The 115,343-nt window shown below is 36.7% G+C and carries 97 protein-coding genes, 5 tRNA genes and 1 riboswitch (2 of these 103 cut by a window edge); of the genes, 43 read left to right on the top strand and 59 right to left on the bottom strand.

Annotation, left to right across the window (positions count from 1 at the left end):
* The 3 genes from GWI68_RS12660 to GWI68_RS12670 all read right to left on the bottom strand — a co-directional run.
* A protein-coding gene (locus tag GWI68_RS12660) for a sugar transporter (protein WP_166540521.1) crosses the window boundary here: on the bottom strand, positions 1 to 259 show its beginning. 971 nt of this gene lie to the left of the window's left edge; the window shows 259 of its 1,230 coding nt (coding positions 1-259); the start codon lies at positions 257 to 259; the stop codon falls past the left edge of the window.
* A 461-nt stretch (positions 260 to 720) separates the two neighbouring features.
* Positions 721 to 1,140 (bottom strand): hypothetical protein, encoded by a 420-nt coding sequence (locus GWI68_RS12665; protein ID WP_109407673.1) that lies wholly within the window; start codon positions 1,138 to 1,140, stop codon positions 721 to 723.
* A gap of 203 nt (positions 1,141 to 1,343) precedes the next feature.
* Positions 1,344 to 2,129, bottom strand: coding sequence for a class I SAM-dependent methyltransferase (locus tag GWI68_RS12670; protein ID WP_166540522.1), 786 nt, complete (start codon positions 2,127 to 2,129; stop codon positions 1,344 to 1,346).
* 291 nt (positions 2,130 to 2,420) lie between these two features.
* Between GWI68_RS12670 and GWI68_RS12675 the strand changes: the two genes are divergently transcribed.
* The 3 genes from GWI68_RS12675 to GWI68_RS12685 all read left to right on the top strand — a co-directional run bounded on the left by GWI68_RS12675 (position 2,421) and on the right by GWI68_RS12685 (position 5,277).
* Positions 2,421 to 2,786: a DUF305 domain-containing protein gene (locus GWI68_RS12675; protein ID WP_109407674.1), complete on the top strand. Its 366-nt coding sequence runs from the start codon at positions 2,421 to 2,423 to the stop codon at positions 2,784 to 2,786.
* Between the two features lie 168 nt (positions 2,787 to 2,954).
* Positions 2,955 to 3,866, top strand: a complete 912-nt coding sequence (locus GWI68_RS12680; protein ID WP_166540523.1) for an AraC family transcriptional regulator — start codon at positions 2,955 to 2,957, stop codon at positions 3,864 to 3,866.
* 241 nt (positions 3,867 to 4,107) lie between these two features.
* Complete coding sequence (locus GWI68_RS12685; protein WP_166540524.1) at positions 4,108 to 5,277, top strand: iron-containing alcohol dehydrogenase; 1,170 nt, start codon at positions 4,108 to 4,110, stop codon at positions 5,275 to 5,277.
* 51 nt (positions 5,278 to 5,328) lie between these two features.
* Here the strand turns inward: GWI68_RS12685 and GWI68_RS12690 are convergent.
* From GWI68_RS12690 to GWI68_RS12735, 10 genes are all read right to left on the bottom strand, one after another.
* Positions 5,329 to 5,415 (bottom strand) — tRNA-Leu (locus tag GWI68_RS12690).
* Positions 5,416 to 5,580: 165 nt separating this feature from the next.
* Positions 5,581 to 5,667 (bottom strand) — tRNA-Leu (locus GWI68_RS12695).
* A 126-nt stretch (positions 5,668 to 5,793) separates the two neighbouring features.
* A tRNA-Leu gene (locus tag GWI68_RS12700) sits at positions 5,794 to 5,880 on the bottom strand.
* A 5-nt stretch (positions 5,881 to 5,885) separates the two neighbouring features.
* Positions 5,886 to 5,959, bottom strand: a tRNA-Cys gene (locus GWI68_RS12705).
* A 25-nt stretch (positions 5,960 to 5,984) separates the two neighbouring features.
* A tRNA-Gly gene (locus GWI68_RS12710) sits at positions 5,985 to 6,060 on the bottom strand.
* Positions 6,061 to 6,201: 141 nt separating this feature from the next.
* Positions 6,202 to 6,750, bottom strand: a complete 549-nt coding sequence (pgsA, locus tag GWI68_RS12715; protein ID WP_109407677.1) for a CDP-diacylglycerol--glycerol-3-phosphate 3-phosphatidyltransferase — start codon at positions 6,748 to 6,750, stop codon at positions 6,202 to 6,204.
* A gap of 55 nt (positions 6,751 to 6,805) precedes the next feature.
* Positions 6,806 to 8,638, bottom strand: a complete 1,833-nt coding sequence (gene uvrC / locus GWI68_RS12720) for an excinuclease ABC subunit UvrC (RefSeq protein WP_166540525.1) — start codon at positions 8,636 to 8,638, stop codon at positions 6,806 to 6,808.
* Positions 8,622 to 9,305, bottom strand: coding sequence for a LuxR C-terminal-related transcriptional regulator (locus GWI68_RS12725; protein WP_227335440.1), 684 nt, complete (start codon positions 9,303 to 9,305; stop codon positions 8,622 to 8,624). Before GWI68_RS12725 ends, uvrC begins: the two co-directional genes overlap by 17 nt.
* A gap of 196 nt (positions 9,306 to 9,501) precedes the next feature.
* The gene (locus GWI68_RS12730; RefSeq protein WP_166540526.1) at positions 9,502 to 9,906 is read right to left on the bottom strand and encodes a GFA family protein; all 405 of its coding nucleotides are present in this window, start codon (positions 9,904 to 9,906) and stop codon (positions 9,502 to 9,504) included.
* Between the two features lie 97 nt (positions 9,907 to 10,003).
* Entirely contained in the window at positions 10,004 to 13,036 is a 3,033-nt protein-coding gene (locus GWI68_RS12735; protein ID WP_166540527.1) for a DUF2339 domain-containing protein, read from the bottom strand.
* 206 nt (positions 13,037 to 13,242) lie between these two features.
* On the opposite strand from GWI68_RS12735, the gene glpX reads away from it, so the two are divergent.
* Entirely contained in the window at positions 13,243 to 14,223 is a 981-nt protein-coding gene (gene glpX / locus GWI68_RS12740; RefSeq protein WP_166540528.1) for a class II fructose-bisphosphatase, read from the top strand.
* Between the two features lie 108 nt (positions 14,224 to 14,331).
* On the opposite strand, the gene GWI68_RS12745 is transcribed toward glpX, so the two are convergent.
* From GWI68_RS12745 to GWI68_RS12760, 4 genes are all read right to left on the bottom strand, one after another.
* Positions 14,332 to 15,363, bottom strand: a complete 1,032-nt coding sequence (locus GWI68_RS12745; protein WP_166540529.1) for a phosphotriesterase — start codon at positions 15,361 to 15,363, stop codon at positions 14,332 to 14,334.
* Between the two features lie 10 nt (positions 15,364 to 15,373).
* The gene (locus GWI68_RS12750) at positions 15,374 to 16,330 is read right to left on the bottom strand and encodes a DMT family transporter (RefSeq protein WP_166540530.1); all 957 of its coding nucleotides are present in this window, start codon (positions 16,328 to 16,330) and stop codon (positions 15,374 to 15,376) included.
* Positions 16,331 to 16,459: 129 nt separating this feature from the next.
* Positions 16,460 to 17,197, bottom strand: a complete 738-nt coding sequence (locus GWI68_RS12755; protein ID WP_166540531.1) for a glutamine amidotransferase — start codon at positions 17,195 to 17,197, stop codon at positions 16,460 to 16,462.
* 27 nt (positions 17,198 to 17,224) lie between these two features.
* Positions 17,225 to 18,445, bottom strand: coding sequence for a ribokinase (locus tag GWI68_RS12760; RefSeq protein WP_166540532.1), 1,221 nt, complete (start codon positions 18,443 to 18,445; stop codon positions 17,225 to 17,227).
* A 1,017-nt stretch (positions 18,446 to 19,462) separates the two neighbouring features.
* Here GWI68_RS12760 and GWI68_RS12765 point away from each other — a divergent pair.
* Complete coding sequence (locus GWI68_RS12765) at positions 19,463 to 19,954, top strand: DUF4822 domain-containing protein (protein ID WP_109407685.1); 492 nt, start codon at positions 19,463 to 19,465, stop codon at positions 19,952 to 19,954.
* A gap of 151 nt (positions 19,955 to 20,105) precedes the next feature.
* Here GWI68_RS12765 and GWI68_RS12770 read toward each other — a convergent pair whose 3' ends face one another.
* The 4 genes from GWI68_RS12770 to GWI68_RS12785 form a co-directional block, all read right to left on the bottom strand.
* Complete coding sequence (locus GWI68_RS12770; RefSeq protein WP_166540533.1) at positions 20,106 to 21,242, bottom strand: AAA family ATPase; 1,137 nt, start codon at positions 21,240 to 21,242, stop codon at positions 20,106 to 20,108.
* The gene (locus tag GWI68_RS12775) at positions 21,229 to 21,942 is read right to left on the bottom strand and encodes an RNA ligase family protein (protein WP_166540534.1); all 714 of its coding nucleotides are present in this window, start codon (positions 21,940 to 21,942) and stop codon (positions 21,229 to 21,231) included. The genes GWI68_RS12770 and GWI68_RS12775 overlap by 14 nt, the downstream gene beginning before the upstream one ends.
* 255 nt (positions 21,943 to 22,197) lie before the next feature.
* A complete protein-coding gene (locus GWI68_RS12780) occupies positions 22,198 to 22,755 on the bottom strand; it encodes a YiiX/YebB-like N1pC/P60 family cysteine hydrolase (protein WP_347877531.1) in 558 nt (185 codons plus the stop codon).
* Positions 22,752 to 23,159, bottom strand: coding sequence for a DUF4878 domain-containing protein (locus tag GWI68_RS12785; protein WP_166540535.1), 408 nt, complete (start codon positions 23,157 to 23,159; stop codon positions 22,752 to 22,754). The genes GWI68_RS12780 and GWI68_RS12785 overlap by 4 nt, the downstream gene beginning before the upstream one ends.
* A gap of 812 nt (positions 23,160 to 23,971) precedes the next feature.
* Between GWI68_RS12785 and GWI68_RS12790 the strand changes: the two genes are divergently transcribed.
* Both GWI68_RS12790 and GWI68_RS12795 read left to right on the top strand, forming a co-directional pair.
* Positions 23,972 to 24,229 (top strand): hypothetical protein, encoded by a 258-nt coding sequence (locus tag GWI68_RS12790; protein WP_109407689.1) that lies wholly within the window; start codon positions 23,972 to 23,974, stop codon positions 24,227 to 24,229.
* Positions 24,230 to 24,339: 110 nt separating this feature from the next.
* A complete protein-coding gene (locus GWI68_RS12795; RefSeq protein WP_109407690.1) occupies positions 24,340 to 25,032 on the top strand; it encodes a helix-turn-helix transcriptional regulator in 693 nt (230 codons plus the stop codon).
* Between the two features lie 21 nt (positions 25,033 to 25,053).
* Here the strand turns inward: GWI68_RS12795 and GWI68_RS12800 are convergent, their stop codons facing one another.
* From GWI68_RS12800 to GWI68_RS12815, 4 genes are all read right to left on the bottom strand, one after another.
* Complete coding sequence (locus GWI68_RS12800; protein WP_166540536.1) at positions 25,054 to 25,680, bottom strand: ATP-binding cassette domain-containing protein; 627 nt, start codon at positions 25,678 to 25,680, stop codon at positions 25,054 to 25,056.
* Positions 25,674 to 26,450, bottom strand: a complete 777-nt coding sequence (locus GWI68_RS12805; protein WP_109407692.1) for an ABC transporter permease — start codon at positions 26,448 to 26,450, stop codon at positions 25,674 to 25,676. Before GWI68_RS12805 ends, GWI68_RS12800 begins: the two co-directional genes overlap by 7 nt.
* Before the next feature lie 101 nt (positions 26,451 to 26,551).
* The gene (modA, locus tag GWI68_RS12810) at positions 26,552 to 27,307 is read right to left on the bottom strand and encodes a molybdate ABC transporter substrate-binding protein (protein ID WP_166540537.1); all 756 of its coding nucleotides are present in this window, start codon (positions 27,305 to 27,307) and stop codon (positions 26,552 to 26,554) included.
* Between the two features lie 254 nt (positions 27,308 to 27,561).
* Complete coding sequence (locus GWI68_RS12815) at positions 27,562 to 28,545, bottom strand: sugar-binding transcriptional regulator (protein WP_166540538.1); 984 nt, start codon at positions 28,543 to 28,545, stop codon at positions 27,562 to 27,564.
* A 371-nt stretch (positions 28,546 to 28,916) separates the two neighbouring features.
* On the opposite strand from GWI68_RS12815, the gene cutA reads away from it, so the two are divergent.
* A complete protein-coding gene (cutA, locus tag GWI68_RS12820) occupies positions 28,917 to 29,225 on the top strand; it encodes a divalent-cation tolerance protein CutA (RefSeq protein WP_166540539.1) in 309 nt (102 codons plus the stop codon).
* A 391-nt stretch (positions 29,226 to 29,616) separates the two neighbouring features.
* Positions 29,617 to 29,850, top strand: a complete 234-nt coding sequence (sra, locus tag GWI68_RS12825; protein ID WP_166540540.1) for a stationary-phase-induced ribosome-associated protein — start codon at positions 29,617 to 29,619, stop codon at positions 29,848 to 29,850.
* A 122-nt stretch (positions 29,851 to 29,972) separates the two neighbouring features.
* Here the strand turns inward: sra and GWI68_RS12830 are convergent, their stop codons facing one another.
* Together GWI68_RS12830 and GWI68_RS12835 are read right to left on the bottom strand one after the other, a co-directional pair.
* Complete coding sequence (locus GWI68_RS12830) at positions 29,973 to 31,028, bottom strand: nucleotidyltransferase domain-containing protein (RefSeq protein WP_166540541.1); 1,056 nt, start codon at positions 31,026 to 31,028, stop codon at positions 29,973 to 29,975.
* Positions 31,012 to 31,791, bottom strand: coding sequence for a nucleotidyltransferase domain-containing protein (locus GWI68_RS12835; RefSeq protein ID WP_166540542.1), 780 nt, complete (start codon positions 31,789 to 31,791; stop codon positions 31,012 to 31,014). The genes GWI68_RS12830 and GWI68_RS12835 overlap by 17 nt, the downstream gene beginning before the upstream one ends.
* Positions 31,792 to 31,938: 147 nt before the next feature.
* Here GWI68_RS12835 and GWI68_RS12840 point away from each other — a divergent pair, with 147 nt between their 5' ends.
* A complete protein-coding gene (locus GWI68_RS12840; RefSeq protein WP_166540543.1) occupies positions 31,939 to 32,532 on the top strand; it encodes a hypothetical protein in 594 nt (197 codons plus the stop codon).
* 221 nt (positions 32,533 to 32,753) lie between these two features.
* Positions 32,754 to 33,377, top strand: coding sequence for an XRE family transcriptional regulator (locus GWI68_RS12845; RefSeq protein ID WP_166540544.1), 624 nt, complete (start codon positions 32,754 to 32,756; stop codon positions 33,375 to 33,377).
* A gap of 82 nt (positions 33,378 to 33,459) precedes the next feature.
* Here the strand turns inward: GWI68_RS12845 and guaA are convergent, their stop codons facing one another.
* The gene (gene guaA / locus GWI68_RS12850) at positions 33,460 to 35,037 is read right to left on the bottom strand and encodes a glutamine-hydrolyzing GMP synthase (protein WP_166540545.1); all 1,578 of its coding nucleotides are present in this window, start codon (positions 35,035 to 35,037) and stop codon (positions 33,460 to 33,462) included.
* Positions 35,038 to 35,120: 83 nt separating this feature from the next.
* Positions 35,121 to 36,587, bottom strand: a complete 1,467-nt coding sequence (gene guaB, locus GWI68_RS12855; RefSeq protein WP_109398397.1) for an IMP dehydrogenase — start codon at positions 36,585 to 36,587, stop codon at positions 35,121 to 35,123.
* Positions 36,588 to 36,756: 169 nt separating this feature from the next.
* On the opposite strand from guaB, the gene xseA reads away from it, so the two are divergent.
* Positions 36,757 to 38,139: an exodeoxyribonuclease VII large subunit gene (xseA, locus tag GWI68_RS12860; RefSeq protein ID WP_166540546.1), complete on the top strand. Its 1,383-nt coding sequence runs from the start codon at positions 36,757 to 36,759 to the stop codon at positions 38,137 to 38,139.
* A 108-nt stretch (positions 38,140 to 38,247) separates the two neighbouring features.
* On the opposite strand, the gene GWI68_RS12865 is transcribed toward xseA, so the two are convergent.
* The 5 genes from GWI68_RS12865 to maeB all read right to left on the bottom strand — a co-directional run bounded on the left by GWI68_RS12865 (position 38,248) and on the right by maeB (position 47,019).
* Positions 38,248 to 40,491 (bottom strand): TonB-dependent receptor, encoded by a 2,244-nt coding sequence (locus GWI68_RS12865; RefSeq protein ID WP_166540547.1) that lies wholly within the window; start codon positions 40,489 to 40,491, stop codon positions 38,248 to 38,250.
* A 168-nt stretch (positions 40,492 to 40,659) separates the two neighbouring features.
* Positions 40,660 to 42,828: a S9 family peptidase gene (locus GWI68_RS12870; RefSeq protein ID WP_166540548.1), complete on the bottom strand. Its 2,169-nt coding sequence runs from the start codon at positions 42,826 to 42,828 to the stop codon at positions 40,660 to 40,662.
* Positions 42,829 to 42,856: 28 nt separating this feature from the next.
* Positions 42,857 to 43,639: an energy transducer TonB gene (locus GWI68_RS12875; RefSeq protein ID WP_227335492.1), complete on the bottom strand. Its 783-nt coding sequence runs from the start codon at positions 43,637 to 43,639 to the stop codon at positions 42,857 to 42,859.
* 45 nt (positions 43,640 to 43,684) lie between these two features.
* Positions 43,685 to 44,554, bottom strand: coding sequence for a ChaN family lipoprotein (locus GWI68_RS12880; protein ID WP_166540550.1), 870 nt, complete (start codon positions 44,552 to 44,554; stop codon positions 43,685 to 43,687).
* Positions 44,555 to 44,736: 182 nt separating this feature from the next.
* Positions 44,737 to 47,019 (bottom strand): NADP-dependent oxaloacetate-decarboxylating malate dehydrogenase, encoded by a 2,283-nt coding sequence (gene maeB, locus GWI68_RS12885; RefSeq protein WP_166540551.1) that lies wholly within the window; start codon positions 47,017 to 47,019, stop codon positions 44,737 to 44,739.
* A 762-nt stretch (positions 47,020 to 47,781) separates the two neighbouring features.
* Here maeB and GWI68_RS12890 point away from each other — a divergent pair.
* The gene (locus tag GWI68_RS12890) at positions 47,782 to 48,405 is read left to right on the top strand and encodes a response regulator (RefSeq protein WP_166540552.1); all 624 of its coding nucleotides are present in this window, start codon (positions 47,782 to 47,784) and stop codon (positions 48,403 to 48,405) included.
* Positions 48,406 to 48,483: 78 nt separating this feature from the next.
* Here the strand turns inward: GWI68_RS12890 and GWI68_RS12895 are convergent, their stop codons facing one another.
* Positions 48,484 to 49,044, bottom strand: a complete 561-nt coding sequence (locus tag GWI68_RS12895) for a hypothetical protein (RefSeq protein ID WP_109407709.1) — start codon at positions 49,042 to 49,044, stop codon at positions 48,484 to 48,486.
* Between the two features lie 206 nt (positions 49,045 to 49,250).
* Between GWI68_RS12895 and GWI68_RS12900 the strand changes: the two genes are divergently transcribed.
* From GWI68_RS12900 to GWI68_RS12910, 3 genes are read left to right on the top strand one after another with little or no spacing between them, the layout of a single operon-like run.
* Entirely contained in the window at positions 49,251 to 49,622 is a 372-nt protein-coding gene (locus GWI68_RS12900) for an ArsC family reductase (RefSeq protein ID WP_072068406.1), read from the top strand.
* Between the two features lie 5 nt (positions 49,623 to 49,627).
* Positions 49,628 to 50,758 (top strand): succinyl-diaminopimelate desuccinylase, encoded by a 1,131-nt coding sequence (dapE, locus tag GWI68_RS12905; protein WP_109407710.1) that lies wholly within the window; start codon positions 49,628 to 49,630, stop codon positions 50,756 to 50,758.
* Entirely contained in the window at positions 50,755 to 51,423 is a 669-nt protein-coding gene (locus GWI68_RS12910) for a M15 family metallopeptidase (RefSeq protein WP_166540553.1), read from the top strand. The genes dapE and GWI68_RS12910 overlap by 4 nt, the downstream gene beginning before the upstream one ends.
* Before the next feature lie 2 nt (positions 51,424 to 51,425).
* On the opposite strand, the gene GWI68_RS12915 is transcribed toward GWI68_RS12910, so the two are convergent.
* Positions 51,426 to 51,809, bottom strand: a complete 384-nt coding sequence (locus GWI68_RS12915; RefSeq protein WP_109407712.1) for a DUF454 family protein — start codon at positions 51,807 to 51,809, stop codon at positions 51,426 to 51,428.
* Between the two features lie 99 nt (positions 51,810 to 51,908).
* On the opposite strand from GWI68_RS12915, the gene GWI68_RS12920 reads away from it, so the two are divergent.
* Positions 51,909 to 52,118, top strand: coding sequence for a YpfN family protein (locus GWI68_RS12920; protein ID WP_036936107.1), 210 nt, complete (start codon positions 51,909 to 51,911; stop codon positions 52,116 to 52,118).
* On the opposite strand, the gene GWI68_RS12925 is transcribed toward GWI68_RS12920, so the two are convergent.
* From GWI68_RS12925 to GWI68_RS12935, 3 genes are all read right to left on the bottom strand, one after another.
* Complete coding sequence (locus GWI68_RS12925) at positions 52,081 to 54,129, bottom strand: GNAT family N-acetyltransferase (RefSeq protein ID WP_166540554.1); 2,049 nt, start codon at positions 54,127 to 54,129, stop codon at positions 52,081 to 52,083. The genes GWI68_RS12920 and GWI68_RS12925 overlap by 38 nt on opposite strands.
* Positions 54,130 to 54,131: 2 nt before the next feature.
* Positions 54,132 to 54,584 carry a DUF441 domain-containing protein gene (locus tag GWI68_RS12930; RefSeq protein ID WP_006533030.1) on the bottom strand — a complete coding sequence of 151 codons (453 nt, stop codon included), beginning with the start codon at positions 54,582 to 54,584 and terminating at the stop codon, positions 54,132 to 54,134.
* A 61-nt stretch (positions 54,585 to 54,645) separates the two neighbouring features.
* Positions 54,646 to 55,530, bottom strand: coding sequence for a neutral zinc metallopeptidase (locus GWI68_RS12935; RefSeq protein WP_109407714.1), 885 nt, complete (start codon positions 55,528 to 55,530; stop codon positions 54,646 to 54,648).
* Positions 55,531 to 55,750: 220 nt separating this feature from the next.
* Here GWI68_RS12935 and GWI68_RS12940 point away from each other — a divergent pair, with 220 nt between their 5' ends.
* Complete coding sequence (locus GWI68_RS12940; protein ID WP_166540555.1) at positions 55,751 to 56,449, top strand: YafY family protein; 699 nt, start codon at positions 55,751 to 55,753, stop codon at positions 56,447 to 56,449.
* Between the two features lie 93 nt (positions 56,450 to 56,542).
* On the top strand, positions 56,543 to 57,154 hold the full coding sequence (locus GWI68_RS12945) for a glutathione S-transferase family protein (RefSeq protein ID WP_166540556.1): 612 nt from the start codon (positions 56,543 to 56,545) through the stop codon (positions 57,152 to 57,154).
* Positions 57,155 to 57,328: 174 nt separating this feature from the next.
* Here GWI68_RS12945 and purC read toward each other — a convergent pair whose 3' ends face one another.
* From purC to dapA, 4 genes are all read right to left on the bottom strand, one after another.
* Positions 57,329 to 58,042 (bottom strand): phosphoribosylaminoimidazolesuccinocarboxamide synthase, encoded by a 714-nt coding sequence (purC, locus tag GWI68_RS12950; RefSeq protein WP_072068417.1) that lies wholly within the window; start codon positions 58,040 to 58,042, stop codon positions 57,329 to 57,331.
* Between the two features lie 512 nt (positions 58,043 to 58,554).
* The gene (locus GWI68_RS12955) at positions 58,555 to 59,145 is read right to left on the bottom strand and encodes a phosphatase PAP2 family protein (RefSeq protein ID WP_072068419.1); all 591 of its coding nucleotides are present in this window, start codon (positions 59,143 to 59,145) and stop codon (positions 58,555 to 58,557) included.
* A 289-nt stretch (positions 59,146 to 59,434) separates the two neighbouring features.
* Positions 59,435 to 60,481: an outer membrane protein assembly factor BamC gene (bamC, locus tag GWI68_RS12960; protein WP_072068420.1), complete on the bottom strand. Its 1,047-nt coding sequence runs from the start codon at positions 60,479 to 60,481 to the stop codon at positions 59,435 to 59,437.
* A 16-nt stretch (positions 60,482 to 60,497) separates the two neighbouring features.
* The gene (gene dapA, locus GWI68_RS12965) at positions 60,498 to 61,397 is read right to left on the bottom strand and encodes a 4-hydroxy-tetrahydrodipicolinate synthase (RefSeq protein WP_072068421.1); all 900 of its coding nucleotides are present in this window, start codon (positions 61,395 to 61,397) and stop codon (positions 60,498 to 60,500) included.
* A 215-nt stretch (positions 61,398 to 61,612) separates the two neighbouring features.
* Between dapA and GWI68_RS12970 the strand changes: the two genes are divergently transcribed.
* Positions 61,613 to 62,170, top strand: coding sequence for a glycine cleavage system transcriptional repressor (locus GWI68_RS12970; RefSeq protein ID WP_166540557.1), 558 nt, complete (start codon positions 61,613 to 61,615; stop codon positions 62,168 to 62,170).
* Positions 62,171 to 62,188: 18 nt separating this feature from the next.
* Positions 62,189 to 62,659 carry a thioredoxin-dependent thiol peroxidase gene (gene bcp / locus GWI68_RS12975; protein ID WP_166540558.1) on the top strand — a complete coding sequence of 157 codons (471 nt, stop codon included), beginning with the start codon at positions 62,189 to 62,191 and terminating at the stop codon, positions 62,657 to 62,659.
* Between the two features lie 83 nt (positions 62,660 to 62,742).
* On the opposite strand, the gene GWI68_RS12980 is transcribed toward bcp, so the two are convergent.
* Positions 62,743 to 63,819, bottom strand: a complete 1,077-nt coding sequence (locus GWI68_RS12980) for an AI-2E family transporter (RefSeq protein WP_166540559.1) — start codon at positions 63,817 to 63,819, stop codon at positions 62,743 to 62,745.
* 154 nt (positions 63,820 to 63,973) lie between these two features.
* Between GWI68_RS12980 and GWI68_RS12985 the strand changes: the two genes are divergently transcribed.
* From GWI68_RS12985 to GWI68_RS12995, 3 genes are all read left to right on the top strand, one after another.
* Positions 63,974 to 65,446: a M48 family metallopeptidase gene (locus GWI68_RS12985; protein ID WP_109407719.1), complete on the top strand. Its 1,473-nt coding sequence runs from the start codon at positions 63,974 to 63,976 to the stop codon at positions 65,444 to 65,446.
* Positions 65,447 to 65,454: 8 nt separating this feature from the next.
* Positions 65,455 to 65,811: an arsenate reductase (glutaredoxin) gene (gene arsC, locus GWI68_RS12990; protein ID WP_166540560.1), complete on the top strand. Its 357-nt coding sequence runs from the start codon at positions 65,455 to 65,457 to the stop codon at positions 65,809 to 65,811.
* Positions 65,812 to 66,518: 707 nt separating this feature from the next.
* Complete coding sequence (locus tag GWI68_RS12995; protein ID WP_166540561.1) at positions 66,519 to 67,769, top strand: MFS transporter; 1,251 nt, start codon at positions 66,519 to 66,521, stop codon at positions 67,767 to 67,769.
* A gap of 207 nt (positions 67,770 to 67,976) precedes the next feature.
* Here the strand turns inward: GWI68_RS12995 and hda are convergent, their stop codons facing one another.
* From hda to upp, 4 genes are all read right to left on the bottom strand, one after another.
* Complete coding sequence (hda, locus tag GWI68_RS13000; protein WP_166540599.1) at positions 67,977 to 68,684, bottom strand: DnaA inactivator Hda; 708 nt, start codon at positions 68,682 to 68,684, stop codon at positions 67,977 to 67,979.
* Between the two features lie 248 nt (positions 68,685 to 68,932).
* Positions 68,933 to 70,138 carry a mechanosensitive ion channel domain-containing protein gene (locus GWI68_RS13005; RefSeq protein WP_109407722.1) on the bottom strand — a complete coding sequence of 402 codons (1,206 nt, stop codon included), beginning with the start codon at positions 70,136 to 70,138 and terminating at the stop codon, positions 68,933 to 68,935.
* A gap of 267 nt (positions 70,139 to 70,405) precedes the next feature.
* On the bottom strand, positions 70,406 to 71,707 hold the full coding sequence (gene uraA / locus GWI68_RS13010; protein ID WP_166540562.1) for a uracil permease: 1,302 nt from the start codon (positions 71,705 to 71,707) through the stop codon (positions 70,406 to 70,408).
* Between the two features lie 191 nt (positions 71,708 to 71,898).
* Positions 71,899 to 72,525, bottom strand: a complete 627-nt coding sequence (upp, locus tag GWI68_RS13015; protein WP_072068431.1) for a uracil phosphoribosyltransferase — start codon at positions 72,523 to 72,525, stop codon at positions 71,899 to 71,901.
* Positions 72,526 to 72,756: 231 nt separating this feature from the next.
* On the opposite strand from upp, the gene purM reads away from it, so the two are divergent.
* The 6 genes from purM (at position 72,757) to mgtE (ending at position 80,500) form a co-directional block, all read left to right on the top strand.
* The gene (gene purM / locus GWI68_RS13020; RefSeq protein ID WP_109407724.1) at positions 72,757 to 73,797 is read left to right on the top strand and encodes a phosphoribosylformylglycinamidine cyclo-ligase; all 1,041 of its coding nucleotides are present in this window, start codon (positions 72,757 to 72,759) and stop codon (positions 73,795 to 73,797) included.
* A gap of 13 nt (positions 73,798 to 73,810) precedes the next feature.
* Entirely contained in the window at positions 73,811 to 74,440 is a 630-nt protein-coding gene (gene purN / locus GWI68_RS13025; protein WP_166540563.1) for a phosphoribosylglycinamide formyltransferase, read from the top strand.
* A gap of 108 nt (positions 74,441 to 74,548) precedes the next feature.
* Positions 74,549 to 75,139: a spermidine N1-acetyltransferase gene (speG, locus tag GWI68_RS13030; protein WP_072068434.1), complete on the top strand. Its 591-nt coding sequence runs from the start codon at positions 74,549 to 74,551 to the stop codon at positions 75,137 to 75,139.
* Positions 75,140 to 75,185: 46 nt separating this feature from the next.
* Positions 75,186 to 77,267 carry a polyphosphate kinase 1 gene (gene ppk1 / locus GWI68_RS13035; protein ID WP_109407726.1) on the top strand — a complete coding sequence of 694 codons (2,082 nt, stop codon included), beginning with the start codon at positions 75,186 to 75,188 and terminating at the stop codon, positions 77,265 to 77,267.
* 4 nt (positions 77,268 to 77,271) lie between these two features.
* Positions 77,272 to 78,804: an exopolyphosphatase gene (gene ppx / locus GWI68_RS13040; RefSeq protein ID WP_166540564.1), complete on the top strand. Its 1,533-nt coding sequence runs from the start codon at positions 77,272 to 77,274 to the stop codon at positions 78,802 to 78,804.
* Between the two features lie 232 nt (positions 78,805 to 79,036).
* Positions 79,037 to 80,500 carry a magnesium transporter gene (gene mgtE, locus GWI68_RS13045; RefSeq protein WP_109407727.1) on the top strand — a complete coding sequence of 488 codons (1,464 nt, stop codon included), beginning with the start codon at positions 79,037 to 79,039 and terminating at the stop codon, positions 80,498 to 80,500.
* Positions 80,501 to 80,583: 83 nt separating this feature from the next.
* Here mgtE and GWI68_RS13050 read toward each other — a convergent pair whose 3' ends face one another.
* Positions 80,584 to 80,805: a hypothetical protein gene (locus GWI68_RS13050; protein ID WP_166540565.1), complete on the bottom strand. Its 222-nt coding sequence runs from the start codon at positions 80,803 to 80,805 to the stop codon at positions 80,584 to 80,586.
* A 771-nt stretch (positions 80,806 to 81,576) separates the two neighbouring features.
* On the opposite strand from GWI68_RS13050, the gene GWI68_RS13055 reads away from it, so the two are divergent.
* Positions 81,577 to 82,950 carry an MFS transporter gene (locus GWI68_RS13055; RefSeq protein WP_109407729.1) on the top strand — a complete coding sequence of 458 codons (1,374 nt, stop codon included), beginning with the start codon at positions 81,577 to 81,579 and terminating at the stop codon, positions 82,948 to 82,950.
* Positions 82,951 to 83,114: 164 nt separating this feature from the next.
* On the opposite strand, the gene dtpA is transcribed toward GWI68_RS13055, so the two are convergent.
* The gene (gene dtpA, locus GWI68_RS13060; RefSeq protein WP_166540566.1) at positions 83,115 to 84,581 is read right to left on the bottom strand and encodes a dipeptide/tripeptide permease DtpA; all 1,467 of its coding nucleotides are present in this window, start codon (positions 84,579 to 84,581) and stop codon (positions 83,115 to 83,117) included.
* Between the two features lie 561 nt (positions 84,582 to 85,142).
* Here dtpA and GWI68_RS13065 point away from each other — a divergent pair.
* From GWI68_RS13065 to fbaB, 8 genes are all read left to right on the top strand, one after another.
* Entirely contained in the window at positions 85,143 to 86,378 is a 1,236-nt protein-coding gene (locus GWI68_RS13065) for an MdtA/MuxA family multidrug efflux RND transporter periplasmic adaptor subunit (RefSeq protein WP_166540567.1), read from the top strand.
* A complete protein-coding gene (locus tag GWI68_RS13070; protein WP_166540568.1) occupies positions 86,378 to 89,509 on the top strand; it encodes an MdtB/MuxB family multidrug efflux RND transporter permease subunit in 3,132 nt (1,043 codons plus the stop codon). Before GWI68_RS13065 ends, GWI68_RS13070 begins: the two co-directional genes overlap by 1 nt.
* Positions 89,506 to 92,589, top strand: a complete 3,084-nt coding sequence (gene mdtC, locus GWI68_RS13075; RefSeq protein WP_166540569.1) for a multidrug efflux RND transporter permease subunit MdtC — start codon at positions 89,506 to 89,508, stop codon at positions 92,587 to 92,589. Before GWI68_RS13070 ends, mdtC begins: the two co-directional genes overlap by 4 nt.
* Positions 92,586 to 93,962 carry a two-component system sensor histidine kinase BaeS gene (gene baeS, locus GWI68_RS13080; protein WP_166540570.1) on the top strand — a complete coding sequence of 459 codons (1,377 nt, stop codon included), beginning with the start codon at positions 92,586 to 92,588 and terminating at the stop codon, positions 93,960 to 93,962. Before mdtC ends, baeS begins: the two co-directional genes overlap by 4 nt.
* Before the next feature lie 23 nt (positions 93,963 to 93,985).
* Positions 93,986 to 94,693 (top strand): two-component system response regulator BaeR, encoded by a 708-nt coding sequence (gene baeR / locus GWI68_RS13085; protein WP_109407735.1) that lies wholly within the window; start codon positions 93,986 to 93,988, stop codon positions 94,691 to 94,693.
* Positions 94,694 to 94,812: 119 nt separating this feature from the next.
* Positions 94,813 to 96,192, top strand: coding sequence for a tRNA 5-hydroxyuridine modification protein YegQ (gene yegQ, locus GWI68_RS13090; RefSeq protein WP_072068445.1), 1,380 nt, complete (start codon positions 94,813 to 94,815; stop codon positions 96,190 to 96,192).
* Between the two features lie 296 nt (positions 96,193 to 96,488).
* Positions 96,489 to 97,382 carry a lipid kinase YegS gene (gene yegS, locus GWI68_RS13095; protein ID WP_166540571.1) on the top strand — a complete coding sequence of 298 codons (894 nt, stop codon included), beginning with the start codon at positions 96,489 to 96,491 and terminating at the stop codon, positions 97,380 to 97,382.
* Positions 97,383 to 97,431: 49 nt separating this feature from the next.
* Positions 97,432 to 98,481, top strand: coding sequence for a class I fructose-bisphosphate aldolase (gene fbaB, locus GWI68_RS13100; RefSeq protein WP_109407737.1), 1,050 nt, complete (start codon positions 97,432 to 97,434; stop codon positions 98,479 to 98,481).
* Positions 98,482 to 98,542: 61 nt separating this feature from the next.
* Here fbaB and GWI68_RS13105 read toward each other — a convergent pair whose 3' ends face one another.
* The 5 genes from GWI68_RS13105 to thiD all read right to left on the bottom strand — a co-directional run bounded on the left by GWI68_RS13105 (position 98,543) and on the right by thiD (position 109,583).
* Positions 98,543 to 99,898, bottom strand: a complete 1,356-nt coding sequence (locus GWI68_RS13105; protein ID WP_166540572.1) for a hypothetical protein — start codon at positions 99,896 to 99,898, stop codon at positions 98,543 to 98,545.
* Entirely contained in the window at positions 99,895 to 106,143 is a 6,249-nt protein-coding gene (locus tag GWI68_RS13110; RefSeq protein WP_166540573.1) for an AAA domain-containing protein, read from the bottom strand. Before GWI68_RS13110 ends, GWI68_RS13105 begins: the two co-directional genes overlap by 4 nt.
* 17 nt (positions 106,144 to 106,160) lie before the next feature.
* Complete coding sequence (locus GWI68_RS13115; protein WP_166540574.1) at positions 106,161 to 106,790, bottom strand: 4Fe-4S single cluster domain-containing protein; 630 nt, start codon at positions 106,788 to 106,790, stop codon at positions 106,161 to 106,163.
* A complete protein-coding gene (locus GWI68_RS13120) occupies positions 106,790 to 108,628 on the bottom strand; it encodes an AAA family ATPase (RefSeq protein ID WP_166540575.1) in 1,839 nt (612 codons plus the stop codon). Before GWI68_RS13120 ends, GWI68_RS13115 begins: the two co-directional genes overlap by 1 nt.
* A gap of 157 nt (positions 108,629 to 108,785) precedes the next feature.
* Positions 108,786 to 109,583, bottom strand: coding sequence for a bifunctional hydroxymethylpyrimidine kinase/phosphomethylpyrimidine kinase (thiD, locus tag GWI68_RS13125; RefSeq protein WP_166540576.1), 798 nt, complete (start codon positions 109,581 to 109,583; stop codon positions 108,786 to 108,788).
* Positions 109,584 to 109,634: 51 nt separating this feature from the next.
* A riboswitch (TPP riboswitch) is annotated at positions 109,635 to 109,723 on the bottom strand.
* Positions 109,724 to 110,039: 316 nt separating this feature from the next.
* On the opposite strand from thiD, the gene GWI68_RS13130 reads away from it, so the two are divergent.
* Together GWI68_RS13130 and pagP are read left to right on the top strand one after the other, a co-directional pair.
* Positions 110,040 to 110,684 (top strand): hypothetical protein, encoded by a 645-nt coding sequence (locus tag GWI68_RS13130; RefSeq protein ID WP_166540577.1) that lies wholly within the window; start codon positions 110,040 to 110,042, stop codon positions 110,682 to 110,684.
* 600 nt (positions 110,685 to 111,284) lie between these two features.
* On the top strand, positions 111,285 to 111,920 hold the full coding sequence (pagP, locus tag GWI68_RS13135; protein WP_166540578.1) for a lipid IV(A) palmitoyltransferase PagP: 636 nt from the start codon (positions 111,285 to 111,287) through the stop codon (positions 111,918 to 111,920).
* A 64-nt stretch (positions 111,921 to 111,984) separates the two neighbouring features.
* Here the strand turns inward: pagP and GWI68_RS13140 are convergent, their stop codons facing one another.
* The 4 genes from GWI68_RS13140 to mgrB form a co-directional block, all read right to left on the bottom strand.
* Entirely contained in the window at positions 111,985 to 112,170 is a 186-nt protein-coding gene (locus tag GWI68_RS13140; RefSeq protein ID WP_166540579.1) for a hypothetical protein, read from the bottom strand.
* Positions 112,171 to 112,268: 98 nt separating this feature from the next.
* The gene (locus GWI68_RS13145) at positions 112,269 to 112,520 is read right to left on the bottom strand and encodes a retron system putative HNH endonuclease (RefSeq protein ID WP_166540580.1); all 252 of its coding nucleotides are present in this window, start codon (positions 112,518 to 112,520) and stop codon (positions 112,269 to 112,271) included.
* 253 nt (positions 112,521 to 112,773) lie between these two features.
* Positions 112,774 to 114,156 (bottom strand): amino acid permease, encoded by a 1,383-nt coding sequence (locus GWI68_RS13150; RefSeq protein ID WP_166540581.1) that lies wholly within the window; start codon positions 114,154 to 114,156, stop codon positions 112,774 to 112,776.
* 148 nt (positions 114,157 to 114,304) lie between these two features.
* On the bottom strand, positions 114,305 to 114,481 hold the full coding sequence (mgrB, locus tag GWI68_RS20665) for a PhoP/PhoQ regulator MgrB (protein ID WP_227335537.1): 177 nt from the start codon (positions 114,479 to 114,481) through the stop codon (positions 114,305 to 114,307).
* Between the two features lie 339 nt (positions 114,482 to 114,820).
* On the opposite strand from mgrB, the gene GWI68_RS13160 reads away from it, so the two are divergent.
* Positions 114,821 to 115,207, top strand: a complete 387-nt coding sequence (locus tag GWI68_RS13160; RefSeq protein WP_006533085.1) for a helix-turn-helix domain-containing protein — start codon at positions 114,821 to 114,823, stop codon at positions 115,205 to 115,207.
* 127 nt (positions 115,208 to 115,334) lie between these two features.
* Positions 115,335 to 115,343 carry the 5' end (the start) of a sugar-phosphatase gene (yidA, locus tag GWI68_RS13165; RefSeq protein WP_166540582.1) on the top strand. It continues 798 nt past the right edge of the window, so 9 of the gene's 807 nt are visible here — the first part of the coding sequence; the start codon lies at positions 115,335 to 115,337; its stop codon lies beyond the right edge, outside the window.

The following is a 115,343-nucleotide window of genomic DNA, read 5'->3' on the forward strand; positions in this document are numbered from 1 at the left end:
TAAGTAACTTACGGCGTTCAACTTTACTTGTCATTATCATTAATGGTAACGACATTAAAGCAACCACCCAAGCATATATTGTGATCATTAAACCTGTTTGAGCTGGGATCATTCCAAAGCTTTCAGAAATATCACTTAACAGAGCAACAGGAACAAATTCTGTTGTATTAAAAACGAAAGCTGCAAACGACAATATTATTACCCTGACCCACGCTGTTTGGCGGCTTACTTCATTTATGTTTGGTGTTGCGATATTCATAATTAGTCGATGCTTTCTTAAATAATATTGATGTATATATCATTGCTTTATAATATAAGCCTTCATGTAACGCGCTTTGTCCACTTACTCTAAAAAGTTTAGGTTTATTGGTAATAAAAAAATGGCATAAATACAAAAAATGTGTTTTTTAAAAACAAAAAACAAACCAAATTATGACTAAACTTCGTAGCTAAAGCGAATCAGCTATCAATTTTAGCATATTCATCTCATGACTTTAAATCCCTAGTGCAACTTCTTTTTAACGTTAACATATTCTAAGCATACAAAGATTGCAGATATAAATATCTCATTCGCAATCTAATTAAAATAATAAAAACAAACAAATCCGAGTAAAAATACGCAGTATATTCATTGAATTAAGATAAGAAATATTAATTTATTTATTAAAAATATTCTTATATTGATATGAAAAACGAATAAAAATAGGAAGGATATAGTAATTACTGACTTAAATTATCAATAACTTGAATTGCTTGCTCGCAAGCTATGTTTCTTGTGGGCGAAGTTGATTCATCAAAGGCATTTTTAATGGTAGCTATTTGTTCTACAGCCGATCGAGGCAAAATTAAATGCCCATTAGAAAGTGCATGATCAACCTCATTTAGCTTTTGAGCTAATTGCTGGCAACTACCATTATTCTCTTTTGACTTATAGACAGCCATAAGTGTATCGCGTTTTGCTTCTACCGTAGAAATAGTTTCGTTCATTTTTGATGATGAATTTTCAATGACTTCACGGCCTTCATTCCAAAGTTCAGCTGTTGTTTCTTTAAAGACAGACACCATTAAAATGGCAATAAAAATAGCCAACATGATTGTCAGTGATAAAAGCCCCCCTGCAATAATGAGTATCTGTTTCATCTTTAACTCCACATATTAGTTATCTCTGTTTTTAATATATATAGTTTAAATAATTCAGGTTCAATCTGGATTACGATTCTTTTTATTTTTTACATTTTATTACTGAGGTATACAGTTCTAATTATTCTTATTTTATTTTTATAAAAAATAAGCACCTAATTGTAGGTGCTTATAATCAATATATAAATTTATCTTGATAAAAATCATTTCTTAGAGCAACACGCAATATAATTTAAATTATGGCGGTTTTCTCTAAAAAAACGAAACATGGATAGAAACCTTTCTCTATTCTGTTTGTTTTTCAACCCATTTTTAATTATTTTTGCGGTTCTAAGTAAACCTTCATCACGAATTAAACCTGTAGGTGACATTAGACTCATATTGCCTGATTTCATTTTTACTTCTGAAAACCCAATATTAGCAAACAAGTCATGCCACTCTTGCTTAAACATAGGAGCCACGTTCGATTTTACGACCCCAATTAAATTATCTTTATCTACATCATTATTTTTTTTCATAATATCATGTGTTAATAACAAACCACCAGGTTTTAAAACACGATAATATTCTTTTACTAATTTAGCTTTGGCTTTATCCGCATACATTGTCAACATCGCTTCATTTAAAACAATATCAAAGCTATTGTCGGGAAAAGGCAGAGATAAGGCATTGGCTTTTGTTAGCTGAATCAAATGTGATAACTGCGCATTTTCAACATTATGTTGTGCATTAGCTAATGCCTTTTCATCCATATCAATCGCAATAATGTGACAACCATATTTTTGTGCTATTTCAATTGACGTTGTCGCCATATTACAAGCAATCTCTAAAACATAACTTGAGGTTGTAAAATGCCCGTTATTAATTAACCAATCAGATGCCTCCACACCACCCGGTCTTAAGCGTGTTTTTCCTAAACTAGCTAAAAAAGTATGCCCTGCCTTTGACTGTTCTTGAGATATAGATTGTGTTGTTGTTTGAGTTTCCATATTGCCACCCATAAAGTTGCATTAATAATGCAACTTTATAATAAAAAACATTTGATGGGAATAGTTATCATTGCTTTTCTCGTTTTTTTATAAATAAAATCTTAAAGTGCACAATAAATAAATTCTTAAATGTAAGATGAAATTTATTGAAATAGAATGAGTTAAATAAACTACTCTGTAATTACGTCATTAAAAGTAAAGAATATTAAACTTTGGATAACAACATTGACCTTCCCCTAAGGGGAATCTTTAGAGTGATAACAATTTCACGATAAAGTAAAGGAAACTGTTATGAAAAAGATTTTACCTGCCACTATTATTTTAATGAGTGCTATTTCTTTTGGCGCAATGGCAAACAATACACATATGAATATGGATACATCACATAATAGCTCTCCAATGCAAAAAGAGCTCAATGAATCTATGAATAAAATGCATGCTGATATGGCAAAAGGAATGAACACAGATAATGCAGATGTTGCTTTTGCTGATGGTATGATTGCCCACCATTTAGGCGCTATCGATATGGCTAAAATTGAATTGAAATATGGTACAGATCCTGAAATGCGCAAGCTAGCTCAAGCCATTATTGATGCTCAAGGCCCTGAAATTGAACAAATGCAAAAATGGTTAGAAAAGAATAAAACTAATAAGTAATAGATTCCTATTGGCTATGATCTTTTAGATCATAGCCGGTTTTATTTTTAATATTCCCTGCCAAATTTTCTATTCTAGCTAAATCAAATAATTGTCTAATATTCATCTCATACATTATAATTTTACTATTGGAGTAATATTTTTCGCTTTACCCTGTATGGAGTCCACATGAATAATAGAGAAAACATGGCATTATTAACCCAAAAACTTGCCATGCAAATTGCAAAATGGACTCATAATACACATTATTTTGATAGCCAAATTCCAGGATTAGCACTAACGCACTGGACTTCCCCTACATCTATTACCAGTCATACACATAAGTCAGGTATATGCTTAATTGCTCAAGGTGAAAAAAGAGTGATTTTAGGGGAAGAAAGTTTTATTTATGATGCCAACCATTTTTTAATTTCTTCCATCGATCTTCCCGTTATGGCAAATATTATGAAAGCCAGTGAGGATAAACCTTTTTTAGGGCTTGTAATGGAATTAGATCTACAAGAAATATCTCAACTGATCGTCGATAGTGAATTAATATTTAATTTAAATTCAAACGCTCAAAAAGGGATTGCAATTGGTGAATTATCAGAGCCTCTATTAAATGCATTTATTCGCTTACTCGATCTTCTTAATACCCCTGATAGTATTAAAATTCTTGCTCCAGGTATAAAACGTGAGATTTTTTATCGTTTGCTGCTAACAGAGCAAGGTGAGCGATTAAATCAAATCGTTACTGCGGGTAGTCATAGCCATCAAATATCAAAAGCCGTTGATTGGTTAAAAAACAATTTTGTAAAACCACTCAATATCAATGAATTAGCCTCATATACAGGAATGAGTAAATCTGCTTTTTATACTCATTTTCGGACAATGACATCAATGACACCACTCCAATTTCAGAAAAAACTTCGCCTCAACGAAGCTCGACGATTAATGTTAACTGAAAATTTAGGGGCAATAACAACAACATTTCGTGTTGGCTATGAAAGCCCTTCTCAATTCAGTCGTGAATATAGCCGATTATTTGGAGCACCTCCTGCAACTGATATTAAAATGCTCAAAGAATCTACTAATGTTTGAATACAATCACTTTTTATAAGCCCAATCGTTTTATCATTATTGTCTATTTATATTATTTATTATCATTTTTTTAGTTTTTTGGAAAAATAGGCAAGAGACTAAGAAGATCGGACATTCATATCTAAATGCAAAAACGATAGCATTTATATCACCCCAAAAAAGACCATATCTTTTGATGTTGAAAAATAAACTATACTTCAACGGGATAGCTATCAACTTAATATTGCAATAGGATATCAAAATGCAACTCGATTTCACTTACTACAATCCGACAACCATTCATTTTGGTAAGAACTCTCTTGCTAAATTAAATGATGAATTATCACATTATGGCGAAACCATCATGCTGATGTATGGCCGTAATGCTATCAAATCTAATGGCCTTTATGACGAGGTCATGGCAATACTAAAACATGCAGGAAAAAAAGTAGTTGAGTTATCTGGCGTTATGCCTAATCCAACCTATGCAAAAATGATGGAAGGCGCTCAATTAGTACGTGAACATAATGTCAGCTTGATTTTAGCTGTGGGTGGAGGTTCCGTTATTGATTGTGCCAAAGGCATCTCTGTTTCTGCTTATTGTGAAAATGAAGATCCTTTTCAAAAGTATTGGATTGAATATCAAGAAATTGAAAATAAAATTATTCCTGTCGCGTCAATTCTTACCATGGTAGGAACCGGCTCTGAAATGAATGGCGGTTCAGTCATTACGCATGAAGAAACAAAATATAAAATTGGCCGTGTTTTTCCAGCCAATGTATTTCCTAAATTTTCAATTTTAAATCCAGAATATACCTTTACAGTTTCTCAATATCAGATGGTGAGTGGCGTATATGACACTATGTCCCATCTGATGGAACAATACTTTTCAGATCAAGGCGCAAATACAACCGATTATTTAATTGAAAGTTTATTAAAATCTTCTATTGATAATTTGCGTATCGCACTTAAAAATCCAACTGATTATGAAGCAAGAAGTAATCTGATGTGGAATGCAACTCTGGCATTAAACACTTTGACAGGGCTTTCAAAAACACAAGATTGGCAAGTTCATATGATTGAACATCAATTAGGTGCTTATACCGATTGTGCTCATGGAATGGGGCTTGCTGCAATTTCTCTGCCTTATTATCGTCTTATCTATAAATTCGGCATTGAAAAGTTTGTACGCTTTGCTACTCAAGTATGGGGAGTTTCTACTGAAGGTAAAAATCAAGATCAAATTGCACTTGAAGGTATTGATGCACTTGAACGCTTCACAAAAGAGTGCGGTATAGTAACTTCATTAGAAGCACTAGGTGCGACAAAAGAAATGCTACCAAGTATTGCTCAATCCACAACAATTATTGGTAAAGGTTATAAAAAGTTAACAACTAAAGATGTGCTTACTATCTTAGAAGACTGTTTTTAATACGATTTAAATACAAAAAAAACGGACCTCATTGAGGTCCGCTTTTTTATATGGTGCCCAGGGCGGGACTTGAACCCGCACAGCCTTACAGCCGAGGGATTTTAAATCCCTTGTGTCTACCGATTTCACCACCTGGGCTAAATTGTATTTATCTGTTACAGATAATATTGTTAATAAACAAGGTAACAAATAAATTTAAAGCACTTACTTCTAAAATCACTAACTTTAATCTTTTACTTTTCTTTCACTAACTTGTTGCTAGTGGAAGAAAAAACGGACCTAAGTTGAGGTCCGTGTTTTATATGGTGCCCAGGGCGGGACTTGAACCCGCACAGCCTTACAGCCGAGGGATTTTAAATCCCTTGTGTCTACCGATTTCACCACCTGGGCTAAATTCTGTGGTGCGTCCGTAAATTCTTATAATTAAGATAAATACTGGTATGGACGACTTAACTACTGCACAATGCCATTCACAATGGACTTTTCTTTTGCACCAAACTCTTTATCTAAAAGAGATGGTGCCCAGGGCGGGACTTGAACCCGCACAGCCTTACAGCCGAGGGATTTTAAATCCCTTGTGTCTACCGATTTCACCACCTGGGCATTAATGGAGGCGCGTCCCGGAATCGAACCGAGGTACACGGATTTGCAATCCGCTGCATGACCACTCTGCCAACGCGCCTCAACTGCTCAATCTCATAAGAGATTGGAGCGGGAAACGAGACTCGAACTCGCGACCCCAACCTTGGCAAGGTTGTGCTCTACCAACTGAGCTATTCCCGCTTTACCGAACTTGCTGATTTACTTATTTATTTCTGTAAACCGTTGTGCCTTTCGATGCGTTGCATTCTACTGATTTCCTGAATCTAGTCAACACTATATTTGCATCTTTTTGACTGTTCGGTGAATTTTCAGTCATTTCGATCAAGCTTCACGCAAATCTGACCATGCAGCGCTCAAATATTGAAACATTGACCAGAAAGTCAACACGGTTGCGATATACAATAATGCAAATCCAAACCATTCAGCTTCAACCGTAGGACGCCATAATAACACAACTAATGATCCCATTTGTGCGGTTGTCTTCACTTTTCCAATCCAAGAAACAGCAACACTGTTGCGTTTCCCTAATTCTGCCATCCACTCTCTTAATGAAGAGATAATTATTTCACGAGCGATCATGGTTGCTGCTGGTAAAGTTATCCACCACTCATGATAATACTCTGTAATTAAAACAAGTGCTGTTGCAACCATTACTTTATCTGCCACAGGGTCAAGAAAAGCCCCAAAGCGAGTAGTTTGTTTCAATCTACGTGCTAAAAACCCATCAAACCAATCAGTTGCAGCGGCTACCATAAAAATAATAGCACATACTAATGGAGCATCTTTGAATGGTAAATAGAACACCAAAACAAAGAATGGGATTAAAGCGACACGAAATAGAGTTAGCCAAGTTGGAATATTTAGTTGCATAGCGTTCTACACGACCTAGAAAAGTGAGAGTTATTAATATGGTGCATCAATACACTTAGTGTTTCAACGCATTAAATATTTTTTCTGCTAATGCTGTCGAAATTGTGGGAACTTTCGCAATTTCTTCTACACTTGCATCTCGTAAAGCTTGTAGCCCTCCCATATATTTCAATAACATTTGACGACGTTTAGGCCCCACACCTTCAATAGACTCTAATGAGCTAGTATTTTTCACTTTCGCTCTACGTTGACGATGCCCAGTTATTGCATGGCGATGCGATTCATCACGTATATGTTGAATCAAATGCAATGCAGGTGAATCAGAAGGTAATGCCATTCCTTCACCTTCGGGGACAAAAAACAAGGTTTCAAGCCCTGCTTTACGATCACTCCCTTTTGCAACGCCAATTAATTTAGGGTGTGACTTATCCCAATCAACATCCAGAGAATCAAATACTTCTATTGCTTGTGCTAATTGCCCTTTACCGCCATCAATAAAGATAATATCAGGAACTTTATTTTCTTCTAATGATTTACCATAACGTCGAGTGAGTACTTGATTCATCGCCGCATAATCATCACCAGGAGTAATACCACTAATATTATAACGTCTATATTCCGATTTTAATGGGCCATTCATATCAAATACTACACATGAAGCCACAGTTTGTTCCCCCATGGTGTGACTAATATCAAAACATTCCATTCGTTTTATCTCTTTCATATCAAGAAGAGACATCAGTGAGGCATAGCGTTGTGAAATTGTCGATTGTTCGACTTGTTTTGAGGCCAATGCTGTTGCTGCATTTGTTCTAGCTAATTTCAAGTAACGTGCTCTATCACCACGAGGTTTAGTTTGAATTTGAATTTTTCGCCCTGCAATGGATGAGATAGATTCAGAAAGGATCGCTTTATCTTCCAAATTAAAATCGAGCAGAATTTCAGTCGGTAATGTTCTAATAGCACTTCCTTGTAAATAAAATTGACCAATAAAAGTTTGAACAACCTCATCAAGTGAAGTATTTGCTGGGATTTTAGGAAAATAACTTCGGCTTCCCAACACTTTACCCTGTCGAAAAAAGAGAACATACACACAAGCAATCGCGCCATTAAAAGCAACACTAATCACATCAAGATCATCACCAATATTGGCAACAAATTGTTTTTCCGTCACTTGTCTTACAGCTTGAATCTGATCACGAATACGTGCGGCTTCTTCAAAGCGTAAATCTTGGCTTGCTTCTTCCATTCGTGCCACAAGGCCTTCAATCACTTGTGTATCATCACCAGAAAGAAAAAGCCGTACATAATTAACTTGTTGAGCGTATTCTTCATCTGAAACATAACCTTTCACACAAGGTGCTAGACAGCGACCAATTTGATACTGTAAACAAGGCCTTGAACGATTGCGATACACACTGTCTTCACATTGACGAATAGGAAATAATTTTTGCATCAATGCCAAGGTTTCTCTTACTGCAAAAGAGTTAGGAAAAGGCCCAAAATATTCCCCTTTTGCATGCTTTGCACCACGGTAGCTAGCAAGTCTTGGGTGTTTATCTCCACTTAAATAAATATAAGGATAAGATTTATCATCTCGTAATAACACATTATAACGAGGTTGATAGCGCTGAATGTAACTATGCTCTAACAACAATGCTTCTGTTTCTGTATGTGTAATAGTCACATCAATATTTGCAATACACTTAACCAATGCCTCGGTTTTACGGCTATTTACTTGCACACGAAAATAACTCGAAAGCCTTTTTTTCAGATCTTTGGCTTTACCGACATAAATTACAGTATCTGTTGCGTCGTACATTCGATAAACACCTGGTTTATCAGTGACTCGGCTTAAGAATGCTTTGGCGTCAAATTTGTCTTCCACTTTGTAAATGACTCTCTATCTCAATTAACCCATAACGTATTGCTATATGAGTTAATTCTACATCACCTGAGATTTTAAGTTTACTAAACATTCGATAACGGTAACTATTTACTGTTTTTGTATTGAGATTTAGCTCATCTGCGATTTGTGTGATTTTTTTTCCTCTAATTATCATAGACATCACTTGCAATTCTCTTTCAGATAAATGATGTAATGGATTCAAATCTTTTTGTAATTTAGCCAATGCTATATCCATAGCAAGCTCTTGGCTTAAATAACGCTGGCCAATGCACACTTGCCGAATGGCTTGAAGAATATTTTCACACGAGGCATCTATGACCACAAAACCTTCAATTCCTAATTGAAGAAGCGGTATAGATAAAATGGAATCAGTATTAGGTGAAATAACAATAATTTTAATTGATAAGAATGAACGTTTAATCCTTTTTATTGAATCAATTAATGAAACTGAAGGAGATGAGTAGATAATAATAAGGTTAATAGAAAACTGACGACAATAGCGGAATGCTTCTGTTTCATCAGTCATAATATTTCTAATATTGATTTTTTTGATTTGACTAAGAAGTGTTTTTATTCCCAAACTAAATAACTCAACCTGACTTATTATTATTGTATTTATCAATAATTTTTCCTTTTCAGTTAACATGTTAAAAAATCTGTATTTATTTAAATATCTAATTATCATATTGCATTGCTCATTAACATTCTAGTTTTTTCCCAACCATATCTTATTTTTATTAAATCAATCTATTAACTGTTCAGATATAAATAAAGGCTCATATAAATGAGCCTTTATTACAATCAAAAATGTAAATGTATACAATTAATAAATAATACCAATATTATTTATTAAACATATCCATAATATCTTTTTCTGTAAGCATCGGTGTTTTTTCTATAAAATTATAATAATGAGGTTTATTATCTATATAAATTTGTAGAGTAAGCTTGCTTTCTTTGGTTTCAGAAAACAATCCTGCTGATACATAATAAATATTGGCTTCTTTCAAATGATAAAAAAGATGAGAACCGCAGTGCTTACAAAATGCCCTCTCACCCCATAATGATGAATCATAGAGTGTGATATTTTCTTCACCTTCGATACTCAAATCTGACTGACAATCAATTGAAAACCCAGGACCACCATTCCAACGTAAACACATACTGCAATGGCAAGCGCTGAGATCAGAAATATCTCGTGTGGTTGACAATTTAACACCACCACACAAACATTGGCCTTGATGCATCGATACTCTCCTCTTCTTTTTAAATCATGCATAAATTTTTTAAGATTATATGCATGATTTAATTTCTCAAATAAGTATTTTTAAGCGTGAATATTTCCTACATTTTTGTCTTCTGACTTTGCTTTTTAGGCGGTAATGGTGAGAAATAACCGATTAACAAAATCAATATAGCAACACCAATAAAGGCCAATGCTCTAAGTAATCCACTACTTAGCGATGTATCAATTAAGAAGAGCTTAGCGATGACAACTGCTAATAACCCACCACCAATAAACCAACTTGAACGTGATTTTTTGCGTGTTGCCATTATCATTGTCACTAATGCAGTAATTGCCCAAATAATGGCTAATACTGTTTGGATCACTTTAGAGTTAATGATCTCATACATTGTCCAGTCAATATCAGTAGTAAAGACTAATCCTCTTAATAAAACTCCGTTAGCCCACCAGAAAATTATCGCAGGAATAATATAATTGTATAATGGGAAGTTATTTTGTAATAACTGTTGATATTTAGGAGACTGTTTCATTACTGAAATAAATTTATAACCAACCCATATCCCCACAATTCCCATGAGATCCATCAGATTAAAGAGTGGTATAAATTTAATACCACTTTCAGTGCCATTATTCATATTTGCAAAAATTAAAGAAAGAGCGAGTAAAGCTAAAACAGGTACTGTTATTACTAAATAAGTATTTAGATATACTTTAATCCAATTAACTCTCATAACAAGTATAGTGCTTATTGCTATATATAAACTAATGGAAAAAATAACACTGGCAAAATGCAGGCTTATATAAAGATAAGTGGTATCTATTAGCCAAATTATTTCAGTGAATAAGAACAAACCAATAAAAACAAGATGCATAACATGAATTAATGCTTTATTTAACCTTTGTGTAGGCAATAACGTATTAACCTTAAGTAAATAGAAGCCACTCACAAATATTGCTATCCATACAATGGCACTTAACCAATTGTCAATTAATGACCCAGCAAGGAAAATATACACTAACAGAATAAGCGCTGACATTGGCCACAACAAAACAGAGCAACTCGCTAATTCAGAAAATTGTGTTTTTTTACCTACGAAATACATTCCCCAGCAACTAATAAGAATAAAAGCAAAAGTGATGGATTTCACACTTGGAGAGAACCAATATTCGCCATACTCTTGTAAAGTGAATACGCAATATCCCCAACTCACCGCAGCAATAAATAGTGTTACATATCCAATAGTACGGTTATCAATATTAATAAATTTAGCTCGATACCACAGTATCGCCACTGCAAATACAACAATCATTTGTGTTATAAACATTAGCCAATCGCTTAACGAAATAACACGCATGTTAAATAACAGAACAAAGGAAACTGCAACTAAAATAGTCCCGGCAATAGCTGGTTTCTTTTGTTGCTGTAAAACAGAAAACGCAAGGATCATAACTCCTTCAATTGCCCATACCATAGATGTCCATTCAGCAGAGAAAGCAAATGGTACAGCTAAAGTAGCAAATGTGGCTGATAGCATAAAGAAAGCAATAGCCAGTAATTTACCCTCTTCGCGATAGCGTTTAAGGACAAACCAACTCAACGCAAAATAGGCTAATCCATAAAGAGATGAAGCAATAGCAACGCCGTATTCCCATTCTGACGCTAATCGGTGTTGGAAAATAAAACCAATCAACGGTGTACCAAATAATAATGTGGCATCAAAAGGAATATTGAGCCTCAGCTTATTTTTTAATGTTGAAAGTTCCGTTGCAACACCAAAAATCAACCAATTTGCAATTAAAAATAGCTGGCAAGGTAAATAATCGGCATGAGTGTAATTTGGTATTGCCCATATAAAACCAATACCAAAAGTAAAAGCAAAACCAATAAGATTTAATAAACGCCAAACTTGCCAATGGCTAATAATAAGAATGCCTATGGAAAGAATAAGATAATAGCTAAACAATGCAATATAATTGCCACTGCCCGTAGACAATAAAACAGGTGCTAAATAACCGCCTAATGAAGCTAATACAGCTAAACTAATTGCTCGATGAAGAACCGCTAAAATAACACTGACTATACAAATAAACACCAGAATGGCTAATGCGATGCCAATAGGAATAAAATCATAAATTTTAGTAGCTGCAAAAATAGTGATATACAGCCCACCTATTCCGCCTCCTTGCAAAATAAGTGCATACATCAGATTTTTCTTTCTAAGCCACCAGCCGAGGCCTAATAAGACCAAACATCCTGTTCCAGCCATCATTAAACGTGTTGATGCTGAGACAAGTTCATTCTCAATACTGTATTTAAGTAAATAAGATAGACCAAAAAAGAGTAATAACATCCCTATTTTAGCTAACGGATTTCCTGTTACTACCCAATTCCAAATAAGTCCCAAAATTGATTTTTGTTGACGTTTTGGTCGAGGATTTAAAGCAGGTCTATATTGTGATGCGGGTCTGGCTTGAGCTGTTGTACCTATATTATCTGTTTGAGATCCAGATTGATTGGCTCTCGCTACATTCACAATATTCTCTGTAAGTGGAGTTGGTGAAATTTCAGTTGGTGTGTTTTTAGGCTCGTTCTGATAATGATGAGCAAAACGGCTCGTTGAAATTTTAGGTTGGTAAGGTTTTTGCTCCTGCTTAGAGAAGGTTGACTTATTAGAGTGTGGATTTTCTACATTAAGTTCCTTGCTAATAGAAGTATCTGCGATCGAAGGTTGTTCTTTAGGAGAAACTTTATCGAATGTTGTTTCTCTTGATACCTGTGCTTGTTGATAAACAGGTGGCTCTTTATTTTCAACCTTATTTTGTATCTCTTCTGTTTTGTTAATGAATGAGCTTGTTTTAGGCTGATAACTTGATGAAGTTGATTTTGGCTCTCCTTTTATTTCACGCGATAAATCGCCTATTTCATTTTTATTATCATCAAGATCTGCACTCTCATTTGCAGAGCTATTTTTATTTAATAACTTAAGTAATTTAGCTTGTTGTTCAGTAAGCTTTTCTTCAAGTTGCTTAATTCGATACAACAATGAGTTAGTATTTGTATAGGAATGATATTGCCAATACAAAGATACCACGACAAATATCGTAACGATGAGTGTCAGAAAATCATCCATCAACCTAATCCTTTTGCATAATACACCGTATATTTTTAATCTCTTAACCTTAGTTATACTTTAATTTTCACAGATTTATCTTAGTTTATTCCTAAATAATCAATTTCAAGAACTTTTGATTTAAACCTAGCACACAATTTCAAAAAAAAGGTATGATCTATCAACTCCTTTAATCTTCCATTTGTATTAAAAAACACACTCATAATATGAAATTAAATGACGAACTAACTAACGCAATTGCTTCTGTAACAGAAGCTGCGGCCATTGCAGCCATGCCTTGGATCGGAAAACAAAATAAAAATGCAGCGGATGATGCTGCCGTAAGTGCCATGAGAGCACGTTTAAATAGCTTAAATATCAATGGTGAAATCGTTATTGGTGAAGGCGAAATAGATGAAGCACCAATGCTTTATATTGGTGAACAAGTCGGTAATGGCAAAGGTGAAAAAATAGAAATTGCTGTTGACCCTATTGATGGCACTCGCATGGTCGCTACGGGCGAAAACAATTCTCTTGCTATTTTAGCTGCGGGTTTTAAAGGCAGTTTTTTACAAGCTCCCGATATGTATATGGAAAAATTAATTGTCGGTAAACAAGCTGCAGGTGTCATTGATCTGAACCACTGCCTAGAATATAACCTTGATGCTATTGCACAAACATTAAATAAATCAGTTGAGCAACTCACACTGGCTATTTTAGACAAGCCTCGCCACCACGATATTATTAACGACCTTCGTTCCAAAGGGATAAATGTCATTACACTACCTGATGGTGATGTTCTTGCTTCTTTATATGCCACAATGCCAAATAATAGTATTGATGTTATGTACGGTATTGGCGGAGCTCCAGAAGGTGTTATTAGTGCAGCAATAGCTAAAGCGCTTGGTGGTGATATGCAAGCTCGTCTGATTACACGTGATACCGCAAAAGGAAATACTGCAGAAAATAGAGAACTTGCTGTCAGTGAAATTGCTCGCTGTCATAAAATGGGAACTGATGTGAACATCAAATTATCACTAGATACATTAGTTCGTAATCAAGATGTGATGTTTGCAGCAACCGCTATTACGGCTGGAGATCTTTTATCTGGTGTTAAGCAACAATCCCAATATCTACAGACACATTCTTTAGTGATTAATGGTTCAACTCATTCACTACGTTATATTGAAAATTACCATTTACGTTAATTTTTCTGTTTGTCTTCTGCTCCTTGAGACATAAAAAAGCGGCACTCGATTAAGGTGCCGCTAAATATTTCAAGGGGTATGTTTATTGTTATTTATTTGAACTCAGATTTAAGCCAATAAATTTGCTGGATTATCAACGCATAACTTTTTAATAATAGAGTTATCGATACCACGTTGAGCTAATAATGAAAGGAATACATTCGGAACAAATCCCCAGCCATTTCCCCCATTTTTTGCCCACATTTGTTTTAAAAACACATCATGGCTTAATACAATTTGGCTACCATAACCTCTTTCAATTAAGGTTGCGACAGCTTCAACAGTATCCATAACACTTGGCGCAGCGCCCTCTTTAGGGAAAGAGATATCAAGGCCAATCATATCAAACTCAAGCCAAACACCGCGATCTAGCATTTTGCATTGATAATCAATATCTTTACCCGAGGGATCAGAGTGTGCCAATGAAATTTTAGCCGGGTTACAGCCCATTTCAGATAACAGAATATCTAAAACTTCATCACCACGACGTTGCCAGCCTGGCATATGAATATTCATAGAAACATGAGGATTATTATTTTGAGCAATTGCTGCTGCACGTAAGCTATTTTTTTCACCGTTAGTAAAGAAAGGAGAAACCCCAATTTCACCAATCATTCCTGCACGAATATCTGTACCATCAATGCCGACATTTAATTCGTCATCAATAATTTTCACCATTGCTTCTATATCATCAGCAAGACGTTGACCTTCAAATTTTTCGATATAAAGTCCTGAGGATGCAACAATATTAATTCCTGTTATTTCTGCAACTTGTCTTAGCTTTCTAATATCACGACCAATGGATGAAGAACCCGTTGCATCAACAATTGTTCCGCCACCTAATTCTTTAAAATTATTTAATTCAAAAATAACATCATCAATTGGCTTTTCATCCATATTATCGCAACAACAATAAGGATCGTATTTAAGTCCCCATTGAATATCTGCACTGACTTTTTTATCAACTAATACATGCGAGAACTCATAAAAAGGTTCATCAACAACACTAGAGAGATCATTAAATAGATGTTCATGAGGTAATGTCAGCCCCATATTTTCTTTTTTAACGGGGCCCATCACAGTTTGAATATAATCTTTCATCATGTTACTCCTATGCTTTCGCTGACTTAGTGGCTCTAAATTCAGGGATTGTGGTTACAATCGCGCCCACTAACGCAAATAATGTACCGATAATTGTCATTAAATAAACGGTATTGCCTAATGCAGGTAATAGCAGATCAATTAAGACAGAACCTAATAACTGACCCGCTGTGGATGCAACACCTAACATCAGCAAGCCTAAACCACGCACTAAAATAGCCATTAATGCGATAGACATCAGTCCTAAAGGACCACCTAAATACATCCACCATGTTCCAGGTAATTCAATTGTGATATGGCCTAATGCCATACGAATAACTAAAACAATCGCTAAAATAGCAAAGCCAACAATAAAGTTCCAAGTGATAGACACCATCACAGAACCCGTTGCTTCTGCTACTTTAGAGTTACCCGCTGGCTGCCAACCGGCCAATAAACCTGCAATGAAAGGTAAGCTAGCTAAATAAATAAATGACGTTGATTGCCATTGTGGATAAACAACCAATAGAGTTGCAACAACGGCCAACACTGCACCTAATACACGGTATGGCGTGAAATATTTTTTCTCATCCACACCCACACCAAAGCGGTCACACAATAAACCTGACAATATCATTCCCGAAATTAATGCCGTTTGGAATGTAGCAATCCCTAATACACTTGCCGAAGCTCCTTCAGAGAAATCAACCATCGCACCACAAAGACCGGCAAGCCAGTTCCATAATGGGATTTTACGTGTTTTAATTAAACTTGGTATTGAAGCAAATTGTTGACGGTACTGTTTTTTCGATATAATGATAAAAAACATTACCACTAAACCACCGCCAAAAGAGATAACTGCACAAGCGTTACCATCGTTTAAAACGTGTCCTAACTCACCATTAACCGCAGATTGCATTGGTGATAGCATGCCCGCTAACACCGTTGCTAACATTAGTAAGGGCACTGATAAATTTTTTGTACTCATAAGACGTTCCTTTTGGATTATTGGTTATGAGTGATTTCTTTTTTTATTTTTTAAGTAATCGATTTTTTATTTGCGCAGAGCTGCAACTCTGCGCTTTTTACTTTTTATAACAGTCATTTTTAATTCAAACTAACGTGCTATTTGATTAAGAATGTTAACCCACATATCGGTATAATGTGGCCATGCTAAAAACTGTTTACTCCCCCAGTGCGGTGAACAGTCACTCATAAAGCAACTTGTTTTCCCTTTTTTGAATTGACCAAATACCAGTAATGGATCTTCGCCAATATTTAATACAGTTTCTGTATTCTCTTTAGCTGAAACTTTGTTATAGCCAAGGAACATTGGCCATTCACCAAAACCTTTCACTGATACGTGTTCAGCATTTACGGCACTTGCAAATACACCTTCAGGCGCTTCAACACGATCGTCACCATCTAGCATTTCGACAGGTAGAACTTCTGCAAGTAATGTATTTTTGTAGTTTGCTTTAGCTTCAATCCCCATAAATGACAGGTAACCACCAATCATTAATAAGCCGCCGCCATTCGCTACAAACTCTTTAATTAATCCCAATGCATTAGGAATAACTTTCATATTGTAAAAAGTATCGTTTTGCAGAAGGAACGTATTTGCACCAATATCACTGATGACAATGACATCGTATTTAGCCAATGATTCTGCTGTTTGTGGAAAAGCAACCTGAACGGTATGAGCAGGCATATAATCGACTTCAATACCATTCTCTCTTAAGCAACTTAATAAGAACGTTGAACCTTCTTCATATTTGCTGGATGTGAAACTGTCGTAGCCTTTAGAGTGGATCATATGAATATGCCATGACTCACCAATAAATAAGATTTTCATTTTGATTCCTCTTTCAAAAAAGATTATTTATTCGGGGGATTGGGTAACAATCTGTGAATATGTTGTTTGATTGATGCGATGCATGACATTAATATCTTCAGGCATTTCTGAAGCATTACTCGTCTCAACAGCTAATGATGAAAAAGCTGATGCATAGCGTAACGCATAAGAAAACTGCTTTCCTTTTGCCAATGAGGCAGCGAGCGCACCATTAAAAGCGTCACCTGCCCCTGCGGTATTCTTTACCACTGCCGGATATGCTGGTGAATAAATATATTTATATCCGTCGTAAGCTAACGAACCTTTACTACCTAGCGTAATAACTACCTTATTTACACCTTGTTGATAAATAGAAACTGCCGCATTCTTTGCAGATCCTATGTCCAGAACTTCTATTCCAGATAATAAACTCGCTTCCGTTTCATTAGGTGTTAATATATCTACCATAGGAAGTAATTCATTAACTATTTTGTTATAAGGCGCTGGATTAAGAATAATAGGAATATTATTTTCATTTCCAATAGCAATAATTTCTTTTAATGCTTCAATATTCGTTTCTAACTGTAATAATATAATGTCTGCATCAATAATTTTATCTTTCTGTATTTTCACTTCATCTGCAGAGATATCCATGTTAGAACCAGAGTAAATGGAAATAATATTTTCGCCACTTTCCTCTGAAACAAAAATAGAGGCTGTACCTGTTTGATAATTTTCAGTTTGATATATCGTTGATGTTTTTATTCTTGAAGACGATATAAAATTAACTGCATAATCACTAAATTGATCAGTACCTATTTTGGTAATAAAGTGCACTTGTGCATCAGCATAGCTTGCAGCGAGTGCTTGATTACAACCTTTACCGCCTGGTGAAAAGATAAACTTATTCGATAATAAGGATTCCCCAGCTTCTGGTAATCTAGGCAAATAGCTAATCATATCGACATTAAATGAGCCAAGTACACATACTTTATTGATTGCTATTTTATTCACTAAATCGCTTTTATCAATTTGATCATTACACTCTAGAAATTGTATGATTTCTTTCTTAGCAACTTTATCCAACCTTTCAAATTCTATAAAAGCGCCACCATGGCATCTTTTTATAATTCCTTTTTCAGCTAGTTTATTTAAATCTGAACGTATTGTTTCTTTGGTAACATCAAGTTCTTTCGCTAAGAAAGAAACTTTTACTGCACCATTACCTTTAATCAGATTAATTATTTTTTTATGACGTTCTGCTTTCATTTAATGTTCCCTCTATATCAACAACTTTAGTTTATTGGTTATTATGGGATTGTGATTACAATCATATGTTATTTGTTAAAAGCAAAAAAAAACAGAAATAAAAAATGAAAAACAAAAGTAAACAGAAATAAAAAACAGCAATAGTAAAATTATTTAATAAATATTTTAATTTTTTAAGAAAAAACTTATTCGATAAATTATTTATTTTTAATTTATTTATCATAAAAAAATTTAATACTAAAATTTATTTATTTACTATGAATGAAAATATAATTTAAAACAAAAAAATAAAATTTACTTTTAAAGATAATAGGTTAAAAAAAAACAAATTTAACCTTACATAAAAATAAGTAATATTACTTAATTCAAATACGATTTAATTGAACTAGATGATACATTAACTATACTTATGATTGCTATTTTAACAATATTCTTATAATGAATAGATTTTAATTATTATATTTACATGGAAATCGTTCTCTCTCTATAAATTAAAATAATTTAGTTAAGAAATATAAACGCAATGATAAAAACATACTCAATTTCTATCTTTCATTTTTGTGATCTTGATTACGTTAAGTCAGATAGCAAAGTTCTTTTTTAGGAGAAATAAAACTTATTTTTTGAATTTATATTTTTTTCTAGCGATTTTTATCAAAAAAATCCATTATGCTTTGTCTATTTAATACATCATTTAGTCAAACTTTAATTTTGTTTTGTAAATCAAACAGGAATTTTATTTTTTTTACTTGCCATTAATGAAGACTATTCGTTTTTTACACGCCCAGTTTGAAGTAATTATCACTAGGATAAGAATAAAAGCAGAGAATAAGATTAAAAAAAACCACACGAGCGATATTTATCGCTAATTATTTTTGTCAGTTAACCTTTTTATCAGAAACATTTTGTCATACTTCTTTCCTCGCACTTCATCCATTTTATGCCTAAATTTATACATATCGTCAGACACAACATAAATTCCTGACAAAAAGTACAACGTAAAATAAGGATATATAAATGAAAATAAAATCACTTATCGCAATCTCATTATTAAGCGCTAGCTTTTCTCTTTTTGCCGCTGAGAATTCAACATCATCCACTAATATGCAAGCTCAAGGTGTTATTCAAGCTCAAAAAGAACTAAATAACTATGAGAAACTCATGATAGAAAAAGTCTGGGTAACGACCGAGGCGATTGATGAAAAAGGCAATAAAACAGACGCAGATAATGCCCAAGTGAGTAATTATTTTGGCCTTGCTGAATATTATCCTAATGGCACATTTATTATGTTTACACCGGAAGGTAAACAGAAAATGCAAGGCGATTGGTCTATGTCAGATGATGGTAAAATACGTACCTTAGTTGCTAAAGACACTAATGGTAAGACGTTGTTTACCCGTGATGTAGAAAATATCACGATTAAAAATGATGAATATACTTATCGTATTTATCCAAACGCTGAAGATCGCAACACCTATTTCGATATTGTGCATCATATTAAAAAATAAATTTAATACGTTGTTTTACCTGCCAATAAATCCCTCATAAACAAGAAAAAGGGCTATTTTGTAGAAACAAAATAGCCCTTGCTTTATGGTTATAGCGTACTTCTCATGTAACTATTTGAATGATGCTAAACACCAAAATTAACCCACTAAATTAAATCAAGGTTTGTGATTTTCCTTCAATCCAATAAATTACTTTATGTGCTTCTTCTGGTGTTGGAACTTCCAATTTACTTAACATACGATCCATTACTTTAATAGGTACCACTTCGTTCCTTGCATTATTTTGCTTTTGCCATTGAGCATAAGGCACTTCAATGTAAACCAGCGTTATTTTTGCATTATAACGATAAAACAAAGAGATCAGCTGATCTCGCATTTTTCTTGTAATATTAGTAGCATTCCAAACAAAAGGTTTATGCTCTCGTAAATAAACTCGAGCTTGCTCTTTTGCTTGTTGTGCTATCCAACCATTAGCATCTCGATTATCAGGTTTAATATTATGTTGGCGGCGTAGCTCATCTAAACTCACGATAGGAATATCTGCACAATATTGGCGAATATAGGTATCTTTTCCCATTCCAGGTAACCCACAAAGCACCGTGACGTCACTTCCTTTTTCAGGATAAGGCTCATAATTACAATCAGTACTATTCTCTGTATGAAAATAGTGAAAACAGGCTTTATTTGAAGAAAATGGAGCAGGTTTACGCCAACAATTTAACTCTTCACAATAAAGTGTAAATAACGTAATTTTGTCAAAAAGTCCTTGTTTATCATCACAATCGCGTCCTAAAATATCTGCCTTAGCCAATAAGGCCAACAAATAACAATCCACTCTTAACGATGCTGCAAGTAATGCTTTTTTAGGATCAGGCTTATCCATTACCCACAAAGGTAATCCATGAAAGCGAACTAAAGCTGCAATTTGCTCTCTATCAGCAAAATTTAAAGGTACTTTTTCGTAGAGAAAACAACGTGTTGTTAATTCACCTTTACGCGCATGACCCGGAGAAATAATACGCCCCTCTTCTTCCCGTGTTGTAGAACGTTTTTCTACATCATGAAGAAGTGCCGAGATCCATAAAATTTGTTGCTCTCTTTCCGTCAGGGTTCCATATTCAGGTAATGATTTAACTGAATTGATTACTCTTTGTGTATGTATCGCCACATCACCTTCTGCATGATGAATAGGGTCCTGCATAACACCTGCCATATCACTAATTTCATCGTATAATTCACAGAGGTGTTCCCATGACATCTCAGTGTGTAATTTCTTATGTAGCATCATGAAATCCCTGTGTTTTTTCCCAGATTAACGGAGCACGTCGCCAGTTTTTTTTCCAATGAACATCCGTTTTTACATGATCTTTTCTAACATATTTAAAAACGCGATGAGAAAAATCATTTAAAGAAAATGACTGAGCATCTCGTGTCACAATACCTTCCATTGGGCTTGGTTTTTGTGTTAAAACATCTTGAGATTGAAAAAAACTCGCCTGTTTGGCTTGTGAAACAATCATATTTTCAAACTCTGCTTTATCCCGACATTCCGGCAATTTAATTTCTGGCACTGTAGGAAGATCAAACAGAGAAGCATAAAACTGCACTTCTTCCCAACCTAGCCATTTATCTTTATAACGAACCGCAAACACATAAAAATATTCTTCTAAGTGTGCATATTCAATAGAATGAATGGCGTATAGATTTTCACCAAAAATATCTAACTCACCTAAATCGTTTTTCATCATTTGCCAACGTTGACGCAATTGAGAAGTCCATGCGGATTGCGTTGGTGTAGCATGAGAGCGAGCAAAAACTCCCATTTTATTTAGGCAATTATTTTCTCCATCCAACTTTTCTGTATGGATAAGATGTTTTATTTGGCAAATATCCTGCCACCATTGCGCATTTATACGATCGTCGTTTGTTGTGCCTGGTGAAAAAGGATAGTGATAGGTTCTATCATATTTTTGTGATTGATTATTCATTATCTTGTACTCATTAAGTAACAGAGGTTCTACCAAATTTAACTAGTTATTCGGTAAGTGAATTTTCTGTTTCTGCACCGTGACTTCAGTGCCTTAATGCGTATTACATAACTACAACCTAAATAATCAAAAGGGAAAGGAAATAAATATGAAGGGATATTACCTGTAAGTTTCAAAAAGAGCTAGATATTTAATCTTCAAATTTATTTGTCTCTTTGTATTAGTAGAGATTTGAAAAGAAGCTAATCATAGTGTTTATTGAGGATAAAGAATTACATTTTCAGAATTAATTAAATTTTCAGGAAAAATAAGAGGAATATCTGAAATAAACGGCATATCTAATGTTTGAGTTCCTGTTGAAATAGATACCCCCGCTTTTAGCCATGCATCAGCAACTAATTCTGTACAATAAACCCCTTGCTTGGAATAAATGCTAAAGTTTTCTCCCACGCGCTTTAATACGATCTTTACGGCATTATTTCTAGCTTCCTCGCTTCCTTTTACTTGATAAAAACGAACAGTATTGGGTTTTGCTCGACTAATAAAGAAGTCTATATTATCAATGGTAACACCATCTTTAATACCTATATGCTCACTTGGTGTTGAATGGATCACTTTAATACCATTATCTGAAATCCACACCATTCCTACGTGACTAAATCCACTTCTATCAACTTGCTTAATTATTTCACTAATAGCTTCATCACCTTCACGAAAAACTAAATCTCCATTTTTTAAATCAAGAGGCAAAGCGAGCGCATAAAATGCACTCGCTAAGAATAAAATTAAAATAGTAAAGGCACGAGTAATCACTTAAAATTAACTTTCCATTTACCATCAACATTAATCATCTCTTGTGCTTGAGTTTTTTCCACACCATCTTTTAATTTAGTTTTTAATGTCACAATCGCACTATTTTTATCTTCACTATATTCAACGCTGATAATTTCAACTTTACTCAAGCCACCTTGCTTTTTAACTTGCTTACCCGTTTCCTCTACAATCATTTTAAATTTACGTTTAAATTGTTCAGCATTTGGATCTCCTTGCATTTCGCTTAAGTAAATTAATGAAATAACTTTATCACTATTCCCTGCAGCAATCGCTTCAACAAATGCAACTGCAGCCTGACCCGGATCATCTGTTTTATCACCACACGCTGATAGTGTTATTATTGCAAATATAAAAAATAGGGCTCCCATGACTTTTTTTAACATAATTTATCCTTACCTTAGCATGATATTCTTTGACCGATGAAACTTATAAAAAGATGTCCTATATTAAGATATAAGATAATTAATACATTATTTAATAATTAACTCAATAAAGAACACGACTTTAACTTTTTCTCTATTAAATTATACGTGATAAAAATAAATTTCGGCATATTTTTATATCATTATTTATTTTTGAAAAGAAATTACTTTAAAATAGCCTTTCAGTATTCATAAAAAGAACATTTTAAACACTCACAAACAACACCATAAAATAACCATTTTTATTCTTATAAATCAATATATTAAAAACATCACTCTATCGACTTATCTAATTTTTTCGTTTTTTAATAACCTATTAAAGATAAAGATTAAGAATACTAAGCACCAATATTTTAAAAAGATCTTTAAAATAAAATTATTCGCTATTTATTATAGTAACTACTTTAATTTAGACTAAATATAATGTAATGAGTCCTAATTTATCTACTTAACCAGCATTATTTATATTAATATTTTATGAGATGTATCAACCCAATACATTAATAACAATATTACAACATTAAATCATGTTAAAAAACAATTCTATTTGTTTTCACAATATATTTTCTCGTATTCATCCCTATTATTTGAGCTACTTGCCTATAACACATCACTAATAAATACAAACAAACACTAGAAAAATTGTGATCACATACACCTTTTTGCATCATTAATCCTATTTAAGACAAATAGAAACTGCTTTTTTATCAACAAATAGGTAATCTAGCTGTCTGATTTTGATGACCAAACATGAATAGTTAAAAGGATATTTTATGTTTACTTCACAGCTCATGCTGGTCGGTTACGTGTTATTGGTAAGTCCTTGTGGAAATGATTCTTGCGATGCAGTTCCTGTTACAGAAACTATTTATACTAAAGATGAATGCACAACTCGACTTAACTACTTAAAACAAAAAAGACCTGACCTTATTATTTTCTGTGGAGAAGTCTTAAGAGATCCTGATGTTACTGATGAAAATCCTTATCTCACGCCACCAAACAGTGCAGATGATGTTTTCCAAATTAAGTAGTTAACCTACCCTTAATTTTATTATTAAGATAAAATACAATTTAATTTGTTTTCTTTTTACGATATACTCTTTGTACTTGAATATGTAAGGACACGTATTAGGAGTCACTAATGTCTATTGCGAAACGAACCAAAGACAAGCGCATTGCGTTAGGTTTAACACAGTCAGAACTTGCTACTTTAGCAAATACCACACAGCAATCTATTGAACAGCTAGAAAGTGGTAAAACTAAACGTCCTCGTTTTTTACCTGAATTAGCAAAAGCATTAAATTGTGATTTAGCTTGGCTATTAGAAGGTGAAGAGCAACCTAATGTTGCTTCTGAAATTCCACCTGAAAATGAATGGCAACCTGTTAGTGAATGGGATAGCAATACCCCTTTAGGTGCTGATGAAGTAGAAATCCCCTACTTTAAAAGTATTGAACTTGCGGCTGGTGATGGTTGTTGTACTAACGAAGATCATAACGGATATAAATTGAGATTTTCTAAAAGCACATTACGTCGTTATGGCGCTTCCTCACAAAATGTCATTTGTTTTTCTGTTTATGGTGATAGTATGTCCCCCGTTATCCCAAATGGATCAACGGTCACTGTTGATACAGGCAACACACGCATTGTTGATGGTGGCATTTATGCTATCGAACAAGATGCCTTATTCAGAATAAAACTGCTTTATCGTCAACCAGGCGGCAAATTAATTATACGTAGCTATAATAAAGACGAATTCCCTGACGAATCAGCGGAAACTGATTCTGTAAAAATTATGGGCCGTATCATCCATTGGTCAGTAATGGCTTGGTAATCAATAATCAAAGCAATAATTTCAACGTATTGAATTTTCAGTAATAACTTGTCCTTTAGACAATAAAACCGTTTTATCTGCTAGCGCTCTGATTTCACGAGGTTCATGAGTAACCATGATCATCGTTATTTCCTTAGATTTTAAGGAATCAATTAAATCCCAAAGCTGATAACGTGTTTCCCAATCCAAACTCGAAAAAGGTTCATCCAGTAGTAAAAGTTTGGGTTGGCTAATAAGAGCTCTTGCCAAAGCCACGCGTTGTTGTTCCCCTCCTGAAATTTGATAAGGATAACGTGTAGCAAGATGTTCAATTCCCATCTGCTCTAATATCGCCCTTTCTCTCTCCTTGCTTCGTTTCTGTTTTGCACCATATTGCGCTAACCATAAATTTTGAGTCACCGTCATAAATGGAAATAAATAAAGCCGTTGATTTAAATATCGACAGGAACGCAACCACACTGGCTGTTCATTTATATTTTTATTTGCAAGGTAGATATCTCCAGAGTACGAAGTATATCCAGCAATCGCATTTAAAAGTGTAGTTTTACCGCTTCCTGATGTACCACTTATTCCTAAACAAGTTCCTTTCTCTACCTTTAACGAGACATCTTTTAATATACCCGATGTTAATGAATGAATTTCTAACATGATGCCTTCCTTTCTCGCTGTAAACGATGCAATGCAAATAATAAAGTAATCGCAATAGCGATAAGAACAAGCGCACAACCTATTGCCAAAGTGAAGTCTCCACTGGCGATATTTAGATAAATTGCCATAGGTAACGTTTCTGTTTTTAATCTTGTTGCACCGGCTAACATTAATGTAGCGCCAAACTCACCTAAAGCTCTAGAAAATGCAATAATGCTTCCACTCATTAAAGCTGGCCAACACAATGGTATTTCAATCAAGAAAAATGTTTTTGTTGGTGTTAATCCTAAATTTTGCGCAGTTTGAATATAAGCGGGATCAACAGACTTGAAGGCAGAGAGGCTATTTCTCATAATAATCGCACTAGCAACATAAGTTTGAGCAATAATAATACCTAACGGTGAAAAAAGAGAGCGCGATAATTCAGGAAAAACACCCGTTAAAGGTCCCTGATTTCCTAACAATAATAATAACCCGATACCGATAACTAATGGAGGAGTAACCAAAGGTAAGTCTAATAACGCATCAATAAAGCGATGTCCTTTAAAAGGAATTCTTGCCATTGCCCATGCGGCAGGTACACCTAAGATAATTGCCAAACATAAAGAAGTTAATGCCGTACTAAGTGACATACCAATAGCAAAATGAAATTCAGGATCAGTAATGACTTGTCTAAGCTCAACATATGAAAGTTGGCATATTAATGCAATTAGTGATCCTAAGATCAGAAATAACAATAAAAAAAGTGGAATTAATGCCCAACGAAACACGTTATTTCCTTTTCTAAAAATAAAATTTATTTTGCTGTAATAATGAAAAAAGCCACCAGTGAGTTGGTGGCGAAAAAACACAATTTATGTGAGAAAAAAATCTATGGTTTCGAAATTACAGGAAGAAAACCATAATCAGTAAAAGCTTTTATACCCTCTGCACGTGTAAAATAATCAGCAAGTAATTGTGCTTCTTTTGGATTTGCTGATGTTTTTAAAATTGCCAGAGTTGCTACTTCTTCAGGACTACCTTCTGGTACTGGAAGTAAAACCAATTTATCTTGGTTTTTCATTGCATCTGCATATCCAATAATAGCGGCATCCACTTCGCCATTAAGTAAATACATAAGCAATTGTTTAATCGTTGCTGTACGTACAACTACTTTGTCGCGTAATTTATCACCTTGACCTGATGCATCAATAAGTTGTTCGCCACTTTTTCCTAATGCTATAGCTTTAGCATCACCCATACCTAGCTTTAATGAACTGTTTGCAAGATCTTCTAACGTTTTAATATCGCCCACTTTATCTTTGCGTACAGCAATTACGGGAATATGGCGAACAATAGAATATTGGTTAACAACCTGCCCTTCTTTATCTAACTTTTCCACATAATCTTGTGAGCCAGGAAAAAATAGATCTCCCTGCTTAGTTAAATTAAAGCGTGTTAATATTTGACCTGAACCGCCATACTCAATAGTGACTTTATTTCCAGTTTCTTTTTCAAATACAGTAACAACTTGTTCTACTGGTTGTTTTAAACCAGCACCAGCATAAAGATGAAGCTCAGCTGCCAGTGTATTATGACAAATTAATCCTAGTGCTAGCCCTAAGCCAGCGAGTAATTGACGTTTCATAAAATAGGTAACCCTAACTATCGTTATATAATTTTTTATATAATGAATGATATAAGAGTTTAAGGCAAGAGGCTCATATAAAAAAAGAGAAAAATGTTAACAACTTATCATTTTTACCCTTTTATTTATCTATGAGTTTTACAAAAGAAGCTGATTAAAATAAACACTTCAATATGTTCATTTCTATCAGAAATAAGTAGCTTATAAAAGTAGTAGCTCGCCAACAAATCCCCGTATTCACGAGGATTTTATTATTAGCTTTCTAACTCTAATAATGCCAAGGCCGTCACTTCATCAATAACAATATCAGTAGCGTAACCTCCTTTTATCACACCTATTGTTGCTTGAATATTTTCCACACCTCCGGCGATAAAAAGTCGCTGCGGTATTTGCCTTAACTGAGCTAAGCTTATTCCCATTATCCTAAGGTCAATATCAGAAACCAGAGGATTGCCTTGCACATCATAAAAGCGTCCGCAAATCACCCCTACAGCACCCAAATCACGGTATTGCGCCATTTCACCGCTGGTTAACACGCCGGTTGTCACTAGAGGATTATCATCCAATGTATTACCCACAACAAAAAGTGCTTTATTACATTGATTCAGCGCTGAAAAATTACGTCTAATAATAGGCTCAGCTTGAAGCTCCATTGCTAAACGTGCACTCGAAACGACAGCAGGCACATGTAAATTAATACTGCATCCTGATAATTTATTTGCAATTAATGCAGCAGCTTCTGCCGTTTTAAAATCAGGTTGTGGTGCAACAGCACCTATCATTTGTAGTACGGTGACATTCTTTAGTGATTTGGGTGGAAGATAATTACCTAACTTATAAATTGTTCGTCCCCAAGCGACACCTAAAATGTCATCATCACCCATTATTTGAGAAAGATACATCGCTCCTGCTTTCGCTAGTCTTTCTCTGTTCATATTTAATGTATGTTGCGATTTATTTTTTTCTTCATCAGGTAAAATAAGCACATTATTAAGATCGAATTTTGCTTTTATTCTGATTGCATAATCAATCGTAGAAAATACTGATGAATCTAAACTAATATTTACGAATCCTTTTTCTCTAGCTAAATGCAAATATTTCACGACTGTGACTCGGGAAACACCCATAATATTTGCAACTTCACTTTGACTGAGTCCGTCCTGATAGTAAAGCCACGCAGCATAGAGAACGGGATCATTATCAAATAAACTCGCGTTCTTTAGCGAATTATTATCCATTTTAAACCCCACAAATTTTTATAAATCTTTTGACTAATTAATTTATTTTATATTAGAGATATTATTGAAGATGAAAATATCTTTGCTTATATTAAGCCTTATAACACAAATAGATACATTCTATTAATCTACTAATAATATCGGCACCCTGATATTTTTCTTTACTACAAGAACCTCATAATACGTAAAAAGCCCTTAATAATGCCGTAAACGGTTCATAACGAGAAAGTTTTTTTTGAAAATACCGTTTTATTTCGATAAAAATAAAAATATTAGCTTTAAGTTTTAAAAAGTTTTATTTTGGTAAAATTAAAATCACCCAAATCTAGTCACCAATGTTAATAAATAGATTCATATCAAAAGGAAAAACAATGATAATTGCATACTCAACTGCACCAAATGAAATGATTGCTAATGAAATCGCTCACTATCTCATCAACGCAAAACTGGCTGCCTGTGTAAATCTGATACCCCATGTAAAATCTATTTATCATTGGAATAATGAAATTATTGAAGATAATGAAGTACTTATGATGATTAAATCCGAAAAAAGCAAGCAACACGTTTTAATTGATGCAATTATCGAAATACATCCTTATGACACTCCTGAGGTTATTATAATACCGATTGAAAATGGTTTTAAAGGTTATCTTAATTGGATACACCAATCGTTGAATTAAAATAATATTCGCTTTTATAGAAAGCTTTTTTAATTATTTTTATGAAGATGATAATAGTTTGTTAATAACAAATATTTCAATGTCTCAATTGTTAGACAAGTATAGTCACGTTAATATTAAATATATGTTCTTATTATCAATGAATCCACTTTAATATTTACATGTATATAATCATAAGCATTCAATCTTTTATAGAAATAATCTTGAACATTAGCTTGTTTATGAAAAATCATAAAAAGTAATTATTTTATATTTTCATTCTCTATTTTTTAAAAATAGAAGATAAACAGTTTTAAATTCTAATTTAATAGATTTACCAACATCTTATTCTCGTTATTATCTGCTATACTCAATACGCTTTCTCTAAATTACACATGAAAAGGAGTGAGTTGTGAAAACAAACAGAGTCGCAAGACGTATTTTAGGTTTACCTTATAATTTAAGTCGGTCTAAAAAGAAAGTGCGTTTTTCCATTATTGCCTCTACTGATGCTGAGAACTTACCTGCTGAGCTAAAAAGTATGGCTCAAGTCTGTTTAAAGCAAGATTTTAGAAAAAAAGCAGAGAATAAACGTATATATATGAAGCTGACAGATGCTTACCCAGAGTATCTTGCGACTAATTAAATTTTTATACGTTAACGCTATTTTATAAATAGTTATCATATCAATTTATAACTAAATTATTAATAAATAGCATATCCCTTACGTTATGTAAGGGATATTAAACTCTAAATTAATTTATTCATCTATAGTTTATAAAGTTCTTTTCTGATATTTATCAGCGCTAATTTTGCTGATTGATAATTAATTTCTTCTGGTAAACAACTTAATTTAAATGCGTTTTGAATATCTCTTATCAGCGTTTTGCTACGCAGTAATAATTCATCATAACTAAATTGACCTGCTTTAATTGCTAATAGTTCATCTCTATTATCACGCCAAACTTTTACTTTACTTTCTTGTGCAATCCCTAAAGCAACATACAACAATCTAAATGTATGCATCATATTTTTGCTATCGTAACTTCGCCCGTGATCAATATTTTGCTGGTAACGTGCATCATTACGTTGTTCAACCCACTGCCAGTAATCATGATATTGCTTACGGTATGCGCTATACCCTTCCTTATTAAAACTCAAGTAACCTTGCACTTTAGCTTCTTTAGGAATACTGCTTAACAATACATCATTGGTATTCTCTTTTTTAATGATCCCCTGAAAAAGAGAAGTATCATCATAATACATCGCATATAAATCTTGAGCATGAGCTAATTTAGCTAACCCTAGTTGCTCTTGTTTCCAGTGGCGACTATCTAACCAAGAATTAACTTGTATCGTTTTTCCACCTTCAATCACATAACAAAAATCTAGAATAGTCTTTAATTGCTTTTCGACTGGATTGACGATCTTTTTATTTAATCCTTGAGATTTCTTGATTTGTCCTTCCGCGTAATGAACAAATGTTTGAATGCAGGTTTTAGACAAAAACCACTCCGGCTTTATTAATGACATTAATGGGTGTCGATAAATAACGACTTGTTCTGGTGAATTCAATAATTCTAAAATATTTGGATTCGAAGCACATAACAATTCAATAAATCGGCCAAGCTCATAATAAACTATATCATTGGTTTTATTGCTAACTTGTGGTGTGTACTCCAATCCGTAGAAAAGATCTTTAGGGAGATAAAATACACCTTTAATATCTGTATCAGATGTTTCTGTCGCAAGATTATGTGAACGGCTTCCCGCAATGCTTTCAAATAAAAGGTAAGGCTTTATATCTTCAATTGTCAGTTTCATCTAATTTTTTCCTAAACCAATTATTTAAAACATCATTATCTGGTATTTCTCGCTTTGCTAATTGCACATCTGTTTCTTGCCATAAAAAAAAGATTAGATGTTGCATTGTTTCCGTTGGTACCCAAGTAAAATGCTCATCTTTATCTGATTTAAATTCTACTAATTCGTGGATAACTTTTTGTTCTTCAACAGATAAGATTTTTATCAATTTATTTAGCTCCATAGGTGGGATATCACCTGTTTTTACTGTCCAATAAGCCGACAGCAAAGAGCGTAATAGATAGAACCATTTTTTTAATTTTATAGGTTTTGCATCAGCTTCATTTCTTGTTTTATCTTCTGGAAAATAGCCACTCACAACTTTAGCTATCCCTCTATAATGATGAACAATTACTTTTGGCTGGTAATAGAGCTTTGCCAGTTCAAACAACTCTTTTTGAACATTAGGATATTGTTGATAAATTATTGGTGATTGAAGCCATTCTAATAATATACAGTTCGATTTCCGTAATAGGTGTAGTCCTTTGGTAATATCCCAAGCACCGACATCAAACCAGCTATTTTCTATCCATTCGAAAGTCTCTTTAGGTTTATCGATAGAAAGATAAGCATTACGCGGGCGTATAAAAATACCTCGTACATCGTAATCACTATTTGTTGAGGCAAATCCCCAAGCTCGACTTCCACTTTCTGCAACATAAAGTAATTTAACTTGATGCTCTTGTTCTATTTGCGGTAATTTTTTTAATATCTCATTATGCATGATGTCCTTATCTCCTTATTTTTGACTTTTTTCACTAATTTACATCTCAACGCTAATATTCTATGGTTATAACACAGACATAAGCCAATACAAACTTAGTCAAATTCTCATTTTACCCATGTGTAATTAGGTGGTTTATAAATTAAAATGATAACCTCACAACAAGCACAAGATATCGTTCTTAATCACTGTCATTCATCACCTTGTGGTGAACAATTTGCTATTTATTTTTGTGAGTTATCGCCTAAACAAGATTTTTGGATAATCCGTTGTAACTCTGAACGTTATGTAATTTATAATCAATTAGAATATTGTTATGTTGGTGTGAATGCCTATTTAGTGGATACCTCTACGGGTAAAATTGATATCGTTGGTAGTGGAGAAAGTGTTGAGGATTTTCTGCAAGATATTTATGATGCCCAAACTGCATGTGGTCAATTTTATCTTCTTCGCCCTACTTTTTCCAAAGAAAATAAAATCTCATTACTTCATTTAAAACAATGGATAGGATGCGGATATATTTATGCTATAAATTTACTTACTATTAATAAAAATTGGTTTACTGGTAAACGCCGTTATTTACAACATATGCAAACATTATTAGATAAAAGGGATATTAAAACTGAGATTATTTTAGCGGATAATATCGATGGAATAGTTGTTATTAATAACAATACATGGTTTGAAGAAGATATTAGAAAAGAATTAAGGAAGCTTGTTGGGGGTGGGAGTTCATACTAATGAATTTAATCATTATTCTTCCTGTTATATTAAACTTATTGGAGTGCAGTAATTGCCATTTACCCGATATAGCAAGATTTTGTTGAGTCAGTGCAAACATTAATAAAAAAATCATTGAGCAACCTTTAAATCAGATGCAAATTACTATAGATAAAAATAACCAAAGTGGTTACACTTGGATTCAAAATATCCTTTTATGGTTTTGTCTATTGGAGTTCTCTATGAATACTAACGATGTAAGAAGCATTGCTGAAATTAGAAGAGACAATCTGATCTATATTATTGAACGCTACTACAACGGCAAACAAAAACTACTTGCTGATGCGTTAGGTGTAGCACCAAGTATGATCTCTCGTTACCTATCACCAAAAGGTTTAAAAAGCCACCGCGAACTCACCGATCCAATGTCACGCAAAGTTGAATATGTAACTAGAATTAGCAAATATTGGATGGATGTAGACCATTTAAAAGAAGGTCATGCGGGATCAGAAAAAGAAGAATATATTCCAACAGAAATTGGCAAGATACTCTCAGATAACATCACAACATTCATGTTAAACGATGGTATCAAGTCAAGAGTTAAACTCTCTGTTGACTCTGGTCTTGCGCAATCAACGGTTAACCGCATTATTAATTGTGAAGCCAGTGCGACCGCTGAAAGTATTGATGCTATAGCTAAAGCAATGGATCGCCAAGCTTATGAATTATTAATTCCTAAAAATGATAAAAGTGCTATTAATTACGATAGAAAAGCCTATTCTAAATTACCTTTAAGTGAGCAAATATCAATTCAAAACTTTATTGAATTTATTATTCATAAAAATAATCCTATCACTAATGAATAGAAATATACAAAAAAGCCACCAGTAACATACTGATGGCTCTTGGTTTTTTAACCTTTATCAACTATTGCTGATAAACGGTATTTTATTCCCACTCAATTGTTGCTGGTGGCTTACCGCTAATATCATAAACAACACGGGAAATTCCACCTACTTCATTGATAATGCGGTTAGAAACACGACCTAAGAAGTCATACGGCAAATGTGCCCAATGCGCAGTCATAAAGTCCACAGTTTCAACTGCACGTAATGAAACAACCCAGTCATATTTACGACCATCACCCATAACACCGACTGAACGCACAGGTAAGAATACGGTAAATGCTTGGCTTACTTTGTTATATAAGTCAGCTTTATGTAGTTCTTCAATAAAGATAGCATCAGCACGGCGTAATAAATCACAGTACTCTTTTTTGATCTCACCTAAAACACGAACCCCTAAACCAGGGCCTGGGAATGGATGACGATAAAGCATATCGTAAGGTAAACCTAACTCTAGGCCAATTTTACGTACTTCATCTTTAAACAGCTCTTTTAATGGTTCAACTAAACCCAGTTTCATGTCATCAGGTAAACCGCCCACATTATGGTGTGATTTAATCACATGGGCTTTACCTGTTGCTGATGCGGCTGATTCAATTACATCTGGGTAAATAGTGCCTTGTGCTAACCATTTAACTTGTGGCTGTTTAAGTGCTTCTTCATCGAAAATTTCAATAAAAGAATGACCAATGATTTTACGTTTTTTCTCTGGATCGTTTTCGCCTTTCAGTGCAGTTAAGAAACGTTCTTCCGCTTCAACATGGATAATATTTAGGTCAAATTTACCTTTAAACATTTCCATGACTTGCTCTGCTTCATTTAGACGCAATAAGCCGTTATCAACAAATACGCAGGTTAAACGCTTACCAATTGCACGGTTTAACAATAATGCAGTTACTGATGAGTCAACACCGCCTGATAACGCTAAAATAACGTGATCATCACCAATTTGCTCTTTTAAACGAGCAACTGTGTCTTCAATAATTGCGGCAGAAGTCCACAACGCATCACAACCACAGATATCTAAAACAAAACGTTTTAAAATCGCTAAACCTTGGTGAGTATGTGTTACTTCTGGATGGAATTGAACGCCATAGAAGCGTTTTTCTTCATTGGCCATAATAGCAAACGGGCAGGTTTCAGTGCTTGCTACTGTGATAAAATCTGAAGGGATAGCGGTTACTTTGTCGCCATGGCTCATCCATACATCTAATAATGGTTTGCCATCTTCACTTACTGAATCTTGAATATCGCGGAATAACACACAAGTCTCACGAATTTCAACTTGTGAATAACCAAATTCACGCTCACCAGAAACTTCGACATCGCCACCTAATTGCATCGACATCGTTTGCATGCCATAGCAAATACCTAATACAGGAACGCCGGCATTAAATACGTATTCTGGTGCTCGAGGGCTGTTATCTTCTGTCGTACTTTCAGGACCACCAGACAAAATAATACCATTAGGATTAAATTCACGAATTTGCTCTTCGGTTACATCCCATGCCCAGAGTTCACAATAAACACCGATTTCACGAATACGACGAGCAATAAGCTGCGTATACTGTGAACCGAAATCAAGGATAAGAATGCGATGATTATGGATATTTGCTGTCATTTGTGGTGAATTCCAAAACAGATAAAGTCATAAAGTTGAAAGGCTTGCTCTGTATTATTACCACAAGCCTTTCTCGGAATAAATTACATACCTAAGCGATAATTAGGTGATTCTTTTGTGATAGTAACATCATGAACATGGCTTTCCTGAATACCCGCACCACTGATGCGAACAAATTCAGCTTTAGTATTTAATTCTTTAATAGTTGCGCAACCTGTTAAGCCCATGCATGAACGTAAACCACCCATTTGTTGGTGAACGATGGTTTTCAATAAGCCTTTATAAGCAACACGGCCTTCAATACCTTCTGGTACTAATTTGTCTGCGGCATTATCAGTTTGGAAGTAACGGTCTGATGAACCTTTAGACATTGCACCTAATGAACCCATACCACGGTATGATTTATAAGAGCGACCTTGAAACAGTTCAATTTCACCTGGGGATTCTTCAGTACCTGCAAACATTGAACCAACCATAACGCAAGCCGCGCCCGCTGCTAATGCTTTCGCAATATCACCAGAGAAGCGAATACCACCATCAGCAATAACAGGAATATTGCGATCTTTTAGTGCTTCTACCGCATCTGCAATAGCGGTAATTTGCGGTACACCAACGCCTGTTACGATACGTGTTGTACAAATTGAGCCTGGGCCGATACCTACTTTAACCGCGCTTACACCAGCATCCGCTAATGCTAAAGCACCTTCTGCGGTTGCAACATTACCACCAATAATAGGTAAGTTAGGATATAAAGCACGAGTATCACGAATGCGTTGTAGTACGCCTTCAGAATGACCGTGAGAAGAGTCAATAAGTAAAACATCAACGCCAGCAGCAACTAATGCAGCCACGCGCTCTTCATTACCTGCACCCGCACCAACAGCAGCACCAACACGTAAACGACCATGTTCGTCTTTACAAGCATTAGGTTTGCGTTCTGCTTTTTTGAAGTCTTTTACTGTGATCATACCTTTCAGGTGGAAGTGGTTATCAACCACTAGCGCTTTTTCTACACGTTTTTCATGCATTTTTTGCATAACGATATCGCGTGCTTCACCTTCTTGTACTGTCACTAAGCGTTCTTTAGGTGTCATTACCGCAGTAACAGGTTGGTCTAAATCAGTCACAAAACGAACATCACGGCCGGTAATAATACCAACTAATTCGTTATCATTAGTCACAACAGGATAACCCGCAAAACCATTGCGTTCAGTCATTGCTTGAACTTCACGTAAAGAAGTTTCTGGTGTTACGGTGATAGGATCAGTGACAACACCACTTTCATGTTTTTTCACGCGACGAACTTCTTCAGCTTGGCGTTCAATAGACATGTTTTTGTGGATAAAACCAATTCCACCTTCTTGAGCTAATGCGATAGCTAAAGGCGCTTCAGTCACAGTATCCATTGCAGCAGAAAGCATAGGAACATTTAGGCGGATTGTTTCAGTCAGTTGAGTAGACAAGTCGGCAGTATTAGGAAGAACAGTGGAGTGTGCAGGAACTAACAAAACATCATCAAATGTAAGTGCTTCTTTTTTAATTCGTAACATAGCAATATCTCACCAAGGCGGCTTTTAGGAAATAGAAAATATTGCCGCGGAATTATACACACCGTAATCGGTTGCTTCTAGCTTTTTTTCAAAATTTTTATTGATCCTGCCGCAAACTTAGGTAGTATCAATCAATTAAGTCTTTGTTTTAAAATTTGATCTGGCTCACATGACACTACCAATAAACAATAATATTTTTACTGTTAGCCGTCTAAATAAGACCGTTCGCCAATTATTAGAAATGGAAATGGGTCGCATTTGGATCAGCGCTGAAATTTCCAATTTTACTCAACCCTCTTCTGGTCACTGGTATTTTACGTTAAAAGATACTAACGCCCAAATTAGAGCAGCGATGTTTCGTGGGCAAAATAGCAAAGTCACATTCCGCCCTCAACACGGTCAGCAAGTCTTAGTGCGAGCAACAATCACATTGTATGAGCCACGAGGTGATTACCAATTGATTGTTGAGAGTATGCAACCTGCGGGTGACGGGCTTTTACAACAACAGTTTGAGCTATTAAAACAAAAACTCAGTGCAGAAGGTTTATTTGATGCTATTCATAAAAATCCCCTGCCATCACCTGCAAAACAAATTGGTGTTATCACTTCCTCAACAGGCGCTGCGCTGCACGACATTTTAAATATTCTTCGTCGTCGTGATCCCTCTTTACCCGTACTTATCTATCCAACTGCCGTTCAAGGCGCTGAAGCACCTATGCAAATTGTTCGTGCTATTGAACTTGCTAACCGCCGTAAAGAGTGTGACGTCTTAATTGTTGGCCGTGGCGGTGGTTCATTAGAAGATCTCTGGGCATTTAATGATGAACGCGTTGCCCGTGCTATTTTTGCCAGTGAAATTCCTATTGTAAGTGCGGTTGGTCATGAAACTGATGTAACCATAGCTGATTTTATTGCTGACCTTAGGGCGCCAACACCTTCTGCAGCGGCAGAACTAATCAGCCGTAACAAGCTTGAGCTATTGCGCCAATTGCAATCACAACAACAACGCCTTGAAATGGCAATGGATTACTACTTAGCGAAAAAATTACGCGCAATAACACAACTTCATCACCGTTTACAGCAACAGCATCCTCATTTACGCCTTGCTCGTCAGCAAAATGTATTGGCTTCAACACAACAGCGTTTAGTTTCTAGTTTTCAGCGATTATTACAAGCCAAACAACATCAACAAACACAACTACAAAAACGCCTTAATTACCAAGAACCTAGTTCCCAAATTCAAACATTACTTCGTCAACAACAGCTGCTGATTTACCGTATGCGAGAAAGTATTGCACAACAGCTATCTCGTCAACGTGAACAGTTCGCTATTAGTTGTTCTCGTTTAGAAAGTGTGAGCCCTCTCGCAACACTTTCTCGTGGTTACAGTATTAGCGAAACAGAGTCTGGAGAAGTGCTGAAAAACACTAAACAAGTGAAAGTGGGCGATCCATTAAAAACACGTGTTGAAGATGGTTGGATCACCAGTGAAGTGGTGAAAACACAAAAGATAAGAGCAAAACGCAAAGCAACTGCTAAAAATAACGATTAGGTCAAATCAAGTAATTTAAGATTTATATAAATACAAAAGAAAACGGCATCCAAATAATATTGGTGCCGTTTTTTATTATTTATATTTTAAGATAATCATTACGTTATATTAAAAACGCACCTCTCCTGCAAAAAGGTAGCTTCGTCCTCGAGCAGTTTGAGTATTACTTCCTAGATCTTGCATCATTGGCGCTGAATTACTTCTATCAAGCGCATTAGAATAGTTTTTATTCATTAAATTATGTACTGCGAATTTCAAAGAAATATTTTTATTAATTTTGTAATTACTATAAAGATCAATAACGGTTGGAATATTATCTTGTTGCACCATAGGGACTTTACCCGTATCAAAATCAACACCTTCAGGTGAAGATTTACGTGATTTACCTGTGATTTGGATCACTGTTCCTAGTTCTAATGACTGATCATCAAAGAAGCGGACACCTGTATCAATCGAGGCATAATATTTTGGTAATTCAGAAGCCGGCGTTTGCCCAAAATCAGTACTGGCGATTGAGGTCGGCTGTGATGTGCGCTGATCGCTATAAGCAAGGGTTGCGTAAAACACGCCCGCATCATAATTGGCTTGAAGCTCATAACCGCGCAAAGTTACAGGCTCAAGGCTATTGGTATACAGAAAAATATTGCCGTCATATTCTATGCCTGCATAATCTTCATCCGTTAAAGAACCGTCATTTTTACAACGTACGCCACCGTTACATACAAAATAAGAATTACTAGAGATGTAATCTTTAATTTTTGTGTGATACCACAATCCTTTAAATCGTAAGCTGTCGCCTTCAATAATTAAATCTGGGCGATAACTATTGAAACCAATTTGAACGGTATCTGCCTTTTCACTTTTCAAAAATGGATTCATTGAAGCGCCACCTTCATTGGCAAAGAAGATCTCTTGCGATGTTGGTGCTCTCATTGTTTGAGCATAGCTGACAAACGGCTGAAATTCAGGAATAATTTCAGCCGAAAGTAGCATTCCTGGATCCCAATTTCTATCATGACGATTAACATTCATTTCACCTTCAGGGAAGCAGGCAGCGGTTGGATCACAAGCAGGTTTACGCCCTTTAATATGATAATCCACATAATTTAAATTTAGGTCGAGAGTATAAATATCGTATTCAAATTTCATTTGTGAAAAGAAACTGGTTAAATCATTTTTTCCTTGAGGTGCAAAAGAGTTATATTCAACCATGTTTTGTGATTGCCAAGGATCAGTAGAAGGCGCAATAACACTACGTTTATATTCTGTTGACATTAATTTAGAGCCAAGCGTTAATGCCATATCTAATTCACCATAATTAAAGCGACTGGTATTTTTCGCCACTAATGAATCAGATATATTTTTGGCATTCGCTTCTCGTAAACTCACAAGAGAATCACCCTCAAATTTTTGTGATGCTTGGCTGTGACTAAGCAGAACTTCACTATCAAATAAATCATTTAATGGTGTATAGCGATATTTTGCATAATAATCTTTGGCATCAATTTTGCGACGATTAAAATTGTTGTTATAAAAACGACCACTTAATTCTAATTCATGTGAATCATTGGGTTTAATATTTATTTTAGTCAATTCTGAGTGTGGTCTTTGATTAAATTCTTTACTTGTCGCAAATTCTTCACTATTAAAACCTGCACCATTTTTATAAGAAGACTCTATTTTGTGTCCACTTAATGCAAGCATTGCACCAACAGTACCATTATCATTAAATAATGAACGTTGCCCTGCAAAGGCGACCATGCCGTTATAACCTAAACCGTTTGTACCACCAGCGGCTTTACTTCTTACTCCCCATGAATTCCCTTCAAATAAAACATCCTCGACACCAATTGTTTTAAAATTAGCGCTACCGGCTAAAGCATTGATGCTATTTTCACCATCTTGTTGACCGCGAGAAATATCAATTTTAATAATAAAATTCGGATCAATCATCGTATTAAATTGATTATAAGGTTGTGCACCATGAGCATATTGACTAGGTGATGTGCTATACATCGTTTGTGTGACACCATCCACCATCATATTAACGCGACCAAAACCACTAAGCCCGCGAATATTGACACTAACACCAGGTTGGCTTACATCCATTTGAGTATACGTACCTGGCGTTGAGCGTAATGTTTGTTCAACTGATTCGAGATTATTAATTTCACCAATAGAGCTATAAGCACCGGGTTTTCCCAATGCTTTTTGTTCTGGTGTTTCTTTTTGTGCTGATGAGACTTTTAAACTACTAAATTGAACTGCTTTATCTGTTTCAGATGCGATGACAAGATGATTAACACCCGAAAATAATATAAGAGTGCTAAGTATTTTCCTTGTAAATTTCATAATAAACCTATTCTTTATTTTTATTTAAATAGGCTCACTTTGCTTTATATAAAAAACAAAAAATAAGAAATAATATTATTATTGTTATATAAACTTAAATAATAGCACTGCCTCTCTTAAAGAGAGACAGGCTGATTTTATTAAATTTATTTGTTATTACATACTAATCTAGTTAATATTTTGAGCTTTAAAATAAACTTTCGGTTGTTCTAACATCAGAATAAAAGCATATTCTTTTGCAGTATCACGTAAACGATTAAAACGTCCTGATTTACCGCCGTGTCCTGCACTCATATTAGTATCAAGTAATAATAGATTATTATCCGTTTTTAATTCACGTAATTTAGCAACCCACTTTGCAGGCTCCCAATATTGTACTTGTGAATCATGTAATCCTGTAGTGACTAATAAATGAGGATAAGCCTTAGCAACAACATTATCGTATGGGCTATATGATTTTAAGCGGAAATAAACGTCTTTATCAGCAGGATTTCCCCACTCTTCATATTCCCCTGTCGTTAATGGAATTGAAGCGTCGAGCATTGTTGTCACAACATCAACAAATGGAACTTGAGATACAACACCACGGTATAATTCTGGTGCCATATTCACAACAGCGCCCATTAATAAACCACCGGCACTACCACCCATTGCGTAAACATGTTTAGGTGCTCCGTAACCTTCGGCAATTAGATATTTAGTGGCATCAATAAAGTCAGTAAAAGTATTAACTTTATGTTCCATTTTACCTTGGTTGTACCAACGTTTACCTAATTCACCACCACCACGTACGTGAACAATCGCATAGACAAAACCTCTATCTAACAAACTTAAACGAGGTGAGCTAAATGATGGATCAATGCTACTACCGTAAGAGCCATAACCATAAATTAAGATAGGATTTTCGCCTTTCTTAAATAAGTCTTTGCGATAAACCAATGATACGGGAACTTCAACACCATCTTGTGCTTTTACCCAAATGCGCTCACTTTCATACAAATCACGTTCAAAGCCTTTCACTTCCTGTTGTTTAAGCAGTTGCTTTTGATGTGTTTGCATATTCCATTGATAAGTTGAAGATGGTGTTGTCATGGATGTATAACCAAAGCGAAGCTCTTCACTATCTGCTTGAGGATTAAATCCTAACCATGCCATATAAACAGGATCGTCAAACGTAACATTAGTTGATTGACCTGTTTTCCAATCAATTTGGCGTAATGACACTAGGCCTTGTTTTCTTTCTTCCACAACCAACCAGCGATTAAACAGATCAAAACCTTCTAAATCGACATCTTTTTGTGGCGCAATGACGGTTTTCCAAGGTTTATCGATTGATGCTGTTTTATAAAGACCAAACAATTCACTCTCATGATTCGAACGAATATAAAATTCACCATTAAAATGGTCGATATCATATTCGCGCCCTTCTTGACGTGCAGAGAAGATAACCATCGGTTTTTCTGGTGCATTCGCATCAATTAAGCGAGACTCTGAGGTTGTTGAACTTTCAATAGAGACAAGAATGTAATCTTCAGATTTGCTTTTACCCATCCATGTATAAAAGCGATCGTCGTTTTCTTCAAAGATTTTGACGTCTTGTTTGCGATCAGTGCCATATTGATGGCGATAAATTTGATAAGGTAGTAGCGTTTGCGGATCTTTATCAACATAAAATAGTGTTTTGCTATCATTTGCCCACACTAAGTTTGCTGAGATATTGGTTAACACATTCTCTTTCCATGTGTTATCTGACAAATCTTTATAGGCAACATTATAGTTTCTGCGCCCTTCTTTATCTTCAGCAATCGCTATACGTTTGTTATCTGGGCTGATAGTCAGATCACCTAATTGATAAAACTCATGTCCTTTAGCACGTTCGTTTCCATCAACCAGAACTTCCCATTCACTCTCGCTATTAACTGGCTTACGCTGATAAATAGGGAAATCTTTACCTTCTTGGTAAATAGTACGATAAGTATAGCCATTATAAATGTAAGGCACTGACTCATCATTTTGAGCCATGCGGCTCACCATTTCATTAAAGAGTGTTTCTTCTAATGCCTTACCTTCTTTCATTACAGATTCGGTATAGGCGTTTTCAGCATTAAGATAATCAAGCACTTTAGGATCTTGGCGTGAATCATCTCTTAGCCAATAATAATTATCAGTACGTGCATCGCCATGTTCTGTCATCACATGAGGCACTTTGTTCGCTTTTGGTGGCGTCACTAGGGAGTCCTTTTGATTTTGAGCCAATGCAGGTGTTGTTGAAATTAACAAAGCCATGATCGCACTCGTTAATTGCAACGTCATCCGTTTTTTTGTTGCGACTAGCATAACGTTTTATTTCCTTTTTAACCTGTCGTTAGAACGTTAGTGTAGAAAACTCAATTGGCATTTCAACCATTATTTTACCTTTCGACAATAACTCCATTGGCGGTATCGGTAAGGGCTCAGCGCGTTTGAGTACTCTTTGTGCTTCTCTATCTAAAGAACGCACACCACTACTGAGAATTAATTCACTCGATATGACATAACCTTGTTCATCAACAATAAAGCGCACTTTAGAAATTCCCGTTCTACCTTTGCTTTTTGCTTCTTCAGGATAGGCTTTATAGCGATTAAGGTGTCCTTTTGTTTTAGCTTGCCATAATGCTAATGCGCTTTCTGAACTATCCGAATCACTGTCATAATTTGCACTAACATCATTAGATTGCTGTCTCGCCGCGGAGCGACTACTTGAAGGTGCTGATTGGCTAGACACATTTTCACTCATAATCGGTGCAGGTTTTACAGGAGAGGTAACAGGAGTTACTTTAGCCGTTTGCTCTACATTGACCCTTTTTTTGGGTTTTTCGATCAAAATATCAGCATTTTCATTCACAATAAGATCAGGCTGCTTTTCAGCAATATCTTGCTCTACCTTTTTTTGGCTTGCCACTGCCAGTTGTTGATCGACCCCTACAACCTGTTTTTCATCACTGAGCGCTTGTACATTTTCACTTAAGCTCATCATTACAGCTAATTCAGGCTCTTGTATTAATACCGTATTTTCTTTATTGAGAAAAAAATAAGCCATGACAAAAACAGCGTGTACACCGATAGCCAAAATTAACGCTTTAGAACTGCAAAGCTGAAATTTTGGCATTTGATCCATACAAGAGGAAATAAGCATAATTGTGTTATCAATAAATTAAGGTAATGCGACAGGTGTTATCCAAAGATAATCGGCATGAACTGGAGTGATATCACTTCCCTCTTCCGTCATTATCACGACTGTCACGTTTTCATTCGGCGCTAAATCAGCAACGTGTAAAGGTACACCCATTATTTTTGTGGCATGAAAAGAGCCGGCAATTAAAAGTGCAGGCGTAGGAGCATCCAATAAACTTTTCGCCATTGCACGATCTCGCAATTGCTGAATAACCGTCATTTTTTCTGCTTGTGTTTTATCAAGCGCATCGCCATGAGAAAGTTCGATTGTTTTTTGAATAAGTTGACGAACAGATGCATCAGTTGAATGTACACCTTCAATAATAGGCGGATTTTTATACGCACTAGATATTTCACTGCGATCAATATTGGCAGCTAATAAAGGATAATCAGCGCTTAGCCCTGCTTTAACAATATTGCCATACCATTTCCAAGGCCAGCCTGAATTCCATTTTAATGCCGCCATTAGGCGTTCATCCCGTAGATATTCAGAACCTGAATAACGTTTCTTTGTATTATCAACTAAGGATTGCTGGCTTGGTGTTAACATCTCGAGTAAAACAGCGCCTTGAGGGCGCTTTTTAGGTAGTTCTGTCATTAACCAATATTCAATATCATGATGATAAGCATTGTCATGTTTTTCACCAATGATCACACGTGATTGGCTTGCTAACCGTGTTAGCAATATATCTGCCGTGATAGATTGCCCAGTTTGAGTATCAATAATGTTTGCCGACTGAATAATTGTCAGATCTACAGTTGATACAGGTTGCTTTTCTATTGAGTGACAAGCTGAAAGACTTATTAATGAAACTAGTAGTAAGATCCTTTTTGATATTGAGAAAAACATAATCGTCCTATTAGTTATATATACCTATTTTAGTTGAGCGCATAGGTTAATGTTGTTACTAATAATTATCAATATCATTCTTATATTTATTTGCATTTAATGCTTTTATATCTATTTCAATGGCATAAAAAAAGCGCCTGATAAAAGGCGCTTTATGTATAAAACAATTTGATTATTAACAATTAATTTTGCGATTGTGCTTGCGCTTCGACAACAGCTAATGCCACCATATTTACGATACGACGTACTGATGCAATTGGCGTTAAAATATGAGCTGGTTTAGCGACCCCCATTAAAACAGGCCCCACAGTCACACCATCAGAACTAGTTACTCGTAATAAGTTATAACTAATACGTGCCGCTTCCATTGTTGGCATAATAAGTAAATTCGCAGAGCCTTTTAATGGGCTATCAGGCATCACATCACGGCGAATAGACTCTACTAATGCCGCATCAGCATGCATTTCACCATCAATTTCTAATTCAGGTGCGCGTTGTTTGATAATTTCTAACGCTTTTCTGAGTTTAATTGATGATGGACTATCAAAAGAGCCAAAACTTGAGCGAGAAACTAGTGCGGCTTTTGGTTCAATACCAAAGCGACGAATGGTGTCCGCTGCCATGAGAGTAATATCCGCCAGTTGTTCGGCTGTTGGATCTTCATTAACATAAGTATCTGTAATGAAAGTATTACCGCTTGGCAGTAACAGTGCATTCATTGCTCCTGCCGTTTCCATACCTTCACGTAAACCAAACACATTTTTATAGATTTCGAAGTGCTCTGCATAGCTCCCTACTGTACCGCAAATCAAGCCATCCGCTTCACCTCTACGCACCATAATGGCACCTATAAGCGTTGGATTACCAATCATTGCGCGACGAGCTTGTTCTTGAGAAACACCACGACGTTTCATAATTTGGTGATATTCTTGCCAATATTCTTTGAAACGTGGGTCATTTTCATTGTTCACTACTTCAAAATCTTTGCCCGCTTGAATATGTAAACCTAGTTTTTGAATACGCATCTCAATTACACTAGGGCGACCAATTAAGATTGGAGTTGCTAAACCTAATGTAACGAGTTCTTGTGTGGCATGTAATACGCGGTTTTCTTCACCTTCTGCTAACACAATGCGTTTTTTCTCTTTTTTCGCTTGAGAGAAAATAGGTTTCATAAATAAGTTAGTTTTATAAACAAACTCATTAAGATGTTCGATATAAACCGAGAAATCTTCAATTGGGCGTGTTGCAACACCCGAATCCATTGCCGCTTTTGCAACTGCTGGTGCAATTTTTACAATTAAGCGTGGATCAAACGGTTTTGGAATAATGTACTCTGGACCAAAAGAGAGCTCTTGATCACCATACGCTGAAGCGACTTCTTCGTTTTGCTCTGCCAGTGCAAGCTCTGCAATAGCATGTACACACGCGAGTTTCATCTCTTCATTAATCGCAGTCGCACCAACGTCTAAGGCGCCACGGAAAATGAATGGGAAACACAATACGTTATTAACCTGATTTGGGTAGTCCGAACGACCTGTACAGATGATCGCATCAGAACGTACCGCTTTTGCTAGTGGTGGTAAAATTTCAGGCTCTGGATTTGCAAGCGCAAGAATAAGTGGATCACGCGCCATTTTTTTAACCATTTCTTGTGTTAATACACCAGGCCCTGAACAACCTAAGAAAATATCAGCATTATTAATAACATCATCTAATGTGCGCGTACCATTGTCTTCAATCGCATAGGCAGCTTTGGTTTCTGCCATATTAGCTTCACGACCACGGTAGATAACTCCTTTTGAGTCACATACTGTGATATTTTCACGTGTTAGCCCTAAAGCGACTAATAGATTCATACAAGCGATAGAAGCTGCACCTGCCCCTGATACCACTAATTTTACTTTACTGATATCTTTTCGAATAATACGTAGACCATTGAGGATCGCCGCGGTTGAGATAATTGCTGTACCATGTTGATCATCATGGAAAACAGGGATATTCATTCTCTCGCGCAATTTTTTCTCAATGTAGAAACACTCTGGTGCTTTAATATCTTCGAGGTTAATACCACCAAAAGTAGGTTCTAATGAAGCAATAATATCAACAAGTTTATCAGGATCCGTTTCATTAACTTCAATGTCAAAAACATCAACACCAGAAAACTTCTTAAACAAAACGCCTTTACCTTCCATTACAGGCTTACCGGCTAAGGCCCCAATATTTCCAAGTCCAAGCACTGCTGTACCATTTGAAATCACCCCAACAAGATTACCTTTAGCGGTATAGCGATAAGCAGCAAGAGGATCAGCTGCAATTTCTAAACAAGGTGCTGCAACACCCGGCGAATAAGCTAATGCTAAGTCACGTTGGGTAATTAACGGTTTTGTAGGTGTTACTGTGATTTTGCCTGGTACTGGAAATTCATGAAAATCTAGAGCGCTTTGTTTTAATTTGTCTTCCATCTTCATATCCTTTGTATCAATAGGGTAAGGGCTTCGTTAGTATAATGGTAATGGAGCGTTAAATCATGACGGCTCCGACACTTTTTTCAATTTAGTAAGCTAGAACACACTGATCTTTTTTGCTGATTTTTATCGCTACAAAAGCTTATAAAACGACCTACTCAGCTCTTTTAGGCATTGAATGATATTAATAGTGATCACTTAAAATAAAAACAGCCATAAAAAACAGCCCTCTGGGTTCGATTAAAAGGCGTTTTACTCATTTTAATGCGAATAAAAACTGACCATCAAAGGTCAACACACTCTAAATTTGTTATATACAATTAATACCTAGTTATAGGTATATTATTAACGTCATTTAATTTTCCCCACTGTAATAAACTCGAACAGAAAAAAGACAATATTTGTTTATTATTTATCAGATATTAAATTAACATTTAAAATAATTAAATTTTTTATATTGTTTAAAAAAACAATAACTATTTTCGCTTGTTGATTATTTTTTAAATAGGCTCATTTCTATACAACTCATTGTAACTATAAAGATTTTATAGAATTAGATTTTTTGTTAGGCGTTTTGGTTATTTTCTTTTTTACCCGTAACAATAATTGGTGTAATATTGCCAACCGTCAATTTTATTTTCTTATTGTTTTAATAAGATGTCTGATTCTAATTTTTATTCCTCATTTGGAATTTACTTTTTTATTTTCTACTTTTGGAAAGATTACGCACATTATTATTTTTTTTTAGGGAGAGGGGTTATGCCTAGCTACTCAATTATGATAGTGGATGATCACCCTATCATGAGATATGGATTACGGCTATTGTTAGAAAAAGACAAGGATTTTGTCGTAGTAAGCGAAAGTGGCAATGTTCAAGAGGCTGTAACCGCTGCAAAACAATTAAATCCAGATTTAATTATGATGGATTTAAATCTACAAGGGCGTTCAGGTATTGATGCTATTCGGACACTTCGACGTTCTGGTTTAACATCTTACGTTCTTGTTTTATCCGTTTCTGATTCACGCAACGATGTTTATGCTGCGTTGGATGCAGGCGCAAACGGTTATCTTTTAAAAGAATGTGAATTAGATATGCTGCTACTAAGCTTGCGTAAAGCGGCTGTTGGGCATCCTGTTTATAGCGAGCGAGTTTGGCAATATATTCAACTTAGACAAAACTATTCTGATCCACTTTCAGCTCTTACGAAAAGAGAACTTGATGTCCTTCATGAAGTGTCAGTTGGTATGAAAAACAAGCAAATTGCTGAAAACTTATTTATTTCTGAAGAAACAGTGAAAGTTCACATTCGTAACATTTTAAAGAAACTGCAAGTTACTTCTCGTTTAGCTGCTAGTCTTATTCTTATTAAGCACCAGTATTAAACGTTTTACCCCGACACTGGGTCGGGGTAATCAGAGTTATTATTGAATATTTTGCTTAAACATGTATTAAGTCATTCATTACTCAATAGGAACAGGGTAACTTAATACTTTAAAATGGTTATCTGGCATTTTTTCAATATTTAACTGATAGAGCTCCCGATTAATTCCATTTATGACAATATCAAGTTCACTAAAAGCGGATTGTATTTCCTCATTAGTTGCCCATGAAGGAATGCCTTTTACACCATAATAGAAATAAATTTTACTTTTACCTGATCCTATCGGTTGGATCTCTTTTATTTGGCTAATAAACAGATGACCATAGCAGAAGTCTTGGTAAGGTTGCCACGCTGTGCGTCCTTTTTCACTGAGATTGAACACCCATTCTTCTCCATTTGCTGTTTGTTCAATTAATCCAGCCTCAACTAATGCATGCATTCTTTCTAACACCCAAGGTGCATCATCTTCATTGCTATATACAGGCCATTTCCCTTCGCCCAAACACAATAAATAATCACTGTTAAAAAAAGCTTCTAAGGCTATTTTATACTCATCAACTTTTTGACTGTCATTTTCTTCATCTGCCCAGCTAAAAGAAGAAAGTAAAAGTAATATAAGACTCAGTGAAATACTTTTCATATTCTCTTTTACCAACGGAAATCTTTATTCGTATTTGTATTACTCTACGCTACACAATTCGTTACACTAACGTGACAGTTTAATATCCGATATATTTTATAATGTAAATAGGATTTTTCACTACAACAAAAGCTGTTATTTTGAAATTGTATAACACTCATTCTCATCAATACTAATATTACGTATTGTCATATAAGGAAAATATCATGTCCACGACAAACCTGACATATACCATGTACGGCATAAAAAATTGCGATACAATCAAAAAAGCACGTAAATGGCTAGATGATAATCATGTTCCTTACGCGTTTCATGATTACCGCAAAGAGGGTTTGACGGAAGCATTATTACGCACCTTTACAGAAAACTTAGATTGGCAGACACTTGTGAATAAAAGAGGAACAACTTGGCGCCAATTATCTGATGAAGAAAAAAATGCAATCACGGATGTTACCTCCGCTATTTCACTGATGTTAGATAAACCCGCTATCATTAAGCGCCCTATTCTTGTCTCATCAGATAACCGCTTTATTGTCGGTTTTAATACTAATGACTATTTGACCTTTACAGGAGCCTAATATTTATGTCCTGTCCTGTTATTGAACTTGCACAACAATTAATTTCACGTCCGTCGATAAGCCCTGACGATCAAGGTTGTCAACAATTGATTATTGATAGGCTAGCTCCTCTTGGTTTTACTATTGAAAGAATGCCTTTTGGTGAAACAGAGAATTTATGGGCTTGCCGTGGTGGTGAGGGCGAAACTCTGGCCTTTGCTGGTCATACAGATGTAGTTCCTACTGGTGATCCTGCATTATGGGAACAACCACCGTTTGAACCGTCAATACGTGATGGCATGCTTTATGGGCGCGGTGCTGCTGATATGAAAGGTTCTCTTGCCGCAATGATTGTTGCCGCAGAACGTTTTGTTCGTTCTTATCCTGATCATCGTGGACGGCTGGCTTTTTTAATTACCTCCGATGAAGAAGCAAAAGCAGCAGATGGCACAGTGAAAGTTGTGCAATCTTTGATGTCACGAGGCGAACGTCTCGATTATTGCCTTGTCGGTGAACCTTCAAGCCAACATCAATTAGGTGATATGGTAAAAAATGGCCGTCGTGGCTCAATAACAGCGAATTTATTAATTCAGGGTGTACAAGGGCATGTCGCTTACCCTCACCTTGCAGAAAATCCTATTCATACTGCATCCCCTTTTATTCAAGAATTAGTCAATACGGTTTGGGATGAAGGCAACGAATTTTTCCCAGCAACAACCATGCAAATTGCCAATATTCATGCAGGTACTGGCAGTAATAATGTTATTCCTGGTGAGTTGTTTATCCAATTTAATTTCCGTTTTAGCACCGCAATTACTGATGAAGAAATTCGTCAACGTACAGAAGCTTTATTGCAAAAACACCAACTTAGTTATCATTTAGAATGGTCTTTATCAGGTCAACCTTTTATTACTGGTCAAGGTAAATTGCTTGAAGCGGTTCGCTATTCTGTTAAACATTATACCAATTTAGAACCAGAGCTCTCCACCAGCGGAGGCACTTCTGATGGGCGATTTATTGCTCAAATGGGAGCACAAGTTGTTGAGTTAGGCCCTGTGAATGCAACTATTCACAAAGTGAATGAATGTGTCAATGCGGCAGACTTACAGCAACTTAGTCGAATTTATCAGCGAGTGATGGAGCAACTTATTTTATGATAACACCTCTAATGTTAACGGGTCGTTCTACCGACCATTTGGTCACTTTATCAGGCCAACACCGTTTACAATTTAATGCCACTAAAGCGTTTTTAGCATTACAGCAACAAGCAACAAAAGCAGGTTTTAAATTAATGCCAGCCAGCTCTTTTCGCGATTTTAATCGCCAACTGGCAATATGGAATGGCAAATTTGAAGGAACGCGCCCTGTCTTAGATGCACAAAGCCAACCAATAGATATTCATTCACTATCAGAAGGTGAGCGTTGTACTGCCATTTTAAAATGGTCAGCATTGCCGGGAGCAAGTCGCCACCATTGGGGAACTGAAATTGATATTTATGATCCTTTTCGCTTACCTGAAGGACAATCATTACAGTTAGAGCCTTGGGAGTATGAAGACGGAGGCTATTTTGCAGAGCTTAATGAGTGGTTAACGGAAAATATGTCAGCATATGATTTTTATCGCCCTTTTACTCATAAAGAGAGCGATATTGCTTACGAACCTTGGCATATCAGTTATTGGCCTCTATCTCATGAAGCCTCACTTGCTTACACACCTGAAATTCTTAAATCAGTGTTAGAGGAAGAAGATATTTATGGTAAGCAGTGGTTATTAACGAATCTTGACGAGATATTTTCACGTTATATTGTTTTGCCTGAATAAAATTATTTCTCACATGGGGCTTCTTGTTGATCGTTTACAGGAAGTCTCCACATAAAAATTAATAAACAAACTAGGATCATGAGTAATAATATTCTGACCCATAGCATTGATACTAACCACAGTGAAATCGCAAAAGTAATTAAGATCACTAAGATAGCTTTAGGTTTCGCCCCTTTAGGCATGGCACGATAAGTTTGCCAATAACGTAAATAAGGACCAAACCAAGAACGGTAAAGCAACCAATGATGAAAGCGTGTTGATGAGCGTGAAAAACACCATGCAGCAAGTAATAAAAAAGGTGTTGTGGGTAATACAGGTAAAATAACACCCAGCGTGGCTAATCCAACACATAACCAACCTGCTATAATCAATAATATCCGTTTCATACTGTGCTTTTCCAACTTATGCTGTATTTGGTCATTTTATAGCGTTAAATAAAAAAGATCCTCATTCTCAATAACGATTCTAAAACAGAAGGTTTATTTATGCACTGGTTTGCTGACTATTGGTGGGTTATTTTAATTCTTTTGGTGGGAATTATTATTAACGCAATTAAAGATATGAACAAAATCGATCCTAAACAATTTCTTAAAAATAAGCGGAAATTACCCCCACACCGTGATTTTAATGATAAATGGGATGATGAAGATGATTGGCCTAAACAAAATCAAAACAAGAAGGATGAGAACAAGTAGCTAACCACTGTTGATAATGCGATGTTAATTGAGGATCTCTTTCAGCCATTAATTTTGCGCATTGTTCTCTTAGTTGCTTAGCTAAGACTTTTTTTCCTGATAAAGAAAACTCAGCTACACACTGTTCAACTGTTTTATTTTCTACAAAAAAAGCCACCAATAACGGGTAGTGTTGCTCATAACCTACCAAAAAGTTGGCAACACTCTCATAAACGGTGAGCTCCGGACGATGAGCAAATGCGAAACCTGCCATCATTAACCAAGTATCTTGTGGTGTAGCAATATGATGGGGTAGCAATTTCATTGATAAACAGATGCCTGTTTGCTGTTTTATCTTCTGATATTGCAAAGCAAAAGCACTTAAAGACGAGCGTAATAACTGTTCACCTTTTTCTGTTAGTGGATAAATTGCCATTGCGGCATAACATCCACTACTTGCCTCTTTGTGTACCCCTAATCGTACTATTTGAAAGCCACATTGCATCCAAAACTGCGCTAAAACTTCAGTGTAACCAAAGCTCACTGAAAGGTAATCAATAGCCTGTTTTTGGCTCTCTTTTACAATATTAGTTATTAAAGTTGCGGCAATTTTCTGACGTCGATATTGAGGCAAAACGGCAATTCGACTAATACGCAATGAGGTTAAACACACCGCATCTGGCGTTAAACCATAGGTGACTAATGATTGTGCAAGTAGATTACCTCTAGGCCTACGAGTACCCAGCCATACCTCATAAGCAAGTTTGAAAGGTAACCCCCCTTCTTCAATACACCACACGGCACCTACAATTTTTTTATTGATTGTCGCTGACCAATAACGCTGTTTTTGGCCATCAAGTAAACGCCGTAGATCCAATGGTGTTGTTCGATAATGCGCACTAGTAAGAAGTTGATAAAATCCATGTAATTGTGGAATATTATTATGCCAATTTCCTTGAAGCTGCTGGATATCGACTTCACCTTGTTGCTGGCGTTCAAAATCATATTCAGGTTCATCAAGCAATAACAACTGATTAAGCCAATTTTCTAATGGACAATCTTTAGCCCAACGGATTGGTGTTTGTAATTGATAGATGCGTAAATTGGGAATGTTGTCTCCTAATTTAAGCATAAAACCGCGCCCTGTTCCCTCATAACCTTGTACTGTGGTTGTCATTAACACATTAGGAAAATAACCACACAGCACTTCTAATTGTGCAATTGGTAGAGAAGCAGCTTCATCAATGATCAACCAATCACTTTGAATTGCATTATTTTTGCACAGAGCTAATAAATTATCAGGAGAGTAAAATGAAATGACTTTGTTGGTATGGAAAGATAAAACATCAGTGCTATTTTTAGCTGGTGCACAAACTATCACATTACCTTGACATTGCTCGATAAACATACCAGCAAGCGCAGATTTCCCACGTCCTCTTGGTGCAATAACACTCCAAACACCAGATGTCGATATAAGCAAATTATCTAAAATCACTTGCTGCTCTGTGGTTGGTTCACCTTGTGGAAGCACCCAAGGTTTAGTTTTTTCTATCATTGTAGGCAATTTCAATAATGTTGATTGTTGCCACACAATCACTTGACCACCACCCAACGTGATATCTTTTAACCATCCCATAAAATTTGGTGTTGAAAGTATACCTTGAGCATCATTCCAGCGCTGACTATCGTTATCTATGTAGCGATCCCAATTATCAATATCGGGTAAGCACAGGATCAATAAACTACCAGCTTTTAATGTGCCCGTTAACATCGCTAAAGCATCGGTATTAAATCCCTCATTAGCATCAAAAACAGCATGTAGAAACTCTCGTCCTAGCAAACGAATAGCGTGCGCTGGTAAAATAGCATTAGGTTTACTGGAGGAAATCGTTATCCAATCACCTTCGCATAACTGGGTAATTTGCAGGATCTGTTCTGCTTGCCATGTTGGATCGCCCGCTAATAGCAGTAATTGACGCTGCCCAAATCGCGCTAACTTTTGTTGGTATTGATGCAAATGGGAGAATGACACTACTAGGATTTACCAATTAATAACGAAAGAATACCAGCTGCAATTAATGGCCCAACTGGAACACCTCGGAAAAGCGCTACTCCAATCACCGTTCCCACTAATAAGCCAGCAACTGTTGAAGGCTGGTTATTCATTAAAGAAACACCTCTAGCGCCTAACCAAGAAACAGCAATACCAATAGCAATCGCTAATAGTGATTTCCAATTTAAGAATGAATTAAGAACTTCTTGTCCTGATATACGCCCCGTTGCAATAGGTGTCATTACGCCAATGGTAAGAATTAAGATACCTATGGTCATGCCATATTTTTCAACAACAGGAAAATATTGATTTAATGGTGTAATTTTAATAACTAACAAAGCCAGCATAGCTAATGTTACAGTCATATTATGACTAATAATACCGAGCCCTGCGAGGACCAGTAAAATTAATAATGAGGGATCAACATTACTCATGTTTGTTCCTAACCCTTTCTCTTTATAGTGTTAATTGTCTTTTATTTACCAAAGAATGGTATTAGTTCAAAGACGAAGAAGCAAATGTATCGCAAGATTTGATACTACCGCTGTTATAACCACGCATAAACCAAGTTTTTCGCTGTTCTGCGGTGCCATGTGTAAAGCTATCAGGAACTGCATAACCTTGCTGTTGTTGCTGTAATTTATCATCACCAATAGCTTGCGCTGTTTTAATTGCCGTTAATACATCACTTTCATCAATACGGCCTTCACCTGCAATAAAATGCCCCCACATTCCCGCAAAGCAGTCAGCTTGTAGCTCTAATTTTACAGATAAACGATTTGCTTCTGCTTTTGAGCGAGCCATTTGTTGTTTTTCACGCATTTGAGTTGTAATGCCTAATAAATGCTGAACATGATGACCAACTTCATGAGAAATAACATAACCTTGGGCAAATTCGCCACCACCACCTAAGCTATTTTTCATTTCATTATAAAAAGAGAGATCAAGATAGATTTTTCGATCAGCGGGACAATAAAATGGCCCCATTATTTTTGTACCAGTTCCACATTGTGTTGTTGTGCTATTGGTATATAGCACGAGTTTAGGATCACTATATTGTTTTCCTGCTTGTGCAAAAATTGTCCGCCAGAAATCTTCAGTACTGGCTAAAATAACACTACTAAAATCGGCAGCTTCATTATAAAGTGCGGTTTGTTGCTCATTACGTTGTGGGGCTTGATTGTTGCCCCCCGTTAACGTGTTAAAATCAAATCCCATAAAGCTGGCGATAACTAAAACAATAATTATTACAAAACCATATTTAGTACGCAGTAAAAGTGCAATTAATCCTAATGGGAGATTGCCACCACCAGATGCAGAGGAAGGTTGTCCCCTTCGGTCTTCTACATTATTACTTCTTCGGCGATCATTCCAACGCATAACTTATCCCCACTAGTTTAATAGGCTAATTTATCTTTATTATGAGTAAATTTATCACTTGATTTGAGATAATAACAAAAAATTGCCATCTCTATTCCCTATTTTTTAAGAGCAAGGTAATAGAGACTATTAGAGAAAATAACTCAACACACTCTAGTCATTTCATAATAGAATTCTTATTCCTAATCATCGTATTTTTTGTTAACACATTGAGATCTTAATGACTCGGACCCAACGCTTACTCACTTTATTACAAATTTTAAAAGAAAACCGTTATCCGATAACTGCTGAAGCGCTCGCTGATAAATTACACATAAGTGTACGGTCGATTTATCGTGATATTGAATCTCTACGTGATCAAGGTGCTGAAATTACGGGTGAAGCGGGTATGGGTTATCAATTAAAATCAGGATTATTACTTCCTCCATTAACCTTTGATATTAATGAATTGGAGGCCCTTATCTTAGGGTTACGTTGGGTTGAAAATAATACAGATAACGAATTAAGCTACTCGGCATTACGTGCAATTAATAAAATTAATGCCGTGGTCACAACACAGCATCAAACCTTACTTGAACAAAATACATTATTTGTTCCTACAAACCGAATTATTGAAGTTAACCACACTATTGCTAAAGATTTACGTTTAAGTTTGCGTGAAGAGAAAAAAGCGAAGATTGATTATAAAGACGCTCAAAAACAATTAAGTCATCGTATTATTTGGCCGATTGCGATTGGCTACTTTCAAGACTCACAAGTCATTGCTGCATGGTGTGAATTGCGTCAAAGCTATCGCCATTTTAGACTTGATAGAATTATTTCTTATGATGTATTAAGTGATAATTTACCTTATCCAAAAAGTTATTTGCTCGATAGATGGAAAAAAGAGATCCTCAAAGACACTCCTGACAATAATTGACACTCAACTTCCGTAATATCTTCCTTGCTGTTATTAGTTTAGCAATTTCAGTTTAAACAAACATAATCTCAATCAACACAGTAAGGAAACATCATGAGTGAACTTATCCTTTATACTAATACAATGTCTCGCGGCAACACGGTTGAGCTCTTTTTAAAAATACTCAATGTGCCATATCAACGTGTTGAATTAGCGTATGGTGAACCAATGCATAGCCCTGAATACCTTGCAATTAATCCGATGGCAAAGGTTCCTGCATTAGTTGATGGCGAATATATTGTTACAGAAACTTCCGCAATTTGTGCTTATTTAGCGGATAAGTTTATTGAGAAAGGATTTGCACCTGCACTAAATTCCCCCGAACGTGCAGCTTATTATCGTTGGTTCTTTTTTACCGCAGGACCCATTGAAGCGGCATTTACAGTCAAAGATCTCAGTATAGAGTTGAATGAAGAACAACAAAAATCCTCTGGTTTTGGTTCATTTGAACGAGCCTTTCATTGTTTAGAAACGGGGCTAGCTAGTGCTAATACTTATATTTGTGGCAAAAATCTGACTGCCGTTGATGTGTATGTAGGTTATTTCCTTATATTTTTGTGCAAGTATGCACTTATCCAGCCTACACCACTGATTAACCAATATATTGATAGCCTTGCACTTAATAATGAAATTAAACAATTATTAGAAAGCTTAGGATTACGATAAATTTTCTTATTATTAAACGTAATTCAATTAAGCTATCACCATAGTTGCTTAGTAGCATTGCTATATTTGTTTAATATATTTCATTTAAAATGCTTCTATTAAGACAAAAGGTCAGTTTTTAAGCTGACCTTTTCTAATTACATCTTGTTTAACTTGACGTAATCGTTTGCGTATTTAGTCTAAAGAAACACCGATTCGACGTGCAACTTCTTCGTATGCTTCAATTAATCCGCCTAAGCTTTGACGGAAACGATCTTTATCCATTTTATCTAAGGTATTTTTATCCCATAGACGGCTACCATCGGGAGAGAATTCATCACCCAATACAACTTTACCGTGGAATAGACCAAATTCGAGTTTAAAATCGACTAAAATAAGCCCTGCTTTATCAAACAATTCACTAAGGACATCGTTTGCTTTATAGCTAAGACGTTTCATTTCTGCGAGGTTTTCTTTAGATACCCAATTAAAGGTTTCACAATAAGATTCATTCACCATAGGATCATGACGTGCATCATCTTTTAAGAATAAATCAAAAATAGGTGGGTTTAAAAGCATACCTTCTTCAACGCCTAAACGTTTAACTAATGAGCCAGCCGCACGATTGCGGATAACACATTCAACAGGCACCATATCGAGTTTTTTGACTAGCACTTCATTATCAGAAAGCAAACGTTCCATCTGCGTTGGGATACCCGCTTCTTCCAGTTTATTCATAATGAAATGGTTAAATTTATTATTTACCATGCCTTTACGATCAAACTGTTCAATACGTTGGCCATCTAACGCTGATGTATCATTTCTGAATTCAAGGATAAGAAAATCAGAAGATTCAGTGGTATAGACTGTCTTGGCCTTTCCACGATACAACTCAGCTTTTTTCTGCATCTGACACACTCCAAAGATGTGATAGGTTTAACAAGAAATTTGCTTCCCATACTCTACTCTAGATTAGATAAAAAAGCTTTTAAAACGTGAGAACTATCACTAAAAAATCTTGAAGATAACGTACTGATAACAACACTGTTTATAGACAATAAAAGCAAATTATTAGCTTTAGCATTAAAAGTAACAATAATTAACCACTAAAAATAATAAAAAGAAGTTCTATAATAAAGTATAGAATATAGATAATATAAAAAATCAAAATAAGAATATTTTTAGTTTATACCACTGTATCATCTCCTTTTTAGAGTTATATTATTTTTAATAATTGATTGATTCATTTTTCATTACACCTATTTTTAGTTATTGTGAATAAAAAAACCAAACTAACTTCTTTTTTATTAGAAACTAATTTGGTTATATCTCTTATTACTAAATTGCAATAAGCTATTTTTATTCATTTATCTTTGTATTTTTCAAATATTCCTACGAATACAAATGGCATAAAAATTTTATTACATAATAAAGCAATAAATTTCATAAGCAAACCAACCCAATAAGGCACCTGCTGGCAAATCAATTAAATAGTGTTGTTTAGTAAACATACAAGATAAAGCAATAAATAATGGGAATAAGAAAACCCAAGGCCCTAGTGTTGCATAAGCAAGACAAGCCGTAAGTGTTGCAACTGAAACGTGCATACTAGGGAAGCAGTTTGATGAGTCATCAAAGTGTTGAACAAACTTAAGAAATTTTTCTGATGCCGTTTTTCCTGGATTAATGGTTCGCCAATGTGCAGGGGTTGCAACAGGAAATACTACAAAGAAAAACATTTGCATGACCAACAGAACTATATAACTAAAAACAATCATAATAAATTGTCTTGAGTCTTGAATAATCCAGTTAAGATATAGAATTGCTGGATAATATAAGAAACTATAAATCCATGACCACCAAGGCCAGAAAGGAATTTTTTCATCAACAGGTGAATTAATTACTTTCACTTCTCTCAATGTATATCGTTGAGTAAAAAAATAGAATTGATAAACACCTACAATAAGTATCCCACTTAATATCAAGTGAATAATCATATCACCCGCACTCATAAATACTCCTTCATATAGTCAGAGAATGCTTTGTTATTTTTATTAAGAATAAGAATTGATGCAATATTACATAGATTTAAGATCATTGCATTAAGATTAATATTATTAATAACATCAAATTTAACATTATCATTAAAAGAGCATTCAATTTATGACAGATTTAATAGTGAATCTCTATTTAAATCTCTAGAAATAAAAATAAGAATAGATAACTTTTACCTATTAAAGACATAAAAAAACCGCACAATATCAATTGTGCGGTTTCTCTTTATTTTATAAAGCGGAATACTTATTTCACAGGTTTACTGAAAGCGGCTTTCAATGCTGCAACCATTTGATCATTCTGTGATTGTGTTAATGGCTTACCTTTATCACTAATAAATTGTAGGCTACTACGGTTATTTAAATCACCTACTTGTAATTTATAATCCGCTTCTTCTACAGTTGGTCTATCAACACCTAACGAGCTCCAATTTGCGCTACTCATTCCTTTATAGGTCACTTCAACTGAACCTTTAGAACGTGTGCGGTCGCCCATTTTCATTCCCACGCTTTCTAATGCGATTGGCAATCTATCCCAAACAACATCGAATGGCGCACGTACAATAATCACTGGAAGCCCTGCATTATCACTGCCACTCTGGACATCAATAATACCCTGAAGATTACTTGTAGCTGTATTTTCGCTTAAATTACGCATACGGTTTAAACCATCAACCAGTTCATTAAGCATTAAAATATTATAACGTTTCACTTCAGCTGGATCAGTAACATCTGTTTCGCCTTGGCGTAAACCTTCGTTAGTCACGGTTAATGAAATTACATTACCCGCTTGAGCTATTACTAAACGTTGACGTGTTTGGAAAGGCACGTTTTCATCTGCACGTAACCATGTTATCCAATCAGTATGAATTTCTTTTTGCCCTGCATCACTTTTTACAATAGCAACGCCTTTATCCTTTAAGATAGCCGTTACTTGCTCATATAGTGTTGTATTTTCAGGTGTGCTAGGTAAGAACAGTTTGCTGTTATCTGCATTATTTTCACTACGTGAACCACTTAATAAGTTCAGAGCTTGAGTCGGTGGACGAATATCAAGCGCTAAACCTACTGGCTCAGTTTTTTTAGGGGTTGGAATATCATATTCCCCATTTTGCAAAGGCAACACCATACCCGCCGGAATAGCTAAATTCTTTAGCCCTGCCGTCTCTAAATAAGACTCATCACCACTGACCTGACGTTTATAGCGCTGATCACTTGAACAGGCTGCCAGTAAAACCACCAGCGACAGACCCGCGACTTTCATAATCTTTGATTTATGCAATAGTGTTGCCATTAAAATTCCCTAAGTTTTACAGTATTCCCGCTGTTAACAGCGCTTTCTCGACAATTTGCTGACCTGATGATGTCAACGGAGTCATAGGTAAGCGCAATGTGGCGTCTTCAATCAATCCAATACGTTGACACGCCCATTTAGCTGGGATTGGATTAGGTTCAACAAATAACTGATGATGCAAGTCCATCAGACGTCGATTAAGTTCACGTGCTTTTGCAAACTCACCCGCATTTGCTAATCGACATAATTCTACCATCTCTGACGCAGCAACGTTAGCAGTAACCGAAATAACACCGTGACCACCAAGTTGCATAAAGTCTAATGATGATGCGTCATCTCCACTTAATAAGATAAAACTATCATCATTAACCAACTCTTGGATTTGACTAACCCTACTTAAGTTCCCTGTCGCCTCTTTAATTGCCACAATATTATCCAACTTGGCTAAACGTGCAACTGTTACTGGCAATAAATCGCATCCAGTACGTCCTGGCACATTATACAGGATTTGTGGTAGTGCAGTGCTTTCAGAAATCGCTTTAAAATGCTGATACAAGCCTTCTTGTGAAGGTTTATTATAATATGGCGTCACACTTAAACAACCCACAATACCTTTGTTTTCAAATTGTTGTGTAAACCAAACGGCTTCAGATGTTGCATTGGCACCCGTACCTGCAATCACAGGAATACGCCCATCTGCCATATCTAATGTCATTAAAACGACATCAACATGCTCGTCATGACTTAATGTTGCTGACTCTCCTGTTGTACCGACAGAAACAATGGCAGCACTGCCTGCATTAACATGATAGTCAACTAATTTACGTAAACTAACCCGGTCAACATTGCCTTTTGCGTCCATTGGTGTAACCAATGCCACCATACTGCCTGTAAAATTAAATTCGTTATTCACCATAATCATTGCTCCGAGATAGACGTATACTCAATGGTACTCATTCATTGCTCTATTGAAAACTACTTAACTCTAGGTTTCTAATGAAATTTGCTAATATTCTTTGATATGAATTAAAGAGATATAATAATTGAAGATAGTGAGCAAGGGATCTTGGCAGAAATCAAAATTTGTGTTTACCTGTTAAGAATAAACTGAAAGTCAAAAGGAACCTCATTTTGCCCATACCTGATAAACATTTTCTCGTCATTACTGCATTAGGCGCTGACCGCCCAGGTATTGTTGATACCATTACACAATTAGTCAGCCAATGTGGATGTAATATCGAGGACAGCCGACTTGCGATGTTTGGTCAAGAGTTTACGTTTATCATGCTACTCTCAGGTGGCTGGAACGCTATCGCACAGTTAGAAGCGTTGTTGCCGATTAAAAGTGCGGAACTTGATTTATTGACCGTCATGAAAAGAACTAAAAATGGGGCTCCCATTACCTATCCTTCTACCATTGCAGCGAAGGTTGATATTGAAGATGCACCCGGTATTGTAGAACGCTTTACTAATTTGTTTAGCCAGCATAATTTTAATCTTGCTGAATTAATTTCTAAAACCCACCTGTCAGAAGATGGCACTCCTGCCCGTTTAGAGATACAAATCACGGCGCATAATCCATTAGATGATCACGGTCTTGTTATTAATGAGAAATTCAATCAGTTATGTACAGAGCTAAATGCTCAAGGCACAATAAGTATCGTAAATAGTCTGATGATGAAACAGTAAAAAATGGAGAATGACCAAATGAACCCATTAAAAGCCGGTGAAAAGGCGCCTCAATTCAGTCTGCCCGACCAAGATGGAGAAACAATTAATTTATCTGATTTCGCTGGCCAACGTGTGCTCGTTTACTTTTACCCTAAAGCAATGACACCGGGTTGTACAACTCAAGCTTGTGGCTTACGTGATGAAATGGATGCATTAAAGAAAGCCAAAGTTGAAGTGCTAGGTATCAGCACAGATAAATCAGAAAAACTTTTCCGTTTCGCTGAAAAAGAGATGTTAAATTTCACGTTGCTTTCAGATGAAGATCATAAAGTTGCAGAAGAATTTGGTATTTGGGGAGAAAAGCAATTTATGGGAAAAACTTACGATGGTATTCATCGTACTTCTTTCTTAATTGATAAAAACGGCGTTATTGAACATGTTTTTGATAGCTTTAAAACAACTAATCACCATCAAATCGTTCTCGAATATCTCGCTCAGCATCCATAATAAATGGTTAAAATGATAAGATAACAGACAGTTTACACTGTCTGTTTTTTATTTGTTTTTTGTTAATACATTCAAGGCGATACTTAGCTTTTCTTTATATGTTGCTCATTCGCAATTTCATCGGGTAATGCATGCAATACTGCTTTTATCAATGTTGCTAATGGTATAGCAAAGAAAACGCCCCAAAATCCCCACATTCCACCGAATATAATCACTGACAATATAATGACTAAAGGGTGCATATTGACGGCTTCAGAATACAAAATTGGCACTAATAAATTGCTATCTAATCCTTGAACAACAAGATAAGCGATGAATAACGCCCAAAAATCAGATCCTAATCCCCATTGAGAAAGCGCAATAACAATCACAGGGATCGTCGCTAAAACAGCACCAACATAAGGCACTAAAACAGAGACACCGACAATAACAGCAAGCAGTACGGAATAACGTAGATCGAAGAAGGCAAAAACAAAATAAGTAAAAATGCCAACAATAACCATTTCTGTCACTTTGCCGCGAATATAGTTGGTTATTTGCTGATTAACTTCAATCCAAACTTGCGCTGCCAGTATTCTATTTTTTGGTAAAACACGACGCACAGCATTAAGCATTTGTTGCTTATCTTTAAGCAAAAAGAACGTCATTAAAGGAACAAGAATAAGATAAATAGAAAGTGTGATAACACCGATTAATGAAGCTAAAGACACCTTTAAGACAGATTCCGCAACTGTTGAGAACTTACTACGTAAGTTTTCTGCCATCATATCAACAATACCCGCATCCATTAATGCAGGGAAACGATCAGGTAATTCATGTGCAAATGCATTGAACTTATTGATCATATTTGGGATATCTGAAATTAGAGTCATCCCTTGTTGCCAAACCGTTGGTGCTAAAATCAAAATAACGATGGCACTAATACCGATAAAAAGTGTCAGAATTATCGATACGGCCCAAATTCGGGCACATCCTAATTTCTCAAGTAAATGAGTTGGCCACTCTAAAAGATAGGCAAGTACAATTGCCACTAACAAAGGAGCGAGTATGCCACTGAAGAAGTACAGAATTGAAAAGCCTGCAATTAAGATAACCACAAGAGCGATAACTTGTGGATCAGCAAATCGGCGTTTGTACCATTGAACAAGCAAGTCCAGCATGAAAATAAAGATCCTTTATAATAATCAGAACAATAGAGCTATATGTATTCATTCATATAAGCAATAATCTTTTGACAGATTTTACGTTAGGTTTTGCTATCATACATCATTAATTATTAATTTTTCGTTAAGATAGCCATCAGGATATAGTTGTATGAAACTCAGACTTAAAAAACCATTAGTCGCGCTTCTTGTTTCTGCGTTGCTATCAACATCAGTAGTGCCAGCACATGCTGCGATTGATATTGAAGATTCTTTACCTGATATGGGAACCACTGCAGGTTCAACGCTAAGTATTAATCAAGAAATCGCTATGGGTGAGTACTATACTCGCCAACTGCGAAATAGTGCACCATTAGTTTTTGACCCCTTACTTTCTAACTACATTAATAATTTAGGGCAGAAACTCGTTTCTAATGCCAACTCAGTAAAAACCCCTTTTCACTTTTATTTAGTTAATAACCCCAATATTAACGCCTTTGCTTATTTTGGGGGAAACATTGTTTTACATTCCGCACTCTTTCGCTATAGCCGAACTGAAAGTGAATTAGCCTCTGTTATGGCTCACGAAATCACGCATGTTACTCAACGTCATTTAGCACGAATGCTAGAAGATCAGGCAAAAACAACCCCTCTTGCACTTGCTGGCGTATTAGGTTCTATTTTGATATTTATGGCCAATCCCAACGCTGGGCTTGCAACCTTTACGGGGAGTATGGCGGGGATGCAGCAGAATATGATCACGTTTACACAAATGAACGAGCAAGAGGCAGATCGTATTGGAATTCAAACACTCTATCGAGCTGGATTTGATCCCAAAGGGATGCCTGATTTTATGCAAATTCTTGCAGACCAAGTTCGCTATAGTTCTAAACCGCCTGAAATGTTATTAACGCACCCCTTACCGGATAGCCGATTATCCGATGCAAGAAGCCGAGCTAGCCAATATCCTGCGCGCCAACTTCCTCAGTCAGCAGATTTTCTGTTTGCTAAAATGCGTGTATTAACCATGCTAAATAAAAATCCCACCGCGGATAATGCATTTCAAACAACGCTTGATCAGTTTAAGCAAGGTACTACGCTTGAAAAATTAGCGGCTAACTATGCTCAAATACTCATTTACTCTCGTGATCGTAAATTTGATGACGCAAGAAAATTACTCACTCCAATGTTAGAAAAAGAGCCTAATAATATTTGGCTTATTGATGCAATGACAGATATCGATTTAGAACAAAATCGGGCAAGTGATGCTGTCGCAAGATTGCAATTGGCATTAAAGCAGAACCCTAATAACAACGTTATTATTGCTAACTTGGCTAATTCTTATATACATAATAAACAATATAACGAAGCTAATCGTCTGCTTTATCGTTATACCTTTGATAATCCAAATGATCCTATTGGCTGGCAATTAATGGCAGAAAACTCAGCTAAACAAGGTGATAGAGCTCATGAATTAGCGGCTTATGCGGAAGATTTAGCACTCCGAGGTGACTTTGAAACAGCGATCCGTTATTTAGGTGATGCAAGCAGACAAGTTAAACTGGGCAGTAACGACCAAGCACGCTTTGATGCACGTATTGACCAGTTAAGAAAAATACAGCAAAGAGACAGTCAATTTAAATAAGGGACAACATGACCAAGAAAGTGACGATTTATCATAATCCACGCTGTTCAAAAAGCCGTGAAACCTTACATTTATTAGAAGAAATGCAAGTAACCCCTGAGATTAATCTCTACTTAGACACAGCGCCTTCAGTAACAGAAATTAAAACACTTCTTAAAGCGCTAGGGTTTGATGATGCAAGAAAATTAATGCGTACAAAAGAAGAGATCTATAAAACACTCAAACTTGCTGACGAAACATCGCAAGATGCATTAATTCAAGCAATGCATGAAAATCCTAAACTTATTGAGCGCCCTATTGTGATTGTTGGGAATAAAGCCCGTTTAGGTCGCCCACCAGAGCAAGTGAAAGAGTTATTTAGCTAAGAGCTAGAATTTATAGCTAAGATCAGAAAATTAAAGCCTATACTTTGCGATGTGTGAAATAGGCTTTATTTTTTGTTTTATCATTAATCCGCAACCGTTTACTCTCTTTTCCCCATTTAGGCATAAATTACCAAATGTTATTAAATTGTAATCACAGCAATTAATAAAGTGTTCTTTATTTCCTCAACAGAAAAAAATCAATCTCTTTTTGCCTTCAAAAAAATTCATTTCAGTTTCATATTTTTTATAGCTAATAAATCGTCATTTTTTGGAAAGTCTATCAAGATCACACTATCCCACTATAGGTCACCTTAAAAAGAAAAAATAATCATGTGTTTCATTTATATTGTGACTCAAGTCTCTTTACACAAATGCGTTCCTACATATCATGGGCATCAGAAAATATGATAGCAGAGTTGATAAACACTAAATTCTCGCCACTCTATTTTTCCATTATCATCCAAGAAAGAAATTAACAAAAAAAATACATTTTAAATAATACTGCAATACAGCAATAAACTTTCAATTTGTTATTTACTCTATCTCTTCTTTAGTTGTTAATTTTTAATTTGATGACAATTAATCGGTGTGAAATGAAGTTATAGATGTATATGAAATAAACAACGTTATAGCCAACATTATGGGCAATTAAAACTAACCAATCATCATTATGGTGTCGGGTGATTGCTAGGCTAATAGGAAAACAGATGAATATCGTACTTAGATTAAAACTTGTCTCATTCCTCCAGTTCTTTATATGGGGATCTTGGCTAGTAACATTTGCCTCGTACCTCTTTGGAGAACTGCATTTTAAAGGTAGTGATGTTGGGCTTATTTTCAGTGCTCTTGGGCTTGCCTCACTTATCGCACCTGTCATTATGGGATTTATTGCAGATAAAATAAACAACCGCAAATTAGTATTTATTACCCTGCATATTTTTTCCGCATTAGCATTAGTGTTAATGTCGCAAATGACGACTGTTACTACATTATTTTTTGCTACCCTGCTGCATTTATTGTTCTTTATGCCAAGTATTTCAATGGCAAACAGCATCATCTTTGAACTGTTAGAGCAAAAACATTTAGAACCTAACAACTACTTTCCAAAGATCCGTGTTTACGGCACAGTCGGTTTTATCGCGGCCATGTGGGTTATTAGCTTCTTAGGTTTAGGTAATAGCTATCATCAACTCTTTGTGGCTGCGATTGCGTCTATTATTCTCGCTGTTTTTGCCATGTTCTTACCTGCAACAAAAACTGTTGATAAAAATGAAGCTAAAACAGAAGAAGTGGCATTTAGTCTTTCTAATATTTTGCAAGTTTTCAAAAAGAAAAACGTGGTTGTTTTCTTATTCTTCGCAACACTGTTAGGATCTGTTCTGCAAATTACGAATACTTTTGGTGTACCATTCCTGCAAGATATTGCAGCATTACCAAACGCTGATGATTCATTCTTTGCACGTTATCCTTCTGTATTCTTATCTATTTCGCAAATTTCAGAAGTTGTCTTTATTTTATTCCTACCTCTGTTACTAAAACGTGTAAGAATCGAAACTATTGTTTTATTTAGTATGATTGCTTGGATTTTACGTTTCGGTTTCTTTGCTTACGGCGACTACACATCATTGGGACAAATCGTCTTATTATTATCAATGATTGTGTATGGCTGTGCTTTCGACTTCTTTAATATTTCAGGTTCACTGTTCTTAGAAAAAGAGATCCCATTACAATATCGTTCCACTGCACAAGGTATGTTTATGACCTTAGTGAACGGTTTTGGTACTTATTTAGGTGCAATGTTAAGTGGCTGGGTCATTGACTTATATACCACAAATGGTGCTGTTGACTGGAAATCATTCTGGTTAATTTTCACAGGCTACACAGTTGCAATTACTGCACTTTATCTGATTTTCTTACTGGTACCTCAGAAGAAAACTAAAGTAGTAGAAGCACACTAATTATTTAACCCTCCTCCTTTATTGTTTGTATTTCTCACCGCTTGCCTTTTATAAAGACAAGCGGTTTTTTTATAGTTTTTAATACAAAAAAACACCATTAAAAATAACGAAAAATCATTACCTTTAATTGGTTTAATTTAAACAATAGAGGAAAATTTGTGTTATTCACCTCACCTAATTCGATGAGGGATAGTATTGAGGTAAAAGCTATAGTTTAAGAATATCTTTCACGAAGGGAATAGTGAGTTTACGTTGAGCTACAATAGAAGCGTGATCAAGTTCATCAAGCATTTCAAAGAGTGTCCGCATTTTTCTATCAAGACGTTTTAACACAAAGCGACCTACATCTTCAGGTAATTCGAAACCACGAAGCTTTGCCCTTAATTGTAATGCTTGAATTTTTTCTTCATCACTTAATGGCTGCAAACGGTAAATTTGCCCCCAATCAAGACGAGACGCTAAATCAGGAAGTTGTAATTCAATTTGGCGAGGTGGTCTATCCCCGGTAATTAATAAACAAGTTCGACCATGCTCTAAAACTCGATTATAAAGATTAAATAAGGCGAGTTCCCACTCTTCATCACCTGCAATACATTGGACATTATCAATACAAACTAATGATAAATGCTCCATGCCCTCAAGGACATCGGGAACAAAATAGGCTCGTTTATCAAGCGGAACATACCCAACAGCATCACCATTTAATGAAAGTTCAGCACATGCAGCATGTAATAGATGGCTCTTTCCACCTCCGTCACGGGACCAGAAATAGATATAACTGCCATGAGATTGATGAATGGCGGTTCGAATTGCCGCGACTAATGACGCGTTTTCCCCTGCATAAAAGCTATCGAATGTCTCGTCATCGGGCAGAGATAGTGGTAATGATAGCTGTGACGGCGTATTCAGAAGCACCTCACCTGAATAGTTTAATAAACGTGGTGATTCTAACACAAATTCTCACAAGGTCAGAACCAATATTAAAAAAGCACATGACACTGATTAAGATAACAGCAAGATTTTCGTGATAGCCTATTTTATGAACACTCATGCTTCAAGTTTCCCTAACATTGACCTTGTTTATTTACAGGAGTTGCCAAGCTATACTTCAAATTATTTAGCGTAAAACCCAAAAAGTATTCTTTGTCTAATTAATGTTTTTATTATCTGAATTTTAATTTCGCGACATCATTACCTGAAGGCTGCTGATAAATATCAAGCTTAAAATATTTAGCTGATGCATTTATATACTCAAAAATCTCAGATTGCGTTTCTTCATATTCTACCCATGTTGTCGCTCTGGTAAAACAGTATAACTCTACGGGTAATCCCATGGGTGTTGGTGGCATTGTTCTTATCACTAAATACATATCAGGCCTAACATCACCACGCATTTTTATCCAATTTAACATGTACTTTCTAAATAACTGTAAATTGGTCACCCCTTTTGTTTCTAGCCATGCATTAATATCACCAATTTCTTCTTCTTTGCCTTCAAGCATTGTTTCTATGCTCTTACGAAGATGTGCAGTATTTTTTAATTCAAGGACTAATTCTTCCGTTGCAAATGAAATCGAAGATTGGTCAATATAAAAGCTACGTTTAATCCGACGCCCTCCAGATGAAAACATCGGTTGCCAGTTAGTATATTTTTCTGTCAAAAAATCCTTTGTCGGAATACGTGAAATCGTGTTATCCCAATTACGGACTGTGATAGTGTGTAATGCGATATCAATCACCTCACCACTGATATTACTACTTGGCAGTTCTATCCAATCATAAAGCTTTAAAACTTTACCGTTAGAAATAAGAATGTTGGCAACAAATGAGATAAGAGTATGTTGAAAAACAAACATTAATACCGCAGCAATAGCACCAAAACTTGAGATAATAATAAGTGGTGATTGTTCAGTAAAAAGTGCAATGATCAGGATAAAAGAAATTATCCAAACGACGATTTTGGCAATTTCAATATAACCTTTAATGGAATTATTCCGATGCCACGCCTTTTTTGCATGTCTAATGTTAAAAATATCGAGAGCATTATTAAGCAATGAGGCAATATTGATAATAATAAAAGCACGAGCAACCGTCTCAAAGATAACATTCATCTCATGTGAAAAAGATGGTAATAACTGATTAATATAAAGAACTAATGTTACTGCAACTATAGAAGCACTCTTTTTAGCAATGTCTTCTATCGTTTCTTCATCTGAAAGTTCAGTAAATAAAAAAAGCAATCGCTTTGCAATCCGACGGAAAATCATCTTGGCGAGAAACCATACCACCAGCAACACAACAACTAAGAATATTGTGGTAAATATCTGCTTTGATGTTATGAAATCATAAACTTCAATGAGTTTTTCCATAAATTGCGTTATACCTTTTTTGAGTCTTTTCCAACCTTAAAACGAATGCCACTTAAATAGTAACTAAATGCCTATTTCGCATAAGAACAGACATCCATTGTCTCATTTATTTAATTTAAATAAACATCATGATTGAATTATTGATGCTTTTCTAAGTTTTAAACACTTAAAAAGTTAAATATCTCAGTTTTTAATTTTAACATAAAAACAAGATGCAATAAAAAAGACGGATATAATCCGCCTTTTTCGTTAACTTCAACATATCACTTATTTTTTATTTGCTGTACCACTGACTGATTCAATCGTGTTATCTACAAATTCTGATTCAGGTCGAACCACACTGACTAATTTAAAGATTAAGCTTAAAACAATACCCACTACTGTTGCTAAAGCCATACCTTTTAATTCAGCCGCACCAATGTGAATTGAAGCACCACTCACACCAACAATCAGAATAATGGCAGTTAATATCAAGTTTTGCGGTTTGTTGTAATCCACTTTTGAATCTAACAAAACACGAATACCTGATGCACCAATGACACCATAAAGTAATAAAGATACTCCACCCATCACTGGAACAGGAACAGCAGCAATAGCGGCGGCTAATTTACCCACACAGGATAATAAGATTGCAAATATTGCTGCGCCACCAATAACCCACGAGCTATAGACTTTGGTAATTGCCATAACACCAATATTTTCACCATATGTGGTATTTGGCGTTGAACCAAAAAAACCAGAAATAATGGTAGAGAAACCGTTTGCGAACATAGAACGATGTAAGCCCGGATTTTTCATTAAATCGCGTTGCACAATATTTGCTGTCACAACAAGGTGACCAACGTGTTCAGCAATAACCACTAATGCCGCAGGAAGAATAATAAAGATAGCACTCCATTCAAAACGTGGTGAATAGAATGTTGGTAGTGCAAACCAATTAGCTTCTTTAATAGGCGTTACATCAACAACCCCTAAGAAGAAAGAAAGTGCATAACCCGCTAATACCCCTATAAGAATAGGAATAATTGCAAGGAATCCTCTAAACATCACTGAACCTAAAATAGTGACACCTAAAGTAACCATAGAGATAAGCAATGTTTGATTATCAACTGGTGCATCTGCACTTGGTAATAAACCCGCCATTCCTGCTGCGGTTCCTGCTAACTCTAAACCAATAACGGCAACGATTGCGCCCATTGCCGCAGGTGGGAACATCACATTAATCCAGCCTCGCCCTGCTATTTTTACAATACCTGCCACAAGACAAAATAACACGCCACAGACGATGAATCCCCCAAGTGCTAATTCATACCCTAATGGTAACAGCAAAAGCACAGGTGAGATAAACGCAAAACTTGAACCTAAATAAGCAGGAATGCGTCCTTTACAAATAAAGAGATAAAGCAGGGTTCCGATCCCGTTAAATAACAATATTGTTGCCGGATTAACTTTAAATAATATTGGCACAAGTACGGTAGCGCCAAACATTGCAAACAGATGCTGAAGGCTCAACGGAATTGTTTGTAATAATGGTGGGCGCTCTTCTACCCCGATTGCACGACGAGTCATGCTTACGACCTCTCTTTAATATGAATGTAAAATTGGTTTGTATTTTTAACTTCATACTCGTCTTACTTTAAGTCGCCATGTTGCTGACTAGACCCACTCGCTCTAGCCATCTAACTGCACCTTAAAATATTTAGAGTATAGAACAAATAAGTGGTCCAAAAAAAAGCCGACTATCAAAGTCGGCTTAATTATTATTTTGTACCAAATATCTTATCACCAGCATCGCCAAGACCTGGAACGATGTACCCATGCTCATTAAGATGGCTATCAACCGATGCAGTGTATAACTCCACATCTGGATGAGCTTCTTCTAATGCCTTAATACCTTCTGGAGCAGCAACCAGTACTAATACTTTAATTGAAGTACAGCCCGCATTTTTTAATAAATCAATTGTGGCAATCATAGAGCCGCCTGTTGCTAACATAGGGTCAACAACAAGAGCCATACGCTCTTCAATATTGGATGCTAATTTCTGGAAGTAAGGGACGGGTTTTAAGGTTTCTTCATCGCGGTAAACGCCAACAACACTGATTCGGGCACTAGGAATATTTTCTAATACTCCATCCATCATCCCGATACCTGCACGGAGGATAGGAACTACTGTGATTTTTTTTCCTTTAATCTGTTCTATCTCTACCGGACCACACCAACCTTCAATTGTTACCGTCTCTGTTGCTAAATCGGCGGTAGCTTCATACGTCAGTAGACTGGAAACTTCTGAAGCCAGTTCACGAAAGCGCTTAGTGCTTATATCATGATCTCGCATCAGCCCCAATTTATGTTGAATGAGTGGGTGTTTTACCTCAACGATCTTCATAATTTCTCCTAATGTACGACGCAGCCTGACAAAAAAATCGCGAGATTATACCGCTTTTTTGCCAACATTCCATCGTTTTTCTATTGATATTGATCAAGCGCACAGCTTTTAACCACGCCAACATGAATAATTGTGACCCAGAAAGAAGATCCTCGCAAACGTTTGCTTTGCCTGTTAGAATAGCGCCCGCACACATTTTTTCTTAACAGCAACTTGCCGTGAGGGCTCTACGTGACTAACAAATCCTCTCTCAGCTATAAAGATGCCGGTGTCGATATTGATGCAGGTAATGCTTTAGTCGATCGTATCAAAGGTGTAGTAAAAGAAACTCGCCGTCCTGAAGTTATGGGGGGGTTAGGTGGTTTTGGTGCACTATGTGCAATTCCATCTAAATACCGCGAACCTATTTTAGTTTCAGGCACCGATGGTGTAGGTACAAAACTCCGCCTTGCGATGGATTTAAATCGCCATGATGACATCGGTATTGATTTAGTCGCAATGTGTGTCAACGATTTAATTGTTCAAGGCGCCGAACCCCTTTTCTTCCTTGACTACTATGCCACAGGAAAATTAGATGTCGATACCGCAGCACGAGTTGTAACAGGTATCGCTGAAGGTTGTAAACAATCAGGCTGTGCGTTAGTGGGTGGCGAAACAGCAGAAATGCCCGGTATGTATCATGGCAATGATTATGATATCGCAGGCTTTTGTGTTGGCGTGGTTGAAAAGTCAGAGATTATTGATGGCAGTAAAGTTAAAGCAGGTGATGCATTAATTGCTTTAGCATCCAGTGGCCCTCATTCTAATGGCTATTCATTAGTCAGAAAAATTCTTGAAGTCAGTAATACACAAGCAGATAGCACATCATTAGGTGACAAATCACTTGCTGATCACCTATTAGCGCCTACACGTATTTACGTGAAATCACTGCTGTCATTAATTGAGAATGTTGATATTCATGCAGTTGCACATATTACAGGTGGCGGTTTTTGGGAAAATATTCCTCGCGTACTACCTGAAAATACGCAAGCTCGCATCGAAAGTCACAGTTGGGAATGGCCGATTGTCTTCAAGTGGTTACAAGAAGCAGGACAAGTTAGCACACATGAAATGTACCGCACCTTTAACTGTGGTGTCGGACTATTAATTGCAGTTAACCCAAATGATGTTGAAAAAACATTAGCACACCTTGCAAAATGTGGTGAAAATGCATGGCTCATCGGTGAAATTGCACCACAAGCCGCAGGTGAAGCACAAGTTATTATTAACTAATGAAAACATGTGAATGAAAAATATCGTTGTCCTTATTTCAGGAAACGGCAGCAACCTACAGGCGATTATTGACGCCTGTAGGGCACATAAAATCACAGGTAATGTGGTTGCTGTCTTCAGCAATAAAGCGGATGCTTTTGGCCTTGAACGAGCAAAAAAGGCTGAGATCCCAGCCTATTTTGTTGATCCAACCGAATTTAATGATAGAGCTGATTACGATAAAGCGCTAATAGAAAAAATTGATGCTTATCAGCCTGATATTGTGGTTTTAGCAGGTTTCATGCGCATTCTATCATCTTATTTTGTCACTCATTATCAGCATAAATTATTAAATATTCATCCTTCTTTGCTTCCTAAATATCCAGGGCTGCATACTCATCGCCAAGTTTTAGCAAATAAAGATTCTTTTCATGGCGTTACCGTCCATTTTGTTACAGAAGAACTTGACGGTGGCCCAATGATTATTCAGGCACGTATTCCTGTTTTGCCGGATGACACTGAACAATCATTACAAGCTAAAATACAAATAGAAGAGTATCGAATCTACCCATTAGCGATCAGCTGGTTAGCTGAAGACCGATTGACTATGAAGAATAATCAAGCTTTCCTTGATGATATCGCGTTGTTCGACAGCCTTGATTAACTATTTCGCTTAAGCTAAAAAGTCACATTGTGCTACACTGTAGCCCGCGTGACTTTTTTTTGTGTCACCCTTTTCTCTTTTTTATTCAATGCATTCACCGAGGTGCTTATGTCCGGTGGTAGGAAAGTTCCACCTATAAAATTACGTCCTCTCGAACGAGAAGATCTCTCTTTTGTCCATCAACTTGATAACAATGCCAGCGTTATGCGCTATTGGTTTGAAGAGCCTTATGAGGCTTTTATTGAGTTAAGTGACTTATATGAAAAACATATTCACGACCAAAGTGAACGCCGCTTTATTGCTGAAAGTGAAGGCACTAAAGTGGGACTTGTCGAGTTGGTTGAAATTGATTATGTTCATCGTCGTGCCGAATTCCAAATTATCATTGCACCTGCACATCAGGGTCATGGCTATGCCGCAAGAGCTGCAAAATTGGCGATGGATTATGCTTTTTCTGTACTTAATTTATACAAACTCTATTTAATCGTTGATAAAGAGAATGCTAAAGCGATTCATATTTATGAAAAGCTTGGCTTTAAAAAAGAAGGTGATTTAATAGATGAGTTTTTTGTTAACGGTGCCTATCGTTCTGCAATTAGAATGTGTACATTCCAAGCACCTTATTTTGAGCAAAAAGCCAAAGAAGCAAAACCCGAAAATTTTGTCAAACCGGGTGCGACTATTAAGCAACATGTCTGATTTATTCAGATATTAAGATTTAACTTTAACCCTAGTTGGAGTTCAGATGTCCCAGGAACGACTCTATATTGATAAAGAGATCAGTTGGCTTGCGTTTAATGAACGTGTATTACAAGAGGCGGCTGACAAACGAAACCCGTTAATTGAAAGAGTCAGGTTTCTGGGGATCTATTCAAATAATCTTGATGAGTTCTATAAAGTCCGTTTTGCTGATGTTAAACGCCGTATCTTAATTAATGAAGAGCGAGGCTCTCGCTCTGCTTCAAGTCATGCTCGCCATCTTATCAAAAAAATTCAGTCAAAAGTGGCTAAAGCTGACCAAGAGTTTGATGCTTTATATAACGATTTATTGCTTGAGATGGCACGAAATCAAATCTTCTTAATCAATGAACGTCAAATCTCACCTAATCAACAAATCTGGTTACGCCAATATTTTCGCCAAAACTTAAGAAAACACATTACGCCCATTTTAATTAATCCTGAAACCAATTTGGTTGAGTTTCTTAAAGACGACTATACCTATTTGGCCGTTGAAATTGCACAAGGGCAAACTATTCATTACGCCTTATTAGAAATTCCATCAGATAAAGTTCCTCGCTTTGTTATTCTGCCAACGGATCAAGGACGTAGTAAGAAAAAATCCATGATTTTATTGGATAATATTTTACGTTACTGCCTTGATGAAGTTTTTAAAGGTTTTTTTGATTATGACTCATTGAATGCTTATTCTATGAAAATGACGCGAGATGCGGAGTACGATCTTGCGACAGAAATGGAATCAAGTTTACTTGAAATGATGTCCTCAACCTTAAAACAACGTCTTACCGCAGAGCCTGTGCGTTTTGTTTACCAACGTGATATGCCAGATGAAATGGTAGCATTACTACGCAGTAAATTAGGTTTATCAAATAACGACTCCGTTATTGCAGGGGGACGTTATCATAACTTTAAAGACTTTATTAACTTTCCAAATGAAGGTAGTAAATTTCTATTAAATAAACCTATTCCACGTTTACGCCATATTTGGTTTGATAATTTCCGTAATGGTTTTGACGCCATTAGGGAACGTGATGTCTTGCTTTATTATCCTTATCATACTTTTGAGCATGTGCTGGAATTGTTGCGCCAAGCCTCTTTTGACCCAAGCGTTATTTCAATCAAAATCAATATTTACCGTGTTGCAAAAGACTCTCGAATTATAGATTCCATGATCCATGCAGCACACAACGGTAAACGAGTCACTGTGGTTGTAGAGTTACAAGCTCGTTTTGATGAAGCGGCCAATATTCATTGGGCAAAACGCCTAACAGAAGCGGGTGTTCACGTTATATTCTCAGCTCCAGGTTTAAAAATTCATGCGAAATTATTTATTATTTCTCGCTTAGAAGATGGTGAAATTATTCGCTATGCCCATATTGGTACTGGGAATTTTAACGAAAAAACAGCGCGCCTTTATACTGACTATTCGCTCTTAACTGCGAATACTGAAATTACCAATGAAGTACGTCGCGTTTTTAGTTTTATAGAAAACCCTTATCGCCCTGTGATTTTTGAGCATTTGATGGTTTCACCTCAAAATTCACGAACTCTTTTAAACCAACTAATTACTAATGAAATTCACAGTGCTCAAGCAGGGCATCCCGCTGGGATTACATTAAAAGTGAATAATTTAGTCGATGAAGAGTTGGTTAATCGTCTTTATGACGCATCAGAAGCGGGAGTCAAAGTCCGGCTTTTAGTGCGAGGCATGTGCTCTTTAGTTCCTAATCAGCCAGGATTTAGTGAGAATATTCAAGTTACCAGTATCGTTGATCGTTTTTTAGAACATGATCGCGTTTATGTTTTTACTAATAAAGGTGATGAAAAAATCTTCTTATCTTCTGCCGATTGGATGACGCGAAATCTTGACTATCGTATTGAAGTTGCAGTGGCTTTGCTTGATCCTCAACTGAAACAACGTGTTCTTGATATATTAGATATTCAATTTAATGACACCGTTAAAGCGCGTTTTATTGATAAAGATTTAACAAATAACTATGTTCCTCGTGGAAATAAACGTAAAATTCGTTCCCAGCTTGCTGTCTATGAGTACATTAAATTGTTAGAACAACCCGGATCACGAGCGTAATTTTATGCCTTTATCACAAGATGACTCTTCACCACGTCCTTTAGAAATTGCAGCTATTGACCTCGGTTCTAATAGTTTTCATATGATAATTGCGCGCGTTGTTAATGGCGCATTGCAAGTGTTAAGTCGCTTAAAACAGCGTGTTTATCTCGCTGATGGCCTTGACGATAATAATGAATTAAGCGAAGAGTCTATGTTACGTGGGCTTTCCGCCCTTTCTCTTTTTGCTGAAAGGTTACAGGGCTTTCCTGCCGAAAATGTTACTGTCGTTGGCACACATACATTGCGTGTTGCGACTAACGCTAAAGTCTTTCTCCAACGGGCAAAAGAAGTTATCCCTTACCCTATCGAAATTATTTCTGGACATGAAGAAGCACGACTTATCTTTATGGGCGTTGAACATACACAATCAGAAAAAGGTCGAAAACTCGTTATTGATATTGGTGGTGGCTCAACAGAATTGGTTATTGGTGAAAACTTTGAACCGATCTTAATTGAAAGCCAGCGCATGGGTTGTGTCAGTTTTAGTCGTCAATTTTTTCCTGAGCAAAAAATTAGTGAATCTGCTTTTCGTAAAGCACGAGAAAAAGCAGCACGTAAAATGGAAAAAATGGCATGGCAATATAAAATGACGGGATGGGATGTTGCTTTAGGCGCATCGGGCACCATTAAAGCGGCTCATGAGATCTTAGTTGAGTTTGGCGAAAAAGACGGTGTTATCACCCCCGAACGTCTACTTATGTTAACAAAACAAGTGTTGCGCTTTAAGAAATTTAAAGACATCTCATTACCGGGGTTATCCGATGAGCGTAAGCATGTTTTTGTACCAGGCTTGGCTATTTTATGCGGTATTTTTGATTCTTTAGGATTAAAAGCACTACACCTATCTGATGGTGCTCTACGTGAAGGTGTGCTTTATGAAATGGAAGGCAGATTTCGCCATCAAGATATTCGCCAACGTACAGCAAAAAGCCTTGCCGAGCACTATAATATTGATAGAGAGCAAGCAAAACGTGTACTTGAAACCATGCAGTCCCTTTACGAACAATGGGCGCAACAAAATCCTAAACTCGTTCGCCCTGATCTAGAAGCCATTTTAGTTTGGGCTGTCATGTTACATGAGGTCGGATTAAGCATTAATTTAAGTGGATTGCACCGCCATTCTGCTTATATCCTTTCAAATACAGATTTGCCAGGTTTTAACCAAGAACAACAGCTATTATTAACAACCTTAGTTCGCTATCACAGAAAAGGGATTAAGCTAGATGAATTGCCTAAATTTAATCTTTATAAAAAGAAACAATATTTCCCACTCGTACAAATACTTAGATTAGCAACTTTACTTAATAATCAGCGACAATCGACGACAAAACCAGCATCTTTGCGTTTAGCTACTGATGAAAATCATTGGACTCTTTATTTTCCTAAAAAATATCTTTCCGATAACACATTGATGGAGTTGGATTTAGAAAAAGAACAAGAGCATTGGCAGTCAGTTCCGGGCTGGAAACTAGATATAAAAGAGGAATCTGCTTAACAATATGATATTATAAAGAAAAAGACGCTAGTCAATGCGTCTTTTGTTGCATCTATCATACAACAACTATCACATAACAACATAGGTTTGATTTGTGACCATAATATGAACATCACCAACGCAATATTGTTCAAGATTCATATTTTTTATACGGAGAAGACCGATAATCATCCTAAAATGGAATAATTAGTGTCAATGGTTATCTCCCTCGTAAGAATTAAAAAGGAATAACATGTCTCAAACAGCTATCAACAATGATACTGCGGCTGCCATCAATCCGTATTCACAAAAAGTGGCACTCCTGCGTCAGCAAATTTTGAGTATCTTTCTTGAAGATGATCAATTTGTTGAAACCGTTTTAGGGGAAGCAAGTGAAAATGATAGGCTGAGCCACCACGAACTTCATGAAAAAATCACCACTGTTCGAGAATTACTACAAGATCTACACGCGGCAGATATTGCAGATATTCTTGAAGCCCTTCCCTATGACGAGCGTCTCGCATTGTGGCATTTGGTTGATAATAATGAACGTGGTGCTGTTTTAGTCGAAGCGTCTGTCGCCGTTTGGGACAGCTTAATTAAAGATATGACCGACCGTGAATTATTACGATCGGTCGCCACATTACATGTGGATGAGCAAGCGTACATTGCAGAGCACTTACCACGCGATACAATGCGTCGCCTTCTTACCTATTTAGAACCAAGCCTGCGTAATAGGATAAGAGAAGTCCTGCAATATCCAAAAGACAGCGTTGGTCAAATGATGGACTTTGAGTTCGTCACTGTGCGAGGCAATGTCACGTTAAAAACTGTACAACGCTATTTACGCCAACGAGGCTCTATTCCTGAAGCAACGGATAAAATTTTCGTTATCGATAATAAAAATCATCTGTTGGGCGAACTTCCATTAACCACTGTTTTAACGCAATCTCCTGACAAACTTGTATCAGATGTAATGAAAACAGATACTGTGAGCTTTATGCCAGAAGAAAAAGGCGAAGATGCGGCGGGTGCGTTCGAACGTTATGACTTAATTTCAGCCGCTGTGGTTGATAGCAATGGTCTTCTTATGGGGCGATTAACTGTTGAAGATATCGTTGATAACATGCATGAAGAGAGCGATACCAATATTCGTCGTATGGGGGGGTTGAGCCCAGAAGAGGACGTTTTCGCTCCAGTTGGACAAGCCGTTAAAACACGTTGGACTTGGCTTGCTATCAACTTATGTACCGCTTTCGTTGCCTCTCGTGTTATTGGTGTCTTTGAAGATACTATCTCACAATTAGTTGCGCTTGCCACACTAATGCCTATTGTTGCAGGTATTGGAGGTAACACGGGTAATCAAACTATTACAATGATTGTACGTGCCTTAGCACTGCACCAAATTCAAACCGGAAGCTTCTCATTCTTAATTTTAAGAGAGCTTGGTGTCGCCCTTATTAACGGTATTGTTTGGGGAGGGATAATGGGAATTGTCACTTTCCTCCTCTATGGCGACCTTGCTATGGGTGCGGTAATGACAATGGCGATGGTATTAAACCTCTTAATGGCTGCCATGATGGGTGTACTGATCCCAATGACCATGATTAAATTAGGTAAAGATCCTGCAATTGGTTCAAGCGTTATGATAACCGCAATTACAGATACAGGTGGTTTCTTTATTTTCTTAGGTTTAGCCACTATCTTCCTAGTTTAAAATCACGCAATAATACGTTATTACACTAACGCCACTGTTAATAAAATACAGTGGCGTTTTTTTGTGTGACTAACAATAAATAATTAAACCGTTGTTGAAAGGTAATAGTAAACAAGTAGCAATACGATGATCAGCGATGTGATAAACGTTTTTTTAACAGAAGCACTCAGTGCATAATTATCAGTGTGTTTAGTGTTATTTAGTATGGTTTTTAACGCTAAACCACCACCTAATGCAACGATAGAAAGTGAGGCAAACAGAACAATTGCAGCTAAGAGAATAGCACTCATTGAGATAGAGACCATAAATCCTCCGACATATCAATTGACTTACTGTTGTAATTATAATCAAAAATAACTTTTTTGATGCTTATTTTTGTTTTTATTTTTTTATTTGAGAGACTGTTCTAAAAAATCACATTATGCATAAAAACACAAAAATATGATTATGATTATAAATTTAAATGGCATTAAATTTCACAAATTATTAATTATTTGAATTTCAAAACCACGGAAGGCGAATTTAACATATAGTAGAATATGCTAATAATCTATTTCCTATCAGATCATATCTTTCACTATTAATACGAATAACTTTCTTAATTATCTAATAATAACTTTTTTTACAAAAAATAATAAATTAAATTCATAGCGCTTTTATTATTTAATTGTTTATTTAAAGCATAATAAATATATTCAATATCACCTCGTTTTTATTTAGAGATATTAAAATCCATCCCAAAAACAATAATACGTAATATTTTTACATTATATATAATAACTTCAATTTATTAATATAATATATTACAAAAACTAAACAATTAAGATATTAAACCCACAAATTAGTGACTTTTAAGTCTATTTAATTGTTTTATTTTAACCTATTTACATCATTAAGAGCTTCCTGTTATAACTTAAACCATCATCACAACATTATTCTTTCTCACGTAAATAGCCTATAAATAACCATCTACTGTTATTTATTTCCACCCTGTTTTATTTGCTGATCCTAAAAGAATATATTTGTGACTTTATTAGTTATTAATTTTATCACGATGATTATTATAGGTTGTTATTATGACATCACAATCACACTCCACTCAGCCGTTGAGTCAACCTACGGCAAGACCATTAAATCGCAACGACTATAAAACGTTGGGTTTATCCTCACTAGGAGGAACTTTGGAGTTCTATGATTTCGTAATCTTCGTGTTCTTTACGAAAACATTGAGCCACTTGTTCTTTCCTGGTGATAACGCCTTTATTGCACAGATGCAGACATTGGGTATTTTTGCAGCCGGTTATCTTGCTCGTCCTTTGGGTGGCATCATTATGGCACACTACGGCGATATTATTGGCCGTAAACGTATGTTTACTTTAAGTATCTTTTTAATGGCCGTTCCAACATTAATTATTGGTTTATTACCTACTTATGCCAGCATTGGCGTCGCTGCTCCATTATTGCTGTTATTGATGCGTATCATGCAAGGTGCTGCTATTGGTGGTGAAATGCCAGGTGCTTGGGTCTTTATTGCAGAACATACGCCAAAACAACGTTATGGTTTGGGTGTTGGGACATTAACGTCAGGTATTACGGGCGGTATTTTATTAGGATCGATCGTCGCAATTATCGTTCAGCGTAGTTATAGCGCTCAGGAAGTTAATGATTTTGCTTGGCGTATTCCCTTTATTTTAGGTGGGATATTTGGCTTAATTTCTGTTTACTTACGTCGTTTCTTGCAAGAAACTCCTATCTTTAAAGAGATGGCCGCAAAAAAAGCCTTAGCACAAGAAATGCCTGTAATTTCAGTCATTAAAAACCATAAACAAGCGTGTTTAATTACAGCTGTATTAACTTGGTCTTTATCAACAGCCATTGTTGTCACCATATTGATGACACCTAGTGTAATTGTTGAAGGGATTTACAAAATTGATAGAACCACCTCATTGGAAGCGAACTGTGTTGCAACATTAACCTTAACTTTAGGTTGTATCTTCTGGGGCTGGATTGGCGACAAATTAGGAACACGAGTTTCAATGACATTATCATGGGGTGGCTTGATTGTTACTGCATTCCATTTCTATGGCAGTTTAGATACAGCAATGTCAGGTTTTCAGTTAGCATTTAATTATGGATTGATGGGCTTTTTTGTTGGTGCGATTGCTACAACACCAATTGTTAGTACAAGAGCATTTCCACCATCAATTCGTTTTTCAGGGTTGTCTTTTGCTTACAATATGGCTTATGCCGTGTTTGGTGGATTAACCCCAATGTTAACTGGTGCATGGTTAGAAAAGACAGCAATGGCGGGTGCCTATTATGTCGCTGGAGTCTCATTCTTAGCAATTGCTGTCGCATTCTTACCTTTAGCTTATAAAGGTTGGACTGCGGTAAAGCCAACTACTCGTGAAAAAGACGTTGCATTACAAATTGATAAAGTAGTTGGTTAAGTCTTTATCAATGTATAAATATGCTCTATTAATATCCCCTTACACAATACCGCCCTTAATATGGGCGGTATTTTTTTGTGCTACATTTTATGGTAACAAATACAAAAAAGGATGCCTTTTGGCATCCTCTATTTTCTTCAGCTTTCGTTTTTTAATGCTACAAATTATTGTGTCATTTTACTCAGCATTGGTGCAGTTAAAAGCATTAAGATTGCAATAACACCTGTCACAATACCGATTTGTAGGAAGACACTGCTATAGATTTCTAATGAGGCATGTGCGCTTTGAACATCTTCTGGTACCGCCATTAAACTTGCAACTTTACCTGCAATAATTGCAGCGGCTGCCGAAGTTAAGAACCAAGCACCCATGATAAAACCCATTAAACGCTGTGGTACAAGTTGAGCAACCATTGCAAGGCCAAGCCCAGAAATCATTAACTCACCAATACTTTGGAAACCATAGCTTGCTACTAACCACCATGAAGAGACAATACCTGCTTCATTTGCCATGCTTGCACCCAGTGGTAACACTAAGAATGCAGTCGCACTTAAGAACATCCCTACGGTGAACTTATATGGCATTGGTAGTTTATCACCCATAAAGTTATACACAGCCGCTAATAATGGGCTTGCTAACATGATCCAGAATGGATTAAGTGACTGGAATTGCTCTGGTTGAACACTGAAACCTAAAAGGGAATGTTCAACATTATGGATTGCGAAGAAGTTTAAAGACGTTGGCATTTGATCGTAAAGAACAAAGAAGACCACAGCTTCAACCATCAGTAAAAACGCCACAATCATCTTACGGCGAGCAGCCCCTTTCATCATAAAGGTTTCACGCGCAAAAATTAGGATGATACCTAATGAGATCACAGCTAAAGACCAACTTGCGACTTCATTATTATGCAATAACCATGTTGATAGTGCAGTTAATGCAACAATCCCCACCAGCGTTAATAATAATTTTGAATAGTTAAGCGGTTCAAAATCAGGTCTAGAACCTTTATCTTTGATCCAACCACGGCAAACCATAAAGTTTGCTAAGGTGATCAGCATACCTACAACACTTAAGGCAAATGCTACATCCCAACCATAATTAGCTGCTAACCATGGTGTTGCTAACATAGATAAGAACGAGCCTACGTTGATAGACATATAGTACATCGTAAATGCACCGTCTAATTGCGGATCGTTTTTCTCATAACAGGTTGCAAGTAATGAGGATGGATTTGCTTTAAATAAACCATTACCTACAGCAATGGTTGCAAGCCCCCAATAAATCACATCTTTATCGTGATCTGAGAAAGCCACCATTGCATAACCAATTGCCAGAACTATAGCACCGAGGATTATAACCCTTTTTGTACCAAGGACTTTATCACCCAGCCATCCACCGATAGCAACAAAACCATAAACCAATGCGGTAAATGCAGCAAAAACGGTGATTGCTTCTGCCTCACCCATGCCCAGCATTTTAACCAGATAAACGGCCATGATCCCTTGTAGACCGTAATAGCCAAAACGTTCCCATAATTCGATTGAGAAGATGAGATAAAATGCGCGAGGCTGTTTAAATGCATTCAGGCTCGGTTTTTGTCCATCGTCAGGTGTGTTTGCAGTTGACACTAAAAACCTCTAATTATTTTATTACGCCTTTATATTTAGGCTAATTTTTACAAAAATGATTATTTTAAGACAGAGTTAAAGCTCGGTGAATTTCATACTGGATTGTTATTCTTTGAAAAGAGTTCAAACACAGAGAAAAACAAGGTTGGCATTCTATCACTGGAAAGCATAATTATCTAAGAATTATAACTAACTATTGCGTTTTATCATAGTTACAGGCATTTGTACAAAATAGTTATGCGATTAAAAAAGCATCAAGCAAAATAACTTACTGATTATCAATAAATTATTTTCTACTTAATTATCCCTATATAAACAATTAAGCCACGCTGTTGTTTGTCTGTTTTTTAATAAATAATGGCTTATTGAATAACAACGATAAAATAATGCCAGTATCATTTCATTTTAACTGCTTAAAATAACGCCAATAAAACACATTCCTTGACTTAATTTCCATATTTCCTCCATTTTTAACTGTGTAGAAACAGGTAGAATGTCACTATTCCAAAATTTCATTTCAGTATTTCTGATTAGCTAGTTGCCAGTGGGATCACAAAAGTAATGAATAAAAATAAAAATGCTAAAAAAAGAATTTCTCTTATTATCGCTTTAATCATCGTAGCCGCAGGTGCTTACGCCTATTGGCAATTTAATGCAGCAAAAACAGCTACAGCTGAAAATAAAGGAACTCAAGCAACAAGCTCACAAAGTCGAAGCACAACTGGATCTCGTCGCCCTCCTATGCCGCCCGTTCAGGTCGCAACATCAATACAAGAAGATGTGCCTCAATTTTTATCGGCTTTAGGTACAGTGAAAGCAACCAATAGCGTCACGGTGACAAGTCGAGTTGAAGGTCAATTAATGGCTTTGCATTTCACGGAAGGGCAACACGTTCAACAAGGTGATTTATTAGCAGAAATTGACTCTCGTCCATTTGAAGTGCAATTAGCCCAAGCCAAAGGACAACTTGCAAAAGATCAAGCCACATTAGCTAACGCACGTCTTGATTTAGCACGTTATCAGAAGTTGGCAAAAACTAATTTAGTCTCACAACAAGAGTTGGATAATCAGCAAGCCTTAGTGAAACAGTCAGAAGCGAGCATTCGTATTGATGAGGCTACGATCAGTAATGCGCAACTGCAATTAACTTACAGTAAAATTACAGCACCGATTTCAGGTCGAGTGGGTTTAAAACAAGTTGATGTGGGTAACTATATTTCAGGTGGTTCATCAACGCCGATTGTGGTTATTAATCAAATGGACCCTGTTGATCTGCTTTTTACATTGCCAGAACAAGATTTAGCAAAAGTCATTCAAGCACGTAAAAACAATACTGATTTGCCTGTCACTGCATTAGACAGAAATAACCAATTTGAATTAGCTCAAGGAAAATTATTTAGTGTTGATAACCAAATTGATGCTACAACTGGCACTATTAAGTTAAAAGCGCGCTTCCCACAACAAGAGACAACATTATTTCCTAATCAATTCGTCAATGTCCGTCTTTATGTCACCACATTAGAAAAAGCAGTTGTTATTCCGAATGCTGCTTTGCAAATGGGTAATGAAGGTCACTTTGTTTGGATTGTGGATAACGAAAATAAAGTGAGCAAATTACGCGTAGAAATTGCCTTACAAAATGCAGAAAAAGTTGTGATAGCGTCTGGTTTATCAGCAGATCAGCGTGTTGTAACGGATGGTGTGGATAGATTAACACAAGGTGCAAAAGTCGAAATCGTGACACCTTCTGTACCAAAGACTCAAGAAAATAACCGTGTAGTTGCGGAGAAAGCGTAATGACCGAAAAAACACACGGTACAGGTGGAGGACCATCTCGCCTATTTATTCTGCGCCCTGTTGCAACAACCCTTTTTATGGTCGCCATACTGTTAGCAGGGATTGTCGGCTATCGTATGTTGCCTGTGTCTGCCTTACCTGAAGTTGATTATCCAACTATTCAGGTTGTTACTCTCTATCCTGGAGCAAGCCCTGATGTAATGACATCAGCTGTCACTGCACCACTTGAACGCCAATTTGGGCAGATGTCTGGGTTAAAACAGATGTCATCACAAAGTTCTGGTGGTGCATCGGTGATCACACTGATGTTCCAATTAACCTTACCATTAGATGTTGCAGAGCAAGAGGTACAAGCTGCGATAAATGCAGCGACGAATCTACTCCCCTCCGATTTGCCTTACCCACCGATTTACAGCAAAGTAAACCCAGCTGATCCACCAATTTTAACTTTAGCGGTAACTAGCTCAACATTACCGATGACACAGTTGCAAGATATGGTTGAAACCCGTATTTCGCAAAAAATTTCACAAGTTAATGGTGTTGGTTTAGTCGCTTTAGCGGGTGGCCAGCGCCCCGCAGTTAGAGTCAAACTCAATGCACAAGCTGCGGCGTCTTACGGTTTAGATAGCGAAAAAATTCGTGTAGCAATCAATAATGCGAACGTTAACTCAGCGAAAGGAAGCCTTGATGGCCCTACTCGCTCTGTAACCTTATCGGCTAATGACCAAATGAAATCATTAGAAGATTATCGCCAACTTATCGTTGCCTATAAAAATGATGCGCCTATTCGTTTATCTGATATCGCAACTATCGAACAAGCGCCTGAAAATAATCAGTTAGGTGCATGGGCCAACAATGAACAGGCGATTATTATAAATGTTCAACGTCAACCCGGCGTTAACGTTATTGATACCACTGATAATATTCGTAATTTATTACCAGATTTAGTCTCTAATTTACCTAAATCAGTGAATGTTGAGATCTTAACTGATAGAACCACAACGATCCGCGCGTCAGTTAAAGATGTGCAATTTGAGCTTGGTTTAGCTATCGCCCTTGTGGTGATGGTAATTTATCTCTTTTTACGTAATGGTGTCGCAACCTTAATTCCAAGCATTGCCGTACCACTTTCATTAGTTGGTACATTCGCAGTGATGTATTTCTGCGGTTTTTCTGTCAATAATCTCACTTTAATGGCATTAACGATTGCCACAGGCTTTGTTGTCGATGACGCCATTGTTGTGATTGAAAATATCTCCCGCTACCTTGAGCGTGGTGATAAACCATTAACTGCAGCACTAAAAGGGGCTGGTGAAATTGGTTTTACCATTATTTCGCTTACTTTCTCTCTTATTGCTGTACTGATCCCTCTGTTATTTATGGGGGATATTGTTGGTCGCTTATTTAGAGAGTTTGCAATCACCCTTGCAGTCGCCATTTTAATATCTGCGGTGGTTTCGCTAACATTAACGCCAATGATGTGTGCACGATTGCTAAAACCTGAAAATGAAATCAAACACAATCGTTTTGAAATAGCATGTGAACACTTTTTTGAAAAGATGATTGCCGTGTATGCCGTTTGGCTAAAACGTGTATTAAACCATCAATGGATAACGCTTGGTGTTGCACTCAGCACTTTGGTGTTAACTGTTTTGCTGTATATGTTTATTCCTAAAGGTTTTTTCCCATTACAAGATAATGGATTATTGCAGGGTACCATTGAAACCTCACAATCTATTTCTTATCAATCAATGGTTGAAAAACAGCAACAAGTGGTTGATAAACTGATTGATGATCCTGCAGTTGATAATATTGCCAGTTTTGTCGGCATTGATGGCAGTAATGCAACTCTCAATACGGGCCGATTACAAATCACATTAAAACCCCTTGATCAACGCGACTCGCGTATTGATACAATAATTCCTCGCCTACAAGAACGCATAGCCTCTATTTCAGGCATAACGCTCTATTTGCAACCCACTCAAGATCTAACAATTGATACGCAAGTATCTCGTACTCAATATCAATTTACGTTGCAAGCAACATCATTAGATGAATTGGCACATTGGGTACCAAAGCTTTCCCAATCATTAAAAAATAGTCCAGAACTAACCGACATTAGCAGTGATTGGCAAGACGGCGGTATGATGGCGTATATCAAAGTAGACAGAGATTCTGCAAGTCGCTTAGGTATTACAATGAGTGAGATTGATAACGCACTTTATAATGCTTTTGGTCAGCGTTTAATTTCAACTATCTACACTCAAGCAAATCAGTACCGCGTTGTATTGGAACAAGATATTCGCAGTGGTGATGGTTTACAGGCGCTCTCAGCCGTACATTTAACTGGCAAAGATGGTGCGATGGTACCTTTATTATCTATTGCATCCGTAGAACAACGCCTAGCGCCACTTTCGATTAATCATCAAGAACAATTCCCTTCAGCAACATTCTCATTTAATGTCGCTGAACAATCGTCGCTTGAAGAAGCAGTAAAAGCAGTAAAATTGGCTGAAGAGCAGATTTCTATGCCTAAAGATATCACCACACAATTCCAAGGTGCGACGTTGGCATTTGAAAGTGCGCTTTCTAGCACTTTATGGCTGATTATCGCGGCTATTGTGGCAATGTATATCGTACTCGGTGTGTTATATGAGAGCTTCATTCACCCTATTACTATTTTATCTACGCTACCTACGGCAGGTGTCGGTGCATTACTTGCATTAATGGCCGCGGGTAATGAACTTGATATTATTGCGATTATTGGGATCATTTTGCTTATCGGGATCGTAAAGAAAAACGCGATCATGATGATAGACTTTGCCCTTGCCGCCGAACGAGAGCAAGGTTTAACCCCTTACGAGGCTATTTATCAAGCGTGTTTATTACGTTTTCGTCCAATATTAATGACAACAATGGCCGCACTTCTCGGGGCTTTACCTTTGATGCTAAGTACTGGTGTAGGGGCAGAGTTACGTCAGCCATTAGGGGTTTGTATGGTTGGTGGCTTAATTATGAGCCAGATCTTAACCCTGTTTACTACGCCAGTTATTTATCTACTGTTTGATAAATTATCACTCTATGTAAACCGCAATAAACATATTGAGAATAATGACGGGGCTGTATCATGAAGTTCTTCGCCCTCTTTATTCAACGACCTGTAGCAACTACGTTACTCAGTTTGGCGATTTCGCTATGTGGTGCATTAGGATTTATGTTGCTCCCTGTTGCCCCATTGCCTCAAGTTGATTATCCGGTTATTAATATTTACGCCTCATTACCTGGGGCGTCGCCAGAAACTATGGCGTCATCTGTGGCAACACCGCTTGAACGCTCTTTAGGGCGAATTGCGGGTATTGATGAAATGACATCAAGCAGTTCGCTTGGCAGTACCAGCATTACACTGGTGTTCGATTTAAACAAAGATATCAATACAGCAGCTCGTGATGTACAGGCAGCGTTAAATGCCTCACAAAGCTTGTTGCCTTCAGGTATGCCAAGCCGTCCGCGTTATTATAAATCGAATCCTTCAGATGCTCCGATTATGATCTTAACGCTCACTTCTGATACCCAAAATACAGGGGAGCTTTACGATCTCGCCTCAACAAGGTTGGCACAAAAAATCTCGCAGATTGAAGGTGTCAGTGAAGTTTCGGTTGGTGGCGGTTCATTGCCAGCGATACGTGTCGCCCTCAATCCCGATGCATTATTTAACCAAAATGTCAGTCTTGATGATGTTAGAAAAGCGATTAACCAAGCGAATGTGCGGCGGCCTCAAGGCTTTGTCAATAACGATGAAAGCCGTTGGCAAATCCAAACTAACGATGAGCTAAGTAAAGCGGCGGAATATCGTCCTGTGATCGTGCATTACAATCAAGATGCAGTTGTGCGTTTAGGCGATGTGGCACAAGTTACCGATTCTGTACAAAACTCGCGAGCCGCAGGGATGAGTGGCGGTGAACCGGCTATTTTGCTGGTTATTCGTCGTGAAGCAGGCGCTAATATTATTGAAACGGTTAACCGCATTCGTGATGAGCTTCCAGAATTACGTGAGCTTATTCCCGCAAGCGTTGACTTGAAAGTCGCACAAGATAGAACACCGACTATTCGCGCATCATTAGCGGAAGTTGAGCGCGCATTAACCATTGCTGTGGCGTTAGTGATTTTAGTTGTATTCTTATTTTTACGCTCCGGTCGCGCCACGCTGATCCCCGCAGTTGCTGTACCCGTTTCATTAATTGGTACTTTTTCAGCCATGTATCTTTGTGGCTTTAGTTTAAACAACCTTTCATTGATGGCATTAACCGTAGCGACAGGCTTTGTGGTTGATGATGCTATTGTGGTGCTGGAAAATATTTCTCGCCATATTGAGAATGGTTTAAAACCTAAAGATGCCGCCTTAAAAGGGGTTGGCGAAGTTGGTTTTACTGTCCTTTCGATGAGTATTTCTCTTGTTGCCGTTTTTATTCCATTACTGTTAATGGATGGTCTTGTTGGGCGATTATTTAAAGAATTTGCCATTACCTTAACAACCGCTATTGCTATCTCGCTATTTGTTTCTCTAACGCTAACACCCATGATGTGCGCGCATTTACTTAAAGGAATGAAACCTAAAGCGCAATCGCATTTACGCGGTTTTGGTAAGTTACTTTTCCGCGCTCAACAAGGTTACAGTGTCACATTACAAGCCGCATTGCGTCATCGACGCTGGGTTATGGCCATTTTTCTCGCCACTTTGGGTTTAAATGCTTATTTATACATCAGTGCACCAAAAACGTTTTTCCCCGATCAAGATACGGGTCGTTTAATGGGATTTGTCCGTGCTGACCAAAGTATTTCATTCCAATCAATGAAAGAAAAAATGACCCGTTTTATGCAAGAAATAAATGCAGATAAAGACGTGGATAGCGTAACGGGTTTTACGGGAGGCGGTCGTATTAACAGTGGGTTTATGTTTATTTCCCTCAATCCACTGTCAGAACGTACTGATAGTGCCAATCAAGTGATCAATCGTTTACGTGCCAAACTTGCTGATGAACCTGGCGCTAACCTCTTTTTAATGCCAGTGCAAGATGTTAGAGCGGGTGGGCGCCAAGCGAATGCCAGTTATCAATTTACATTATTAGCTGATGATTTAAGCGAGCTGCGTAAATGGGAGCCGATTGTCCGTAAAGCTTTGGGTGAACTACCTCAGCTTGTGGATGTTAACTCTGATAAAGAAGATAAAGGTGCTGAAATGGCACTGACTTACGATCGCGATACTATGTCACAATTAGGTATTAACGTCAGTGATGCCAATAATTTGCTGAACAATGCTTTTGGTCAACGTCAGATATCCACCATTTATGCACCATTAAATCAGTATAAAGTAGTCATGGAAGTCTCTGAGCAATACACACAAGATGTCTCTGCGTTAGATAAAATGTATGTGGTCAATAATCAAGGTGAGCGCATTCCATTATCCGCGTTTGCAAGTTGGTATCCAGCTAATGCGCCATTAAGTGTTAATCACCAAGGATTATCTGCATCTTCAACTATTGCTTTTAATATTCCTGAAGGCTATACATTGGCCGATGCAATTGATTCTATTGAACGCACAATGACCGAGTTGGGCGTGCCCAATACCGTAAGGGGCACCTTTGCAGGTACTGCACAGATCTTCCAAGAAACTATTAAGTCACAGCTTATTCTGATCTTAGCAGCTATTGTGACTGTGTACTTGGTATTAGGTGTACTGTATGAAAGCTATATTCATCCACTTACTATTTTATCCACCCTTCCTTCCGCGGGTGTCGGTGCGTTATTAGCGTTACAGCTTTTTGATACACCTTTTAGCTTGATTGCGCTTATTGGCATTATGTTGCTGATTGGTATTGTGAAGAAAAACGCCATTATTATGGTGGATTTTGCGATCACCGCACAACGTGAGGGTAAATTGTCAGCCAAAGAAGCCATTATTCAGGCCAGCTTATTACGTTTTCGCCCAATTATTATGACAACCCTTGCCGCATTATTTGGCGCATTGCCATTAATGTTAGGAAGTGGAGATGGTGCAGAATTAAGACAACCTTTAGGGATAACAATCGTAGGCGGGTTATTAATGAGCCAACTCTTAACCCTTTATACAACCCCAGTTATTTATCTATTTTTTGATGGATTGCGTGAACGTTGGCAACAACGACGTTTCAGCAAGAAAGAGGCTAAAGCATGAAACTGAGAAGCAAGCTGTTCTTGGTCATTTTCGCTACCTGTATGGTTGTGGTTCTTGCAATGCATATTGGTATTCGAGGTAGCTTTCAACAAGGGTTTATTGGCTATATCAAGAAAAACAGTGAACAGCGTGCAACTCTTTTAGCTGAAGCCTTAACAGATCAATATGCTTTAACTGGCGACTGGCGTTTTCTTAATAGAGATGATCGTTCTCTTTATCAAATATTACGCAGTATTGACCAAATAAGCCAAAGCAGTGAAGGCCCACCACCAAAAGGCTGGCGCACACAGTTTTGGATTGTTGATAAAAACATGAAGCGCTTATTTGGTCATGATAATCAGTTTCCTGAAGAAACATTCAAAAAACCAATTACTTCCCATGATGAAATTGTGGGTTGGGTGATTGTCAGTGCCGCAGATAAGATCAGTAGTGAAGCGGATATCAGTTTTGACAAACAACAACTGCGTACCAGTTGGATAATTGCAGGTTTAACGGTTCTTTTAGCTTTACTTATTACATTGATCCTTTCTCGCAATATGATACGCCCCGTTAAACGACTGGTCGAAGCCACACATAAGTTAGCCGCGGGTGATTTTGCTGTTCGCGTCACACCCAGTAGTAAAGATGAAATCAGCCAACTCGCCACAGATTTTAACCAACTCGCCAGCACACTAGAGAAAAATGAGCAAATTCGTCGTGATTATATGGCTGATATTTCACATGAGTTACGTACCCCCCTCGCTATTTTAAAAGGGGAATTAGAAGCGTTACAAGATGGCGTAAGAAAGCCCACGCCAGAGACATTAAACTCTCTGTTATTCGAAGTAACAAACCTGACAAAACTGGTGAATGATCTCCACCAACTTTCATTATCCGATAGAGGCTCACTCACTTATCGTAAAGATTTTATTGATATTAATGAGGTGATTTTATTAGCTGTTGCTTCTTATCGTCATACATATCACACCAAAGATATTGCCTTATACACTGAATTAGATGATGTCTCTCCATTAATTGTACAAGCCGATCCTGACCGACTTATTCAGCTTTTTCATAATCTATTGGAAAATAGTGTGCGCTATACCTATGCTGGTGGGCAATTACATATCAAGACAAAAAAAGAGAACAACTGCGTATTAATAGCCTTAGAAGATAGCGCACCTGGATTAGATAAATCACAGTATCAAGCCGTTTTCCAACGCTTTTATCGTACAGAAAGCTCACGAAATCGTGCCAGTGGAGGTTCTGGATTAGGTCTTGCGATTTGCGAAAATATCGTTGAAGCTCATAATGGTAAAATAAGTGCTATGCCTTCATCTTTAGGTGGCATGAAAATTCTTATAGAATTACCCGCATATTCTGATGATCTCTAAGCCTATAACTATTGAGCCAATAAATGACAGCATCTGAATCACCCTATTCAATCCTGATTGTTGAAGACGAACCTAAACTTGCCCAATTACTTATTGATTACCTTCAAGCATCAGGTTATCAAACTCATTGGTTAGCAGATGGCGCCGAAGTGAGCCATTGTGTAAAACAGCAACATTACGATTTAATATTATTAGATCTGATGCTACCCGTTAAAGATGGCATTACTATCTGCAAAGAGTTACGTCATTTTTCCGATATTCCCATCATTATGGTCACCGCCAAAACAGAGGAAGTAGATAGATTGCTTGGGCTTGAGATTGGTGCTGATGACTATATTTGTAAACCCTATAGCCCAAGAGAAGTGGTCGCCAGAGTCAAAACCTTATTACGCCGTTTTTATCGACCACAAGATATTGTTCAAAGCGATAAGTTAGTTGTCATTGATGAACAGGCTTATCAAATCCAATATAACAATAAAATTCTCGACTTAACCACAGCTGAATTCCGCTTACTCAAAGCATTAGCCACACAACCTGGAAAAATATTAACTCGTGATCAGCTAATGGATCACCTTTATGATGATTACCGCATTGTGACGGACAGAACCATTGATAGCCATATTAAAAACTTACGACGTAAACTTGAGCAACTTAACGATCAAATTGAATTTATTCGCTCAATTTATGGTCAAGGGTATCGTTGGGAGACTCAAGCTTATCGATTTCGATGATATTTTTTCAGGAATACATTGAACCTCGCTACACTTAAGCGCTAGAATCCCCCCCTTTATGATATACCCCTACCCAATGTGTGGGGGACTGACTTGAAATCAGAACCAGGAAATTAACCATGTTTACACCCGAATTACTCTCTCCTGCTGGCTCATTAAAAAATATGCGCTATGCATTTGCTTATGGCGCAGACGCCGTTTATGCAGGTCAGCCACGTTATAGCTTACGTGTGCGTAATAATGAGTTTAACCACGAAAACCTTGCCAAAGGTATTCAAGAAGCCCATGAATTAGGTAAGCGCTTCTATGTTGTGGTTAATATCGCACCCCATAATGCTAAATTAAAAACCTTTATCCGTGACTTAAAACCCGTCATTGATATGGGCCCTGATGCGCTGATTATGTCTGATCCGGGTTTGATCATGATGGTGCGTGAAGCTTTCCCTGAAATGGATATTCACCTTTCAGTACAAGCCAATGCCGTTAACTGGGCAACCGTAAAATTCTGGCGTCAAATGGGATTAACACGAGTGATCCTGTCTCGTGAGCTCTCTATTGATGAAATTGCTGAAATTCGTAAGCAAGTTCCTGACATGGAATTAGAAGTTTTCGTTCACGGTGCATTATGTATGGCTTACTCAGGCCGTTGCCTGCTATCTGGCTATATCAATAAGCGTGATCCGAACCAAGGTACTTGTACTAACGCTTGCCGTTGGGAATATAAAGTCGAAGAAGGTAAAGAAGACGATGTGGGTAATATCGTTGAAAAATACACGCCAATTCCAGTTAAAAACGTTGAGCCTACTTTAGGTGTTGGCGCGCCAACAGATAAAGTCTACTTAATCGAAGAAGCAAAACGTCCTGGTGAATATATGACTGCGTTCGAAGATGAACACGGTACTTATATCATGAACTCAAAAGACTTACGTGCGATTGAACACGTTGAGCAATTAACACAAATGGGTGTGCACTCTCTGAAAATTGAAGGTCGTACTAAATCCTTCTATTACTGTGCCCGTACAGCGCAAATGTATCGTCGTGCAATTGATGATGCTGTTGCAGGTAAACCATTTGATCCAACGTTGCTAACGACATTAGAAGGTTTAGCACACCGCGGTTATACAGAAGGTTTCTTACGTCGTCATACCCATGATGCGTACCAAACTTATGAATATGGTTATTCTGTCTCTGACACCCAACAATTTGTCGGTGAATTCACCGGTAAACGCGTAAACGGTTTAGCTGAAGTTGATGTTAAAAATAAATTTGTTTTAGGTGATAGCCTAGAATTAATGACACCAACTGGAAATATTCAGTTCACGTTAGGATCGTTGTTTAACAAAAAACAACAACCAACGGATGTTGCGCCGGGTAATGGTCATATGGTTTATTTGTCTGTTCCGGAAGATGTTGATTTAGATTTCGCACTGTTGATCCGCAACCTACAAGGTACAACAACACGTCAACCGCATAAGATTGATGCTGTAGAAGTGAAGTAAAGCGTCATAATCTGATTTAAAGTGGTCAATTTCAAATACAGATCACATCAATAATGATTTGTTTACCGTATCATCAGTTCCGAAAAATAAAGAACTAGAATGAATACAGTAAGACTAGGAACCACCTCCTTGGCAAATCCAATCTCCCTTGGATTTGCCTTTTCTTTTTTCATCACCGTTATCAACTCTCCTTTACGTAAACACGTTCTCTTTTTCGTTATCATTTGTAAAAAAAATAGTAATTTTCTCGATATCCATTACCTTTAAAAGAGTGATTCAATTAAAGGGACTCATCAATGAGTAAAATTAGTTTGCTGATCATTAATGGAAAAAGCGCTAACAACGGTGCATTGAGAAAAGCCGTTTACCAATTACGTAACGAAGGTTTTAACCTCCAAGTAAGAGTAACTTGGGAATCCAGTGATATACGTCGTTTTGTACAAGAAGCTATAGATATACAGGCAGAAACAGTGATTGCGGCAGGTGGTGACGGAACGATTAATAGCGTTGTTTCTGAATTAATTCATCTTTCCCCCTCATCTTTACCGACACTTGGTATTATCCCATTAGGCACAGCAAATGATTTTGCCACCAGCGCACAAATCCCTCGTGATATGGAAAATGCGCTTAATTTAGCGGTTAAAGGTCGTGCTGTTCCCATTGATGTTATCTCAGTGAACAAGACGCACTATTTTATTAATATGGCGTCAGGTGGTTTTGGAACCAAAATCACAACAGAAACCCCTGAGGCATTAAAATCAGCATTAGGAGGAGCAGCCTATTTTATTAATGGTCTTTTAAGTATCGACTCTTTAAAAGCTGATTATTGCACTATTGAAGCTGAAAATTTCCATTGGGAAGGTGAATCTCTTATTTTAGCTATCGGTAATGGCCGTCAAGCGGGTGGCGGACAAAAATTATGCTCTGAAGCCTTAATTAATGACAATAAACTCAATATCACCATTGTTGAAGCTCACGAACTTCTCCCCTCTATTTTAAGTAGCATGTTTGATAGCAAGAAAAATGACAAGATAATTGAGCGAGAAAGTCGCTGGGTAAACATTAGTGCTTCTCATGAAATGGTGTTTAATTTAGATGGAGAACCCCTTTTAGGGAATAAATTTGAATTTATTGTGTTACCTGAAGCGATCCACTGCCGGTTACCGCCTCAATGTGACTTGTTATCTTAATGTAGATAAATGACAATCACTCTCATCTCATCATGAACTGGAGTATGTAATGACTGATATAGTAAGTTTGTTAGGTGCTGATGCAAAATCATTATTAGACCATCGTTGCCAAACCATCCCGAGCGAAAATCTCTACCTGCCAGGTTCTGACTTTGTTGATCGTGTCATGATTGATAATAATCGCCCTAATAGCGTGTTACGTTCAATGCAAACCCTGTTTAATCACGGGCGTTTAGCGGGAACGGGTTATCTGTCTATTCTACCTGTTGACCAAGGTGTTGAGCACTCAGCAGCTGCTTCTTTCGCAGCAAACCCTCTCTATTTTGATCCAAAAAATATTGTTGAGTTAGCGATTGAAGCAGGTTGTAACTGTGTTGCCTCTACTTATGGTGTTCTTGCTTCTGTTTCTCGTCGCTATGCACACAAAATTCCTTTTCTTGTGAAATTAAACCACAATGAAACCCTAAGCTACCCAGCGCAATATGACCAAACACTGTATGCCAGCGTAGAGCAAGCCTTTGAAATGGGTGCTGTTGCAGTGGGTGCGACTATTTACTTTGGTTCACAAGAAAGCCGTCGCCAAATTGAAGAAATTTCAATGGCCTTTGAACGTGCTCATGAATTGGGTATGGTCACTGTACTATGGGCCTATTTACGCAACCCAGCATTCAAAAAAGATGGCGTAGATTACCATGCAAGTGCAGATTTAACGGGTCAGGCAAACCATTTAGCGGCAACTATTGGTGCTGATATCGTTAAACAAAAAATGGCTGAAAATAACGGTGGCTTTAAAGCAATTGGTTTTGGTCATACTGATGAGCGTGTTTACACGAAACTCACTACTGAAAACCCAATTGATTTAGTTCGCTACCAATTAGCAAACTGCTATATGGGTCGCGCGGGATTAATTAACTCTGGTGGCGCTTCTGGTAATAATGATCTTGAAGATGCTGTTCGCACCGCCGTTATTAATAAACGTGCTGGCGGTATGGGTCTGATCTTAGGCCGTAAAGCGTTCAAAAAATCAATGAAAGACGGGGTTGCCCTGATTAATGCAGTACAAGATGTTTATTTGGATAAATCCGTCACTATTGCTTAATTGATAAATTTATCTGTGAAAGCCACTCAGTTCAAACTGAGTGGCTTTTATTATTCATTGCCTAACGACTAAATGTTTTTGGTTTTTGCGTTTGTGTGACCAAATGTTGATGAGCCGTACTTTCACTTTCTATTACCTTCATTGCATTTTGCCCTGCTGGTAATGCTCTCTCAACCAATAACTCTGTGTGAGACTTCGCCAAAATGGCTTGTAATTGCTGATGCTGACTACACCAAATAGCATCAACATCTTTATCACGCGTCGTATCTCGTTGATGTGTTAACGCCACCGTTCTCGCTTGAAAACGCGCCTGTTTCCCGCCTAACTCTAAGCCATAATCAGGAATTTTGGCATGAGACACAACAACTTGCCCATTATCAATCCATGAATTTACCGCATTTTCATGCACCACATAGCCTAACTCACTTAAACCAGCCAATACCGCTTCACATTGTTGTCGCATTGAGAGTTGTTGTTCATGAGTTTCAATGGCCTGTTTCAGCTTGATGATCATCATATCCAGCTGTTCGGCTGTTGCTAATGAGGCAACCGCTTCAGTATCCCGACTAAGTGTCACCATCTCTTCATCATCAAAGCTTTCAAGCTCTGCACATAAACGAGCTAGTTCTTCCATTAATTCAATACGCTTTACGCTATTACGCAAACTTTCAGCCATATTCATGATCATTGAATCTGCTAGTAAACGCTGCTTTTGGCTATCAACAAGCTTTTGCATTTCAATAAACTGATTTGCATTGTGATTGGCCTCGGCTTCATTTCCTACAAGCCGTAATTTTTCAATCATCAACTCAATTTGATGACATTGTTGTGCAAATGGGCTTTGAGGCTCATTACTTTGCCATAATTGTTGGCTATATACAGATTGCGCTTTTAATTGTGCCAATAGTTCAGTTTGAACTGGGCTAAATTGCGCTTTCTGCACTTCAATTTCACTGGCTACACGAAAAAGTAATATGCTGATTTCCTCAGCATTCATATTTTCACTACGCTCAATTTCAGTTATCAAAACACTGTCAGTCGCTAATTGTGATTTTAATTGTCTTAACAGTGCCGATGATTTTTGTTTACCCTGTTGAATATGACGTGCAAGCGCTTTTTCTTCGAGCACTTGTTCGCGTAAATTTTTCATATCCTGTCGTAACGGGGCGATAAATTGGCTTAATTTATCTGTTAGCCGACCTACTGCCCGAGCATCTAACGCTTCCAATTGCGGGTTATCTTTAACCAATGCATCAAAAGCGGAGACAATTTGGTTCACTCGTTCATCTCGATACATAAGTTGTTCAACTAATGCCTGCCATTGTTTGAATTGTTTTTTACTATTCGCTAATTGTCGGTGATAGCGAATAACATTGGTTTCTTTCATAGAAATATAATGTACTGATGAACTCATCATTCACTCACTTTTTCATTCAGTAAAGAGGCATGTTGTAAGGCTTCAAGAAGTTGTTGTTGTGCTTCTTGGCGATGGTAAAACCACTGTGTCAACGAAATGCGATAATGATAAGGCACCACTTTGCGCAAAATATCTTTTCGCCATAATTCACGCGCACAAGCTTGGGATAACCACTCATGTTGTGGCATATCACACTCAATTCCCATTAATAATTTCCCTTGCTGTTTATCTTCAATTAAACAGTCAAAAGAGAAAATACCCGCTTGTTGTGATGGTGCAATATGGTATCCCTGAGATTGAATAAAGCGTGTTACATCAATAACAAATTGATCGTTCAGTTGATCTTGCGTTATCACATTAGCTTGAGTACGACATAAGCGCGCTAATAAGCGTTTATTTTCATCTTGCTTATTAATCTGATGGCAATGACTCGCGTAAGTTAAATAGCCTTGTAAATAATCACGCGGAATTTCAGGGTGTTTATTGGTACTTAATAAGTCAGAGATTTCATCAATCGGCATTGATGACATGATCACGACTTGTTTTTTCGCTCTGGTAATAGCGACATTTAAACGACGCTCTCCCCCTGTTTGCCCTAATACTCCAAAATTACGCCTAAAAGTGCCTTGTGCATTGCGACCAAAAGTTGTCGAAAACAAAATAACATCCCGTTCATCACCCTGCACATTTTCAACGTTTTTCACAAAAAACGACATATCTTCATCGTTATCCAAACGCGCGCTTTCTTCCGTATAAGCCTTTAAAAATTCCGCATCATAGTCATTGCGATCACGAATATGTTGATTAATTAATTGAGCTTGTTTTTGGTTAAACGTCACCACTCCCACCGAAGGCCGTTTATCGAAGGGTGTCTGCCACAATGTTGCTAAATGTTCGACGATCGCCAAAGCTTCTTTTTCATTGGTTTGATTTACATAAGTACCATTGATCGCCATAAAATGCAGAGGTTTTACTTTACTAATGGTTTTTACTGAGTGTTGAGCAGGAATATTTAGCCGATTCTCATAAAAAGCATAATTTGAGAAATTAATTAATTCTCGAAAGGCAGAGCGATAATGAATATCTAAAGTATGAATAGGCAATACGGTTCGAGCAAGATGAAGCAAATCAGGGCAATGGCAAATTTGACTGGAGTCCCATTGTTCACCGCTTTTCTCTTGTTGTTCATCTTCCTCGTTATCGTTATCTTCGTCATCTTCATTTCCATTAAATTTACCGCTGAAGAAAGATGAAGGTGGCATCTGTTTCTCATCACCACTGACGATAGCTTGTTTACCGCGATATAATGTTGGCAATGCAAATTCAATCGGCATTTGCGAGGCTTCATCATAAATAACACTATCAAAAAGCCCTGCTTTTAGGGGTAATATTTGGCTTGCTACATCCGGCGTCATCAACCAAATAGGGCGTAATCTTAACAATCCCATTTGTGTTGCTTCATCAATAAATTCGCGTAACCGTAATGCTCTAGGCCCAGCTAAGCGTGTTATTCTTTCCCAATGACGCGCACTTTCAATTTTTGATAATTCAATGTTTTCAGTTAATAATGCACGATTAATTTGCTGTAATTGCTGATAGCTATCCGTCAGTTGCTCAATATATTCCTGCAATTGTTCAACATGCGTCTTTAATACAGGATTTTTTATTTCAATGTCAGTTTTGACCGCGACATAAAACAGATAACTCAATGTTGCTTTTAAAAGCTTGATAGGATCAGAAGATGAGTTTTCATCAATCAACTGGCGTGATAATGCTAAAACTTGCCAATCATTAGGTGAAAAATGTGTCGTTCTTTCTCGAAATAACTGAAATTGGCTTAAAGAAGGCAAACTTAACGCTAATTGCTGTAATGTGGTTGTCAGCAATTCGCCTTTTTTGATCGCATCATAAAATTGTTGATAGCAGTGATCGGTAAGGGTTTCTTGTAAACCCGCTAATTTATCGAGGCTAGATTGCTGTGCTTTAGCGCGAACTATGGCATTTTCAATTTCTAAATATTGTTGCTCAAAGCCCTGTTTTTTCGCTGATTGAATCGACTCAACAATATGTTCAGGCTGAGGATATAACGCTAATATCGCAATATCATCACCACTGGCTTTAAGGTCAGTGAGTGTCGTATTTATTGTGTTTTGCCACTGTGCATTTTGTCGATTAAGCTGCTGTTCTATTCCTAATTGTTGGTAAATAGGTTGCAACTCTTGATATAACAAGCGCCATTGTTGTTCAGTGATGATAGTTTTATGCAGTGTTATATAATGTTCAATTCTGTCTTCTTTACCACTTTGTGCAATAAAGCTTTTTAACTTACTGTTTCTACTATAATAATAAGGGTTTAAGAAACGCAGAAATGAGGGCTTAATTTTATCAGCCACAGCTCTTGATAACGTTGCTAATGCTGCATTATCTAACGGAGCAAGTAAGCGGAAAATCAAAGGATCACAATCTTCATTATCAATTTGCTGTAAACGTGCCTCTAATTGCTCTAATTGAGCAATCAACTGTTCTCCTTTATTTTGCTTACCTTGTTCATTTAAAAATAACGTTAACCAACGCGATAAATTATCCCATTGTTGTTCATTGCGATTTTTTAACCACTGTTTACACTGTTCAAGTGTCGTTTCGTGAACGGTTAATTTATCAATTGTGATTTGTTGATAAGGCGAACTATATGCCATATCACGCTGCTTTTCTTCTTCAATAAATAGCATGATACGTTCATTGAACTGACGATATAACGTGCTTTCAGGCAAGAATAAAGCAACGCTATTTAATGGTGTATGTTCATAATTAATTGCATACCAATCTAAACCATATAGCGTTAAGTTATCGATAAATTGAACAAAGGTTATTTTATTATATTGAGAAAGCAGTGTGGTTAATTTATCCGAACTTGTTATCCACTTTTGCTGTGACTCTAATTCGAGTAATCCAGATAACACTTCTCGATATGAATAATCATATTGTTTATCCGTTAGATATAACGCTTTATAGTAAGCATCTAAGGTTGTTTCATAAAATTGAATTAAGTTAAGCCTTCTATCACGCTCAAAAGGCGTGTCTTGCTTTATATCTGCGATCAGTTGTCTTTTACGCTCTAATGCCAGTTGTTCTCTGATCGCTGAAATAATCTCTCGCCCTTTAGGATTTTGATGAATAATCAATACTCTATCTTGTAAGCCATTAGCAACTAATCGTTTATACACCACATCCAAAGCAGCAGGCTTTTGACAAAGCACAAGTGCCGTTTTTTGTCGCCCGATTGCATCAGCAATTAAATTAACTATTGTTTGGCTTTTCCCTGTTCCCGGAGGCCCTTCTATCAATAATCCTGTCTGCTTTCTTGCAGCTTGAATAATGGTATTTTGAGAAGGATCTGCCAACGACAACAAATAGTTATCGCTCAGTGGATCTTGTGTTTCTAATGCTTGTACTGGCGTATGCACTTTCAGCATAGTAGCAAGGGCAGTACCATTGATAGGTAAATTGGCAATTTGTTGTAAATCAGCACTTATCATTTGCCCAATAAAAGAGGTGTGAAATAACACTGCAGAACAATGAATATAAGCACTGTTTTCTGGTATATCCTCAGTTAATGAAGGTAATGGACTTAATGTATGATCTGATGTGTTTAATAAAGATGAAAGTGTGAGCATCATTTCACTGACACTTAAGCCTGTTTGTGACATCAAACTATCGAGCACTTTTTGCCATTCATTAACCGCAGGAATACCGACAAAATTAGCAAGAGCAGGATTTAAACGTACCGATGCACGCTCTGTATCAAACCCAATTTGCACAGCGCCTTGAGTGCCACCCAAAATATTCATGGAAACAGGCCACAAGAAAAGCGGTGCAATACGTGGTTTTATTTTATTAGGTTGCGTATTTAGCACTACAAAAGGAAAGCCTAAATACATGCCGTTAATACCTGTATCTCTTTGGTAAGACTGAGTATTTTGTTGCAAGAGCCACAAACGATTATTTAATTTCTCACGTTGACGTAATACTTCCCCCTCTAATGAGAACAGTCTTTTCTTACGGTTAATTAAATGCTCAAGTAAGTTTGTCGCTTTTTCATTATCAAAACTGCATTCCGTTAAATCAACGCGTCCTGCATTTGGCGTTAAACGCATTCTGACTAAATTACCCCGTTGACTTGTGGAAACTAATTTTTTAGCAAAAAAATGTAATACTTCTAAAATATATTTTTGCGATTCAGGTACTTGCCATTGCTCAACGGGAATACAGAGCATCACAATAATCTGTTCAAGAGGCAACCTACGAGTTAAAAGAAAATCATCAGCCCATCTATCAATAATATCGATATTAACTCGCTTAAAATCCCCTATTCTTTCACTAAGTTGTTCAATCAGCTGATATCGAGGTGTGGCTAATAATACTTTTGCTTGTTGTTTATCAAACGTCTTAATAGCAAGATCTCTGGCTAATTTAGTAGCATTATTTACCAGTGAATCTATCGTGATATATTGCCCAATTTCTGCACTTAATAACAAAATATAGTCATTTTCATGCATATTCTTACGATCGATTAAGGCTCGTAGATTTTCATTATAAGCATCTGGGAATTCTGCACGAATAATTTCCCAGCGCGCAACTAATTGACTTAAAGAGGTGATTAATAAATAGAGTTGTAAGCTTTCTTCATTTAGTGGGATACGTTGTTGTTGTGCCCTTTCACGGATTGTACATTGACGATAATAAAGCTGAACAAGCCAATGTGTATCATCAATAGATTGAAGTTCCGTGGCGAGAGGCTGACAAATTAATTGATAACCTAATAAGGGATGTTCTAAAAGCCATGAAGGTGTAATGATCTCACCGCGATAAATCAGTGGCATATTAGGATTTAAAATTCGCAACGCGAATGTAAAACGTAAACTTGGCTCAATATCTTGTTTTTCAACTAATGACTGCAATTGAGTAATTTGCTTGCCACTATTATCAAATTGGCTTAACCAAGTCGTGATTTCACCATGAATAAATAATTCTGTTGCTTGATCCCAATATTGTGCTTGTGCCGCCATCATCGCAAACGCATCAGGTTGATTAAATTGATGATTTTCAAATTGAAATTGATAGTATTGCTGGCTTCCATTGTGATAATTAACATCAGGTGTTTGTACCGCTAAACCTTGTAACCACGCATTGACTTCGTTCCATTGCCAACGTTGAAAACGATCGCGGCAGAGCAAGCCCCTTAAAAGTAATTGAATATTAGGTTCTAAATCATCTGGTAATTCAACACCATTGGTCATTACTTGAATTAAAAACGCATTATCATGGATATGTTTAAAACAGGCTCCTTGCGTTAATTGCTCAAGTAAAATTATCCCTAAACTCCACCAATCTGATGCTGCTGAAACACCACCCGCTAATATTTCTGGCGCACTATAACGTGAAATTTCAAGTGGGGAGACAATATCGAGATCGAATTCTGATAAACATGCTGAACCATATTCAATCACCACAATATCAAGGGGATCACGAGCGCGGATCATCAAGTTTGAGGGTTTTAAAGCACGATGACGCACACCTTGTTCCGTTAACGCTGCGATCGCCGTACCTAATTCTGAAACTAATACGTTAATTTCATCCGATTGCCAAAAATCACCTCGCTCAATAAATTGGCTTAGTGAACCACCGTTTAATCGCTCGGTAACATGCCAAGCACGGTTTTCCCATCGACCCGTTTCATAAAATACGGGTATATGGTCAGTAGAGATCAGATTTAAGACTTGATAAATAGCAGGATCAGGCTCTTCACCTTTAAGATAGAGTGTTAATACGCCTTCTTGCTCTGTTTTGATATTGATTACGTTATAGCGCTCTCTTTCGCTATTAATAGAATTGATACGTTGCTCAAGACGCCAATTACCAATCAATCTAAACGCTTCATTATCAGTGATGCTGCTATTTTCAATCTCATCAGCAGGATCAGCACCACATTCAAAACAGATAAAATCATCTTCCCCCATCAAATGCCCGTTAACGCATTTTCGTGGCTGATCATGATTAAGCTCGGAAATAATCGTAGGTGTATCAATGGATGAAGATATAGGAGGAGATGGACGCCACCCAGACTCATGAATAGGTTCAATTGTTAGATCCCATCCACAAGGCTTATTATTAACCTGTCCCGCACAGAAAATTTCGGTTAACTGGCGCTCCGTTCGGCAATGAGGACAAAAACGTATCATGGTCATCCTTTATTCCATCTCTCTTATCTTTTTATCTGTTTTAATTGTGCATCTTGTTGTGCTAATAATTCACGCAAACGAGCCATATCCCCCTTTTGAGGAATACCTGTAAGATAAATGCGTCCTTGATTATCCATTGAGAGATCAAGCACTTTATCTTCTTCGGTCACACTTCTATCAAAAGCATTAAAACGTGTACTTCCCAGTGCAGTTAAACAATGGAGTTGCTGATTATCGCTACCTCGTAACATCAAACTTTGCGTGTTTTCTACTTGATATCGACCACTCATTAACGCATCAATTAAGCCTGACATTTTAGTGAGTTGGGGTTCTATCTCATTCCAGTGATAACCACTATAAATAAAAATATCCCCCGAAAATTGCTGACGCAATGCGATTAATAGCGCATAAAGCGCCTCTGGTTGTTCAAAAGGTTCACCACCAGAAATCGTAATACCATTCGCAAATGCAAACCAAGGTTGAATTTGTTGGATAAGTGCCTCAACTGTGGTGCTTTCGGCTTTTCTTTCCCATGTATCTGGTGATAAACAGCCTTTACAACGTAAAGAGCATCCTTGAAACCAAATACCAATTCGTTTTCCTGGCCCCAATGTTGTGACTGGGAAATGGATTCGAGATAAGCTGATCTGCATTAATCTGCCTGCGGTACTAAAATAATATTGGTCATCTCAGCTATTTGAATATCCGCAATTTGATAGGCTTTTCCTACTGCTAAATCACTGTCAAAAATAGCTCTTGAAAGAGGATTAATTAAATAAACCTCTAATTGGTTACGAATACCACGACCACCATTTGATAGGTCAGATAAACAGTAGGTTTTTAACGTCGATTTAGCTGTTTCTGATATCGACAATGTGAGTGATTGCTTATCAAGGCTCGATAAGATATTTGCTACCATTTGTTCAAATATTTGTTCTGCAACATCTTCTCGAATAAAATCAAAAACAATAATATTTTCACCAATACGGTTTAATAACTCAGGACGATTTAAAACCAATTTAAAATGACGTTCTATTTCACTTTTTACTTTACGGCTGACATTTTCAAACGGTTCATGAGGTAGAACATTTGCCACTCTCTCGCCATTATTATCAACGCGATAAATCCCAAGATTAGAGGTAAATATAATTAAGGCTTCAGAAAAATAAACGCGATCACCACGCCCTGACGTTAATACGCCATCATCTATAATCTGTAGGAATTTATCCATTAAATGAGGATGGGCTTTTTCTATCTCATCAAATAATACAACGCTAAAAGGCTTTTCACGAATAGCATTAGTTAATTCACCACCAGAGTTATAACCAACATAACCTGGAGGTGCGCCAATTAAACGTTGATCTGCATGTTCAGCACTAAATTCAGACATATCAAAGCGAATATAAGCACTTTCATCACCAAAAAGCAGTTGAGTGACTGTTTTTGCTAACTCAGTTTTACCCACACCTGTTGGCCCTGCTAAAAACAGTACGCCCCGTGGTCTTCCACCTTTATTGCTACCTACCCCCGTCATTGCACGTTTAATAATATCGAGTAAGTGCGTGACGGCATGTTGTTGCCCCTTAACACGACGCTGTATAATTTGTGGTGCATTGCGAATTTTTTGTTTATCGATTTTTTGCCAAGGATCTTCAGTAATACCTACTTTGTAACGCCTTACCGCATCACTAATTCGCGTTATTTCCACTTCTTCAATACGCGCTAATTGCACTATTGCCACTAAATCTAGCAGTAGTAGCCCTTCTGTTTCATCAATAAAATCATTCAAAAGTGGCTCTTTTTCATTTTCAGCCAGTGATGAAAATCCCGCCAGTGATACCAATAAATTGGGTGCTAGCACTCTACGGATCTGGTTATCAGGCTTTGCAACAGGAATGGCACGAATTCGAGGATTATTAACGGTAAACCAATCTGGTAAATCAGTTTCTTTTTCTACGATCCAAAAAACCGTATTAAAGAAAGGCTGATTATGTTCACCTGCAGGTCTTGCTTTAGCTTGATGAGAAGTGACTAATGCTTGTGTAAACAAGCTATGTTCGGCAGGCATCAGATTATCACGATGAGAAAGTAAGCAAGAGGCAAAATCGATACATAACGCAATCGGCTGGCCTGTTATTGTTTGCCATTTTTCTAATACGCTATTTAAGCTATCAATATTACCCGATGCGCGATCCCCCGTAACTGTTAATCCTAGTTGTTGCATTAACATTGCGCCATCTTGCAAAGATTGGGTAGGATTAGCTATCCATTGAAATCCAGCTAACGGCGTATAAGTGATGATATGAACGTAACCCACTCCATACAAACTATTATAAAGAGTCTGGTTAAAAGGCAGTGGCGTTATCATATTAGGCGCAACTTCACTGGCTTGTAAGTCACGTACATTACCAAATAACACAAACTGACTTTTCAATGGAATAAAGCGAAGTAAATCACGTAACCAACGTGGTTTTTGAAAGGCTGTATTCATATCATCCCTTATTGAAAATAAAATATATCTTACCTTAGTTCCTCAATATACAGGCTGTTTATATTGAGGACAGTGTTAATTATCTAAAGAGTATGATCATCAAATAGAAATAGAGCCATAAAGGCTCTATTTAAGATAAGTAATAGTGTAAGTAAAATTACCACCAGCGATGAAAATGGTGTACAGGGCCAAAACCTTGCCCAACTTCTAAACTGTCGGCATGTTCTAGCGCTTGCTGTAAATAGGCTTTTGCTTGTTCAACACAAATTTGCCAATTAGCGACTTGAGGACGAATAGCCGCTAAAGCGGCTGAAAGAGTACATCCTGTACCGTGGGTATTTTTTGTATTAACGCGTTTTGAAGTAAATCGCCACTCGCCATCTTGAGTAAATAACCAATCAGGGCTTTCATCTTCAGTTAAATGCCCCCCTTTCATCAACACCGCTTTGCATCCTTGTTTTAGTAATGCATAACCTTGTTGTTTCATCGTTATTTCATCTTTAGCAACCTCACAACCTAGCAGTGCTGCTGCTTCGGGTAAATTAGGCGTGATCAAATCAACCAAAGGCAAAAGCTGATTAACCATTTTATTAACGGCATCAGGCTGTAATAGCGGATCACCACTTTTAGCAATCATTACGGTATCAAGTACAACAAACGGAATGGCATATTGCTGAAGTTTGTTACAAACCACATCAATAATCGTGGCATTAGAGAGCATACCAATTTTGGCACTATCAATTCGAACATCAGATAAGACAGCATCTAATTGAGCGGCAACAAAATCGGGGGATAAATCATAGACACGACGGACACCACAGGTATTTTGAGCAACAAGTGCTGTCATTACTGTCGTACCATAGACACCCAGTGCGGAAAATGTTTTCAGATCAGCCTGAATACCGGCACCACCACTAGGATCGGTGCCTGCGATAGACAATGCATTGAATCTCACTGATTAACTCCTCCTTTTACCAGTTACAGAAAAGTCGGGCTCTGTTAATCAGCAGAGTTACCTTGACTTCCCTACGCTGGCATTATCCAGATCAGGTTATACGGGTTCATCTCAGCCATAAGGCGCCCCGAGCCAAAGCCTGTAAATTCAGGCGATAAGGAGTATCGCATGCTCAAGATAAAGATGCTAGTTTGATAGCTAATCTCGATTTATTAACTCTCTATTTTTGAGGCTTGTTATTCAGTAATATAAATCAGCTCAGGTTGTATATAATAAATACTAAGCTGATGGCTTGTATTGTGGAAAACATAAATTTAAAGAATATATTTTAGTCATTCTTAAATAAGAAGAATAAAATAATTTATTTTACTCGTTTTAACGACGTTGGATATATTATCTGCTAGATGAGGTATTTATAATGCATTTCTGGACAATCACACCATGCGGAGGGGCTAAATGAAAAATGAACCATCGCAACAGAATAATGGACAATCAATGCCTTATCTTATTCCTGATGCAGACTTTAATGAAAAGTTGAAACTACCAGCTAAAAATATTGAACATACACTTCAGTTTATTACCCAAGGTGTAAAAGATATTGATTTAGAAGGTTTTGACACACCAATTGGATACCGTTTAGTTAAATCATTACATAAAGATCAATACAGACTTATCACCGCAGATAAAGAAAGTGAAACAGCCTACCTTGTTGAACTTAGATTTCGACAAGATATTGTTTATGGAAAAACAACGTGTACTCAAATAAAAGTTTGGCGATCCCGTATACCTAAACATCGTGATGCTATAAGAGAATTACCTCGTACTTTTTTCTGTAATCTTTTAAAAATTCATAATATTATCGTTACTGATGAAGAGCAAACTTCTGATGGTAAAGGCTTTTGGATTGATATGATTTTATGGGCTTTTAGCAGAGGCCATTATATTTATGCCTCAGATGGAACGGAGGAAGATAGACCATTACACTTAATTAACAGTATTGAAGATTTTTACAATAACTGGGATGCTTTCTGCTGGGATAAAGATCGCGATACGCATACCCATCGGCTACTTATCATTAGCCAAGAAAAATTATCTCAATAATAAGTAATCTATCTCCTGATAACGCGTGAATAATGTTTATGCTTTAGGATAATCTGCACCAAAAAACTGATACCACACTAAATAAAACCCACACAACTTAAACGATTTATAAACCAACACAGAATTTTTCTTTTTTTTTATTTAACTCTTTTTATTCATTACTTTATCATCCTGTCAAAAATAAATACCTTTTTTATAAGTTAATGTTATTAAAATTAAATTTTTACTAATATTTAAATTAAGTCATAAAAATAGATATTTGGTCAATTTTTTATATTGGAAATAACTCATCTTAAATAAGATCTCTTTACCCTTATTTATCAACACCTTATTTTCAATCTAATAAAAAATTAATTTTAAATTAAAAACAATACGTTACCATTAAAAGATAACAATATTGAATGTCTTAAATAAACACATTCACAAATACAACAAACTTGTTTATTTTCTTTATAACCGATTCATATCCCTTAAGATTTTAGTTAAGAAGTAAAGTTTCAGATACCTCTTATCTTAAATACTTGTCGATTAAATAACACTATTAGTAACGTTTATTTGTCATCACCAGAATCATAGCAATGCCGTACTCGGAGTTATATTATGTTTTCAACCTATTTTCACCCTAGCGTTTTAGCAACCACGTTGTTTTCGCTTACGTTAACAACAACTGCTTTCGCTTCTGAAAATAATTCCCCTCCACATCAGATTATTACTACAGAAAAACAGCAAACTACCAATAATGTATCTCAATCTAATAACGAAGAGAGTTATTGGGGGAAATTTAAGCGTAATGTCAATCAAACTTGGGATAACGACCAATATAATTACTATTTACCAGTATGGACTTGGCATAACCGTTTTACTTACGATAGAGAAAAAACTAATCGCTATAACGAAACGCCTTGGGGCTTTGGCATGGGGAAATATCGTTATGACAGTGATGGCGATTGGCACTCTCTTTATGCAATGGCATTTATGGATTCAAATAACCGGGTGCAGCCCATTATGGGCTATGGTTTTGAGAAAATGTGGTATCCCGGAGATAAAGACGGGTTCCGTATGGGGGCAGGATTTACACTGAGCATTACTGCGCGCCATGAATATGACTATATTCCGATGCCTCTTCCTTTGCCGTTAGTGTCTGTCGGTTATGGGCATCTTTCACTACAAGCAACCTATGTACCAGGTACTTATAACAACGGTAACGTGTTATTTGCTTGGTTACGTTGGCAGTGATCTATAAAAATACCAAAAGATATACTTAATAATATTTTGATAATATCCTGAGTATATCTTTATTTTAATACTGGCCGTTATAGCGCCAAGCATGAGTCAAAGCGGTACTAAATTCTAATTGACTCACTCTTTCTAATGCTGTTGTGAGTAGTTCTTCCCACTCTTTTTCAGAAAACTCATCAAATAAGCTATACATCATATCTATTTCATTTTGTTCACTTTCAATACTTCTTCTACGACTATTAAACAAAACTGAGTCATCATTTAAATTAAAGACACGAATTGATTCTTCTGCTTTAACTAAATCTTTATCTTTTAGGTTATCTTTAGCTCGAACCTTGCCTGTTGTTAAAAATAGAAAAAATCATTTGGATTATCTTCATCTGGCTTGATTAAGCTTTCAACATCATAGCTACCAGCACCATTATCTTTATATATTCCACACCTATTCCAACCACCTTTTTGGCTTGAATCACCGCAAGAACCGAAAAGATTACTCCATATAAAAGTAAGATTTGTATGAGAGTCACGTGTTCTAAAATGTTCAATATGCTTTCGCTTTAAAGAACATTCACAGTAAGCACAAAAACCTTTTTGCATTACATCAAGTAATGCCTAAACACTCTCTTTATTAATTGTTTAATTATCTGCATAATTTCACCTGTAAGAAAACGGGAGTACGGATGTACTCCCGAATTTTACTCTTTACTTTCGCAACCCTAAATGTGAGCAATAAATTAGTGTCTGGCTAATCACCCGACAAGACATAATATGTCCTACGCTAAAGAGTCTATTAAGACTTATCGCACTATATATATTTCCACAACACACCAACTTACCATCAACTCAGTTTTTAAATATCTTGGCTTGCTTGAGTACTATTAGGTGTTTTCTTCATACGGGAAATCTTAAATCCAACCCACAAGAATGCAATCCAGAATGGCATTAAAATCACCGAAATATTCACTTGTGGCATAAATAAGATAATCACTAAAATCATGCATAAGAAAGCAAGGCAGATATAGTTACCATAAGGATACCAAAGCGCTTTAAAAAAAGGCTCTACACCCTCTTTGTTTTTTGCGGCTCTGAATTTTAAATTCGCCAAACAGATCATAATCCAGTTAAGCACTAACGTAGTAACAACCAATGCCATTAATAGCTCTAATGCCTGATCAGGTAATAAGTAGTTAACTAAAATACCCAATGAAGTCGCAATTGCGGACAAGAGTAGTGATACAACCGGCACACCGCGTTTATTAATGCGAGAAAGTGCATGTGGCGCATTACCTTGTTTTGCCAAACCATAGAGCATACGACTATTAGAATAAACACCGCTGTTATAAACAGATAATGCGGCTGTTAATACCACAGCGTTTAAAATATTTGCGATTAAGAAATTATCCAAATTATGGAAAATCAGGACAAATGGGCTTTCACCTTTTACTACTTGAGTCCAAGGATAAAGCGACAGTAGCACCAACAATGAGCCGATATAGAAAATTAAAATACGATAAACAACTTGGTTAGTCGCTTTCGGGATGCTGACTTTTGGATTTTCAGCTTCAGCCGCCGTGATCCCCACCAGCTCAAGCCCACCAAAAGAGAACATAACAATCGCCAATGCCGACATAAAGCCCGTAAAGCCATGAGGGAAGAAACCTAACTCCCATAAATTACTTACAGAAGCTTGAGGTCCACCATTACCGCTTGCCAGCAAGTAGCTCCCAAATAAAATCATCCCAACAATTGCTAATACTTTAATAATGGCAAACCAGAACTCGGTTTCACCATACATTTTAACGTTAATCAAATTGATTAAGTTGATTGCCACAAAGAAGATAGCAACGGAAACCCAGACAGGGATATCAGGCAACCAATAGTTAATGTATTTTCCTGCTGCAGTTAATTCTGCCATACCAACAAGAATAAACATCACCCAGTAATTCCAACCAGATAAGAAGCCGGCAAAAGGGCTCCAATATTTATTGGCAAAGTGACTAAACGAACCCGCAACTGACTCTTCGGCAACCATTTCGCCCAACTGGCGCATGATCATAAACGCAATAAAACCACCAATAGCATATCCTAGTATTACTGATGGGCCAGTCATATTAATGGTTTGCGCTATACCAAGAAACAGACCAGCGCCGACAGCACCACCCAGCGCAATAAGCTGGATATGTCGATTTTTTAGACCGCGCTTAAGTTCTGTCTGTTGCGACTCTCTCGCCATACATCCTCTTCTCTTATTATTTTATCAACTTAACGTGTAAACTAATATTTACGATTTTGTTTATTTCAAGCCCCCATTAAAACACTAATCTGACTTGAATAACAAATACATTTTATGCTAGGCGAAAAATAATAAGAAAAGCGATTTTTTAGCTATGTTTGGAGGGGAATAATGTGGTAAACCGACAAAGACCTTGCTGAAAGTCTTCTCCGCGATCGCAAAAGTTATCTAAAGCCATAAGATAGAGACCTAAACTAATGGCTAATGCAATAATTAAACTAATAATTATTTTCTTTGCGTTCAATTTAAAATCCTTTAAATACATTTTGTTAGTATGATTAATAACATTATAAGCATTCGCTTAAATACGATAACAACACGGAGAGTTGTTGTTATAAAATTCGCAATCAATTATCTCTATGAGTGAATTTAGCATAACTTTCATAATGAAAGGTAAACGCTTCCTCGACAGAATTGAGATAATTTGCACTATTTTTCTCTAAACTGTCGGCAAAATGAACACTTTTTATTTTTATTACACATTTTGCCAATGATAAGAAATAGCTATCCATTAATATGGATTTCTCTGTCTGCCACTTTTTGTATAAGATTAGGGAGTTAATTTTGATTTTTACCTTAACTTCATTGATAAAATGGAACTGTAATGCCACAAGATAATCATCTCGCATTGGTTTGCGCGCTAAGTAAATGGATTGAGGAGCATTTAGGCCGTGTTATCCATCTTGAAGAGTTGGCGGCTTATTCTGGGTATTCTCTTTGGCACATGCAGAAAATCTTTAAAGAAGTCACAGGCACCTCTTTAGGAAAGTATATCCGTCAGCGTAGATTGGCTGGCGCTATTCATTTATTACGTACCAGTGAGCGCTCTATCTTTGATATCGCCCTCGATTTTGGCTTTGGTTCACAGTCTCACTTTACCTACATGTTCCGTAAAGAGTATGGCATTACGCCTTTCGACTTTCGGCAAAATCAAGAGATCGTATTAGAAACCAAACAACCCTTACATTTACAATCACCTTGTTGTGATTAACTCTTCTATTTATGTGACATTATACAGATAGCCCTTAATGTCACATAAATAATACTCAAGCTATGTGATGATAGACCGCTTCGCCCTTCCTTTATCATGATTGCTTTTATTTAATATGGGGATGCTAATGAGTATT

Origin of the sequence: Proteus sp. G2669 (genome assembly GCF_009915245.1) — a bacterium.
Lineage (GTDB): Bacteria > Pseudomonadota > Gammaproteobacteria > Enterobacterales > Enterobacteriaceae > Proteus.

Bases quoted from the DNA above. Each gene is read 5' to 3' on its own strand.
- GWI68_RS12800 (WP_166540536.1), bottom strand. From the start codon at position 25,680: ATGTTAGAAATTCATTCATTAACATCGGGTATATTAAAAGATGTCTCG.
- GWI68_RS13110 (WP_166540573.1), bottom strand. From the start codon at position 106,143: ATGACCATGATACGTTTTTGTCCTCATTGCCGAACGGAGCGCCAGTTA.
- GWI68_RS12785 (WP_166540535.1), bottom strand. From the start codon at position 23,159: ATGTTAAAAAAAGTCATGGGAGCCCTATTTTTTATATTTGCAATAATA.
- GWI68_RS12870 (WP_166540548.1), bottom strand. From the start codon at position 42,828: ATGCTAGTCGCAACAAAAAAACGGATGACGTTGCAATTAACGAGTGCG.
- GWI68_RS12955 (WP_072068419.1), bottom strand. From the start codon at position 59,145: ATGAGTGCGGGTGATATGATTATTCACTTGATATTAAGTGGGATACTT.
- maeB (WP_166540551.1), bottom strand. From the start codon at position 47,019: ATGGAAGACAAATTAAAACAAAGCGCTCTAGATTTTCATGAATTTCCA.
- glpX (WP_166540528.1), top strand. From the start codon at position 13,243: ATGAAATTAAATGACGAACTAACTAACGCAATTGCTTCTGTAACAGAA.
- GWI68_RS12815 (WP_166540538.1), bottom strand. From the start codon at position 28,545: ATGGATAATAATTCGCTAAAGAACGCGAGTTTATTTGATAATGATCCC.
- GWI68_RS13065 (WP_166540567.1), top strand. From the start codon at position 85,143: ATGAATAAAAATAAAAATGCTAAAAAAAGAATTTCTCTTATTATCGCT.
- uraA (WP_166540562.1), bottom strand. From the start codon at position 71,707: ATGACTCGTCGTGCAATCGGGGTAGAAGAGCGCCCACCATTATTACAA.
- GWI68_RS12845 (WP_166540544.1), top strand. From the start codon at position 32,754: ATGAATACTAACGATGTAAGAAGCATTGCTGAAATTAGAAGAGACAAT.
- fbaB (WP_109407737.1), top strand. From the start codon at position 97,432: ATGACTGATATAGTAAGTTTGTTAGGTGCTGATGCAAAATCATTATTA.
- GWI68_RS13070 (WP_166540568.1), top strand. From the start codon at position 86,378: ATGACCGAAAAAACACACGGTACAGGTGGAGGACCATCTCGCCTATTT.
- GWI68_RS12750 (WP_166540530.1), bottom strand. From the start codon at position 16,330: ATGAGTACAAAAAATTTATCAGTGCCCTTACTAATGTTAGCAACGGTG.
- GWI68_RS12920 (WP_036936107.1), top strand. From the start codon at position 51,909: ATGCACTGGTTTGCTGACTATTGGTGGGTTATTTTAATTCTTTTGGTG.
- dapA (WP_072068421.1), bottom strand. From the start codon at position 61,397: ATGGTGAATAACGAATTTAATTTTACAGGCAGTATGGTGGCATTGGTT.
- GWI68_RS12890 (WP_166540552.1), top strand. From the start codon at position 47,782: ATGCCTAGCTACTCAATTATGATAGTGGATGATCACCCTATCATGAGA.
- GWI68_RS13160 (WP_006533085.1), top strand. From the start codon at position 114,821: ATGCCACAAGATAATCATCTCGCATTGGTTTGCGCGCTAAGTAAATGG.
- GWI68_RS13145 (WP_166540580.1), bottom strand. From the start codon at position 112,520: ATGCAAAAAGGTTTTTGTGCTTACTGTGAATGTTCTTTAAAGCGAAAG.
- mdtC (WP_166540569.1), top strand. From the start codon at position 89,506: ATGAAGTTCTTCGCCCTCTTTATTCAACGACCTGTAGCAACTACGTTA.
- purC (WP_072068417.1), bottom strand. From the start codon at position 58,042: ATGCAGAAAAAAGCTGAGTTGTATCGTGGAAAGGCCAAGACAGTCTAT.
- GWI68_RS12935 (WP_109407714.1), bottom strand. From the start codon at position 55,530: ATGCGTTGGAATGATCGCCGAAGAAGTAATAATGTAGAAGACCGAAGG.
- GWI68_RS12765 (WP_109407685.1), top strand. From the start codon at position 19,463: ATGAAAATAAAATCACTTATCGCAATCTCATTATTAAGCGCTAGCTTT.
- upp (WP_072068431.1), bottom strand. From the start codon at position 72,525: ATGAAGATCGTTGAGGTAAAACACCCACTCATTCAACATAAATTGGGG.
- GWI68_RS13005 (WP_109407722.1), bottom strand. From the start codon at position 70,138: ATGGAAAAACTCATTGAAGTTTATGATTTCATAACATCAAAGCAGATA.
- xseA (WP_166540546.1), top strand. From the start codon at position 36,757: ATGACACTACCAATAAACAATAATATTTTTACTGTTAGCCGTCTAAAT.
- baeR (WP_109407735.1), top strand. From the start codon at position 93,986: ATGACAGCATCTGAATCACCCTATTCAATCCTGATTGTTGAAGACGAA.
- GWI68_RS12880 (WP_166540550.1), bottom strand. From the start codon at position 44,554: ATGTTTTTCTCAATATCAAAAAGGATCTTACTACTAGTTTCATTAATA.
- GWI68_RS12900 (WP_072068406.1), top strand. From the start codon at position 49,251: ATGTCCACGACAAACCTGACATATACCATGTACGGCATAAAAAATTGC.
- GWI68_RS12995 (WP_166540561.1), top strand. From the start codon at position 66,519: ATGAATATCGTACTTAGATTAAAACTTGTCTCATTCCTCCAGTTCTTT.
- GWI68_RS13130 (WP_166540577.1), top strand. From the start codon at position 110,040: ATGAAAAATGAACCATCGCAACAGAATAATGGACAATCAATGCCTTAT.
- GWI68_RS12670 (WP_166540522.1), bottom strand. From the start codon at position 2,129: ATGGAAACTCAAACAACAACACAATCTATATCTCAAGAACAGTCAAAG.
- GWI68_RS12790 (WP_109407689.1), top strand. From the start codon at position 23,972: ATGTTTACTTCACAGCTCATGCTGGTCGGTTACGTGTTATTGGTAAGT.
- cutA (WP_166540539.1), top strand. From the start codon at position 28,917: ATGATAATTGCATACTCAACTGCACCAAATGAAATGATTGCTAATGAA.
- GWI68_RS12775 (WP_166540534.1), bottom strand. From the start codon at position 21,942: ATGAATAATCAATCACAAAAATATGATAGAACCTATCACTATCCTTTT.
- GWI68_RS12830 (WP_166540541.1), bottom strand. From the start codon at position 31,028: ATGAAACTGACAATTGAAGATATAAAGCCTTACCTTTTATTTGAAAGC.
- GWI68_RS12685 (WP_166540524.1), top strand. From the start codon at position 4,108: ATGCAACTCGATTTCACTTACTACAATCCGACAACCATTCATTTTGGT.
- GWI68_RS12730 (WP_166540526.1), bottom strand. From the start codon at position 9,906: ATGCATCAAGGCCAATGTTTGTGTGGTGGTGTTAAATTGTCAACCACA.
- arsC (WP_166540560.1), top strand. From the start codon at position 65,455: ATGACCAAGAAAGTGACGATTTATCATAATCCACGCTGTTCAAAAAGC.
- pagP (WP_166540578.1), top strand. From the start codon at position 111,285: ATGTTTTCAACCTATTTTCACCCTAGCGTTTTAGCAACCACGTTGTTT.
- baeS (WP_166540570.1), top strand. From the start codon at position 92,586: ATGAAACTGAGAAGCAAGCTGTTCTTGGTCATTTTCGCTACCTGTATG.
- GWI68_RS13120 (WP_166540575.1), bottom strand. From the start codon at position 108,628: ATGAATACAGCCTTTCAAAAACCACGTTGGTTACGTGATTTACTTCGC.
- GWI68_RS12835 (WP_166540542.1), bottom strand. From the start codon at position 31,791: ATGCATAATGAGATATTAAAAAAATTACCGCAAATAGAACAAGAGCAT.
- GWI68_RS12930 (WP_006533030.1), bottom strand. From the start codon at position 54,584: ATGAGTAATGTTGATCCCTCATTATTAATTTTACTGGTCCTCGCAGGG.
- GWI68_RS12940 (WP_166540555.1), top strand. From the start codon at position 55,751: ATGACTCGGACCCAACGCTTACTCACTTTATTACAAATTTTAAAAGAA.
- GWI68_RS12675 (WP_109407674.1), top strand. From the start codon at position 2,421: ATGAAAAAGATTTTACCTGCCACTATTATTTTAATGAGTGCTATTTCT.
- GWI68_RS12770 (WP_166540533.1), bottom strand. From the start codon at position 21,242: ATGATGCTACATAAGAAATTACACACTGAGATGTCATGGGAACACCTC.
- bamC (WP_072068420.1), bottom strand. From the start codon at position 60,481: ATGGCAACACTATTGCATAAATCAAAGATTATGAAAGTCGCGGGTCTG.
- guaA (WP_166540545.1), bottom strand. From the start codon at position 35,037: ATGACAGCAAATATCCATAATCATCGCATTCTTATCCTTGATTTCGGT.
- GWI68_RS12895 (WP_109407709.1), bottom strand. From the start codon at position 49,044: ATGAAAAGTATTTCACTGAGTCTTATATTACTTTTACTTTCTTCTTTT.
- yegS (WP_166540571.1), top strand. From the start codon at position 96,489: ATGAGTAAAATTAGTTTGCTGATCATTAATGGAAAAAGCGCTAACAAC.
- GWI68_RS12725 (WP_227335440.1), bottom strand. From the start codon at position 9,305: ATGTTAACTGAAAAGGAAAAATTATTGATAAATACAATAATAATAAGT.
- GWI68_RS12865 (WP_166540547.1), bottom strand. From the start codon at position 40,491: ATGAAATTTACAAGGAAAATACTTAGCACTCTTATATTATTTTCGGGT.
- GWI68_RS12745 (WP_166540529.1), bottom strand. From the start codon at position 15,363: ATGAAAGATTATATTCAAACTGTGATGGGCCCCGTTAAAAAAGAAAAT.
- GWI68_RS12755 (WP_166540531.1), bottom strand. From the start codon at position 17,197: ATGAAAATCTTATTTATTGGTGAGTCATGGCATATTCATATGATCCAC.
- ppx (WP_166540564.1), top strand. From the start codon at position 77,272: ATGCCTTTATCACAAGATGACTCTTCACCACGTCCTTTAGAAATTGCA.
- mgrB (WP_227335537.1), bottom strand. From the start codon at position 114,481: ATGTATTTAAAGGATTTTAAATTGAACGCAAAGAAAATAATTATTAGT.
- GWI68_RS12910 (WP_166540553.1), top strand. From the start codon at position 50,755: ATGATAACACCTCTAATGTTAACGGGTCGTTCTACCGACCATTTGGTC.
- dapE (WP_109407710.1), top strand. From the start codon at position 49,628: ATGTCCTGTCCTGTTATTGAACTTGCACAACAATTAATTTCACGTCCG.
- GWI68_RS12795 (WP_109407690.1), top strand. From the start codon at position 24,340: ATGTCTATTGCGAAACGAACCAAAGACAAGCGCATTGCGTTAGGTTTA.
- GWI68_RS12735 (WP_166540527.1), bottom strand. From the start codon at position 13,036: ATGGATGATTTTCTGACACTCATCGTTACGATATTTGTCGTGGTATCT.
- guaB (WP_109398397.1), bottom strand. From the start codon at position 36,587: ATGTTACGAATTAAAAAAGAAGCACTTACATTTGATGATGTTTTGTTA.
- GWI68_RS12875 (WP_227335492.1), bottom strand. From the start codon at position 43,639: ATGCCAAAATTTCAGCTTTGCAGTTCTAAAGCGTTAATTTTGGCTATC.
- GWI68_RS12665 (WP_109407673.1), bottom strand. From the start codon at position 1,140: ATGAAACAGATACTCATTATTGCAGGGGGGCTTTTATCACTGACAATC.
- mgtE (WP_109407727.1), top strand. From the start codon at position 79,037: ATGTCTCAAACAGCTATCAACAATGATACTGCGGCTGCCATCAATCCG.
- GWI68_RS12840 (WP_166540543.1), top strand. From the start codon at position 31,939: ATGATAACCTCACAACAAGCACAAGATATCGTTCTTAATCACTGTCAT.
- GWI68_RS12985 (WP_109407719.1), top strand. From the start codon at position 63,974: ATGAAACTCAGACTTAAAAAACCATTAGTCGCGCTTCTTGTTTCTGCG.
- bcp (WP_166540558.1), top strand. From the start codon at position 62,189: ATGAACCCATTAAAAGCCGGTGAAAAGGCGCCTCAATTCAGTCTGCCC.
- speG (WP_072068434.1), top strand. From the start codon at position 74,549: ATGTCCGGTGGTAGGAAAGTTCCACCTATAAAATTACGTCCTCTCGAA.
- GWI68_RS13050 (WP_166540565.1), bottom strand. From the start codon at position 80,805: ATGGTCTCTATCTCAATGAGTGCTATTCTCTTAGCTGCAATTGTTCTG.
- GWI68_RS12680 (WP_166540523.1), top strand. From the start codon at position 2,955: ATGAATAATAGAGAAAACATGGCATTATTAACCCAAAAACTTGCCATG.
- purN (WP_166540563.1), top strand. From the start codon at position 73,811: ATGAAAAATATCGTTGTCCTTATTTCAGGAAACGGCAGCAACCTACAG.
- GWI68_RS13105 (WP_166540572.1), bottom strand. From the start codon at position 99,898: ATGATGAGTTCATCAGTACATTATATTTCTATGAAAGAAACCAATGTT.
- GWI68_RS12915 (WP_109407712.1), bottom strand. From the start codon at position 51,809: ATGAAACGGATATTATTGATTATAGCAGGTTGGTTATGTGTTGGATTA.
- pgsA (WP_109407677.1), bottom strand. From the start codon at position 6,750: ATGCAACTAAATATTCCAACTTGGCTAACTCTATTTCGTGTCGCTTTA.
- GWI68_RS12760 (WP_166540532.1), bottom strand. From the start codon at position 18,445: ATGAAAGCAGAACGTCATAAAAAAATAATTAATCTGATTAAAGGTAAT.
- yegQ (WP_072068445.1), top strand. From the start codon at position 94,813: ATGTTTACACCCGAATTACTCTCTCCTGCTGGCTCATTAAAAAATATG.
- GWI68_RS12980 (WP_166540559.1), bottom strand. From the start codon at position 63,819: ATGCTGGACTTGCTTGTTCAATGGTACAAACGCCGATTTGCTGATCCA.
- GWI68_RS13150 (WP_166540581.1), bottom strand. From the start codon at position 114,156: ATGGCGAGAGAGTCGCAACAGACAGAACTTAAGCGCGGTCTAAAAAAT.
- modA (WP_166540537.1), bottom strand. From the start codon at position 27,307: ATGAAACGTCAATTACTCGCTGGCTTAGGGCTAGCACTAGGATTAATT.
- GWI68_RS12945 (WP_166540556.1), top strand. From the start codon at position 56,543: ATGAGTGAACTTATCCTTTATACTAATACAATGTCTCGCGGCAACACG.
- GWI68_RS13055 (WP_109407729.1), top strand. From the start codon at position 81,577: ATGACATCACAATCACACTCCACTCAGCCGTTGAGTCAACCTACGGCA.
- ppk1 (WP_109407726.1), top strand. From the start codon at position 75,186: ATGTCCCAGGAACGACTCTATATTGATAAAGAGATCAGTTGGCTTGCG.
- GWI68_RS13115 (WP_166540574.1), bottom strand. From the start codon at position 106,790: ATGCAGATCAGCTTATCTCGAATCCATTTCCCAGTCACAACATTGGGG.